General features: G+C 69.5%; 116 protein-coding genes, 1 pseudogene and 1 riboswitch (2 of these 118 only partly in view). Of the genes and pseudogenes, 58 read left to right on the top strand and 59 right to left on the bottom strand.

From position 1 onward, the window contains the following. The 3 genes in view from grpE to G6N61_RS16070 are tightly spaced (at most 40 nt apart) and all read left to right on the top strand, a layout consistent with a single transcriptional unit that may run on beyond the window. Positions 1–339 carry the 3' portion of a nucleotide exchange factor GrpE gene (grpE, locus tag G6N61_RS16080; RefSeq protein ID WP_163919411.1) on the top strand. It extends 300 nt beyond the left edge of the window, so 339 of the gene's 639 nt are visible here — the last part of the coding sequence; the start codon falls outside the window, past its left edge; its stop codon occupies positions 337–339. 40 nt (positions 340–379) lie between these two features. Then, entirely contained in the window at positions 380–1,567 is a 1,188-nt protein-coding gene (gene dnaJ, locus G6N61_RS16075) for a molecular chaperone DnaJ (RefSeq protein ID WP_163919410.1), read from the top strand. After that, a complete protein-coding gene (locus tag G6N61_RS16070) occupies positions 1,567–1,944 on the top strand; it encodes a heat shock protein transcriptional repressor HspR (RefSeq protein WP_163919409.1) in 378 nt (125 codons plus the stop codon). Before dnaJ ends, G6N61_RS16070 begins: the two co-directional genes overlap by 1 nt. Here the strand turns inward: G6N61_RS16070 and G6N61_RS16065 are convergent. From G6N61_RS16065 to G6N61_RS16055, 3 genes are read right to left on the bottom strand one after another with little or no spacing between them, the layout of a single operon-like run. Next, a complete protein-coding gene (locus G6N61_RS16065; protein WP_163919408.1) occupies positions 1,941–2,843 on the bottom strand; it encodes an aldose 1-epimerase in 903 nt (300 codons plus the stop codon). The two genes, G6N61_RS16070 and G6N61_RS16065, sit on opposite strands and share 4 nt — an antisense overlap. Before the next feature lie 18 nt (positions 2,844–2,861). Then, on the bottom strand, positions 2,862–4,028 hold the full coding sequence (locus G6N61_RS16060) for an FAD-binding oxidoreductase (protein WP_163919407.1): 1,167 nt from the start codon (positions 4,026–4,028) through the stop codon (positions 2,862–2,864). 11 nt (positions 4,029–4,039) lie between these two features. Beyond that, complete coding sequence (locus G6N61_RS16055; protein WP_163919406.1) at positions 4,040–5,056, bottom strand: ABC transporter permease; 1,017 nt, start codon at positions 5,054–5,056, stop codon at positions 4,040–4,042. A 94-nt stretch (positions 5,057–5,150) separates the two neighbouring features. Between G6N61_RS16055 and G6N61_RS16050 the strand changes: the two genes are divergently transcribed. Beyond that, positions 5,151–5,846 carry a TetR/AcrR family transcriptional regulator gene (locus G6N61_RS16050; protein ID WP_163919405.1) on the top strand — a complete coding sequence of 232 codons (696 nt, stop codon included), beginning with the start codon at positions 5,151–5,153 and terminating at the stop codon, positions 5,844–5,846. On the opposite strand, the gene G6N61_RS16045 is transcribed toward G6N61_RS16050, so the two are convergent. Continuing rightward, positions 5,778–6,425: a GAP family protein gene (locus G6N61_RS16045; RefSeq protein ID WP_163919404.1), complete on the bottom strand. Its 648-nt coding sequence runs from the start codon at positions 6,423–6,425 to the stop codon at positions 5,778–5,780. The genes G6N61_RS16050 and G6N61_RS16045 overlap by 69 nt on opposite strands. 96 nt (positions 6,426–6,521) lie before the next feature. On the opposite strand from G6N61_RS16045, the gene G6N61_RS16040 reads away from it, so the two are divergent. Together G6N61_RS16040 and clpB are read left to right on the top strand one after the other, a co-directional pair. Then, complete coding sequence (locus G6N61_RS16040) at positions 6,522–7,466, top strand: antibiotic biosynthesis monooxygenase (RefSeq protein WP_235887563.1); 945 nt, start codon at positions 6,522–6,524, stop codon at positions 7,464–7,466. Positions 7,467–7,583: 117 nt separating this feature from the next. Beyond that, entirely contained in the window at positions 7,584–10,130 is a 2,547-nt protein-coding gene (gene clpB / locus G6N61_RS16035) for an ATP-dependent chaperone ClpB (protein WP_163919403.1), read from the top strand. 76 nt (positions 10,131–10,206) lie between these two features. Here the strand turns inward: clpB and G6N61_RS16030 are convergent, their stop codons facing one another. Continuing rightward, complete coding sequence (locus G6N61_RS16030; protein ID WP_163919402.1) at positions 10,207–10,884, bottom strand: SDR family NAD(P)-dependent oxidoreductase; 678 nt, start codon at positions 10,882–10,884, stop codon at positions 10,207–10,209. A gap of 108 nt (positions 10,885–10,992) precedes the next feature. Here G6N61_RS16030 and ttfA point away from each other — a divergent pair, with 108 nt between their 5' ends. The 7 genes from ttfA to nhaA are packed head-to-tail and all read left to right on the top strand — an operon-like array spanning position 10,993 to position 19,172. After that, on the top strand, positions 10,993–11,808 hold the full coding sequence (gene ttfA, locus G6N61_RS16025) for a trehalose monomycolate transport factor TtfA (RefSeq protein ID WP_163919401.1): 816 nt from the start codon (positions 10,993–10,995) through the stop codon (positions 11,806–11,808). 60 nt (positions 11,809–11,868) lie between these two features. Next, entirely contained in the window at positions 11,869–12,645 is a 777-nt protein-coding gene (locus tag G6N61_RS16020; protein WP_163919400.1) for an SDR family NAD(P)-dependent oxidoreductase, read from the top strand. Between the two features lie 3 nt (positions 12,646–12,648). Further along, the gene (locus tag G6N61_RS16015) at positions 12,649–13,548 is read left to right on the top strand and encodes a hypothetical protein (protein ID WP_179973637.1); all 900 of its coding nucleotides are present in this window, start codon (positions 12,649–12,651) and stop codon (positions 13,546–13,548) included. Next, positions 13,541–14,185, top strand: coding sequence for a TrmH family RNA methyltransferase (locus G6N61_RS16010; RefSeq protein WP_163919399.1), 645 nt, complete (start codon positions 13,541–13,543; stop codon positions 14,183–14,185). The genes G6N61_RS16015 and G6N61_RS16010 overlap by 8 nt, the downstream gene beginning before the upstream one ends. Before the next feature lie 14 nt (positions 14,186–14,199). Then, positions 14,200–15,363, top strand: a complete 1,164-nt coding sequence (locus G6N61_RS16005) for a glycoside hydrolase family 76 protein (protein ID WP_163919398.1) — start codon at positions 14,200–14,202, stop codon at positions 15,361–15,363. Continuing rightward, the gene (locus G6N61_RS16000) at positions 15,364–17,316 is read left to right on the top strand and encodes an acetoacetate--CoA ligase (RefSeq protein WP_163919397.1); all 1,953 of its coding nucleotides are present in this window, start codon (positions 15,364–15,366) and stop codon (positions 17,314–17,316) included. Beyond that, entirely contained in the window at positions 17,313–19,172 is a 1,860-nt protein-coding gene (gene nhaA, locus G6N61_RS15995) for a Na+/H+ antiporter NhaA (RefSeq protein ID WP_163919396.1), read from the top strand. The genes G6N61_RS16000 and nhaA overlap by 4 nt, the downstream gene beginning before the upstream one ends. Here the strand turns inward: nhaA and G6N61_RS15990 are convergent. Continuing rightward, positions 19,144–19,794 (bottom strand): TetR/AcrR family transcriptional regulator, encoded by a 651-nt coding sequence (locus G6N61_RS15990; protein ID WP_163919395.1) that lies wholly within the window; start codon positions 19,792–19,794, stop codon positions 19,144–19,146. The two genes, nhaA and G6N61_RS15990, sit on opposite strands and share 29 nt — an antisense overlap. A gap of 49 nt (positions 19,795–19,843) precedes the next feature. Between G6N61_RS15990 and G6N61_RS15985 the strand changes: the two genes are divergently transcribed. The 3 genes from G6N61_RS15985 to G6N61_RS15975 are packed head-to-tail and all read left to right on the top strand — an operon-like array spanning position 19,844 to position 22,936. Beyond that, positions 19,844–20,884 (top strand): aromatic ring-hydroxylating dioxygenase subunit alpha, encoded by a 1,041-nt coding sequence (locus G6N61_RS15985; protein ID WP_163919394.1) that lies wholly within the window; start codon positions 19,844–19,846, stop codon positions 20,882–20,884. A 6-nt stretch (positions 20,885–20,890) separates the two neighbouring features. Then, positions 20,891–21,973 (top strand): NAD(P)H-dependent amine dehydrogenase family protein, encoded by a 1,083-nt coding sequence (locus tag G6N61_RS15980; RefSeq protein ID WP_163919393.1) that lies wholly within the window; start codon positions 20,891–20,893, stop codon positions 21,971–21,973. A gap of 42 nt (positions 21,974–22,015) precedes the next feature. Beyond that, positions 22,016–22,936: an LLM class F420-dependent oxidoreductase gene (locus G6N61_RS15975; RefSeq protein WP_163919392.1), complete on the top strand. Its 921-nt coding sequence runs from the start codon at positions 22,016–22,018 to the stop codon at positions 22,934–22,936. Here G6N61_RS15975 and G6N61_RS15970 read toward each other — a convergent pair. After that, positions 22,933–23,631: a DedA family protein gene (locus tag G6N61_RS15970; protein WP_163919391.1), complete on the bottom strand. Its 699-nt coding sequence runs from the start codon at positions 23,629–23,631 to the stop codon at positions 22,933–22,935. The genes G6N61_RS15975 and G6N61_RS15970 overlap by 4 nt on opposite strands. Before the next feature lie 100 nt (positions 23,632–23,731). Between G6N61_RS15970 and G6N61_RS15965 the strand changes: the two genes are divergently transcribed. Continuing rightward, positions 23,732–24,745 carry an alcohol dehydrogenase catalytic domain-containing protein gene (locus tag G6N61_RS15965; RefSeq protein WP_163919390.1) on the top strand — a complete coding sequence of 338 codons (1,014 nt, stop codon included), beginning with the start codon at positions 23,732–23,734 and terminating at the stop codon, positions 24,743–24,745. Here G6N61_RS15965 and G6N61_RS15960 read toward each other — a convergent pair. Genes G6N61_RS15960 through G6N61_RS15945 form a run of 4 tightly spaced genes read right to left on the bottom strand, consistent with a single transcriptional unit; the run spans position 24,735 to position 27,183 of the window. Next, complete coding sequence (locus tag G6N61_RS15960; protein WP_163919389.1) at positions 24,735–25,070, bottom strand: hypothetical protein; 336 nt, start codon at positions 25,068–25,070, stop codon at positions 24,735–24,737. The two genes, G6N61_RS15965 and G6N61_RS15960, sit on opposite strands and share 11 nt — an antisense overlap. Beyond that, entirely contained in the window at positions 25,067–25,723 is a 657-nt protein-coding gene (locus G6N61_RS15955; RefSeq protein WP_163919388.1) for a DJ-1/PfpI family protein, read from the bottom strand. The genes G6N61_RS15960 and G6N61_RS15955 overlap by 4 nt, the downstream gene beginning before the upstream one ends. A gap of 3 nt (positions 25,724–25,726) precedes the next feature. After that, positions 25,727–26,458 (bottom strand): DJ-1/PfpI family protein, encoded by a 732-nt coding sequence (locus tag G6N61_RS15950; RefSeq protein ID WP_163919387.1) that lies wholly within the window; start codon positions 26,456–26,458, stop codon positions 25,727–25,729. Positions 26,459–26,487: 29 nt separating this feature from the next. Next, complete coding sequence (locus G6N61_RS15945) at positions 26,488–27,183, bottom strand: HD domain-containing protein (RefSeq protein ID WP_407666463.1); 696 nt, start codon at positions 27,181–27,183, stop codon at positions 26,488–26,490. A gap of 80 nt (positions 27,184–27,263) precedes the next feature. Between G6N61_RS15945 and G6N61_RS15940 the strand changes: the two genes are divergently transcribed. Together G6N61_RS15940 and fbaA are read left to right on the top strand one after the other, a co-directional pair. Further along, on the top strand, positions 27,264–27,656 hold the full coding sequence (locus G6N61_RS15940) for an ester cyclase (protein WP_163919386.1): 393 nt from the start codon (positions 27,264–27,266) through the stop codon (positions 27,654–27,656). 87 nt (positions 27,657–27,743) lie between these two features. Beyond that, positions 27,744–28,781, top strand: coding sequence for a class II fructose-bisphosphate aldolase (gene fbaA / locus G6N61_RS15935; RefSeq protein ID WP_163919385.1), 1,038 nt, complete (start codon positions 27,744–27,746; stop codon positions 28,779–28,781). A gap of 9 nt (positions 28,782–28,790) precedes the next feature. Here fbaA and G6N61_RS15930 read toward each other — a convergent pair whose 3' ends face one another. Beyond that, positions 28,791–29,510: an Rv0361 family membrane protein gene (locus G6N61_RS15930; protein ID WP_163919384.1), complete on the bottom strand. Its 720-nt coding sequence runs from the start codon at positions 29,508–29,510 to the stop codon at positions 28,791–28,793. Positions 29,511–29,610: 100 nt separating this feature from the next. Between G6N61_RS15930 and G6N61_RS15925 the strand changes: the two genes are divergently transcribed. Beyond that, positions 29,611–30,027: a DUF3151 domain-containing protein gene (locus G6N61_RS15925; RefSeq protein WP_163919383.1), complete on the top strand. Its 417-nt coding sequence runs from the start codon at positions 29,611–29,613 to the stop codon at positions 30,025–30,027. A 7-nt stretch (positions 30,028–30,034) separates the two neighbouring features. Here the strand turns inward: G6N61_RS15925 and G6N61_RS15920 are convergent, their stop codons facing one another. Genes G6N61_RS15920 through G6N61_RS15910 form a run of 3 tightly spaced genes read right to left on the bottom strand, consistent with a single transcriptional unit; the run spans position 30,035 to position 32,418 of the window. After that, positions 30,035–30,928 carry a cation diffusion facilitator family transporter gene (locus tag G6N61_RS15920; RefSeq protein WP_163919382.1) on the bottom strand — a complete coding sequence of 298 codons (894 nt, stop codon included), beginning with the start codon at positions 30,926–30,928 and terminating at the stop codon, positions 30,035–30,037. 45 nt (positions 30,929–30,973) lie between these two features. Further along, entirely contained in the window at positions 30,974–31,753 is a 780-nt protein-coding gene (locus tag G6N61_RS15915; RefSeq protein WP_163919381.1) for a site-2 protease family protein, read from the bottom strand. 14 nt (positions 31,754–31,767) lie between these two features. Beyond that, entirely contained in the window at positions 31,768–32,418 is a 651-nt protein-coding gene (locus tag G6N61_RS15910; RefSeq protein ID WP_163919380.1) for a peptidase M50, read from the bottom strand. 76 nt (positions 32,419–32,494) lie between these two features. Between G6N61_RS15910 and G6N61_RS15905 the strand changes: the two genes are divergently transcribed. Genes G6N61_RS15905 through G6N61_RS15895 form a run of 3 tightly spaced genes read left to right on the top strand, consistent with a single transcriptional unit; the run spans position 32,495 to position 35,163 of the window. Then, the gene (locus G6N61_RS15905) at positions 32,495–33,790 is read left to right on the top strand and encodes an adenylosuccinate synthase (RefSeq protein ID WP_163919379.1); all 1,296 of its coding nucleotides are present in this window, start codon (positions 32,495–32,497) and stop codon (positions 33,788–33,790) included. A gap of 60 nt (positions 33,791–33,850) precedes the next feature. After that, positions 33,851–34,480, top strand: coding sequence for a PaaI family thioesterase (locus G6N61_RS15900; protein ID WP_163919378.1), 630 nt, complete (start codon positions 33,851–33,853; stop codon positions 34,478–34,480). A gap of 14 nt (positions 34,481–34,494) precedes the next feature. Further along, complete coding sequence (locus tag G6N61_RS15895) at positions 34,495–35,163, top strand: hypothetical protein (protein ID WP_179973636.1); 669 nt, start codon at positions 34,495–34,497, stop codon at positions 35,161–35,163. On the opposite strand, the gene G6N61_RS15890 is transcribed toward G6N61_RS15895, so the two are convergent. Continuing rightward, the gene (locus G6N61_RS15890; protein ID WP_163919377.1) at positions 35,123–35,314 is read right to left on the bottom strand and encodes a ferredoxin; all 192 of its coding nucleotides are present in this window, start codon (positions 35,312–35,314) and stop codon (positions 35,123–35,125) included. The two genes, G6N61_RS15895 and G6N61_RS15890, sit on opposite strands and share 41 nt — an antisense overlap. Continuing rightward, the gene (locus G6N61_RS15885) at positions 35,311–36,516 is read right to left on the bottom strand and encodes a cytochrome P450 (RefSeq protein WP_163919376.1); all 1,206 of its coding nucleotides are present in this window, start codon (positions 36,514–36,516) and stop codon (positions 35,311–35,313) included. The genes G6N61_RS15890 and G6N61_RS15885 overlap by 4 nt, the downstream gene beginning before the upstream one ends. Positions 36,517–36,593: 77 nt before the next feature. Between G6N61_RS15885 and G6N61_RS15880 the strand changes: the two genes are divergently transcribed. Further along, entirely contained in the window at positions 36,594–36,860 is a 267-nt protein-coding gene (locus G6N61_RS15880) for a hypothetical protein (RefSeq protein ID WP_163916654.1), read from the top strand. Here the strand turns inward: G6N61_RS15880 and G6N61_RS15875 are convergent. Then, entirely contained in the window at positions 36,850–37,656 is an 807-nt protein-coding gene (locus tag G6N61_RS15875) for an alpha/beta fold hydrolase (RefSeq protein WP_163919375.1), read from the bottom strand. The two genes, G6N61_RS15880 and G6N61_RS15875, sit on opposite strands and share 11 nt — an antisense overlap. Positions 37,657–37,665: 9 nt before the next feature. Continuing rightward, the gene (locus G6N61_RS15870; protein WP_163919374.1) at positions 37,666–39,687 is read right to left on the bottom strand and encodes an MMPL family transporter; all 2,022 of its coding nucleotides are present in this window, start codon (positions 39,685–39,687) and stop codon (positions 37,666–37,668) included. 87 nt (positions 39,688–39,774) lie between these two features. Here G6N61_RS15870 and G6N61_RS15865 point away from each other — a divergent pair, with 87 nt between their 5' ends. Then, the gene (locus G6N61_RS15865) at positions 39,775–40,305 is read left to right on the top strand and encodes a MarR family winged helix-turn-helix transcriptional regulator (protein ID WP_163919373.1); all 531 of its coding nucleotides are present in this window, start codon (positions 39,775–39,777) and stop codon (positions 40,303–40,305) included. Here the strand turns inward: G6N61_RS15865 and G6N61_RS15860 are convergent. Further along, positions 40,292–41,884 (bottom strand): Na+/H+ antiporter, encoded by a 1,593-nt coding sequence (locus G6N61_RS15860; RefSeq protein ID WP_163919372.1) that lies wholly within the window; start codon positions 41,882–41,884, stop codon positions 40,292–40,294. The two genes, G6N61_RS15865 and G6N61_RS15860, sit on opposite strands and share 14 nt — an antisense overlap. Before the next feature lie 42 nt (positions 41,885–41,926). Between G6N61_RS15860 and G6N61_RS15855 the strand changes: the two genes are divergently transcribed. Genes G6N61_RS15855 through G6N61_RS15830 form a run of 6 tightly spaced genes read left to right on the top strand, consistent with a single transcriptional unit; the run spans position 41,927 to position 45,874 of the window. Continuing rightward, positions 41,927–42,247: a UBP-type zinc finger domain-containing protein gene (locus G6N61_RS15855; protein WP_163919371.1), complete on the top strand. Its 321-nt coding sequence runs from the start codon at positions 41,927–41,929 to the stop codon at positions 42,245–42,247. 23 nt (positions 42,248–42,270) lie between these two features. Beyond that, entirely contained in the window at positions 42,271–43,365 is a 1,095-nt protein-coding gene (locus tag G6N61_RS15850; protein WP_163919370.1) for an ATP-grasp domain-containing protein, read from the top strand. Continuing rightward, the gene (locus G6N61_RS15845; RefSeq protein ID WP_163919369.1) at positions 43,362–43,826 is read left to right on the top strand and encodes an Rv0361 family membrane protein; all 465 of its coding nucleotides are present in this window, start codon (positions 43,362–43,364) and stop codon (positions 43,824–43,826) included. Before G6N61_RS15850 ends, G6N61_RS15845 begins: the two co-directional genes overlap by 4 nt. 19 nt (positions 43,827–43,845) lie before the next feature. Further along, the gene (locus G6N61_RS15840) at positions 43,846–44,259 is read left to right on the top strand and encodes a rhodanese-like domain-containing protein (RefSeq protein WP_163919368.1); all 414 of its coding nucleotides are present in this window, start codon (positions 43,846–43,848) and stop codon (positions 44,257–44,259) included. Beyond that, complete coding sequence (locus tag G6N61_RS15835; RefSeq protein ID WP_163919367.1) at positions 44,223–45,479, top strand: O-succinylhomoserine sulfhydrylase; 1,257 nt, start codon at positions 44,223–44,225, stop codon at positions 45,477–45,479. The genes G6N61_RS15840 and G6N61_RS15835 overlap by 37 nt, the downstream gene beginning before the upstream one ends. A gap of 2 nt (positions 45,480–45,481) precedes the next feature. Next, positions 45,482–45,874 carry a hypothetical protein gene (locus G6N61_RS15830; RefSeq protein WP_163919366.1) on the top strand — a complete coding sequence of 131 codons (393 nt, stop codon included), beginning with the start codon at positions 45,482–45,484 and terminating at the stop codon, positions 45,872–45,874. Positions 45,875–45,881: 7 nt separating this feature from the next. Here the strand turns inward: G6N61_RS15830 and G6N61_RS15825 are convergent, their stop codons facing one another. Beyond that, positions 45,882–46,736 (bottom strand): SDR family oxidoreductase, encoded by an 855-nt coding sequence (locus tag G6N61_RS15825; protein WP_163919365.1) that lies wholly within the window; start codon positions 46,734–46,736, stop codon positions 45,882–45,884. 137 nt (positions 46,737–46,873) lie between these two features. On the opposite strand from G6N61_RS15825, the gene G6N61_RS15820 reads away from it, so the two are divergent. The 3 genes from G6N61_RS15820 (at position 46,874) to G6N61_RS15810 (ending at position 48,968) form a co-directional block, all read left to right on the top strand. Beyond that, a complete protein-coding gene (locus tag G6N61_RS15820; RefSeq protein ID WP_235887562.1) occupies positions 46,874–47,389 on the top strand; it encodes a GNAT family N-acetyltransferase in 516 nt (171 codons plus the stop codon). Further along, positions 47,386–48,501 (top strand): LLM class flavin-dependent oxidoreductase, encoded by a 1,116-nt coding sequence (locus G6N61_RS15815; protein ID WP_163919364.1) that lies wholly within the window; start codon positions 47,386–47,388, stop codon positions 48,499–48,501. Before G6N61_RS15820 ends, G6N61_RS15815 begins: the two co-directional genes overlap by 4 nt. A gap of 173 nt (positions 48,502–48,674) precedes the next feature. Then, positions 48,675–48,968, top strand: coding sequence for a hypothetical protein (locus G6N61_RS15810; RefSeq protein WP_308214992.1), 294 nt, complete (start codon positions 48,675–48,677; stop codon positions 48,966–48,968). Here the strand turns inward: G6N61_RS15810 and G6N61_RS15805 are convergent. Together G6N61_RS15805 and G6N61_RS15800 are read right to left on the bottom strand one after the other, a co-directional pair. Next, the gene (locus G6N61_RS15805; RefSeq protein WP_163919363.1) at positions 48,965–49,720 is read right to left on the bottom strand and encodes a class I SAM-dependent methyltransferase; all 756 of its coding nucleotides are present in this window, start codon (positions 49,718–49,720) and stop codon (positions 48,965–48,967) included. The genes G6N61_RS15810 and G6N61_RS15805 overlap by 4 nt on opposite strands. Before the next feature lie 7 nt (positions 49,721–49,727). Further along, on the bottom strand, positions 49,728–50,459 hold the full coding sequence (locus G6N61_RS15800) for an MBL fold metallo-hydrolase (protein WP_163919362.1): 732 nt from the start codon (positions 50,457–50,459) through the stop codon (positions 49,728–49,730). Between the two features lie 59 nt (positions 50,460–50,518). On the opposite strand from G6N61_RS15800, the gene fgd reads away from it, so the two are divergent. Next, positions 50,519–51,529, top strand: a complete 1,011-nt coding sequence (gene fgd / locus G6N61_RS15795; RefSeq protein ID WP_163919361.1) for a glucose-6-phosphate dehydrogenase (coenzyme-F420) — start codon at positions 50,519–50,521, stop codon at positions 51,527–51,529. Here fgd and G6N61_RS15790 read toward each other — a convergent pair. From G6N61_RS15790 to G6N61_RS15775, 4 genes are read right to left on the bottom strand one after another with little or no spacing between them, the layout of a single operon-like run. After that, positions 51,526–53,223: an ArnT family glycosyltransferase gene (locus G6N61_RS15790; RefSeq protein WP_235887561.1), complete on the bottom strand. Its 1,698-nt coding sequence runs from the start codon at positions 53,221–53,223 to the stop codon at positions 51,526–51,528. The two genes, fgd and G6N61_RS15790, sit on opposite strands and share 4 nt — an antisense overlap. A gap of 4 nt (positions 53,224–53,227) precedes the next feature. Next, positions 53,228–55,174 carry a hypothetical protein gene (locus G6N61_RS15785; protein WP_163919360.1) on the bottom strand — a complete coding sequence of 649 codons (1,947 nt, stop codon included), beginning with the start codon at positions 55,172–55,174 and terminating at the stop codon, positions 53,228–53,230. Then, entirely contained in the window at positions 55,171–56,592 is a 1,422-nt protein-coding gene (locus G6N61_RS15780; RefSeq protein WP_163919359.1) for a glycosyltransferase family 2 protein, read from the bottom strand. Before G6N61_RS15780 ends, G6N61_RS15785 begins: the two co-directional genes overlap by 4 nt. Then, complete coding sequence (locus tag G6N61_RS15775; protein WP_163919358.1) at positions 56,585–58,072, bottom strand: hypothetical protein; 1,488 nt, start codon at positions 58,070–58,072, stop codon at positions 56,585–56,587. Before G6N61_RS15775 ends, G6N61_RS15780 begins: the two co-directional genes overlap by 8 nt. A 624-nt stretch (positions 58,073–58,696) precedes the next feature. Here G6N61_RS15775 and pta point away from each other — a divergent pair. Next, positions 58,697–60,808, top strand: a complete 2,112-nt coding sequence (gene pta, locus G6N61_RS15770; protein ID WP_163924865.1) for a phosphate acetyltransferase — start codon at positions 58,697–58,699, stop codon at positions 60,806–60,808. Next, the gene (locus tag G6N61_RS15765; protein ID WP_163919357.1) at positions 60,809–61,948 is read left to right on the top strand and encodes an acetate kinase; all 1,140 of its coding nucleotides are present in this window, start codon (positions 60,809–60,811) and stop codon (positions 61,946–61,948) included. Here the strand turns inward: G6N61_RS15765 and G6N61_RS15760 are convergent. The 5 genes from G6N61_RS15760 to glnX form a co-directional block, all read right to left on the bottom strand. Then, the gene (locus tag G6N61_RS15760; RefSeq protein WP_163916602.1) at positions 61,945–62,952 is read right to left on the bottom strand and encodes an IS481 family transposase; all 1,008 of its coding nucleotides are present in this window, start codon (positions 62,950–62,952) and stop codon (positions 61,945–61,947) included. The genes G6N61_RS15765 and G6N61_RS15760 overlap by 4 nt on opposite strands. A gap of 115 nt (positions 62,953–63,067) precedes the next feature. After that, positions 63,068–63,253 (bottom strand): long chain fatty acid-CoA synthetase Faa4p, encoded by a 186-nt coding sequence (locus tag G6N61_RS15755; RefSeq protein ID WP_163919356.1) that lies wholly within the window; start codon positions 63,251–63,253, stop codon positions 63,068–63,070. 135 nt (positions 63,254–63,388) lie between these two features. Further along, the gene (locus G6N61_RS15750; RefSeq protein ID WP_163924864.1) at positions 63,389–65,641 is read right to left on the bottom strand and encodes a serine/threonine-protein kinase PknG; all 2,253 of its coding nucleotides are present in this window, start codon (positions 65,639–65,641) and stop codon (positions 63,389–63,391) included. Next, a complete protein-coding gene (locus G6N61_RS15745) occupies positions 65,641–66,600 on the bottom strand; it encodes a glutamate ABC transporter substrate-binding protein (protein ID WP_163919355.1) in 960 nt (319 codons plus the stop codon). The genes G6N61_RS15750 and G6N61_RS15745 overlap by 1 nt, the downstream gene beginning before the upstream one ends. Then, on the bottom strand, positions 66,600–67,919 hold the full coding sequence (gene glnX, locus G6N61_RS15740) for a protein kinase G-activating protein GlnX (protein WP_163919354.1): 1,320 nt from the start codon (positions 67,917–67,919) through the stop codon (positions 66,600–66,602). Before glnX ends, G6N61_RS15745 begins: the two co-directional genes overlap by 1 nt. 135 nt (positions 67,920–68,054) lie before the next feature. Between glnX and G6N61_RS15735 the strand changes: the two genes are divergently transcribed. After that, the gene (locus G6N61_RS15735; protein WP_163919353.1) at positions 68,055–68,570 is read left to right on the top strand and encodes an NUDIX hydrolase; all 516 of its coding nucleotides are present in this window, start codon (positions 68,055–68,057) and stop codon (positions 68,568–68,570) included. On the opposite strand, the gene thiE is transcribed toward G6N61_RS15735, so the two are convergent. Beyond that, positions 68,557–69,249: a thiamine phosphate synthase gene (gene thiE, locus G6N61_RS15730; protein WP_163919352.1), complete on the bottom strand. Its 693-nt coding sequence runs from the start codon at positions 69,247–69,249 to the stop codon at positions 68,557–68,559. The two genes, G6N61_RS15735 and thiE, sit on opposite strands and share 14 nt — an antisense overlap. 113 nt (positions 69,250–69,362) lie before the next feature. On the opposite strand from thiE, the gene thiO reads away from it, so the two are divergent. The 8 genes from thiO to G6N61_RS15690 are packed head-to-tail and all read left to right on the top strand — an operon-like array spanning position 69,363 to position 76,742. After that, positions 69,363–70,370 (top strand): glycine oxidase ThiO, encoded by a 1,008-nt coding sequence (gene thiO / locus G6N61_RS15725; protein WP_163919351.1) that lies wholly within the window; start codon positions 69,363–69,365, stop codon positions 70,368–70,370. After that, positions 70,367–70,564, top strand: coding sequence for a sulfur carrier protein ThiS (gene thiS, locus G6N61_RS15720; protein WP_163919350.1), 198 nt, complete (start codon positions 70,367–70,369; stop codon positions 70,562–70,564). The genes thiO and thiS overlap by 4 nt, the downstream gene beginning before the upstream one ends. Before the next feature lies 1 nt (position 70,565). After that, positions 70,566–71,360 (top strand): thiazole synthase, encoded by a 795-nt coding sequence (thiG, locus tag G6N61_RS15715; RefSeq protein ID WP_163919349.1) that lies wholly within the window; start codon positions 70,566–70,568, stop codon positions 71,358–71,360. After that, complete coding sequence (locus G6N61_RS15710) at positions 71,357–72,121, top strand: SGNH/GDSL hydrolase family protein (protein WP_264077100.1); 765 nt, start codon at positions 71,357–71,359, stop codon at positions 72,119–72,121. Before thiG ends, G6N61_RS15710 begins: the two co-directional genes overlap by 4 nt. A 13-nt stretch (positions 72,122–72,134) precedes the next feature. Then, positions 72,135–73,046: an ABC transporter ATP-binding protein gene (locus G6N61_RS15705; RefSeq protein WP_163919348.1), complete on the top strand. Its 912-nt coding sequence runs from the start codon at positions 72,135–72,137 to the stop codon at positions 73,044–73,046. Then, positions 73,043–73,801: an ABC transporter permease subunit gene (locus tag G6N61_RS15700; RefSeq protein WP_163919347.1), complete on the top strand. Its 759-nt coding sequence runs from the start codon at positions 73,043–73,045 to the stop codon at positions 73,799–73,801. The genes G6N61_RS15705 and G6N61_RS15700 overlap by 4 nt, the downstream gene beginning before the upstream one ends. 14 nt (positions 73,802–73,815) lie before the next feature. After that, on the top strand, positions 73,816–75,321 hold the full coding sequence (locus G6N61_RS15695) for a M28 family metallopeptidase (protein ID WP_163919346.1): 1,506 nt from the start codon (positions 73,816–73,818) through the stop codon (positions 75,319–75,321). Continuing rightward, a complete protein-coding gene (locus tag G6N61_RS15690; RefSeq protein WP_163919345.1) occupies positions 75,318–76,742 on the top strand; it encodes a M28 family peptidase in 1,425 nt (474 codons plus the stop codon). Before G6N61_RS15695 ends, G6N61_RS15690 begins: the two co-directional genes overlap by 4 nt. Before the next feature lies 1 nt (position 76,743). On the opposite strand, the gene ddaH is transcribed toward G6N61_RS15690, so the two are convergent. Beyond that, complete coding sequence (ddaH, locus tag G6N61_RS15685) at positions 76,744–77,517, bottom strand: dimethylargininase (RefSeq protein WP_163919344.1); 774 nt, start codon at positions 77,515–77,517, stop codon at positions 76,744–76,746. Positions 77,518–77,563: 46 nt separating this feature from the next. Here ddaH and G6N61_RS15680 point away from each other — a divergent pair, with 46 nt between their 5' ends. Further along, positions 77,564–78,841, top strand: coding sequence for an HNH endonuclease (locus G6N61_RS15680; protein ID WP_163919343.1), 1,278 nt, complete (start codon positions 77,564–77,566; stop codon positions 78,839–78,841). 13 nt (positions 78,842–78,854) lie between these two features. Here G6N61_RS15680 and G6N61_RS15675 read toward each other — a convergent pair. The 9 genes and pseudogenes from G6N61_RS15675 to thiC form a co-directional block, all read right to left on the bottom strand. After that, positions 78,855–79,231: pseudogene (locus G6N61_RS15675) on the bottom strand (PH domain-containing protein). 27 nt (positions 79,232–79,258) lie between these two features. Further along, the gene (locus tag G6N61_RS15670; protein ID WP_235887560.1) at positions 79,259–80,611 is read right to left on the bottom strand and encodes a uracil-xanthine permease family protein; all 1,353 of its coding nucleotides are present in this window, start codon (positions 80,609–80,611) and stop codon (positions 79,259–79,261) included. Between the two features lie 42 nt (positions 80,612–80,653). Beyond that, complete coding sequence (locus G6N61_RS15665; RefSeq protein ID WP_163924861.1) at positions 80,654–81,871, bottom strand: APC family permease; 1,218 nt, start codon at positions 81,869–81,871, stop codon at positions 80,654–80,656. Positions 81,872–81,925: 54 nt separating this feature from the next. Next, a complete protein-coding gene (locus G6N61_RS15660; protein WP_163919342.1) occupies positions 81,926–82,192 on the bottom strand; it encodes a DoxX-related protein in 267 nt (88 codons plus the stop codon). A gap of 17 nt (positions 82,193–82,209) precedes the next feature. Next, on the bottom strand, positions 82,210–83,697 hold the full coding sequence (locus G6N61_RS15655; RefSeq protein WP_163919341.1) for a flavin-containing monooxygenase: 1,488 nt from the start codon (positions 83,695–83,697) through the stop codon (positions 82,210–82,212). A 28-nt stretch (positions 83,698–83,725) separates the two neighbouring features. Beyond that, complete coding sequence (locus tag G6N61_RS15650; RefSeq protein ID WP_163919340.1) at positions 83,726–84,385, bottom strand: septum formation family protein; 660 nt, start codon at positions 84,383–84,385, stop codon at positions 83,726–83,728. Between the two features lie 19 nt (positions 84,386–84,404). Beyond that, positions 84,405–85,022 (bottom strand): alpha/beta hydrolase family protein, encoded by a 618-nt coding sequence (locus G6N61_RS15645; protein WP_163919339.1) that lies wholly within the window; start codon positions 85,020–85,022, stop codon positions 84,405–84,407. Further along, the gene (gene thiD, locus G6N61_RS15640) at positions 85,019–85,861 is read right to left on the bottom strand and encodes a bifunctional hydroxymethylpyrimidine kinase/phosphomethylpyrimidine kinase (RefSeq protein WP_163919338.1); all 843 of its coding nucleotides are present in this window, start codon (positions 85,859–85,861) and stop codon (positions 85,019–85,021) included. Before thiD ends, G6N61_RS15645 begins: the two co-directional genes overlap by 4 nt. Further along, positions 85,858–87,432, bottom strand: a complete 1,575-nt coding sequence (gene thiC / locus G6N61_RS15635; protein WP_163919337.1) for a phosphomethylpyrimidine synthase ThiC — start codon at positions 87,430–87,432, stop codon at positions 85,858–85,860. The genes thiD and thiC overlap by 4 nt, the downstream gene beginning before the upstream one ends. Continuing rightward, a riboswitch (TPP riboswitch) is annotated at positions 87,427–87,537 on the bottom strand. (Overlaps the previous gene by 6 nt.) 148 nt (positions 87,538–87,685) lie before the next feature. Here thiC and G6N61_RS15630 point away from each other — a divergent pair. Next, positions 87,686–89,437: an MFS transporter gene (locus tag G6N61_RS15630; RefSeq protein WP_163924860.1), complete on the top strand. Its 1,752-nt coding sequence runs from the start codon at positions 87,686–87,688 to the stop codon at positions 89,435–89,437. On the opposite strand, the gene G6N61_RS15625 is transcribed toward G6N61_RS15630, so the two are convergent. The 4 genes from G6N61_RS15625 to G6N61_RS15610 are packed head-to-tail and all read right to left on the bottom strand — an operon-like array spanning position 89,426 to position 92,135. Continuing rightward, complete coding sequence (locus G6N61_RS15625; RefSeq protein ID WP_163919336.1) at positions 89,426–89,809, bottom strand: DUF7715 family protein; 384 nt, start codon at positions 89,807–89,809, stop codon at positions 89,426–89,428. The two genes, G6N61_RS15630 and G6N61_RS15625, sit on opposite strands and share 12 nt — an antisense overlap. A 38-nt stretch (positions 89,810–89,847) precedes the next feature. Beyond that, positions 89,848–90,642, bottom strand: coding sequence for an exodeoxyribonuclease III (locus G6N61_RS15620; RefSeq protein ID WP_163919335.1), 795 nt, complete (start codon positions 90,640–90,642; stop codon positions 89,848–89,850). Between the two features lie 3 nt (positions 90,643–90,645). Next, entirely contained in the window at positions 90,646–91,539 is an 894-nt protein-coding gene (locus G6N61_RS15615) for an N-acetylglutamate synthase, CG3035 family (RefSeq protein ID WP_235887559.1), read from the bottom strand. 2 nt (positions 91,540–91,541) lie between these two features. Further along, complete coding sequence (locus G6N61_RS15610; RefSeq protein ID WP_163919334.1) at positions 91,542–92,135, bottom strand: peptide deformylase; 594 nt, start codon at positions 92,133–92,135, stop codon at positions 91,542–91,544. Between the two features lie 138 nt (positions 92,136–92,273). Between G6N61_RS15610 and G6N61_RS15605 the strand changes: the two genes are divergently transcribed. The 5 genes from G6N61_RS15605 to G6N61_RS15585 are packed head-to-tail and all read left to right on the top strand — an operon-like array spanning position 92,274 to position 95,592. Further along, the gene (locus G6N61_RS15605; protein ID WP_163919333.1) at positions 92,274–92,582 is read left to right on the top strand and encodes a nucleoid-associated protein NapA; all 309 of its coding nucleotides are present in this window, start codon (positions 92,274–92,276) and stop codon (positions 92,580–92,582) included. Positions 92,583–92,631: 49 nt separating this feature from the next. Next, positions 92,632–93,096: a LytR C-terminal domain-containing protein gene (locus G6N61_RS15600; RefSeq protein ID WP_163919332.1), complete on the top strand. Its 465-nt coding sequence runs from the start codon at positions 92,632–92,634 to the stop codon at positions 93,094–93,096. A 9-nt stretch (positions 93,097–93,105) separates the two neighbouring features. Beyond that, positions 93,106–93,816, top strand: a complete 711-nt coding sequence (gene sodC / locus G6N61_RS15595) for a superoxide dismutase[Cu-Zn] (RefSeq protein ID WP_163919331.1) — start codon at positions 93,106–93,108, stop codon at positions 93,814–93,816. After that, positions 93,797–94,942: a glutamate--cysteine ligase gene (locus tag G6N61_RS15590; RefSeq protein WP_163924858.1), complete on the top strand. Its 1,146-nt coding sequence runs from the start codon at positions 93,797–93,799 to the stop codon at positions 94,940–94,942. The genes sodC and G6N61_RS15590 overlap by 20 nt, the downstream gene beginning before the upstream one ends. Continuing rightward, positions 94,942–95,592: an LON peptidase substrate-binding domain-containing protein gene (locus tag G6N61_RS15585; protein WP_163919330.1), complete on the top strand. Its 651-nt coding sequence runs from the start codon at positions 94,942–94,944 to the stop codon at positions 95,590–95,592. The genes G6N61_RS15590 and G6N61_RS15585 overlap by 1 nt, the downstream gene beginning before the upstream one ends. A gap of 13 nt (positions 95,593–95,605) precedes the next feature. Here the strand turns inward: G6N61_RS15585 and mnhG are convergent, their stop codons facing one another. From mnhG to G6N61_RS15550, 7 genes are all read right to left on the bottom strand, one after another. Beyond that, positions 95,606–95,959, bottom strand: a complete 354-nt coding sequence (gene mnhG, locus G6N61_RS15580; RefSeq protein WP_163919329.1) for a monovalent cation/H(+) antiporter subunit G — start codon at positions 95,957–95,959, stop codon at positions 95,606–95,608. After that, positions 95,956–96,231, bottom strand: coding sequence for a monovalent cation/H+ antiporter complex subunit F (locus G6N61_RS15575; RefSeq protein ID WP_163919328.1), 276 nt, complete (start codon positions 96,229–96,231; stop codon positions 95,956–95,958). The genes mnhG and G6N61_RS15575 overlap by 4 nt, the downstream gene beginning before the upstream one ends. After that, entirely contained in the window at positions 96,228–96,827 is a 600-nt protein-coding gene (locus G6N61_RS15570) for a Na+/H+ antiporter subunit E (protein ID WP_235887558.1), read from the bottom strand. Before G6N61_RS15570 ends, G6N61_RS15575 begins: the two co-directional genes overlap by 4 nt. Continuing rightward, positions 96,824–98,431 carry a Na+/H+ antiporter subunit D gene (locus G6N61_RS15565; RefSeq protein ID WP_163919327.1) on the bottom strand — a complete coding sequence of 536 codons (1,608 nt, stop codon included), beginning with the start codon at positions 98,429–98,431 and terminating at the stop codon, positions 96,824–96,826. Before G6N61_RS15565 ends, G6N61_RS15570 begins: the two co-directional genes overlap by 4 nt. Beyond that, a complete protein-coding gene (locus G6N61_RS15560; protein WP_163919326.1) occupies positions 98,428–98,892 on the bottom strand; it encodes a Na(+)/H(+) antiporter subunit C in 465 nt (154 codons plus the stop codon). Before G6N61_RS15560 ends, G6N61_RS15565 begins: the two co-directional genes overlap by 4 nt. Next, the gene (locus G6N61_RS15555) at positions 98,889–101,783 is read right to left on the bottom strand and encodes a Na+/H+ antiporter subunit A (RefSeq protein ID WP_163919325.1); all 2,895 of its coding nucleotides are present in this window, start codon (positions 101,781–101,783) and stop codon (positions 98,889–98,891) included. Before G6N61_RS15555 ends, G6N61_RS15560 begins: the two co-directional genes overlap by 4 nt. A 123-nt stretch (positions 101,784–101,906) precedes the next feature. After that, positions 101,907–102,356 carry a DUF1707 domain-containing protein gene (locus tag G6N61_RS15550; protein ID WP_179973634.1) on the bottom strand — a complete coding sequence of 150 codons (450 nt, stop codon included), beginning with the start codon at positions 102,354–102,356 and terminating at the stop codon, positions 101,907–101,909. A gap of 93 nt (positions 102,357–102,449) precedes the next feature. Between G6N61_RS15550 and G6N61_RS15545 the strand changes: the two genes are divergently transcribed. Together G6N61_RS15545 and G6N61_RS15540 are read left to right on the top strand one after the other, a co-directional pair. Continuing rightward, entirely contained in the window at positions 102,450–102,899 is a 450-nt protein-coding gene (locus G6N61_RS15545; RefSeq protein ID WP_163919324.1) for an SRPBCC family protein, read from the top strand. A gap of 130 nt (positions 102,900–103,029) precedes the next feature. Continuing rightward, positions 103,030–104,085, top strand: coding sequence for a class I SAM-dependent methyltransferase (locus tag G6N61_RS15540; protein WP_163919323.1), 1,056 nt, complete (start codon positions 103,030–103,032; stop codon positions 104,083–104,085). A gap of 4 nt (positions 104,086–104,089) precedes the next feature. On the opposite strand, the gene G6N61_RS15535 is transcribed toward G6N61_RS15540, so the two are convergent. The 5 genes from G6N61_RS15535 to G6N61_RS15515 all read right to left on the bottom strand — a co-directional run bounded on the left by G6N61_RS15535 (position 104,090) and on the right by G6N61_RS15515 (position 110,095). Then, entirely contained in the window at positions 104,090–106,309 is a 2,220-nt protein-coding gene (locus G6N61_RS15535) for an AAA family ATPase (protein WP_163919322.1), read from the bottom strand. Next, complete coding sequence (locus G6N61_RS15530) at positions 106,306–107,166, bottom strand: CDP-alcohol phosphatidyltransferase family protein (protein ID WP_163924855.1); 861 nt, start codon at positions 107,164–107,166, stop codon at positions 106,306–106,308. Before G6N61_RS15530 ends, G6N61_RS15535 begins: the two co-directional genes overlap by 4 nt. Before the next feature lie 29 nt (positions 107,167–107,195). Then, the gene (locus tag G6N61_RS15525) at positions 107,196–107,912 is read right to left on the bottom strand and encodes a phosphatidylserine decarboxylase (RefSeq protein WP_163919321.1); all 717 of its coding nucleotides are present in this window, start codon (positions 107,910–107,912) and stop codon (positions 107,196–107,198) included. A gap of 63 nt (positions 107,913–107,975) precedes the next feature. Next, positions 107,976–109,169, bottom strand: coding sequence for a molybdopterin molybdotransferase MoeA (moeA, locus tag G6N61_RS15520; RefSeq protein WP_163919320.1), 1,194 nt, complete (start codon positions 109,167–109,169; stop codon positions 107,976–107,978). A gap of 2 nt (positions 109,170–109,171) precedes the next feature. Continuing rightward, positions 109,172–110,095: an SDR family NAD(P)-dependent oxidoreductase gene (locus G6N61_RS15515; protein WP_163919319.1), complete on the bottom strand. Its 924-nt coding sequence runs from the start codon at positions 110,093–110,095 to the stop codon at positions 109,172–109,174. Between G6N61_RS15515 and G6N61_RS15510 the strand changes: the two genes are divergently transcribed. The 3 genes in view from G6N61_RS15510 to G6N61_RS15500 are tightly spaced (at most 44 nt apart) and all read left to right on the top strand, a layout consistent with a single transcriptional unit that may run on beyond the window. Then, a complete protein-coding gene (locus tag G6N61_RS15510) occupies positions 110,094–110,603 on the top strand; it encodes a PH domain-containing protein (RefSeq protein WP_163919318.1) in 510 nt (169 codons plus the stop codon). The two genes, G6N61_RS15515 and G6N61_RS15510, sit on opposite strands and share 2 nt — an antisense overlap. Continuing rightward, positions 110,600–112,036: a PH domain-containing protein gene (locus G6N61_RS15505; RefSeq protein ID WP_407666460.1), complete on the top strand. Its 1,437-nt coding sequence runs from the start codon at positions 110,600–110,602 to the stop codon at positions 112,034–112,036. Before G6N61_RS15510 ends, G6N61_RS15505 begins: the two co-directional genes overlap by 4 nt. 44 nt (positions 112,037–112,080) lie before the next feature. Continuing rightward, on the top strand, positions 112,081–112,146 hold the beginning of the coding sequence (locus G6N61_RS15500; protein WP_163919317.1) for an HAD-IIA family hydrolase. The gene runs 747 nt beyond the window's last position; the window shows 66 of its 813 coding nt (coding positions 1–66); it begins with the start codon at positions 112,081–112,083; the stop codon falls past the right edge of the window.

The following is a 112,146-nucleotide window of genomic DNA, read 5'->3' as shown; positions in this document are numbered from 1 at the left end:
CCGGTGCTCGACGATCTCGACCGTGCCCGCAAGCACGGTGACCTCGAGACCAGCCCGCTGAAGTCGGTGAGCGACAAGCTCGCTGCGACGCTCGAGAGCATGGGACTGGTGGCGTTCGGCGTCGAGGGCGACCCCTTCGACCCGTCGCTGCACGAAGCAGTTCAGCACGAGGGCGACGGCTCGAATCCGGTGCTGGGCACGGTGATGCGTCAGGGCTACAAGCTCGGCGACCAGGTGCTCCGCAACGCGATGGTCGGAGTGGTCGACGGGGTCGGCGAGGCCGACACTGCGGTGAAAGCCGACGCAGCCGCCCAAGACGGTTCAGAATCAAGCGAATAGAGCACGAACGACATGACTAACGGTGAGGAGGTGACGCACGATGGCCCAGCGCGAGTGGGTTGAGAAGGACTTCTACAAAGTGCTCGGCGTCTCCTCCGATGCCAGCACCGAGGAGATCAAGCGGGTAGCCAAGAAGCTGCTCGCCGAGAACCATCCCGATCGCAAACCGGGCGACGCGGCCGCCGACGAGAAGTACAAGGAGGTCGGCGAGGCGCGTGACGTGCTCGTCGACCCGGCCAAGCGCAAGGAGTACGACGAGACCCGTCGACTCTTCGCGGGCGGCGGCTTCGGTCGGCGGTACGCGCCGGGTGACGGTGGGTTCGGCGGCGGCTTCAGCGGATACGGCGCCGACGGTGAGGTGAACCTCGGCGACCTGTTCGGCGCGGCAGGCCAGACCGGCGGCGCCAACATCGGCGATCTGTTCGGTGGGTTGTTCGGCCGGGGCGCACAGCAGCCGCGGCCCAGCCGGCCCCGCCGGGGCAACGACCTGGAGACCGAGACGGAACTGTCGTTCCTCGAGGCGACCAAGGGCGTGGCGATGCCGCTGCGGCTCACCAGCCCCGCGCCGTGCACCAATTGCCATGGCAGCGGCGCACGTCCGGGCACGAGCCCGCGGGTGTGCGCGAACTGCAACGGCGCGGGCGTGATCAGCCGCAACCAGGGCGCGTTCGGGTTCTCCGAACCGTGCACCGAGTGCCGCGGTACCGGGTCGATCATCGACGAGCCGTGCGACGAGTGCCACGGCGAGGGCAAGATCACCCGCACCCGCACGATCAACGTCCGAATCCCACCGGGCGTCGAGGACGGTCAGCGCATTAGGCTGGCCGGCCAGGGCGAGGCGGGCCTGCGTGGCGCGCCGTCGGGCGACCTGTACGTCACGGTGCACGTCCGGCCGGACAAGGTGTTCGGCCGCGACGGCGACGACCTGACCGTCAGCGTGCCCGTCAGCTTTCACGAATTGGCTCTGGGAACAACGCTTTCCGTGCCGACGCTGGAGGGCAAGGTCGGGGTCCGGGTGCCGAAGGGTACGTCGGATGGCCGCATCCTGCGCGTGCGTGGGCGCGGCGTGCCGAAGCGCAACGGCGGCCACGGCGACCTCCTGGTCACCGTCAAAGTCGCCGTGCCGCCCAACCTCGAGGGCGAGGCGGCCGAGGCGTTGGAGGCGTACGCAAAGGCTGAGCGCGCCAGTGGGTTCGATCCCAGGGCGGGATGGTCGGGGAACGTCTGATGAGCAAGAAGGACGACGCTCGCACGTTTCTGATCTCGGTGGCCGCCGAGCTGGCCGGCATGCATGCGCAGACCCTGCGCACCTACGACCGGCTCGGCTTGGTCAGCCCGCAGCGCAGTTCCGGTGGGGGGCGGCGGTATTCGCAGCACGACGTCGACCTGCTCCGTGAGGTGCAGCGACTGTCGCAGGACGAAGGCGTGAACCTCGCCGGGATCAAGCGCATCATCGAGCTGACCAATCAGGTCGAGGCGCTGCAGTCGCGGCTGGCGGAGATGGCCGACGAACTCGATCGCCTGCGCATGGCGCAGCACCGTGAGGCCGCGGCCAAGAGCACGGCGCTGGTGCTGTGGCAGCCCCGCAAGGGCCCCCGCCGCTAGCGCACCGTGATCGAGAACCGCGCGGTCTCCGGCTTGCCGGGGGCCGCGCTTCGGTATCCGCCGCGGCGCAGCGCGTCGGTGGGCGCGGCCATCGGCTCGATGCCGATCAGGTCCTGGCCGGGCGGTGCGAAGAGTTGCGCTGCGGGATAACCATTTTCGTAGGCGACCCCGATGCGACGGTCGCCGCCCTCGAGGACGAAGACCGACCCCTCGGGTACCTGGTCGAAGCCGTCGTCGTACTCGACGCCCTGCAACGTGCGGGTGCCGCCGTCCCACGGCTCGTGCTCCCCGGTGGGGATGCCGCGGTCGTCGACCGGCAGGTGACGCATGGCCGGCGTGGTGAGTCGCCACTCGTCGCGTGGCACGCCGGGGATGGTCAGGTAGGGGTGGTAGCCGAAGCACAGCGGCACCGCGGCGGCGGTGGTCGCGCGGACGGTGGTCTCGACGGTCAGTGTCCGGTCGGCCAGCGTGACCCGCTGGGTCAGCACGTGCGGGAACGGGAACGCCGCGAGCAGTCGCGGCGCGCCACCGTAGTCGAGGACGGCGGTCACCGAGTTCTCGGTGCGCGCGGCCACCAGCCAACCGGGGTAGGCCGCCAGCACGCCGTGCATCGGCCAGCCGTTCTCCTCGGTGCGGACGCCACCCGAACCGGGGGTCAACGTGACCTGCGCGCCGCTGGCCTCGTATCCGTTGCCGCTCAACCGGTTCGCCCACGGGTAGAGGATGGGGATGCCCATCGTCTTGGCGTCGCTCACGTAGGCGTCGAGTCCGCGGCGCTGGCCCAGGAATTCGGCGCCGTCCTCGCTCAGCGACGTGCCCACCATCCCGGCCTCAGGCACGAACGTGGCGGTCAGTGACGACGACGGGTCTACGAGTGTGACCGACTCGAACTCTGGCATCGTCCGATTCTCACACGCTCAGGGCGCGGGTGGATCGTGCTGGATCTGGTCGGGTCGCGCGCCCTTGGCGACGAGTGCCGCCTTGGTGGCCGCGATCATCTCGGGGCCGCCACTGACGAGGATCTGTCTGTCGCTCCAGCTGCCGTACCGGGTGACGACCTCGGGCAGCAGTCCGGTCTGGCGGACGTGCAGGCCGCGCGGCGGGTCGACCAGCGGGTAGTCGGCCGCCCACGGCGGGTTGGTCGTGAACTCCGACACCGGGGTCACCGAGAGCCACGGGTTGTACGCGGCGACCTGCCACAGGGTGTTCAGGTCGTAGAGGTCGCACGGGTAGCGGCCGCCGAAGAACAGATGGACGCGCGGGTTCTCGGCGAAGCGCTGCAGGTCCATGATGATCGACCGCAGCGGGGCCAGTCCGCTGCTGCCCGCCACCATCAGGACGTCGCCGGCGTTGCGGTCGACGTGCAGCCCGCCGTGTGGACTCGACAGCCGCCAGCGGTCCCCGACGCGCGTCTCGCCGACGATCGCGGTGCTGACCATGCCGCCCGCGACCGACCGGACGTGGAACTCGATGGCGCCGTCGCCGTCGGAGGGGATCGACGGCGACAGGAAGCGCCAGCGCCGCGGCCACTGCGGCACCTGCACCGTCACGTACTGGCCCGGGTGATAGAACAGCGGCCGGTCGAGCTGGAGCCGGATGATCGAGACGTCACGCGTCGCGCGGATGTGGTCGACGACGGTGCCGTCCTCGTACGGCGATCCGCTCTCGGCGTCGGCCGCGCCGCGCATGACGCCGATGACCAGTTCGACGACGTCGACGGCGGTCGAGGCGACGGCGCCGTCCCAGCGGTCGGCGAAGTGACCGCGCAGCGCACCGAGCAGGGCACGCTGCATCGTGTCGTAGTGCGCCGCGGTGACGCCGTACTTGCGGTGGTCGCGGCCGAGTTGGGCGAGGAACGCCACCGGTTCCTGCGCGCGCTGGTCGACGATCTCCCCGAGCACCCAGTGCAGCGCGCGGGAGAAGACCGCGCGCTGCTGGTTCATGTCGGGTGGGAACAGGTCGCGCGCGGACGCATCGGTGGCGAACCACCTGGTGTAGAAGTCGCGGATCACGCCGTCCGGGCCTGCCGACGGGTCGACCGCGGCACGCAATGTCGTCAGCGCGCCACGGTCGTCTAGTCCCACGTCGTTCGAGTCTAAGTGAGTGGCGCGGGAGCCCTGGTCTGCCGCAGCGCCCCGACGATGACCAGCGTCGCGCCCAGTGCCACCCAGCAGGTCAGCACCACGATCGCGGTCGTCGCTCCTGCTCCGGAGAAGTAGGCCGTCGACCGGAGCAGCGTCGCGGTCGCGCCCTGGGGGAGCAGCTGGCCGAACGCTCCCCAGCCACTGGGCAGCATCTCCGGGGCGCTCGCCAGCCCCGAGAGCGGATTGCCGACCAGGACGGCCAGCGCCGCGCCGATGCCCAGCCCGATCCTGCCGAACAGCGAGCCCAGTCCGAGCACGAGCAGCAGCGCCGCAGCGATGCCCAGTGAGAGCGCTCCCGCGACACCCCAGAAGTTCTGGTCGATCGAGCCGAACACGAACCTCAGCAGCGCGGCGATGCTCACACCGGCCACGGGCGCGAACACGACGGCCGCTGCGAACCTGGTCCACGCCTCGCGGGTCAGGACCAGCAGCAGGACGATCGCGGGGACGATGCCCGCCAGCGTGATCGGTAGCGCGGAGGCGGCCAACCCCGCACCGCGCGGATCGTCGGCGGTCAGCGGCGCGAGATCCTCGGTGCGCAGCGGCATCCCGGTCTTCTGGGCCATGCCGGTGCCGAGCTGTCCGAGCACGGTGGCGATGGCCGGGCTGGCGCCGGTGGCCGTCAGCAGGGTCGGCCCCTGCGGTCCCACGGCGATGCCGCCGTAGGCCTGGCGATCGAGGATCGCCTGCCGCAGAGCCTCTTCGCTGGAGTACACCGTGACGGCGAACGCACCGGGTGCGGCCTGGCCGACCTGATCGCTGATCTGCGTCGTGACCGCCGCAGGCCCGGCGACGCCGATCGGCACGTCGCGCGGCGCGGATTCGACTGCGGGTAGGGCGAATGCGACGGCCAGGATCGCGATGGCAAGTGTCAAGGCGACGACGATGCCCGCGGCACGTGCCGCCGCCGGGGGTTCGTGCGACTGCTGCCCGTGCTGGGTGTGCCGGGGCGGGGCTTCCACGTTCATGGCGACTCTTTTCATCGGTTGTTGAAATTGATGCCGTGAGCGTAAGCCGGCCCGACGACATTTTCAACACCCATCGAAATGTTAGTGTCGCGGCATGGCCTCACCAGCGAAGACGAAGCGTGGAAGACGTCAGGGAGAACCCGTCTCCCGAGACGCGGTGCTGGCCGCGGCGAAGGAGCGGTTCGCCCACGACGGTTACGAGAAGACGACGCTGCGGGCCATCGCCAAGGACGCCCGCGTCGACCCGTCGATGGTGCTCTACCTGTTCGGATCCAAGGCCGACCTGTTCAAGGAGTCGCTGCGCCTGAACATCGACCCGACGCTGCTGGCGTCGGCGATGGCAGGTGCCGAGGGCACGATCGGCGAACGCCTCGTCAAGCAGTACTTCACGATCTGGGAGGCGCCCGAGACGGCGTCCACGATGGCGACGATGCTGCAGTCGGCCACGTCGAACTCCGATGCCAACGAGGCGTTCCGCACCTTCATGCGCAACTACGTGCTGACCGCGGTGTCCGGTGTGATCGGAGGCGACGAGCAGGCCCGGTTGCGCGCGATGCTCGCGGCTACGAGCCTGGTCGGCACGGCGCTCATGCGCTACGTGATGAAGGTGCCGCCGCTGGCGACCCTGCCCGCCGACGACCTCGCGAGGCTGCTGTCGCCGACGGTCACGCGCTACCTCGTCGCCGACGCCGACGAACTGGGCTTGCCGAGCCTCGACGAGTTAGAGGCCGTGAATGCCCTTGTACAGCACCATGACACCGATCACCACCAGGATGATCGCCACCAGTAGCGCGTGCTGACGTTCCATCCAGTCCTTGAGTCGGGACAGCGGGCCGCGGAGGCGATCGCCGGACACGACGTAGGCGAGGATCGGCAGTGCCACGGTCGAGGCCGCCACTGCCACGAAGTAGGCGACGCCGACGTAGGCGTCGTGCCGGCCGAGGCCCTGCGTGCCGATCGCCAAACCCGCTGCGGCACATATGAACAGCACCTTCGGGTTGACGACCGTGAGCACCACCGCGGTCGCCATCGCCTTGGGCGGCGTCAGCGTCGAGAGTCTGCTCATCCACGCCGGGGCGTGGTCGGAGCGCTTGCGGACCGTCCAGCGGTAGATGCCGAACGCGATCAGCGCGGCACCGACGACGATCCGCAGCCAGGACGCCCATCTCGGCTTCTCGTCGAGTCCGCCGAGTAGCCCCGACACCTCGACGAACACCACCGTCAGCACCGCCAGGCCCAGCACCCACCCGACCAGGAACCCCGCGCCCGTGGGACGAGGCCGTGGGGTGTGCAGCACCAGCACCGCCGGGATGATCGACAAGGGCGACAACGCGACCACCAGTGCCAGCGGAATCAATTCGGTGAGCATCGCGGTCAAGGTAGCAAGTAGGTTGCTCCCAGGTCGGTGATCGACCTGGCGAAGGGGTGCGTGCATGAGCCAGATCCACCGTCGGCGCCCGACAGCGTGAGCGCAACCGCCGTCACCGTGCTGGCCCGCCCCGTCGATCCGGTGGGCCTCGGCTCTTGGCTGGCCGAGTTCGCGTCCAGCGCCCAATCCGCGGACGGGTTCGTCGAGTCGACGACGTCGGTATACGCCGACGAGCGACTGGATCTCGCCATCGCGGTGACCTTCCGCGACGAGTCGCTGCTGAACGGGTGGCTCGACGGCCCGGCCAGGGCCGGGGTGCTCCGTGTTGGGTCAGCGCGTGGATTCCACCGGGCCGCGACCGACCTCGTGCTGGTCGACGGCGAGCCCACCCCACCGGGCGTTGCGGTGTTCCGGCACACCGTCACGGCGGGTCGGGTCGACGAATTCATCGGTGCGCAACGCGATCTCACCGCGGCCAGTACGCAATTCGCCGGGTACGAGGGCACGGTCGTCCTCCCGCCCGGCGGATCGGGGGAGTGGACGTCGCTGATCCGGTTCCGCACCGAACGGCTGCTCGCTGCGTGGCTGAAGTCCACCGAGCGCCAGGATGCACTGTCACCGCTGCGGTCGACGCTCGACGAGGACTTCTCGACCTTCACCCAGACCACGCCGTTCGGCACGACCGTGCGCGTGGAGGACGGCCGCACCAAACTCACGCCGGGCTGGAAGTCCGCGATGCTGGTTCTGCTGGTGCTGTACCCGACGGTGATGTTGCTGTCGCGCTTCGTCGGGCCGATCCTCGAGGGCATGGGCGCGGGGCCGTGGCTGACCATCTGGTTGAGCCAGGTGCTGAGCATCTCGCTGCTGCAGTGGGTGTTGATGCCGTTCGCCGTGCGGAGGATGCGCCGGTGGCTGGACCCGGTCGACGGCGCAGGCCTCGGCGTCACGCTGCGCGGAGTGGCGATCGTCGGCGCCGGCTACGTCATCACGCTGGCGATCTTCGCGACGATCACGCGGCTGCAGTACTGGGACTATCGCTGATCCGGTCCCTGGGTGCGCTCGCTACCGAAGAAATCTAGACTTGAGCGGAACACACTCAACCTTGACTGCGTTGTGTAAGGCGACAAGCATTTTTCCAAGCTTAGGAATGGAGGTGTCGTGGACTCGTTCAACCCGACCACGAAGACCCAGGCGGCGCTGACCTCGGCGTTGCAGGCGGCGACCGCCGCAGGCAACCCGGAGATCCGTCCCGCCCATTTGTTGATGGCGTTGCTGACGCAGAACGACGGCATCGCCGGGCCCCTGCTCGAGGCGGTCGGAGTCGAACCCGCGACGGTCCGTGCCGAGGTACAGCGCCTGATCGACCGGCTGCCCAGCGCAAGCGGCGCCAACTCGACGCCACAGCTGTCCCGCGAGTCGCTCGCCGCGGTGACCGCCGCGCAGCACCTCGCCACCGAGATGGACGACGAGTACGTATCGACCGAGCACCTGCTGGTCGGTCTCGCCACGGGTGACAGCGACGTCGCCAAGGTCCTCACCGGCCACGGCGCGTCGCCCCAGGCGCTGCGCGAGGCGTTCACCAAGGTGCGCGGCAGCGCGCGCGTCACCAGCCCCGATCCCGAGGGGACCTACCAGGCGCTGGAGAAGTACTCCACCGACCTGACCGCACGTGCCCGCGAGGGCAAGCTGGACCCAGTCATCGGACGCGACAACGAGATTCGTCGCGTCGTCCAGGTACTGAGCCGCCGCACCAAGAACAACCCGGTGCTGATCGGCGAGCCCGGCGTCGGCAAGACGGCGATCGTCGAGGGCCTCGCCCAGCGCATCATCGCCGGCGACGTGCCGGAGAGTCTGCGCGACAAGACCGTCGTCTCGCTCGACATGGGCTCGATGGTGGCCGGCGCCAAGTACCGCGGTGAGTTCGAGGAACGGCTCAAGGCCGTCCTCGACGACATCAAGAACTCGGCAGGCCAGGTCATCACGTTCATCGACGAGCTGCACACCATCGTGGGCGCCGGTGCCACCGGCGAGGGCGCGATGGACGCGGGCAACATGATCAAGCCCATGCTGGCGCGCGGTGAACTGCGCATGGTCGGCGCCACCACGCTCGAGGAGTACCGCAAGTACATCGAGAAGGACGCCGCCCTGGAGCGCCGCTTCCAGCAGGTGCTGGTCGGCGAACCGTCGGTGGAGGACACCGTCGGCATCCTGCGCGGCCTCAAGGACCGCTACGAGGTGCACCACGGCGTCCGGATCACCGACTCCGCCCTGGTCGCCGCCGCCACCCTGTCGGACCGCTACATCACCTCCCGCTTCCTGCCGGACAAGGCCATCGACCTCGTCGACGAGGCCGGTTCCCGGCTGCGCATGGAGATCGACTCCCGCCCCGTCGAGATCGACGAGGTCGAGCGGCTGGTCCGCCGGCTGGAGATCGAGGAGATGGCTCTGGCCAAGGAGGAGGACGCCGCGTCGAAGGAACGGCTGGAGAAGCTGCGCGCCGAACTCGCCGACAAGAAGGAGCAACTCTCCGAGCTGACCACCAGGTGGCAGAACGAGAAGAGCGCCATCGACGTCGTCCGCGACCTCAAGGAGCAGCTCGACCAGCTGCGCGGTGAGTCCGAGCGCGCCGAACGCGACGGCGACCTGGCCAAGGCCGCCGAGCTGCGGTACGGCCGGATCCCAGAAGTCGAGAAGAAGCTCGACGCCGCACTGCCGCAGGCCCAGGCACAGCAGAACGTCATGCTCAAGGAGGAGGTCGGCCCCGACGACATCGCCGAGGTGGTGGAGGCGTGGACCGGCATCCCGGCCGGGCGGCTGCTCGAAGGCGAGAGCGCCAAGCTGCTGCGCATGGAGGACGAGCTGGGCAAGCGCGTCATCGGTCAGCGCAAGGCCGTCGCCGCAGTCTCCGACGCGGTGCGGCGGAGCCGGGCCGGCGTCGCCGACCCGAACCGTCCGACGGGCTCGTTCCTGTTCCTCGGCCCGACCGGTGTCGGCAAGACCGAGCTGGCCAAGGCGCTCGCGGACTTCCTGTTCGACGACGAGCGCGCGATGGTCCGCATCGACATGAGCGAGTACGGCGAGAAGCACTCCGTCGCACGGCTGGTCGGTGCGCCTCCGGGCTACGTCGGCTACGACCAGGGCGGTCAGCTGACCGAGCTGGTGCGCAGGCGGCCGTACTCGGTGGTCCTGTTCGACGAGGTCGAGAAGGCCCACCCGGACGTGTTCGACGTGCTGCTCCAGGTGCTCGACGAGGGCCGGTTGACCGACGGTCAGGGCCGCACGGTCGACTTCCGCAACACCATCCTCATCCTGACCTCCAATCTGGGGTCGGGCGGCACCGAGGAGCAGGTGATGGCCGCCGTGCGTGGCGCGTTCAAGCCGGAGTTCATCAACCGCCTCGACGACGTGCTGATCTTCGACGGGCTCAACCCCGAGGAACTGGTCCGGATCGTCGACATCCAGCTCGATCAGCTGCAGAAGCGGCTGGCGCAGCGCCGGTTGACCCTGCAGGTGTCGCTACCCGCCAAGAAGTGGCTCGGCGAGCGTGGTTTCGACCCGCTCTACGGCGCCCGCCCGCTGCGCCGCCTGGTGCAGCAGGCCATCGGCGACCAGTTGGCCAGGATGCTGCTGGCCGGCGACGTCCACGACGGCGACCTGGTGCCGGTCAACCTGAGCCCGGACGGTGAACACCTCATTCTGGGCTGAGCCAGTACGCCGAGACTGCGGTCAGATCGCGATTCCCGAGTGGATCGCGATCTGGCCGCAGTTTCGCGTCCGTGCGCTAGAACGCCGAGCTGGGCACGTCGGTCTCGTCGCCGAGCAGCGCCTCGACGATGCGCGCCGCGACGGCGTCGGGGTCGAGCCCCTGAGGCAGCTTCGGCGGGTCACCGGCGATCGCCCGGTCGGCCAGGCCCGTCTCGGTGTGCGGCGGGCGGACGTCGACGACGCGGACCTTGCGCCGCCGCGCCTCGCTGCGCACGGCAGTGAGCAGCGCGGCAGCCGCCGCCTTCACCGCGGAGTAGACGGCCATGTTCGGCATGGGCTTCTCCGCCACGACCGCGCTGACGTTGAGGATGACCCCACCCCGCTCCAGCACGGGCAGCGCCGCCCGGATGATCCGCACGGGTGCCAGGAAGTCGACGAGCACCAGGTCGTCGACGGTGTCGTCGTCGATGTCGGTCACCGCGCCGAAGGCCACGACGCCTGCCGCGATCACCACGCCGTCGAGGCGCCCGTGTCGATCGACGGCCGCGGTGACCAGCGACTGCGGCACCTCCGGCGACCGCAGATCCGCCGCCAACACGTGCGCTCCGTCGATGCCCAGCCCGGTCAACGCGTCCTCGCTGCGACCGGTCAGCGTGAGCGCGGCGCCGCTGTTCGCCAGCGACCGGGCCACCCGGGAGCCGAGTGCGCCGCTCGCCCCGACGACGAGGTAGGCCTTTTTAGACAGGTCGGTCACCGTGTCAGTATCCGTGCGCACGGGCCCACCACCGGGAAAGTGGCCGTGACGGGGTTGTGACCTGTTCGAGTTCTGGCATCGGCGGCCCAACCAAGTAGGCTGGGGGCAATGGTTCCTCTCTGGTTCACGCTGTCCGCACTCTGCTTCGTGGGTGCGGCCGTGTTGCTGTACGTCGACATCGACCGTCGACGCGGGCTGGGCCGCCGGCGCAAGTCCTGGGCCAAGTCGCACGGCTTCGACTACGAAGAGGAGTCCGGCGACATCGTCAAGCGCTGGAAGCGCGGCGTGATGTCCACCGTCGGCGACGTTCCCGCCAAGAACGTGGTGCTGGGGCAGATCCGCGGCGAGGCCGTGTTCATCTTCGACCTCGAGGAAGTGGCGACCGTCATCGCGCTGCACCGCAAGGTCGGCACGAACGTCGTCGTCGACGTCCGGCTCAAGGACATCAAGGAGCCCCGCGAGAGCGACATGTGGCTGCTCGGCGCGATCGGCCCCCGGATGGTCTACTCGACCAACCTCGACGCTGCCCGCCGCGCGTGTGACCGCCGCATGGTCACGTTCGCCCACGCCGCGCCCGACTGCGCCGAGATCATGTGGAACGAGCAGAACTGGACGCTCGTCGCCATGCCGTTCGGCAGCACGCGCGCACAGTGGGACGAGGGTCTGCTGACCGTCCGCCAGTTCAACGACCTGCTCCGCGTGCTCCCGCCGGTTCCGCAGCCGGGCCAGGGCGCCGTGGCCGGCCAGGCCCAGACCGCCCGCCGCGGCGGTGCCGCCCCCGGACGACCGTTCGCCCCGTCGCATCCCGCCGAACTGCCGCCCGGCCGGGGCGATGCTCCCGCCGGTCGTGCCGACGTCGGCCGCTTCACCCAGCAGCGTCCGCCCGCCCGCAACGGCAGGCAGTCGGCGAACTATCAGCGCTAGGCCGGATCACCCGACCGAGCGCTGATCCGACCCGATCGAGCACTGAGTAGCCTGTCGGGCATGTCACGTCCCGTCGCACTGATCACCGGTCCCACCGCTGGGCTGGGCGCCGGCTTCGCCCGCCGATACGCCACCGACGGTCATGACCTGGTCCTCGTCGCCCGCGACGTCGAACGGCTCGACCGACTCGCCGCCGAACTGCGCGACGAGGCAGGTGCCGGCGTCGAGGTGCTACCCGCCGACCTCGCCATCGCCGACGACCGCGCCAAGGTCGCCGACCGGCTGGCCGCGGGCGTCGACGTCCTGATCAACAACGCGGGTTTCGGCACGTCCGGCGAATTCTGGACCGCCGACCTGACCGCACTGCAATCCCAGCTCGACGTCAACGTCACGGCGGTCATGCACCTGACGCACGCCGCGCTGCCCCCGATGCTGGCCAAGGGCAGTGGCACCGTGGTCAACGTCGCCAGCGTCGCCGGACTGCTGCCCGGCCGCGGCTCGACGTACTCGGCGTCCAAGGCGTGGGTCATCTCGTTCTCCGAGGGTCTGGCCAACGGCCTCGGCGGTACGGGCGTGGGCGTGCACGCGCTGTGCCCCGGCTTCGTCCGCACCGAGTTCCACGAACGTGCGGGCATCGACATGGCCGGCACCCCCAGCTTCCTCTGGCTCGAGGTCGACGACGTCGTGCGCGACACCCTCGCAGGCGTCGCGAAGGGCGAGGTGGTGATCGTGCCCGGTCTGCAGTACAAGGCGCTCACCACCGGCGGACGGATGATCCCGCGCAGCCTGGTGCGCTCCCTGACCAAGGTGGTGGGCCGCGGCCGTGGGCGGACCTGAGCGGTGAGGGCACTCGCGCTGTCGATGGCCTGCGTGCTGGCCCTGATGCTGTCGGCCTGCTCCGGCGACGCCGACCAACCCGCGCCGTATGGCGCGACGACCGCTGAGATCGGTGAGTCGCAGGCGATCCTGGGCTGGAACCTGTCGGTGACGAATCTGCGCTTCGACGGCGACCACGTACTCGTCGACGTCGACGCTGCACCCTCGGATCCCGCCGCGCCGCGGACCAAGCCCGAGGCCATCCGGTTCGGGCTCTACGGGGCGCTGGCCCACCCGATCGAGGCCAACGCGGTTGGCGGCTGCGCAGACATCACCAACCTCGACATCCGGCCCGCGACCGCGACGCCCGACAAGATCAATGGGACCGTCTGCCTCGGCCCGCTGCGCGACCAGAGCCAGGTGCGCGGCGTCTACGCGTACTCACCCCAGGACCGCATCGCAGGCAGCACCGTCGCCTACCCCGCCGCGTTCCCAGTGGGTCTGACGCCGACCAACGAGAACGACACCGGCCTGCGCCTGCAGTCGTCGAGCGCCGACGGCTTCCGCGCCGACGGCGCCATGCTCGAGCCGACCGCGCTCGGCGACCCCGTGGCGTTCCAGGGCAAGGGCTACATGCTGCTCGGTCTCCAGATCGACGGTCTCGCAGCGCGATACCGCGACGAGTCGCTCGCACGCGGCGGGCCGCTCATGGTCGTCGTGGCGCCGACGCTGCCCCCACCTGGGCTGTCGCACGCGTGCGACGTGTACGGGTCGTCGGTGCTGGTGTTGCCCGATGCCGCGCTCGACGCCGTCGCCGTGCGCGCGTCGCTGTGCACCCAGGGCGAGATCAACGCCGCGCTGCTCTTCCCGACGGTGTCGGTGATCGGGACTCACGCCGCGCTCTGGACCCAACCACGTGACTGACGAGCCCGGCCCGACCGAGTGGGGCAGCGCACCCGGCGTCGGGCCCTGGGTGGGCGAGGTCCCCGACGACCCGCGGCTCGATCCGGAGCTGCTGCGCGACGGCGACACCCGCAACGTCGTCGACGCATACCGGTACTGGACGCGCGAGGCGATCGTCGCGGACATCGACCGGCGCCGACACCCGCTGCACGTCGCCATCGAGAACTTCGGCAACGACGCGAACATCGGCGCGGTGGTGCGCACGGCCAACGCGTTCGCGGTGCACACCGTGCACATCGTCGGCCGCCGCCGGTGGAACCGGCGCGGGGCGATGGTCACCGATCGCTATCAGCGTCTCGAGCACCACGACACCACTGCCGCGCTGCTCGACTTCGCCGCTGCAGCTGGGCTGACGGTGATCGCCGTCGACAACGTGCCCGGTGCCGTGCCGTTGGAGCACACGGCGCTGCCGCGGGAGTGCCTGATGGTCTTCGGGCAGGAGGGGCCCGGCATCACCGACGACACGCGGACGGGCGCGGCGAAGACGGTGTCGATCGCCCAGTTCGGCTCGACCCGCAGCATGAACGCGGCCGTCGCCGCGGGCATCGCGATGCACACCTGGATCGCGCAACACGCCGACCTCGGCCAGGCCTGGTAGGGCAGGATCGGAGTATGGATCAGCTCTGGGCCAACCGCGCCGCCAGCGCCGAAGCCGCCATCACCAAGCGCCACCTGCGCAAGCTGTGGGGGCTGCCGGGAACCCAGCTGGGCGTGGTCGCCTGGCCCGCCGAAGGCAAGCACTCGAGGTTCGGCACCTGGCACTACTGGTGGCAGGCGCATCTGCTCGACTGCCTGGTCGACGCCCAGGTGCGCGACCCGCAGCCCGAGCGGATCCAGCGCATCCAACGCCAGATCCGTGGCCAACGGCTGCGCAACAACCTGCGCTGGACGAACGACTACTACGACGACATGGCTTGGCTCGCACTGGCTCTGGAGCGGGCAGGCAGGCTGACCGGCGTCGAGCGGCCGAAGGCGCTGGCGACGCTCGCCGACCAGTTCCTGAACTCCTGGGTGCCCGAGGACGGCGGCGGCATCCCGTGGCGCAAGCAGGATCAGTTCTTCAACGCCCCGGCCAACGGCCCGGCGGGCATCTTCCTGGCTCGCTACGACGACCGGCTGCGCCGCGCCCAGCAGATGGCCGACTGGATCGACGAGACGCTGATCGACCCCGACACGCACCTGGTGTTCGACGGCATCAAGGGTGGCTCGCTGGTGCGCGCGCAGTACACGTACTGCCAGGGCGTCGTGCTGGGGCTGGAGACCGAGCTGGCCGCCCGCACCGCCGACGAGCACCACGGACAGCGGGTGGGCAGGCTGGTCCGGGCGGTGCGCGACCACATGGCACCCGACGGCGTGCTCAAGGGCGCGGGCGGCGGTGATGGTGGCCTGTTCCACGGCGTCACGGCGCGCTACTTGGCGCTGGTCGCCACGACGCTGCCCGAGAACGAGCCCGCCGACGCCGAGACCCGCACGATCGCGCGCGACCTCGTGCTCGCCTCGGCCCGGTCGGCGTGGGAGTACCGACAGACCGTCGACGGGCTGCCACTGTTCGGCGCGTTCTGGGACCGCAACGCGGAAGTGCCGACGGCGGCAGGCAAGGACGCCGAGTTCGTCGAGGGCGCCGTGAACGCCTCGGAGATTCCCGAGCGCGACCTGTCGGTGCAGCTGTCCGGCTGGATGCTGATGGAGGCTGCGCATACGCTCAGCGACGAACGCGAACCCGAGGGTCCCGCTGGCACCGACGTTCCCGATCCCGCACAGGAGGAAGAGGCGTAGATGACGCTCGCCGACGAGCTGACCGGAAGCTGGACTCCCGACGAGGACACGATCGCCCGTGCCAACCTGACCCGCTTCATGGCGTGGCTCGGGGAGACCGGTCGCGGCGAGTTCACCGACTACCAGGACCTGTGGGCGGCGTCGGTCCGCGACGTCGCCTGGTTCTGGGAGGCGGTGTGGCACTTCTACGACGTCCGCTCGGCGCAGCGTCCCGAATCCGTGCTCGTCGACTCCGACATGCCTGGGGCGCAATGGTTTCCGGGCGTCACGATGAACTACGCCACCGAGGTCTTCCGGCACGAGACCGCCGACCGGCCCGCCATGGTCGTGGCAGGCGAGGACGGTTCGACCGAATGGTCGTGGGACCGGCTGCGCAGCGAGACGGCGTCGTTCGCGAACTACCTGCGCCGGGTCGGCGTGGTGCCGGGGGACCGCGTGGTCGGCTACCTGCCGAACGTCGGCGAGGCCGTTGTCGCGTTCCTCGGCGCGGCAGCCGTGGGTGCCACCTGGGCGGTGTGCAACCAGGACGTCTCACCCGCAGGCGTCGTCGCCAGGCTGGCCCAGCTCGAACCGACCGTGCTGGTGGCCAGCGACGGGTCGGTCTACAACGGCAAGCACGTCGATCGCAGCGCCGAACTCGCGACGATCCGCTCGCAGCTGCCGACGCTCCGGGCGACGGTGGTGGTACCGCGCCTGGGCACGACGCCGCCTCAAGACGCCGTCCCGTGGTCGGCGGTCCTCGAGGCCGACGCGCCACTAGAGATCACGGCGGTGCCGTTCGGCCATCCGCTGTGGGTGCTGTTCTCCTCGGGTACCACCGGCACGCCGAAGGGCATCGTGCACGGGCACGGCGGAGTGGTGCTCGAACACCTCAAGTACCTGGGCCTGCACCTCGACATGACGCCGGAGGACCGCTTCTTCTGGCAGTCGTCGACCAGCTGGATGATGTGGAACCTGCTGGTCGGCGGGCTGCTGGTGGGCTCGACGATCGTGCTCTACGACGGCAGCCCGACCTTTCAGCGCACCGACTACCTGTGGCATGTGGCCGCCGAGAGCGGCACGACCGTCCTCGGCGCGGGGGCGGGGTACTGGCTGGCGTGCGCCAAGGAGGACTTGCGGCCCGGTCAGGCGTACGACCTCGCGGCACTGCGCGCGGTGGGATCCACCGGGTCGCCGTTGCCCGCGTCGGGCTACCGCTGGATCCAGGAGGGCATCGGGCGCCCGGTCCCGGTGGTGTCGGCCAGTGGCGGCACCGACGTCGTCACCGCGTTCATCGGCGGGAGCCCGCTGGTGCCGATCCGGGCAGGCGAACTCAACGTGCTCTGCCTCGGCGCGGCCATCGAGGCCTGGGGCGACGGCGGCAAGTCGGTCACCGAGGAGGCCGGTGAACTGGTGGTCACGGCGCCCATGCCGTCCATGCCGGTGTTCTTCTGGAACGACGACGACGGCGAGAAGTACCGCAAGGCCTACTTCGACAAGTATCCGGGAACGTGGTGCCACGGCGACTGGATCACGATCACCGACCGCAAGTCCGTTGTGGTGCATGGGCGTTCGGATGCCACGCTGAACCGGATGGGCGTCCGGATGGGTAGCGCCGAGATCTACAACGCCGTCGAAGGCCTCGCCCAGGTGCGCGACTGCCTGGTCGTGGGTTGTGAACTCGACGACGGCGGCTACTGGATGCCGCTGTTCGTCGCGCTCGCCGACGGGGTCGAGTTCGACGACGAACTGCGCGCTCACATCGTCACCGCCATCAAGACCGGCGCGTCACCCCGGCACGTGCCCGACGAGGTCATCGTCGTACCCGGCATTCCGCGGACCATGACGGGCAAGCGGCTCGAGATACCGATCAAGCGAATCCTGCAGGGCGCCAAGCCGTCCGACGTGCTGACCCCCAGCGCCGTGGACCGGCCCGATCTGCTGGACGTGTTCGCCGACCACGCCCGAGCGTGACCGAGCAGGCTCCAGCCCGGCCCAGCCGGTTCGGACGCGACCCCACCGCAGCCCGCAGCGGCGAGAACTCCGCGGCGGCACTGCTCTTGGTGTTCACCCTGCTCGCGGTGGTCTGGGCGAACTCGCCGTGGGCGCACACCTACGCCGACTTCTGGAACACCCACGTCGGGCTGACCTTCGGCAGCATGCACGCCGAACTGACGGTCAAGCACCTGGTGAACGACGCCCTGATGACGTTCTTCTTCTTCATCGTGGGCCTGGAGGTCAAGAGCCAGTTCACGATCGGCGAGCTGACCGACCGGTCGCGCGCCGCAGTCCCGGTGCTCGCGGCCATCGCCGGGCTGATCCTGCCCGCCGTGGTGTTCCTGGTGCTCAACCCCAGCGGCGACGACGCCAGGGCGTGGGGCGTGGTCATCTCGACCGACACGGCGTTCCTCGTCGGCGCGCTGGCCATCATCGGGCCGAAATATCCTGCGCGACTGCGGACCTTCTTGCTCACCCTGGCCGTGGTCGACGACGTCGGTGCACTGATCGTGATCGCGCTGTTCTACTCGGACGAGATTCGGGTGTGGCCGCTGGTGGCCGCCGTCATGCTCCTCGGTGCCCTCGCCGCGGTCCGGCTGCTGCCCCGCGGTCGCGGTCCGGCGTACTTCGTGCTGGCCGTGGGCCTGTGGCTGTCGCTGTTCGCAGGCGGCGTGCACCCGACGCTCGCCGGCGTGGCCGTCGCTCTGCTGATCCCGGTCTTCACCCCCGACCGCGGACGGGTCGAGGAAGCCGCCGAGGTCATCCGGGCGTTCCGGCAGTCGCCGAACTCGGAGTACGCCCGAGCCGCGACGCGGAGCCTGCGCGACTCCATCTCGATCAACGAGCGGCTGCAGACGGACTTCGGGCCGTACGTGTCCTACCTCGTCCTGCCGCTCTTCGCGCTCGCCAATGCCGGTGTGCATTTGGACGGGAACACGATCTCCGAGGCGATGCGCTCACCGCTGACCTGGGGCGTGATCGCCGGTCTGGTGGTCGGCAAGTTCGTCGGGATCACCGCGGCGACCGCGGCCGTGCGCGCATCCGGCATCGGGGCGCTGGCGCCGGGGCTGACGCTGCGCCGCATCGCAGGTGGTGCGGCGCTGTCCGGTATCGGGTTCACCATCTCGCTGTTCATCGTCGACATCGCGATCACCGACCCGGTGAAGCAGGATCAGGCCCGCGTCGGCGTGCTGGCCGCCTCGGTGCTGGCGTTCGCGCTCGGCTGGGTGACGTTCCGGGTCACCGATCGGCTCAGCCCGCCGGTTGCCGTGGGCGCCAAGCTGCTCCGCGACGTCGACCCCGCGCGGGACCACCTGCGCGGCAACCCGAACGCGCCGCTGACGCTGGTCGAGTACGGCGACTTCGAGTGCCCGTTCTGCAGCCGCGCCACCGGTTCGATCGACGAGGTGCGCGAGTACTTCGGCGACCGCCTGCGATACGTGTGGCGGCACCTTCCGCTGGAGCGGGTCCATCCACGATCGATGGACGCCGCGCGGGCCAGTGAGGCGGCGGCCATGCAGGGCCACTTCTTCGACATGGCCATCCGGATGTTCGAGTTCCAGGACTACCTGGAGTGGGAGCACATCTACCGCTACGCCGACGGAGTCGGTTGCGACATCTCGAAGTTCGACGAGGACCTGCACGGTTCGAAGGTGCTGCACCGGGTGCTCGACGACGCGCAGGACGCCGAGTTGATGGACCTGAACTCCACGCCGACGTTCTTCGTCAACGGCAGGCGGCACAAGGGTCCGTTCGACGCGGCCAGCCTCATCCGCGCGCTGGAGGAGACGAGTCCCGAGTCCACTAGCCCCGAGAGTGCTGCAGGTAGGTGACGATCGCACCGGTCAGGCCCCGCCGGGCCAGGTCGAGGTCGTAGTAGGAACCGAGTTGCCGTTCGGAGACCAGGCCGCGCATGGCGCCCGGGATGAACGACGCGACCTCGCGGACCCGTTCCGGGTCGACGTCGACGTCGGCGAACGCGGTCTGGCACGCCTCGATCCAGCTGCGGCCCCACGACTGCAGCTCGGCTGAGGTGCGTGGGTAGAGCCGCTCGAGTTCCGCGCCGTCGCGGGGGAGGGCGGCGCGCAACGTCTCGATGGCGCGTGAGTCGGGTGCGGACAACCCGTCGAACAGCACGTCGATGATCGCGGCGACGCGCTCGCTCAGCGGCGCCTCGGGTGCCGCCGTCGACGTAAGCGCCCGGGCGAAGTGCGCCGGCTCGAGCTGGCCGCGACGTTCCGCGGTGCGCTGCAGCACTGCGGCCCACAGCCCGTCGATGTCGCCGAACTGATACTTCACCGCGCCCCAGGTGGCGCCGGCGTCCTTGGCGATCCGATTGGCCGACGCTGCGGCGACGTCGCCGGTGGCCAGCGCGCGCAGCGCCGCGTCGAGCATCGCGTCGCGGGTGGCCTGGCCGCGACGGTTGGTGCGTCGTGGCGCGGTCGTCTGCGTCATCGGTTCCACCACTTGACGAATCATAGAGGCCTCTGTGATTCTTGTCGACATGGCCAAACCGCCGCTCTCGATGAAACCGACCGGCTGGTTCCAGGTCGCGTGGTCGGATCAGGTCGAGGTCGGCGCCGTGCACGCGATGAAGTACTTCGACACCGAGATGGTCGCGTGGCGCTCGGAGTCCGGCCGGGTCACCGTCATGAACGCCTACTGCGAACACCTGGGCGCGCACCTCGGCTTCGGCGGCCACGTCGTCGGCGAGGTCATCCAGTGCCCCTTCCACGGCTGGCAGTGGAACGACGAGGGCCGCAACGTCTGCATCCCCTACGAGCCCAGGCCCAACCGCGGACGCCGGATGCGCACCTACCCCGTCGCCGAACGCAACGAGGCCATCTACGTCTGGCACGACGTCGAGGGCCGCGAGCCGTTCTTCGACGCACCCGACGTGTTCGCCAGCTTCGCCGACGGCAGCAGCGCCGCCGACTACTACCCGCAGCAGCGCCTGTACCGCGAAGCGCTGGAGATGCATCCGCAGTACGTGCTGGAGAACGGCGTGGACTTCGCGCACTTCAAGTACGTGCACGAGACGCCCATCGTGCCGGTGTTCACCCGCCACGACTTCGCCGAACCCGTTTCTTACGTCGACTTCACGATCACCTTCGAGGGCGACGAGGACCAGAGCATCGACGACGTGCGCAGCGGCGTCGAGGCGATCAACGGCGGGCTCGGCATCGCGGTCACCAAGAGCTGGGGGATGGTCGACAACCGCACCATCTCGGCGATCACCCCGGTCGACGACCGCACCTCCGACGTCCGGTTCATGGTCTACATCGGGCGCACGCCCGGCAAGGACAGCCCCCGCCACGAGCAGAAGGCCGTCGACTTCGGCAACGAGGTCATCCGGCAGTTCGCCCAGGACGTCCACATCTGGAGCCACCAGCGCTATTCGGACCCGCCTGCGCTCTCCACGTCGGAGTACGAGGGCTTCACCGCAATTCGCAAGTGGGCCATGCAGTTCTATCCCGACGGCCGCGGCGGCAACGCCGCGGACCTCATTCCCGTTCAAGAGCGAGCCATCGATCAGAAGGGCTGACCGCCAGTGACCACGAAACCAGTTCGCGTCTTCCAGGTGGCGACGGGCAACGTCGGCTCCGAGATGATCAAGCGCATCCGGCACCGCAGCGACATCGAACTCGTCGGATTGCATTGCTACACAACGGAGAAGGTCGGCCGCGACGCCGGTGAGATCGTCGGCGTCGACCCGCTGGGCGTGACTGCCACCGGCACCGTCGAGGAGATCATCGCCGCCAAGCCCGACGTGCTGACCTTCCACGGCGTGTTCCCCGACGAGGACCTCTACGTGAAGGTGCTCGAAGCCGGCATCAACGTCGTCACCACGGCCGACTGGATCACCGGCTGGCACCGCGACGCGAACCACCCGCACCCGTCGGGCAAGCCGGTCAGCCAACTGCTCCGCGAGGCGTGCGAGAAGGGCGGGTCGACGTTCTACGGCACCGGGATGAACCCGGGCGTCAACCAGATCCTCGGCGTGGTCTGTTCGGCCGACGTCGCCGAGATCGAGAACGTCACGACCATCGAGTCCGTCGACGTGTCGTGTCACCACAGCAGGGACACCTGGATCGAGGTCGGCTACGGCCAACCCGTCGACGACCCCGCGATCCCCGGCAAGCTGGAGAAGTACACCCGCGTCTTCGCCGACAGCGTGCTGATGATGGCCGACTGCTTCGGCCTCGAACTCGACGAGGTGAAGTTCAGCTACGAACTCGGCGCCTGCACCAAGGACGTCGACCTCGGTTGGTATCAGCTGCCGAAGGGCTCGCTGGGCGGCAACTACCTGAAGTACCAGGGCATGGTCGACGGCGTGCCGCGCGTCGAAACCCACCTCGAGTGGCAGATGACCCCGCACACCGACCCCAGCTGGGACATCAAGGGCTGCTACATCACGCAGATCAAGGGTGACCCGTGCATCTACAACAAGCACATGATCTTTCCGAAACCCGGTGTGGACCTGTCGGATCCGGCGAACTTCGCCTCGATCGGCATGACGGTGACCGGCCTGCCCGCCCTCAACTCGCTCGCCTCGGTGGTGGCCGCGCCGCCCGGACTACTCACCAGCGCCGACCTCCCGCTGCGCGGATTCGCGGGACGCTTCGTCACGTAGCCGCTGCCCGGCCGCCGCGGCGGGGTGCCTAGCATCGTGGGGGTGACCGACTCACCGAGCAGTTCGCCTCGTCCGCCCGTCGACTTCCCCAGCCGCATCGGCGTGTGGTGGGCCAGCGAGACCTGGGCGATGCCCGACGCCATCGAGGTGGCCCAGGAGATCGAATCCCTCGGCTTCGGATCGCTGTTCATCCCCGAGGTCACCGGCAAGGAGTGCCTGACGCAGTCGCTGGCCTTCCTCAGCGCCACCGAGCGACTCGTGGTCGGCACCGGCATCGCCAACATCCACGTGCGCATCCCGTCGGCGGCCGAGACCGGTGCGCGCACGATCAGCTCGCTGTTCCCGCGCCGGTTCATGCTCGGCCTCGGCGTCAGCCACGCCCCGCTCGTCGAGCACGGCATGGGCGGCACCTACTCCAAGCCGCTGGCCACGATGCGCGACTACCTCGAGAAGATGGCGGCGGTCCCCGAGGTCATCGAGCCCGGCTCCGGTCGGCCGGTGCGGCTACTGGCCGCGCTCGGACCGAAGATGATCGAGCTGTCCGGCACGCACGCCGACGGCGCCCACCCCTACCTGGTGCTGCCCGAGCAGACCCGCGTCACCCGCGACATCCTCGGCCCGGACAAGTGGATCGTCTCCGAGCAGGCCGTCACCGTCGGCGGGTCGCCGGAGGAGCAACTGCAGTGGGCGCACCAGCACCTCAACGTCTACAGCGGCCTGCCGAACTACCGGAATTCGTGGCTGCGGCAGGGCTTCGACGAGTCCGACCTGGTGCACGGCGGCTCCGACAAGCTCGCGAAGGCGATCGTCGGGATGGGCTCGGTGCCCGCGGCGGCCGCGTCGGTGAAGGCGCACCTCGACGCCGGCGCCGATCACGTGGTGCTGCAGGTGCTCGGCGACAACCCGATGGCCGATCCCCGCCCCGCGCTGCGGGAACTCGCCTCCGAGATGGACCTGGTCTAGACGGCCTCGCCGGGGGCCGGCTCGCCGGGCAGCGCGCCCCTGCGGCGGGCCTCGCGGCGTCGCTTGAACCACTCGATGAAGATCGGGAGCACCGAGAGCAGGACGATCCCGATGAAGATGGGCTCGAGCATCTTTTGGACGATCTCGAAGCTGCCCAGCCAGAAGCCGAGCAGCACGAGCCCGACGCCCCAGATCACCGCGCCGAGGATGTTCCAGAACGCGAACGCGCCGTAGTTCATCCGCGCGGCGCCTGCCGTGATGGGCGCCAGGGTCCGCACGATCGGGACGAACCGGGCCAGGACGATGGCGAACGGGCCGCGCTGCTCGAAGAACAGGTGCGCCTCGTCGAGGTACTTCTGCTTGAGGAAGCGGGCGTTGGGCTTGAACATCGACGTCCCGATGCTGCGGCCGATCCAATAGCCGACCTGGCCGCCGAGGATCGCGGCCAGCGGGATGAACACCAGCAACTGCCACAGCTGGAAGTTCGTCTCCGCCGAGGCGCTCTGGGCGGCGTGGCCCGCGGCCAGCATTCCAGCCACGAACAGCAGCGAGTCGCCGGGCAGGATCGGGAAGAGCACGCCCGATTCGACGAAGACCACGAACAGGATGCCGACCAGCGCCCACGCGCCGAAGTAGCCGATGAGGTTGAGCGGATCCATGTAGTCCGGCATCAACGCCAGCGTCGTGGTGGTCATGGCAGACAAAGATACCGGCGCGACGATGAGGACATTCACAGGCGAGTTCTTCCAGCTGGATGCAATACATGCACGGGCCTGCACCATTAATGTCGGCGGCATGCCGACGCACAAAGCCGTTCACGTCCCGTCCGCAGGTGCAGCGCTGACGCTCGCCGACGTCGAGACCACGTCACCGCCGCGCGATCACGTTCGCATTGCCGTGGCCGCGTGCGGGGTCTGCGGCACCGACCACGCCTTCGTCAACGGCGGCTTCCCCGGTCTGTCGTGGCCGATCACCCCGGGACACGAGGTGGCAGGCACCATCGCCGAGGTGGGCGACGGCGTCGAGGACTTCGCCGTCGGTGACCGCGTGGCCGTGGGATGGTTCGGTGGCAACTGCAACCGCTGCATCCCGTGTCGGCAGGGCTACTTCATGCAATGCGTCCGCGGGCAGACTCCCAGCCTGAGCTACCCCGGCGGATACGCCGAGTCGTTCACCGCGCCCGCCACCGCGCTGGCCCGCATCCCCGAGGGGCTCTCGTTCGTCGAGGCCGCGCCGATGGGCTGCGCAGGCGTGACCACGTTCAACGGGCTACGGAACACCCGCGCCAAGGCCGGTGACCTGGTTGCCGTGCTCGGCGTGGGTGGGCTCGGCCATCTGGGCGTGCAATTCGCCCGCGCGATGGGCTTCGAGACCGTCGCGATCGCCCGCGGCGAGGGCAAGGCGCAGGACGCAAAGGACCTGGGCGCACACCACTACGTGGACTCCAACGCGTCCGACGTGTCGGAGGAGCTGCAGAAACTCGGCGGCGCCCGGGTCGTGCTCGCGACGGCCGCCAACTCCGAGGCGATGGCGGCGACCATCGGCGGCCTTGGCCCCGAGGGTGAACTCGTCGTCATCGGCGTCACACCCGACAACCTGCCGATCAGCCCGCTCGACCTGATCAACTCGGGCCTGTCGGTCACCGGCCACCCCTCGGGCACCTCACGCGACGTCGAGGAGACCATGCACTTCGCGCTCCAGACCGGCGTGCGGGCGATGATCGAGGAGCGGCCGCTGTCCGAGGCCGCCGAGGCGTACGCGGCGATGGACTCCGGTAAGGCGCGCTACCGGATGGTGCTCACGGTCTGACCCGGCGCACCCCGGCGACCGCCGATCGCGGCAGCCGTCCGGCACGGGAGTGCCCCGTGAGCCGGTCGCCGACCACCTCGACGTCGAACTCCAGTTTCAGGCGCATGGGCTTGGTCACCGTCTGCCGCCAGCGGACCCGTCCGTCCTCGACGACGACGTCGGTCAACGGCACCGTCTCGCCCTTGCCCGCCGCGGTGCCGGTCACCGCGCCGTCGCGCTCGACTCCATCGACGTCGACCACAGGTCTGAAGTCGTAGACGACGTGCAGCGAGCCCACGGGTGTCTTGATGGTGACGTCCCACTCGCCGACCACACTGGCCGTCACGTCGGCTTCGGTTCCCGGCCGGTGTCGGTCCACACCGTGCCGCGCCGCTCGTAGGCGAACAGTTCCTCGACGGCGATCGCGACCCGGGGGCCGTAGCTGCGGTCGAGCAGGTGCAGCGCGAGATCGAGGCCCGACGTCACACCGCCCGCGGTGACGAGATCGCCGTCGTCGACGACCCTGGCCCGCACCGGGATTGCGCCGGTGGCCTCCAGCACGTCGACGCCGAGGTGATGGGTGTTGGCGTGCCTGCCCTCCAGCAGGCCGGCCATCGCCAGGGCAAGGGACCCGCCGCAGACGGTGGCGACCGTGACGTCCGGCTCCTCGAACGCCCGGCGGATCAGCGGCACCGCCTCGGTCTCGCCGAACCGGGCGAGCAGCACAGGGATGGTCTCCACGCCCTCGTCCGGATCGCCCTCGATCGGACCGGCCGCGCCGGGCACGATCACGTACCCGGGTTTGGCCGGGTCGAGGCGGGCCGTGGCCTGCAACGTCAGCCCGCGGGAGCCGCTGACCACCGTGCGTGGCCCCTCCGCGGACACCAGTTCGACCTCGAGTTCGCCGCCGACCGCGTCGCTGCCGGCGACGAGCACCTCGAACGGGGCGACGACGTCGAGCGGGTCGAACCCGTCGAACAGCACGATCTGCGCATGCATCGGTCAGACCGCCACTGCGCCGAGCCGTTCGGCAGCCCGCATGACTGCCTCTTCATAGGGCTTGGCGAACCCGGCGCCGTGATCGAGTGCGCGCTGCGTGAGTTCCGGCCCTGCCAGGTCGGGGCGGCCGACGCCGAAGAGCGGTTGGGGTGCGTACTCGGCCTGCAGTTCCATCTCGCGCGCTGCGTCCTCGCCGTAGAACTCCCGGGCCAACCACAGCGCAGCTTCGACGCTCCCGGTGAGTGGCCCCGCCGTGATGCGGTTGCGGTCGACGACGACGTTGCCGTCGGCGATCGTCGCCCCGAAGTGGGGCAGCAGGTGCTTCTGCTGGAAGTTGCTGGTGGCGCGGTAGCCGCTCAGCAGGCCTGCCGCGCCCAGCAGCAGCGTCCCGCCGCAGTTGCCGCCGACCCAGCGGGCACGGCTGCCGCGGTCGGCGAGAAAGTCGAGCGTCTCCCGATCGTCGAAGATCTCGGGGGACACCGCGCCGGTCCAGATGACGTCGAGGTCCTGCGGACACTCGGCGAAGGTGGTGGTCGGGCGGGTGGGGAACGTCGGGAAGCCGATGACCTCGTCGAGGTTCTTCCACACCAGGTGCACGGTCGCGTTGGGGGTGGTGCCGAAGACGGTGTGGATGCCGATGATGTCGACGGGCATGTACCCGGGGCACACCAGGATGGCCACGTTCACCGGGGGTAGTTCGGTGTCATAGGCGAAAGAGGTTGCAGTGTCGGTCATGTCGTGTCTCCTTGGATGTTCGGTGTGGGTCATCGGGCGGGGGCGTTGACGAGTGGTCGATCGCCCCAGCCGTTGTTGGCCACGACGTCGAGGAAGGCGATCGAGGTTCCGTTGATCGCCTCGTGCAGGTGCGCGGGCAACGAGAATGGCGGCGCCTTCAGGGGATTGGCCCGCGTGCCCTCGGCGATCGAATCGGCGATGGCGTAGCCGAGATCGTGGCGTGGCCAGCTGGCATGTACCCGGTCGGCGAAACCGTTTGGCAAAGCGTCTTTCTCGGAGCCGTCGATGTCCAGCGAGATTCCGCGGAACGAGAGTTCCTGCACGGTTCCGAAGCGTTGCGCCAGGCCGAGGCTGGTGTGCAGTGCAATGGACTGCCACACCGGTTCCACCCGGTCGTCGGGCATGCCGTGTCCCCGCAGGAACCGCGCGGCGGCGTCGGCTCCTTCGACTTCGAACCGCTGGTCACCGGCGGCATGGTCGGTGATGCCGAGATCGTGCAGGATGCACGCGAGGAACAGTGACTCGTCGTCGTAGTCGGCACCGCCCCGTAGCCCCGTGCTTGCCGCGAGTTCGCGTCCGAAGAGGTAGCTGCGGACGCAGTGGTTGGTCAGGAATGCGGGCGAGACGTCGTGCACCAATGTCATTGCCGCCGTGCAGATGTCGGAGTCGGGAAGGTCCCAGGCGGCTGCATCGGCCGCCGGCGGGTTGCTGGTCTGATTCGTCACGACAACCAGCGTGTCGAAGATGGCACGGCCCCGACAGTGGCCAGATGGCCAACGTCCGTCGGGATCTGGACACTGGACCCATGACCGTGGAAACCCTGACCGACGTGTACCACCGCTACCTCGAGTGTTTGAACGAGCGCAGGTGGGACGACCTGGGGGAGTTCGTCGCCGTCGACGTGACCCACAACGGCCGACCGCTGGGGTTGAGCGGTTACCGGGCCATGCTGGAGGACGACGTGCGGACGATCCCCGATCTACGGTTCGTCGCGGACCGGGTCGTCGCCGCGGGGGACGCCGTGGCGTGCCGGCTGATGTTTCGGTGCACCCCCGAACGCCCCTTCCTGGGCTTCGAGCCGACGGGCGCGCCGATCACGTTCGCAGAACACGCGTTCTACACGTTCCGCGAGCACAGGATCGTCGAGGTGTCCTCGCTGTTGGACACTCGTGCCGTGGCCGCCCAGTTGGGACGCTGACGCATCCCCCTGCCACGCCGGGAAGCTTCTTGCGATACTGACTACGGATACGTCGCAAGAGCCGGAAACGCCAGGAGGAGCAACGCCATGCCCATCGCCACGCCCGAGGTATACGCCGAGATGCTCGGCCGAGCCAAGGAGAACTCCTACGCGTTCCCGGCCATCAACTGCGTCGGCTCGGAGTCCATCAACGCCGCCATCAAGGGCTTCGCCGACGCAGGCAGCGACGGGATCATCCAATTCTCCACCGGTGGTGCGGAATTCGGCTCGGGTCTCGGGGTCAAGGACATGGTCACCGGCGCGGTCGCGCTGGCCGAGTTCGCGCACGTCGTCGCCGCCAAGTACCCGATCTCGGTGGCACTGCACACCGACCACTGCCCGAAGGACAAGCTGGATTCCTACGTCCGGCCGCTGCTGGCCATCTCGGCCGAGCGCGTCAAGAACGGCCAGAACCCGCTGTTCCAGTCGCACATGTGGGACGGCTCGGCAGTCCCGATCGACGAGAACCTCGAGATCGCCAAGGAGCTGCTGAAGCTCGCGGCCGAGGCCAGGATCATCCTGGAGATCGAGATCGGCGTGGTCGGCGGTGAAGAGGACGGCGTCGAGGCCGAGATCAACGACAAGCTCTACACCACGCCCGAGGACTTCGAGAAGACCATCGACGCGCTGGGCCACGGCGAGCACGGCAAGTACCTGCTCGCCGCGACGTTCGGCAACGTGCACGGCGTCTACAAGCCCGGCAACGTGAAGCTGCGCCCCGAGGTGCTCGACCAGGGCCAGAAGGTTGCGACGGCCAAGCTCGGCCTCGCCCCCGGCAGCAAGCCGTTCGACTTCGTCTTCCACGGCGGCTCGGGCTCGCTGAAGTCGGAGATCGAGGACTCGCTGAACTACGGCGTCGTGAAGATGAACGTCGACACCGACACCCAGTACGCGTTCACCAAGCCGATCGCCGCGCACATGTTCTCGAACTACGACGGCGTGCTGAAGATCGACGGCGAGGTCGGCAACAAGAAGGTCTACGACCCGCGCAGCTACCTCAAGAAGGCGGAGGCGTCGATGTCCGAGCGCGTCGTCGAGGCGTGCAACGACCTGCACAGCGCGGGCAGAAGCATTTCCGCGGGCTGAGCGCTCAACTCACTGCGGGGCCTGGCACACCTTCCACTGCTCGTCGCGGAACTCCAGATCGAAGCTCCGCGTCGAGCGGGTGGCCGGGTCGAACGCCATGAACGACGTGACGTTGGCCTCGGCGTGGGATCCATTGACGACGACCTCGTCGATGCTGGCCACCACCGGGTACTGACGGGCGGCGGCCACCTTGGCGTGGATGTCCTTCCACTTGGCGTCGTCGTAGTCCACGTAGCTGACCGCGGTGTCGCCGCACGTGATGCTGCGCAGCGTGGCGAGGTCGCCCTTCTGGATCGCGGTGTCGAAGTCCTGGATGGTCGAGCGGACCTGGTCCTCCTGTGACACCTTCGCTTCGTCGTCGCGGGTCAGCAGGATGGTGCCGAGGATCGCGACGGCGACGACGGCGGCGATGACGAGCAGGACGGCGATCACCCAGCCCCAGCTCCGGCGCGACTTCGGTGGCTTCGGCACGTCGGTGCGGCCCGGGATGACCTGGGGGCCGGGGGCGTTCTGCTGTGCGATCGGCTCGGTGAAGGCCGACGCCGCCGAAAGGTCGTTGGGTGCTTGCGCGGCCGAGAACACCTCGGTGGCCGGTTCGCCGAAGGTGCCGATGACCTGGGTCTCGCCGGCGTCGGACGGCGACGGCGCGGTGAAGCGGCGTTCGCCGGGATCCGTGGCGTCGTCAGCCCCCCGGCGGTCGTTCTCGTCGGGCCCCGATGGGTTCGACATGTGAGTCTCAGTCCTCCTCGCAACGGTCCGAATAGAGCTTATCCACCTGCACCGGCACTCGCGTCGGACCTCGCCGGAGCCCGCACGGCACAATAGGCCCATGACGCGAATGGGTGACCTTCTGGGGCCGGAACCGGTGCGACTGCCACGGGACACCGAGGCGGAGGAAGCGCTCGACGCGGGGGAGAACCCCGCGATCGTCGCGGCAGCACATCCCGCTGCGTCGGTGGCGTGGGCGGCGCTCGCGGAGGAGGCCCTCGGCGACGATCGGGCCATCACCGCGTACGCCTACGCCAGGACGGGCTATCACCGCGGGCTGGACAAGTTGCGCCGCAACGGGTGGAAGGGCTTCGGCCCGGTGCCGTACTCGCACGAGCCGAACCGCGGTTTCCTGCGGTGCGTCGCAGCGCTGGCTCGCGCCGCCGAGTCCATCGGCGAGACCGACGAGTATCAGCGCTGCCTCGATCTGCTCGACGACTGCGATCCGGGCGCACGGCTGCAGCTGCTGCCCCAGTAGCGCCCGCTCAGCAGCGGCTGTGTTCGTCGCAGCCGCCGACGGGCGGTTCGACCTGCACGGTCGCGTGCTCGAGTCCGCGGGCGGCGAGGACCGCCCTGGTGTCCTCGAGCACCCTGGTCGTGTCGCCGCTGCAGGTCACGTGGGCCGTCGCCATGTCCCGCCCGGGCACCAGGGTCCACACGTGCAGGTCGTGGACGCCCGTGACGCCGTCGACCGCCGCCAGCGCAGTGCGTAGCTCGTCGACGTCGATGTGGCTGGGCGACGATTCGGACAGGATGCGCAGGGCCGACCGAGCCAGCGACACCGCGCGCGGCAGCACCCACAGCGCGACGAACACCGCGACGACGACGTCGGCGTAGGGCCATGTCGTCGTGACCGTGACGACGCCCGCGATCAGGACGCCGATGCTGCCAACGGTGTCGGCGACGACCTCCATGTAGGCGCCCTTGACCGCAAGGCTGTCCTCGGACGAGGAGCGGAGCAGCAGCATGACCACGAAGTTGGCCAGCAGGCCGAGGCTTGCGACGACGATCATCGGCACGCCGGGAACGTCGGGTGCGTCGCCGAGGCGCTCGAACGCCTCGTAGAGGATGAACACCGCGACCCCGAGGAGCAGGACGGCGTTGGCGACGGCGGTGAACACCTCGGCGCGGTGCCAACCGTACGTGCGGGACGCCGAAGCCGGGCCGTGCTTGGCCAGCAGCACCGCGGTCAGGCCCATGAACATCGCGACGAGGTCGGTCAGCATGTGGCCGGCGTCGGCGAGCAGTGCGATGGAGTCGATGGTCAGCGCGGTGGCGAGTTCGACGACGAAGAACGTCGCCAGGATCCCCGCGCCGATGACCATGCGGCTGACGCGGACGTCGCCGCCGCCGTGACTGTGGTCGTGCCCTGCGCCCATACCCGCAATCTATGCGTAAAGTCGCATATATCGCAAGGCGTCCGCCTACATCCAGGCCGACCAGAACCGCGTCAGCGAACCGCCGACCGCCGAGAGGTAGCTCGGCACCCCGGACAGTTCGTAGACCGCGTACACGACCGAGAAGAACACCTGGTTGAGCGCGGGCACGATCAGCAGCAGCAACAGGATCAGGAAGCCCCAGCCCTTGACCGGGTCGAGCTTGCGCTGCGTCTCGTAGGCAAGGTGCGGCTCCAGCGCGCCGTATCCGTCGAGGCCGGGGATCGGCAGCAGGTTCAGCAGCACGGCGGTCACCTGCAGGAACCCGAGGAACGCCATCCCGGCCCAGAACACCGCGTGCTCGGGGTCGTAGAGCAGCTTCGTCACCGCCAGCAGGATGACGGCGAGCACCACGTTGGCGAACGGCCCGGCGAGGCTCACCATCGTGCGCTGCCGCGGCGTCATCCACGACGTCCGCACGTACACCGCGCCGCCGGGCAGGCCGATGCCGCCGAGTGCGATGAACAGCACCGGGAGGCCCAGCGACAGCATCGGGTTCGAGTACTTCAGCGGATTGAGCGTCAGGTACCCGCGGACCTCGACGTCGTGGTCGCCGTAGCGCCACGCGGTGTAGGCGTGGCCGAACTCGTGCAGGCACAGCGACACCAGCCAGCCGAATAGCACGAAGACGAACACGCCGACGTAGGCAAGCGGCTCGCGAACGTCGCCGGCGAGCCACGCGACCACTGCACCTGCCGCAGTGATCGCCACGATCGCCAGGAAGATCGGGCTGGGGCGCACCGACTGGCGCAGGGGACGAATGCTCACCTCAGCGAAGGTACCTATCTGATGGCAAGCCAGCCCTGCGTGTGCCGGTAGAACGTCGACCGGCGCACGGCACGCGCGCCGGCCTCGCCGTCGCGCACGACCACCGCGCCCGTCGTGCCCAGTTGCGCAGCGCGCCCGGCCACCCACCGCCGCCTGCGCAGCCGACTCGGATCCACCGCTGCGCGCAGGCCGGGCATCGTGCCGGTCGGCTCGACGCGCACCCCTGGCACCTCGCCGTCGAACAGCACGGTGTCGTCGACGACGGCCTCGCCGTGAAGCGCGGGATCGCCGGTCCACAGCGCGAACCCGACGATCACGTGCCCCGAGTCGTCGCGGATCAGCGGCACGCGGTGGGCGGTACCGGTACGGGCCTGGCGCACCGCGCGACGTCCGGTCGGCAGGCCGTACGCGCGGGTGGCGGGTGAGCGCCGGTGCGGCGCGTACGCCACCTCGACGTCGAGCCGCTCGGTGCGCATGAGCCGGGTGAGCACCGACGCCAGGTCGGCGTCGGCGCCTACCACCACCAGGCGGTCAGCCGCGACCGCGTCGACGTCCTTCGGCGCAGCGACGTCGTGCACCGTGAAATCGGCGAGCCCGCGGGGGATGGGCCTGCCGCCGAACCGCAGAATCGCGAGGTCGGGGGCGGTCACTGCGGCTCCTCGCATCAGGTCGGATAAGGTAGCTCACCGGCTGCACACAGTACTGAGGCAGTACGCGGGGGAGACAGCGGGAGACAACGCCATGCCGGCAATCGTCCTCATCGGCGCCCAATGGGGCGACGAGGGCAAGGGAAAGGCCACCGATCTACTCGGTGGTCGCGTGCAGTGGGTAGTTCGATACCAGGGCGGCAACAATGCCGGCCACACGGTCGTGCTGCCCACCGGAGAGAACTTCGCTCTCCACCTCATACCGTCGGGGATCCTCACACCGGGGGTCACCAACGTCATCGGCAACGGTGTCGTCGTCGACCCCGGGGTGCTGCTCACCGAGCTGAAGGGCCTCGAGGATCGCAACGTCGACACCTCTCGGCTACTGATCTCGGCCGACGCGCACCTGCTGATGCCCTATCACGTGGCGATCGACAAGGTGACCGAGCGCTACCTCGGCAACAAGAAGATCGGCACCACCGGCCGCGGCATCGGACCGTGCTACCAGGACAAGATCGCACGCATCGGCATCCGCGTGGCCGACGTCCTGGACCCGGACTCACTGACGCAGAAGATCGAAGCGGCGCTGGACTTCAAGAACCAGGTGCTGGTCAAGATCTACAACCGCAAGGCGCTCGACGCCGACGAAGTGGTCGCCACGCTGCTCGAGCAGGCCGAGGGCTTCAAGCACCGCATCGCCGACGCCCGCCTGCTGCTGAATGAGGCGCTCGAGGACGGCCAGACGGTGCTGCTCGAGGGCTCTCAGGGCACGCTGCTCGACGTCGATCACGGGACCTATCCGTTCGTCACGTCGTCCAATCCGACCGCGGGCGGCGCGTCGGTCGGCTCCGGCATCGGGCCCACGAAGATCACCACGGTGCTCGGCATCCTGAAGGCCTACACCACCCGCGTCGGCTCGGGCCCCTTCCCGACCGAACTGTTCGACGACAACGGGGCGTACCTGGCCAAGACCGGCGGCGAGGTCGGCGTCACGACCGGCCGGGCACGTCGCTGCGGCTGGTTCGACGCCGTGATCGCGCGCTACGCCACGCGGGTCAACGGCATCACCGACTACTTCCTGACCAAGCTCGACGTGCTGTCCAGCCTGGAGACGGTTCCGGTGTGCGTCGGCTATACCATCGACGGCAAGCGCACCAGCGAGATGCCGATGACCCAGAGCGACATCGCTCGCGCCGAGCCGGTCTACGAGGAGCTGCCGGGCTGGTGGGAGGACATCAGCACCTGCCGGACTTTCGACGAGCTGCCCGCCAAGGCCCGCGACTACGTGCTCCGCCTGGAGGAACTCAGCGGCGCGCACGTCTCGTGCATCGGCGTGGGCCCGGGCCGTGATCAGACGATCGTGCGCCGCGACGTGCTTGCAACGCGATGAGCGCTTGCGCGAAGAGCCAGGAACAGCGATGAGCGCTTGCGCGAAGAGCCAGGAACCCCGATGACCAAGCCCGACGACGACCTGGAGTACGAAAAGCACGGTGGTTTCCCGGTATTCGAACCTGCCGACCCCGGTCCCGGCTTCGGTCCGTTCCTCGCGTCGATGCGGCAGCTGCAGGACCTGGCGGTGTCGGCAGACCCCGACGGCGACACCTGGGTCGAGGCGGCCGCCCGGGTCGACGAACTCGTCAAGCTGCTCGCTCCGTTCGAGGCTGCCGAGGGTGTCGGACCGGCCAACCGCGTACCGGCACTGCCCGGCGCGGGCAGCCTGCTGATGCCGCCGTATCACGTGACCCAGTTCGACTCCGACGGCGTGACGCTGACGGTGCAGTTCAGCCGCTTCCACGTCGGCGGCAACTCGGCCGTGCACGGTGGCGTGCTGCCGCTGATGTTCGACTCCACGTTCGGCATGGTCATCCACGCCACGGGGCGGCCGATCAGCCGCACCGGTTTCCTGCACGTCGACTACCGCAAGGTGACGCCCATCGACACGCCTCTCACCGTGCGCGGTTGGGTGCGCGAGGCCCAGGGCCGCAAGTGCTTCGTGAACGCCGAGCTGCGCGACCCGGACGGTGCCCTGCTCGCCGAGGCCAACGGCCTGATGATTCGGCTGCTGCCCGGCCAGCCCTGAGGCACCATGACGGCATGACCGAGCACGCGGCCGAACGTCATCTCCGGCGCCTGACGACGCCACGCTCCGCCGCGGTGGCCGGTGTGCTGTTCGGACTGATCTTCGGCACCGTGCTGGTGTTGATCCGGCTCGCGCTACCCGAGGGCGCGGTGCACGGATCGCAGTGGGCGAGCGGCCGCGCCGACATGATCCGGCTGGCCACCATCCTGATGCCGTTCGCGGGCATCACGTTCCTGTGGTTCATCGGCGTGGTGCGCGACGGGTTCGGCACGCTCGAGGACAGGTTCTTCTCGTCGGTGTTCCTGGGCAGCGGTCTGCTGTTCCTGGCGATGATGTTCGCCGCCGCAGCGGTAGGCAAGGGACTGGCAGCGGGCAAGCGGGTGAGCGACGAGGCGCCGTCGGCGGAACTCGCGGTGTTCGGGCAGACCATGGTCACCACGCTGAGCAACACCTACGCCCTGCGGATGGCCGCGGTGTTCATGATGTCGCTGGCCACGATCTGGCTGAAGACGCGGTTGATGCCCACGTGGCTGGTGGTCTCCACCTACCTGGCGGCGGTCGCGGTGTTGATCGCCAGCGACGTCAGCCCGTGGATCACGCTGGTGTTCCCGGTGTGGGTGCTGGTGGTCAGTCTGGCAATCCTCAGTCGACGAGCCGAAGTGCCGACGCCGGACAGAGTTTGACGGCCTCGCGCACCTTGGCCTCGTCGTCGGCGGAGACCTCGGATACCAGCACGACCACGATGCCGTCGTCGTCCTGATCGAACACCTCATCCGCGGTCATCACGCAGTTGCCCGCGGAGATGCAGGCGTCGCGATCGGCGTCGACCCTCACCACGTCACCTGCAGCGAACGTAGTCCGTAGATGAAGTGGAACTCTCGGAACGCCACGTGGTCGAAGTCTTCGGCGAGCGCCAGGTCGGGGAAGCGGCGGAACAGCGCCGGCCACGCGATGCGCATCTCCATGCGGGCCAGCGGCGCACCGAGGCAGTGGTGCACACCGTGGCCGAACGCCAGGTGACCTGGTGCGCCACGGCGGATGTCGAATTTCTCTGGCTCGTCGATGAATTCGGGATCGCGGTTGCCTGCTGGCAGGGACGCGAACACCAGCTGGCCCGCGGGGATGGGCACGCCCGCGACCTCCACGTCGGCGGTGGTGATGCGGGGGATCGAGGTGTGCACGATCGACAGCCACCGCAGCAGCTCCTCGACGGCGGGCCCGATCGCGTCGGGCTCGTCGCGCACGGCCGCCAGCTGGTCCGGATGGCGCAGCAGGGCAAGGGTTCCCAGCCCAAGCATGTTCGAGGTGGTCTCGTGGCCCGCGAGCAGCAGCAGGCTCGCCACGCCGACGAGTTCGTCGTCGGTCAGCTCGTCGGCGTGTTCGCGCACCAGCATGCCGATGATGTCCTCGCCCGGTGCCACGCGCGCACGCCGGACCAGATCGAGCATGTACGCGCGCGACTCGCGCGCCAGATCGAGACGCTCGGGGATGGGCAGCGCCAGGTCCAGCTGCTTGTTGGCGCGGCGTTGGAAGCCCTCGCGGTCGGCGTAGGGCACGCCGAGCAGTTCGCAGATCACCAGCGAGGGGATCGGCAGCGCGAACGCCTCGACGAGGTCGGCGGGTGACCCACCGGCCGCCATGGCGTCGAGATGCTCGTCGACGATCTGGGTGATCCTCGGCTCGAGGCGTTTGATCCGGCGAATCGTGAACTCGGGGGTGAGCATTCGGCGCAGGCGCTGGTGTTCGGGTGGGTCCATGCCGAGCAGGTTGCCAGCGCGCTGGGATTCCTGTTCGGCAGCGGGGACGTCCGGTGCGCCTGGCACGACGAAGCCCGGCGGCCGTGCGTTCGAGAAGTGCTCGTGGTCGGCGAGCATCGCCTTGACGTCGTCGTGCCGGGTGACGATGAAGACCTGCATGCCGAACGCGTTGACGACCGTGCCGACCCCTGCGTCCGCACGCAGTGCGCCCAACTCGGGTGCGGGATCGAAAGCATCGCGCCGCATGTGGACGGGGGGCCGGCTTGGAGCCTGGGTCATGCAATCGACGGTACCGACGGATTCTGAGGACGGCGGGCTCGTGCGGCGTATCGTCGAACTCGATACGAGGGGGAACCATGACGTCCAACCGTCTCGCCTGGTCTATCCGACTGATCGCGGTGATCGGCGCGATGGGTCTCGCCTTCGCACCTGCAGCCGTCGCGGACGACGACGCCGCCTACAACGGTGCCCCGACCGTGGTGTCCGGTGGACCGGTTCCCACGATGAACGGCATCCCGTGCGTTGGCGGCAAGCTGGGCCTGTGTACCGGGTTCGCCCAGAATCAGCCGTCGCGCAACCCGCCGCAGTCCTACCTCGGGGGCACCCCGACGATCAGGAACTAGCCAGGAAGTCGTCGACGATCGAGTCGACCAGCCCGGGGTTCTCCAGTGCCGCCAGATGGGCGACGCCGTCGAGGACGACGAACGACGATCCCGGAATGGCGTCGGCCATGGCCTTCGTCTCGGCGTTGGAGAACGTGGCGTCCTCCGCGCCTGCGACCACCAGGACCGGCGTCCGTATCGACGCCAGCAGCTCGCGCTGATCAGGCCTGCGGGGCACCACGCTGCGTACCGCCCACGAACTGGATCGGACGTCGACGGACTGCACGGCGGCCGTGACGGCGTCGACCACACCCGGCCGGGTGGCGAAGGTGGTCGGTCCCAGGAACGCCTTGAGCACCGACCGCGTCAGGGGCGGCTTGATGCCGCCCATCAGCCGCGCCGCCCGCAGCAACGCGCCGTACTCCACCTTCTGCCAGCGGTTCGCCGCCGACGCCGTGCAGTTCATCAGCACGGCGCGGCCGATGCGCGCCGGATGCCGGGCGGCGAACGTGGCGCCGATCATCCCGCCCCACGAATTGCCGACGACGTGCGCCCACTGCACGTCGAGTCCGTCCAGCAGGTCGGAGATGCACCAGGCGCACTCGTCGAAGGTGAAATGTCCACGGAGCGGCTCACTCTCGCCGTGCCCCGGCGGATCGACGAGCACCACGTGGTAACGGTCGGCGAAGTGCGAGGCCTGGGCCGACCACATGTCGCCCGTCATCAGCAGGCTGGGCCAGAACACGATGGTCTCGCCGCTACCCGAGGTACGGACGCGCACCCGGCCGAGCCGGGTGTCGACGATGCGGGAGTCCACGAGAGGACATTATCGCCCCGGCCGCAACGCCGGCCACCAGATGCGCGGACCGATCAGCGTGAACAACGCCGGGATGATCACGGTCCGCACCACGAACGTGTCGAGCAGGATGCCGAGGCCCACGATGATGCCGATCTGCGTCAAGACGATCAGCGGCAGCACCCCGAGCACGCAGAACACCGCGGCGAGAACGATTCCCGCGCTGGTGATCACGGCACCGGTCGCCGACACCGCTCGCACGATGCCCTCCTTCGTACCGTGCTCGGGAGTTTCCTCGCGGGCGCGGGTCACCAGGAAGATGGTGTAGTCGACCCCGAGCGCCACCAGGAAGAGGAAGGCGAACAGCGGCGTCGCGTTGTCCAGGGCGGGAAAGCCGAAGGCGTGCACGCTGACCCAGCCGCCGAGACCCAGCGCGGCCAGCGCGCTGAGCACGGTGACGGCCACGAGGACCAGCGGCGCCAGTACCGCGCGCAGCAGCACGTAGAGCACCACCAGCACCACGACCAGGATCGCCGGCACCACGACGCGAAGGTCGCGTTGGGCGGCGGACCGTGCGTCGCGTGCGGTGGCGTCGGACCCGCCCACCAGGCCGCCGGGGTCCACGGATTTCACCGACGTGCGCAGCGCGTCGACGGTGGCGAACGCGTCGTCGGAGGCCGGTGGCGCGTCGAGCACCACCGACCACTGCGTCAGACCCGACGGCGAGCGCCCCGTCGCGGCGGCCGACACCACGCCGGGAGTCGACGTGATGGCCTGCTCGACCGCGCCGTCGGAACCGCTCGACACGACGATGCGGGTGGGATCGGTCAGTCCGCTCGGAAAGTGTTGGGCGAGAGTCTCGTAACCCGTCACCGACTCCGCCTGCACCCGGAACTGCTCGGTCTGCGACAGGCCGATCGGCGTGGCCAGCAGTCCGGTGCACAGCAGCGCCAGCACGGCGATCGCCGAACCCGAGACGACCGCGGGGCGCCTCGCGACGCCGGCGGCGATCCGGTGCCAGAGTCCCGTCGTGGTAAGCGGTTCGGCGCCGACCGTCGGAACGAACGGCCAGAACAGTTTCTTGCCGAACAGTCCCAGCGCGGGCGGCAAGACCACGAGCACGAACACCGCTGCGACCACCAGTCCTGCGGCGGCCTGCACGCCCAGGCTTCTGGTGCTGGGCGACGAGGCGAAGCACAGCGTCAGCAGTGCCAGCACCACGGTCGCGTTGCTCGCCACGATGGCGGGTCCGGCGCGCCGCACCGCGGTCCCCAGCGCCGACCCGGCATTCTGCTCGCTGCCCAGTTCCTCGCGATAGCGCGAGATCAGCAGCAGTGCGTAGTTCGTGCCCGCGCCGAACACCAGCACGCTGGTGATGCCCGACGTGGAACCGTCCGGCGTGGTGCCCACGGCGGTGGCGATGGCGGCGCCGACCACCGAACCCACCCGGTCGGCGAACGCGATCACCAGCAGCGGCACCAGCCACAGCACCGGTGAGCGGTAGGTGATGATCAGCAGCAACGCGACCACCGTCGCGGTGACGGCGAGCAGCGTGACGTTGGCCCCGCTGAACGAGTTGGCGATGTCGGCGCCGAAGGCGGGACCGCCGGTCACCTCGGCACGCAGATCGGCGGGCAGACCGTCACCGGTAGCCGTCCGCACCGACGTCACCGCGTCGTCGAGGGCGAAGCCCGACAGGTCGCTCGCCAGCGGGATCGTCGCGACGGCGGCCTCGCGGTCTTGGGACACCGCGACCGGGGGAGCGCCCTGGGCGTCGGCTGCGGCGAGCACGCGTTCGCGCGCCGCGTCCGTGGCGGTCAGGTCGTCGGCGTTCAGTGCGGCGCCGTCGGCGCGCGTGATCACCAGGATCGCCGGGACCGCCTTGCCCTGCGGGAAGTCGGCGCGGGTGGCGTCCGCACGCGCGGACTCCGCGGTGGCTGGGACGGCGACGGGTGACTGCTCGGCGGAACTGGAACTCCCGATCAGCACCAGCGCGGCGATGGCCGCGGCCACGACGACGAGTGCGGCGAGGCGAGAGGTTCGAGTGGACACCCCTCAAATATTTCACTTTTCTAAATAGTTGGCAAGTGTCTGTGGTCGCCTATGCTGAGACGTCAATTCCGCCGGAGGTTCGAGACGATGACCGATACGACGAGTCCCGGTCCGGATCGTGAGCAGTCGGAACGTCGCATCGAGGCCGATCTGCGCGCCCTGACGGCGGAGTCGGACTGGATGGCCCGCGCCTTCGCCGAACAGAATGACCTGTCCGCCAATGAGTTTCGCGCCCTGCTGTTCGTCATGGTGGCGGAGACCGCAGGTGCTCCGCTGACCGCAGGCGATCTGCGCCGGAGCATGGGGTTGTCCGGTGCGGCGATCACCTACCTGGTGGAGCGCATGGCCGAGACCGGACACCTGCGTCGCGAGGTCGACCCGTCCGACCGCCGCAAGGTGATCCTGCGGTACGCCGACCATGGCATGGAGGTGGCCCGCGGCTTCTTCACCCGGCTCGGCGAACACAGCCACGACGCGATGGCGGTACTCCCCGACGAAGACCTCGAAGCCGCCCACCGGGTGTTCGCAGCGCTGATCTCCGCCATGCAGGCCTACCGGGCCGAGATGCCGTCGGAGATAGGCACGTCCACCGGGACCGATGCCGTCAGTCCCGGTTGAGGGCTGCTTCCTCGAGATCGAGACCGCGCAACAGGTTTCGCAGCACCTCGTCGTCGATTGCGCCGGCGTCGCGCTGCGCGATGAACTCCTTGCGCTCGGCCTCCAGCATCTCGAGGCGCAACCGGCGGAACGTCGCAGCGGGACTCTCCTGGCCGATCTCCTCGTCGCTGCGCCCCAGCTCCTCCCACGCCGCCTGGCTGCGGCGCTCGTTCCACGCCCGCAACACCTTTGGCGTGTAGTCGTGAATGGAGCCGGGCTTCTGTTCGGCGATCAGTTCGTCGAGGCGTTGCGCCGCGGCCTGGGCTGCCCGGGTCTGCGCGGCGGCGGCTTCGAGCGCATCACGGTGGATGTCGTCGCTCTGCACGTCGAGCACCTTGATGATCCACGGCAGGGTCAGGCCGTGCAGGAGCAGTGTCCCGACCACCACGACGAAGGTGAGGAACACCAGCTGTGGACGGCCGGGGAATGGCTCGCCGCTCAGCGTGGTGGCGGGCACCGCGAACGCGGCCGCCAGCGAGACCACCCCGCGCATGCCCGCCCAGGCCACGATGAACACGTGGGCGGGCCGCGGCCGGGGCTCGGTCTCGCGGATGCGCCGCGACAGCCGGCGCGGCAGGTAGGTGAACGCGAACACCCACGCGATCCGCACGGCGATGACGGTGGCCAGCACTGACACCGACGCCACCAGCAGCGTCCTGGCGGAGATCCCGGCCAACTCCGAGACCACGGTCGGCAGCTGCAGGCCGATCAACAGGAAGGCGAACGACTCCAGCACCAGCTGCACCGCTCGCCACACCGCCGCGTCCTGCAGCCGGGTGGCGTAGGTGGCCCGCGTCGACCGCTGACCGAGCATGAGCGCCGCGACGACGACGGCGATGACGCCCGAACCGTGCACCTGCTCGGCGAGGAAGTAGATGAAGAAGGGGGCGACGAGACCAAGGGCGCTCTCGACAAGCGGATCGTCCAGCCAGGTCCGGACGTAGTCGATGATCCAGCCGACCGAACCGCCGACCAGCACGCCGCCTGCGGCGGCCAGCGCGAACGTGCCGAGGCCGCTGGACCACGTCGCGGCGGTGCCGATCGCAGCCGCCAGCGCCACCTTGTAGGCGGTCAGTGCCGTGGCGTCGTTGAGCAGGCTCTCCCCACCCAGGAGGGTCATGATCTGGCGCGGCAGTCCCAGCCTGCGGCCCACCGCCGCGGCCGACACCGCGTCGGGCGGCGCCACGATCGCGCCGAGCGTGAGAGCCGCGGCGATCGTCAGTTCGGGCACCGTGTGGAAGGCGACCACGCCGACGGCGAAGGTCGTCGCCAGCGGCAACCCGACGGCCAGCAGGCCGATCGGGCGGACGTTGCGGCGCAGCGCGACGTAGCTGCTCTCCAGCCCCGCCGACCACAGCAGCGGCGGCAGGATCACGAACAGCACCAGCTCGGGCTCGAGTTCGATCGCGCCGATCCCCGGAATCAGCCCGGCGAGCAGGCCCGCGACCACCAGCGCCAGGGGAGCCGACACGTCGTAGCGCCGCGCGATGGCCGAGAGCAGCACCGACACCACGAGCACCGCGAGCAGTGACGCACTCACGTCGACCACCTTCCCTGTCCGGACGGACCTATCCTGATCAGCATGCGGAGGAGAACGCGGCGGCGCGACACGAATTCCCCGCCGAAGACGTGCGAGCACCTCGCCGGCATCCCGGACCAACCCGATCCCGAACCGCTGTCCCCGGGCCGTTGCCAGGGTTGCGAGGAACTCGGCGAGACTACCTGGGCGCACCTGCGGATGTGTCTGACCTGCGGGCACGTCGGGTGCTGCGACTCCAGTCCCTACCGCCACGCCAGCGGGCACTTCCACGAGACGTCGCACCCGGTGATGCGTTCCGCCGAGCCGGGCGAGGACTGGCGGTGGTGCTATGCCGATTCGATGGTCGACACGGCCGCGCGCTGACGGTCTGGCAGGGTGGGCAGACGATGAGTGAAACGACCGCGAGCCGTGCGGAACCGACCGTGATGCTGCTCGGCTCCAGCGTGCCAGGCCGCGACCTGGCGCTGGCCTTCGAGCGGCTCGGTGCCGCGGTGACGGAGATGGACCTCGCGGTGATCGGCGGTGCGCAGGAGGTGGGTGCGCGGATCGCGGCCGACCGGCCCGGCTACGTCGTCGCCGACTCCCCTGACGTTCCCGTCGACGTGCTGATCGCCGCCGCCGAACTCGACGGCGTCGACGTGTTCCCGACGCCTCGCAGCGCGCGGCTGTCCCTCGACAGGGAGGGCCTGCGCAAGCTCGCCGCCGACGAACTGGGCCTGCCCACCGTGCCGTTCTGGTTCGCAGGCTCGGCCGAGGAACTCGACGCCGTCGCGCAGCACGCGGGCTTCCCGCTGGTGGTGTCGCCGGTCGCCGGAGAGAGTTCGGCGGGCCGCTCGGTGCTGACCCGGCCGCAGGACGTCGAGCCCGCCTGGGCCCGGGCCACCGCGGCCAGCCCGTCACCCCCGCGGGTCATTGCGGAGACCGTCGTCGAGATCGACGACGAGGTCACGCTGCTGACCGCGCGCAGCATCGCGGCGTCCGGGCCGACGGTGCAGTTCAGCGAACCGATCGGCCATCGCCGCACCGACGGCGGGCCGCTCGAGGCGTGGCAGCCGCACGAGATGTCACCCGCGGCGCTCGATGCCGCGCGGTCCATCGCCGCGCGCATCGTGAACTCCCTCGGCGGTCGCGGTCTGTTCGGCGTGGACCTGCTGGTGCGTGGTGACGAGGTGTACTTCTCGCACGTGCGGCCCCGGCCAGAGGCGGTCGGGATGCTCACGCTGCGCTCGCAACGCCTTTCGCAGTTCGAACTGCACGCCAGGGCGATCCTCGGGTTGCCGCTCGACACGATCATGATCTCGCCCGCCGCGGCCGAGGTGCTCGACCGGCCCGCAGGCGGTCCGCTCGACGAGGCGCTGGCGGTGCAGGAGAGCGACGTCCGGGTGCGCGGCGGCCAGACCGTGGCCGTCGCGACGGCACCGGACGTGGTGCGGGCACGCGATCGCGCGCACCGGGTCTCCAGCGTGCTGCAGGCGCCGTGACCGATCCCGCCCCGGCCGCCGGAGAGCCGGAACCGGACGAGGATCGGCCCACCATCGCGCCGTTCCTCGGCGCGCTGGCGATCTTCAGCGCCATCGTGATCGCAATACTGGTGCTCAACGGAAACTCCGGTGACGGGCCGACACCGGAGCAGGACGTGGGGCGGGCCGCGGTCGCGCAGAACGACGCGCTGCAGCGCGCCGACTTCGCCGACTATCAGCGCTACACCTGTGCCCAACTCGACGGCGCGGAGTCCGACGTCCTTGCGCGGCAACGTGATTCGGTGGCCAAGCGGGGCGAGCGGTACGTCGACGACATCACCGAGGTGCGCATCGACGGCGATCAGGCGCGCGGCTTCGTGACCTACCACTTCGACAACGCCCCGGAGGAGACCGAGCGCGTCGAGGTGACCTTCGCGCGGGAGGCGGGAGCCTGGACGGTGTGTTCGCCGGGCCCCAGCTAGATATGGGAGACTCGCGACCGTGAGCTACGCGGGAGACATCACGCCGGAAGAGGCGTGGAAAGTGCTGGTCGAGAACCCCGACGCGGTACTCGTCGACTGCCGCACCGAGGCCGAGTGGCGCTTCGTCGGAGTGCCCGACATCTCGTCGTTGCAGCGCGATGTCGTCTACGTGGAGTGGAACCGGACCGACGGCAGCCACAACGACGGTTTCGTCGACGATCTGGTCGCCTCCGGTGTCACCCCCGGCGAACGTCCGGTGGTCTTCCTCTGCCGCTCGGGCAACCGGTCGATCGGCGCCGCGGAACAGGCGACCGAGGCGGGCATCGCACCGGCCTACAACGTGCTCGACGGGTTCGAGGGCAATCTCGACTCCGAGGGTCACCGCGGGTCGACCGGATGGAAGGCCGTTGGCCTGCCGTGGAGGCAGTCGTGAGCGAGACCGAGGGTCCCGTGCCGTCGGTACGCATCCCGAAACCACTGCCCGACGGCGTCAGCCAGGCCACCATCGGCGTGCGCGGCGGCCTGCTGCGATCGAACTTCGAGGAGACCTCCGAGGCGCTGTACCTGACGTCCGGGTACGTCTACGCCTCGGCGGGTGACGCCGAGAAGGCCTTCACCGGTGAGATCGACCGCTACGTCTACTCGCGCTACGGCAACCCCACCATCTCGATGTTCGAGGAGCGGCTGCGGCTGATCGAGGGTGCGCCCGCGGCGTTCGCGACGGCGACCGGCATGGCCGCGGTCTTCACGGGGCTCGGCGCGCTGCTCGGCGCGGGCGACCGGCTGGTCGCGGCGCGCAGCCTGTTCGGCTCGTGCTTCGTGGTCTGCAACGAGATCCTGCCCCGCTGGGGTGTAGAGACGGTGTTCGTCGACGGCGAGGACCTCGCCCAGTGGGAGGAGGCGCTCTCGGTCCCCACTCAGGCGGTGTTCTTCGAGACGCCGTCCAACCCCATGCAGTCGCTGGTCGACATCGAGGCGGTGTGCGAGTTGGCCCACGCGGCCGGCGCAAAGGTGGTGCTGGACAACGTGTTCGCCACCCCGCTGCTGCAGCAGGGCATCCCGCTGGGCGCAGACGTCGTCATCTACTCGGGCACCAAGCACATCGACGGCCAGGGTCGCGTGCTCGGCGGTGCGATCCTCGGCGACGAGGAGTTCATCGACGGTCCGGTGCAGAAGTTGATGCGCCACACGGGCCCGGCGATCAGTGCGTTCAACGCCTGGACGCTGCTCAAGGGCCTCGAGACGCTCGCGGTCCGCGTCGACTACTCCAACAGGTCCGCGCAGCGGGTGGCCGAGTTCCTCGAGGGCCATCCCGGCGTCAGCTGGGTGAAGTACCCGTTCCTGCCGTCGCACCCGCAGTACGACCTGGCGAAGCGGCAGATGAGCGGCGGCGGCACCGTGGTCACGTTCGAGCTGGCAGGCGGTTCCAAGGCGCGCGCGTTCGAGGTGCTCGACAAGCTGGAGCTGATCGACATCTCGAACAACCTCGGTGACGCCAAGACGTTGATCACCCACCCCGCCACCACGACTCACCGCGCGATGGGCCCGGAGGGACGCGCGGCGATCGGCCTCGGGGACGGTGTGGTTCGCGTGTCGATCGGCCTCGAGGGCACCGAGGACCTGATCGCGGACCTCGACCGGGCGCTGCGCTAGCCGTGTCCAAGTCCAGCGCGGCGAAGAAGGCAAGGCGCAAGAAGCGGGTCTCGACGCGCAACTCCCGCTGGATGCCCGCCGAGGTGCACGCCGACCTCGAGGCCGTCACCGAGTTGGACGCGCTGCTGATCGATCGCGGCTGGGAGTTCGACGAGGAGTTCTCCAACGCCGAGGTCGTGTCGTGGTTCTACCCGCCGTCGGCGGCCGAGATCGACGACGAGTCGCGCGAACCCGTGACCCGCATGTGGCTGACGAACTCCGAGGAGCAGCACGTGCTGCTCGTGGGCACGGGCCCCGACGACCACGACTACGTGTTCACGCACGACGAACTCGTCGAGTCGCTCGACGAACTCGAGGCGTATCGGGCCGGGGACCCGCTGCCCGCGAGCGGCTAGTCCTTCGCTAGTCCTTTTCCACGACGCCGAGGGACGCCTGCGCCCGGTCCTCGTAGCTCTTGCGTGCGGCCTGGTCGTACTCGAGGAACACGTTGTCGAGCCCGAGCTTCTTGTTCATCCACCGGCGGCCGCGCGGGCCGAGCATGGATGCCGCGGCAGCGGTGAACCGCAGCGGGGTCGGGACCGACACCATCGTCTTCGGCTTGTCGAGGGTCTTGACGATCGCGGCGGCGATGACCTCGGGCTCGACCGGCTTGGTGCCCGCGGTCTCCTTGGTGCCCGAGACCAATTGGGTGTTGGTGAACGGCGGCATGATGACCGACACCTCGACGCCGTGCGGGGCCATCTCGTCCGCGAGCGCCACGGAGAGGCCGACGACTGCGAACTTCGCGCCGACGTACACGACTTGCCCGGGGACCGGGATCATGCCCGACAGCGAGGCGATGTTGATGACGTGGCCGCGGCGGCGCTTCACCATCTCGGGCAGGGCGAGCTGGCAGCCGGCGAGCACGCCGTAGAAGTTGACCTCGATCGAGGAGCGGATCGACTGCTCGCTCTGCTCGAGGAACGGGCCGATGGGCATCACGCCTGCGTTGTTGATCAGCACGTCGATGTGCCCGGCGCCGTCGGTGCGGGCCTTGTCGAGGAAGACCTCGAACGATTCCCGGTCGGTGACGTCGAGCGGGTAGCCCGTCACCTGTCCGTAGCGGCCGAGTTCGGTGACGGCGCTCTCGAGCACCGCAACGTCGCGGTCGCCGATGACCACGCGTGCACCGCGTGCCAGCAATGCCTTCGCGGTGGCATGGCCGATGCCGCGGGCGGCGCCGGTGATCGCGATGGTCCTACCCCTGATGTTGTCCATGCGGCGAAACTTTACACCTGTCAACTTTTGGTTCCAAGTGCGTCCGCTCCGTGCCGGGGCAGCTGAGGGGTTTTGTTCGTGCTGACGCGATGTCGCCCGTTCGGAATGCCGCGGGCGGGTTCGCGTTGGACCCTGTCATGAGGCTAGAAACGGTGGTGATGAGCAATCCGACGTTCGTGCCGGTGAGTCAGGACGACCCGCTCGCAGAGCCCCTGCTGGCCGAGCTGGCCTACGAGTACGCCACCCGGTACGGCAGCACCATCGAGCGCGTCGGGAACTGGCTGCGCGGTTACCCGGCGGCCGAGTTCGCGGCGCCGGACGGCGCGATGGTGATCGGACACGTCGACGGCGTCCCCGTCACCGGCGGCGCGTTCCGCCGCTTCGACGACCGGACCGCCGAACTCAAGCGCATCTGGACCGACAGCAGGCACCGCCGGAGGGGCCACGCTCGTGCGCTGCTCGCGGTGCTGGAGGCCGACATCGCCGCCCGCGGGTACCGCCGCATCTACCTCACCACCGGCGACAAGCAGCCGGAGGCCGAGGCGCTGTACCTGGCGACGGGTTACCGCAGACTGGCCGAACCGCTCGAGGAGCAGGGCGAGGGCTACCCGGTGGCGTTCCTGAAGGACCTCCCGGACGGCGGACGGCGATGACGGTCCCGCTGTCGATCCTCGACCTGTCGCCGATCAGCGAGGGCAGCGACGCCGCGTCAGCGCTGCGCAACACCGTCGACCTCGCCCGACATGCCGAGGGTTGGGGCTTCCAGCGCTACTGGGTGGCCGAGCACCACTTCGTCGCGGTGGCCAGTTCGTCGCCCGCGGTGCTGATCGGCCAGATCGCCGCTGCCACCGAGCGGATCCACGTCGGGGCGGCCGCCGTGCAACTCGGCCACACCACCGCGGTCGCGGCGGTCGAGAGCTTCGGCACGCTCGACGCCTTCTTCCCAGGGCGCATCGACCTCGGCGTCGGCAGGTCCGGTCAGCGTCGCCGCGAGGCGCTCGCCGCGCCCCCGCCGAAGGCACCCGCCGCCCCGGCGCAGTGGCGCGACGTCGACGGCGTGGTGGTACCCGCGCCGTTCGACGTGAGCGCGCAGTTCCGCAACCCGACGCTGGTCGCGCGGATGGGGGCGCTGCAGCAGCCCCGCGCCGAGTCGCCGGACTTCGCCACGCAGGTCGACGACATCCTCGCGATGCTCGACGGCGGTTTTGCGGCCAACGGCATCGAGAGCCACGTGGTGCCGGGGGAGCGAGCGCCGTTGCGGCCGTGGGTCTTCGGCAGCAGCAAGGGCCAGAGCGCGGAGGTCGCCGGGTCCCGCGGCCTGCCCTTCGTGGCGAGCTACCACATCACGCCCGCGACGGCGCTGGATGCCGTCGACGCCTACCGCAACGCCTTCCGGCCGTCGCAGGCGCTGCCCGAGCCCTACGTCGTCGTGTCGGCGGACGTGGTGGTGGCCGACGACCACGACACCGCAGTGCACCTCGCGTCGTCGTACGGCCGCTGGGTGCATTCGATCCGCGCGGGCAACGGGGCGGTGCCCTACCCCAGCCCGGACCGGTGCGAGCCGCTCACCCCCGAACAGGTCGAGGTCGTGAAGGACCGCACCGCAACGCAATTCGTCGGCGACCCCGACGAAGTGGCCCACCGGCTGGAGGCGCTGCAGCGGGTGACCGCGGCCGACGAACTGGTCGTCACGTCGGTCACCCATCGGCACGCCGACCGCCTTCGCTCCCACGAACTGCTCGCCAAGCGCTGGGGCCTGCACTAGGGGGTGGTCGCCGAGTGGCCAGTTGTGCTACGCCAAACGCCGAAATGCGTGACATAAGTGGCCACTCGGCGATGGCTTAGACTTCTGCGCCAACCCTCTCCGCTGCGGCCCGCACTCGCCATATTCGCTGAGAGCACCGTGCGCGGACGGCCGACCGCCTAACCTCGGTTGGTGTGCTGACGCAACTCGCGGTGGGGTGGCTGCTCTTGCTTGCCGCCGTGCTCGCGTTCGTCGGCGGATTCGTGGTCCGCACCCTGGTCGGCAGGCACCGCGAACGCTCGGGGATCCGGAAGGTCGTCGGCGGCTTGCGGGGCAACGTCGTCGGGCGGGTGTTGTTCGGCCCGGTCACCGAGGACGCGCTCGACGACGAGGAACTCGACCAGTTGATCCTCATGCCCGCGATCACCGTGTCGTGCGGCCTGTGCCTGACGTCGATCTTCCTGCTCGGCTACGAGGTGCTCACCTAGTCGAGCAGCGTGCCGACCACGGCCAGCGCGTCGTTCCTCGCGTCGACCCCGGCATCCCCGATGACGTCTGCCAACCGACGCCGCAGTAGGGCCTGCGCGTCGGGGTCCAAGGTCAGCACGTTCGAGTACGTCGTGACGAGGTCCACCCAGTCCGTGGGGGCGTAGTGCAGCAGCTCGACGAACTGCCGGCGCTCGGCGGTGAAGCCTGCGCCTGCGAGCAGCGGGCCGATCCGGTCGGCATCCTCGACGCCCACCGACGGCCGCCGCCAATCGTCGAGCAGGCCGGCATACGCCGCGTCGAACTCCTCGCGGCTGGGACGCACCGACGCGATGCGGTTCCACAGCATGGCGACCCGGCCACCCGGCCGCAGCACCCCCGCGACCTTGGTCAGCGCCGACGTCGGCTCGACCCAGTGGAACGACTGCGCGAACACCACGACATCGAACGTCCGCCCGGCCGGATCCCAGGACTCGAACGGCGACACCTCGACGTCGATGCCCTTGTCGGCAGCGAGCCGCGTCATCTGCGAATCGGGTTCGACGGCAAGGACTTCGGCGCCGGCGTCGAGCAGCTGACGGGAGGCGATGCCGGTGCCCGCGCCCACGTCGAGCACCCGCGCGCCCCGCCGGTCGACCAGACCGGCGATCATCGCCTCCGGGTAGCGGGGCCGGTGGCTGTCGTACCGCTGCGCCGCGGCGCCGAACGACCCTGCCCGACGGGTGTCGCGGTGCAGTGGCGCCTGGTCGGTCATCGGGCGGTCAGAGCGCGGCGGCGCGTTCGGCCGCCTCCCGGATCGGCCCGCGCCACACGGGTCCATGGCCCGGCAGCACCACGTCGGCGTCGAGCATGCCGAGCGCACCCAGGCTGCGCTCGCAACTGTCCTGGTCGTGGTTGAACAGACCGGGGAGCAGTTGCGGTCCGTGGAGCTTCGAGACCGGATGTCCGGTGACGAGCGCGTCGCCGCTGACGAGCACGCCGTCGACGAGATAGGAGCAGTGCCCACCGGTGTGACCGGGTGTGGGGATGGACATCGGCGTGCCGGGCAGCGCGGCGGCCACCTCTTCGGTCAGTGCGTGGGCGGTGGGGATGCCCGCGCGTCGCAGCGCGCCCTTGAAGCCGATGGTCATCGACCACTTCAGGTACCGCGGCCGCCAGAGTTTCCCGATCAGACTCCCGATGGACACCTGCTCCAGGTACTCGCGGTGCGCGTGGCCCACCTCGGCGGCATGACAGAACACCGGTGTGCCATGGGTTTTCGCGAACCAGATCGCCGACCCGAAGTGGTCGACGTGCGCGTGGGTCAGCAGGAACGCGTGGATGTCGTCGATCCCGTAGCCGAGCTGGCGGACCGAGTCGATGACCTCGTCGCGCTGGCCGGGGAAACCGGCATCGATGACTAGTACACCGCTGTCGTCGGTAACGAGGGTCCAGTTCACCAACTCGGTCTGCGCGAAGTGCACGGAGTCGGTGATGGCCGTGAGAGCCGCCATGCGGCGAGTGTAGCGAGACGGGTGGAATATCCCGCCGACGTCAGGAGTAGAAAAGAAGCGTGGCTGAACTCAAATTGGGATACAAGGCATCAGCAGAGCAGTTCGCCCCGCGCGAACTCGTGGAACTGGCCGTGGAGGCCGAGGCGCACGGCATGGACAGCGCCACGGTCAGCGACCACTTTCAGCCCTGGCGGCACGAGGGCGGGCACGCTCCGTTCTCGCTCGCCTGGATGACGGCCGTCGGCGAGCGGACCAAGCGACTGACCCTCGGCACCTCGGTGCTGACCCCGACCTTCCGCTACAACCCGGCGGTGATCGCGCAGGCGTTCGCGACCATGGGCTGCCTGTACCCGGACCGGATCTTCCTCGGTGTCGGCACCGGTGAGTCGCTCAACGAGATCGCCACCGGCTACGAGGGCGAGTGGCCGGAGTTCAAAGAGCGCTACGCGCGGCTGCGCGAGTCGGTGCGGCTGATGCGCGAGCTGTGGCTCGGCGACCGCGTCGACTTCGACGGTGAGTACTACAAGACCAAGGGCGCCTCGATCTACGACGTGCCCGAGGGCGGCATCCCGATCTACATCGCCGCCGGCGGCCCGCAGGTGGCCAAGTACGCCGGCCGCGCGGGCGACGGCTTCATCTGCACCTCCGGCAAGGGTGAGGAGCTGTACAAGGACAAGCTCATCCCGGCGGTGAAGGAGGGCGAGGAGGCCGCGGGCAAGGCACCCGACGCGATCGACCGGATGATCGAGATCAAGATCTCCTACGACACCGATCCCGAGCTGGCGTTGGAGAACACCCGGTTCTGGGCGCCGCTGTCGCTCACCGCGGAGCAGAAGACAAACATCCACGATCCGCTCGAGATGGAGAAGGCCGCCGACGAGCTGCCCATCGAGCAGGTGGCCAAGCGCTGGATCGTCGCCTCCGATCCCGACGAGGCCGTCGAGAAGGTCAAGGACTACGTGGACTGGGGCCTCAACCACCTCGTGTTCCACGCGCCGGGACACGATCAGCGCCGCTTCCTCGAGCTGTTCCAGCGCGATCTGGAGCCGCGCCTGCGCAAGCTGGGCTAGCCGACGGGAGCCGTCGGGCCACCGGTGATGCGGTAGACGCGGAAGCGTTCGTCGCCGGTGGCGCCGTAGACCGAGTGCACGAGGGTGCCGAGGCCTGCTCCGTCGTTCCACAGGCTGGGGTAGCGCACGTTGAGTGCGTCGGCGTCGCTGATCACGGGGTTGCTCGCGACGATGTAGCGCACGCCGAAGTCCCACGGCCGGTTCATCACCGGGTTGAAGTCGTAGTCGCTGGTGATGACGAACTGCCTCGGGTTGTTCGACGACAGCCAGATCCCCCAGGTGTTGAACGTGTCCATGAGCACCGAGCCCTCGGGCAGGTGCCTGCGGTCGAAGTAGTCGGCGAGCGATCGGTCGTTGACCATCAGCCTGCGGAACCATTGTTCGGTCGGCGGGTAGCGCTGGGGATCGGCCAGCGACTTGAGCCCGAACTGCAACTGCTGGTTGCCGATTCGTTCGTCGGACATCGCCCGCACGGTGACCGGGATGCCGATGAGCAGCGATGCGGCCAGCAGCGCGGCGCCGACCCGACTGACCAGGTCGCCGGCTCGCCAGCGGGCCGGTTCGTCGTCGTGCGGCGTCCAGCATGCCAGCGCGACGCAGACGACGAGCGGTATCGCCAACAGGTAGAACCGGAACCAGCCGAACGTCGTCGACGAGTACTGGCTCCACGCCGCGAAGGCCAGCACCGGGCCCATGGTCGCGATCGGTACCAGGACGGCGACGTTGCGCCGCAAGGCCGCCACCACGACCGCGCCCGCCACCGCGACACCCAGGAACGGCTGCATGCCTAGCAGTCGGGCGCCGATGACCACCCAGTCGTCGGACGCCGCCTGCCCCAACGGCCCACCGCGTTCGGCCGCTCCCGCCACCTGGCTGCCGTTGCCGTACTGCGACGACAGCGTCGCGAACAGTTCGCCCGACACCACCCATCCGGTGACCGCCCAGATGGTGAAGGCGCACGTGAGCGGGAACATGACGATGACCACGCTCAGGATCGCCGAGTCGAACCGCCCGGACGATCGCGCACGCCGGAACGCGATCACGGCGACCAGGGCGGCGGCACCCACCGCGGCGGGCACCACCTCGTACCGGGCGAGGTAGCCGAGGCCGAGAGCGATTCCCGCCCAGGCCAGGTCGCCGACTCGGTCGTGGCGGATCCACTGCATCAGGTGGCGGATGCACCACAGCAGGAAGAACGTCTCGGCGGCCTCGCTCATCCCGGACGCGCCGTAGACGACGATCATGGGCTGCAGCGCGAAGCAGGCGACTGCCAGCCAGCGCCACGCGGCGCCCACGGCACGGTCGAGCGCGATCCGGCGGACCATCAGCGCCGCGCCCGCCATGAACAGCGCGCTCTGCACGACCGATGCCAGCCCGTGGGTCTTCAGTTCGGGCCACCATCGGCTGAATTGCAGCACCGGGATCTCGACCATGCTGGGCAGAGGATTCCAGACGAACCCGATCGCCGAGAGGTGCGGCTGCCGACTGAACACCACGTAGCCGGCATTGGCCACTCGGGACGTCGCGTCGGGGTCGAACATGTTGTAGCGCAACACCAGAATGGTGCCGATGGTGAAGTACAGCGCGCTGAGGCCGACGAACAGTACCACGCCGCCACCGCGTCGCGACGACCGGGGCCCTTCGGCGACGTCACTCGTCGCCGGCGGGGTCGGCGCGACCGCGGTGACCGTCACGAGGTCACCGCCTGACACGGCGGTGACGCACCACGAGCGTCGAGGCGACACCGATCACGGCGGCCACGCCCAGCGACAGGCTGAGCCAGGCCCACCACTTCCAGCCGTCGCCGGGGTACTCGTTCATCAACCCGCCGCCCTCGCGCACGGTCAGGTTGACCGCTTGAGCCGCAGGGCCGGTCGCGACGACGTCCCCGGTCAGCGACGCCCACCGGTTGGGGAGGCCACGGACGTAGTCGAAGCTGCGGTCTACCAGCGACCAGTCCTGGGTCCCGGAGATCGCCAGAACCGAGCGGCCGTTCTGGGTGAACGCCTGCACGACGCCGAGCGCACCATTGACGTCGATGTCGGTGGCGAGGCTTCCGTTCACGCCCGCCGAGGTCGACTTGCCCGGCAGCAGTGGCGGCTTCATGCCGGCCTTGGCCAGCTCGTCGCCGCCGGTGACCACGAGAAGCCCGGTGCCGGAGGCGACGCCGTCGGCGAAGGTGGTGATCTGGGGCCGCAGCGTGATCCCGGTCTGCTGGCCCATCAGGTTGATGGCCTGCCCGGCGAAGCGGATCCGGTCGGGGCTGTCGATCGCAACGCCGAAGTCGGGGGTGAATGCCATTGGCAGCACGGGGAATCCGCCCCGGTTGCGGGTGCCCGGCGTGACGGTGACCGTCGAGGACGGGTCGAGCGCGAACGTGATGCGGTCGTTCATCGGTGCGCACTCCTGGCGGGGTACGTACCGGATCTCGAGCGCCATGCCGACGTTGGAGCTGATCGATTCGGCGGGGATGTCGCCGGTCACGTCGAGCCTGCCGGACTCGTCGAGGCGGTGGGTGGCCAGCACCGTCGAGCCCGAGCGGATCAGCACCGACGCCTCGCCGCCGACGACAGGGGTGTAGGTCGCCTTGACGTGCACCTCGGCGTTGGTGATGGGCCCGACGCCGAACACGCTGGCGTCGAATCCGGCGTACATCGTGGTGGTGCCCTGGGCCGACGTCTGTCCGGTCATGCCGAGTTGCGCGAAGGTCTTGATGTTCGTGGACTGCGCATGGGCCTGCTGCGTGTCGAGCACCGTCGCGGTGGCGGTCTGGGCGAGCGCCACGCGCCTGTCGGCGAACATGTCGACCTGACGGACCAATTGGTCACCCGTACCGGTGATGGCCAGGACGGCCGACGGCGTGCCGGGGTTCTCCACCACCATGCCTGCCTTGCCCCCGTCGCGGATGTCGATCACCCTGCGGGAGAACGTCACCGGCGGTGGCGGACCGTCGAACGTCGCGATGTCGATGCGGACCGGCATCGGCCGGTACAGGTGCGTGAGTTCGGCGACGAGGTCCAGGGCGGCCTGCTGTTGACTCGTCGTGGGCGTGGATCCGACCCGCACGACGACCTGGTCGAGGTAACCGGGGAGGAAGTCGGCCACCGTCACCGGATCGGGCGTGGGTCCGGAGTAGGAGGTGGCGAGCTGGTTCAGCGTCACCGCAGGCGGCTGTGAGCAGCTCGTGATCGACGGATTCGAGTCGCGCAGCACGAATCTCAGGGTCGCGCGGCCCTCGGTGACCTGTGCCGCCGACAGGTCGACGCTGAACGGCACCGTGGCGAGGTCGACGGGTACGACGACGCTGCCGAGCACGACGCCGCGTCCGTCGAGCACGTCCACGCGGCCGTTGCTGACGTTGACCACCGATCCGATCTGACCCACCAGCACGGTCGGGCCGACACCGGCCGGCACCGGAACCGACGTCTCCACCGGCTGATTCGAGCCGATCAGGTCCAGCCGGTCGGACAGGCCGAGCTGGGTCCAGGTGATCGGTGGCGTCACGCCGGGCCCCGTGGGCTCCGACGGCTCGGACACCGCGGCGGCGTACGGTTCGGCCACTGCCACCGGCCCGTTGAAGGCCTGGGCGGCAACCGCACCGACGACGAGCGGGATCGCCAGCGCCTTGAGGAGTAGGGGTTTCATTCGATGACCTCCGTTGGTCTGGCTGAAGCGGTCGGTTCGGTGGGATGGTCGAGCCCGTGCACGGTCTTCTCCCAGAAGAACGGCCGGAACAGCAACTGGTAGAGCGCCTTCACCGCGGCGACCGACTGGAGGATCCAGTACAGCGGCGCCAGCAGCGCGGCCCACCACAGGTAGGGCTTGCCGAGTGCCTGGGTCACCACCAGCCCGGTGAAGATCGACAGCGGCGCCCCGATCAGGAACAGCGCGAGGCAGACGTAGTAGGTGACCGGCGGGAACAGCGAGCCGATGAAGTCGGGCCTGCCGAGCACCCACACCAGCATGCTGAACCAGAACACGAGGTTGAACGCGCTCGTCAGCGGGACGCCGCCGGTCATGTTGATCATCCGCAGCGTGGCCTTGACGCCGATCTCGCGACGCAGCAGCGCCGGGTTGCGCAGGTGCACCAGCATCGTCTGCAGATAGCCCTTGTACCAACGGGATCGTTGACGGATCCAGTTCACGACGTCGGAGTTGGCCTCCTCCAACGTGATCGAGTCCAGGATGAGAGTGCGGTAGCCGTGCCGAGCCAGTCGCACGCCGAGGTCGGCGTCCTCGGTGACGTTGAACTCGTCCCAGCCGCCGATGGCCCGCCACACCGCGGTCGGCATGTGGTTGGACGTGCCGCCCAGCGGAACCACGCACCGCGACTCCTCGACGGCGGGCAGCACGACGCCGAACCACTGGTCGTATTCGAGTGAGAACCAGCGGGTGAGCAGGTTCTGCTTCTCGTTGAAGTAGCCGAGTCGCGCCTGCAGGCAACCGATTTCGGACGGTACGCGTCGGAAGCCGGCGACGGCGCGACGCAGCTGCAAGGGGTCGGGCACGTCCTCGGCGTCGTAGATCGTGACGAATTCGCCGCGCAGGTCGGGTAGCGACATCCCGTAGTTGCACGCCTTCGGCTTCGTCTTGGGCATGCTGTGCGGGACGAGGACGATGCGGGTGGACTGCAGATCGGCGCCCAGTAGCGCGGTCTGGGTGGCGATGTCGTCCTCTTCGACCAGCAGCAGGATCTCGAGCTTGTCGACGGGGTAGTCGAGTCGGCCCACGCCGTTGATGAGGTTGGCGACGATGGTCGGCTCGTCGTAGACGGGCAACAGCACGGTGTAGACCGGCAGTTCGGCATCGGGCAGCGCGAGCGCCTCCTCGGCGTCGACGTGGACCAGCGCCGACGACCGGAGTCCGCGCAGCAGCAGGTAGTTGCGGTCGATCGTCGAGGCGAGGTAGAGCGACGCCATCAGCCCGGCGAGCAGTGGCGGGATCACGTGCGGCCATACGACGGCGGCAAGGAGCACGCCGAGCGCGACGGCGCCGAACCGGAGCAACGAGGCCGGCCCCAGGATGCTGCGCGCCGAGAGGTGCGCGGACAGTTGGTCAGTCATCGGTCGGCGCTTCCGCGGCGACGTCGGCGGGCGGTGCCAACAGGCTCATCACCTGGGTGGCACGTTGGCTGACGCGGGGATCGATGGTGCCTGCGGCGTTGGGCTGTTGGCGGGCGATCCACAGTGCCGGGCGCACGGCGGTCTGCAGCAGTGACAGGGGTTGGGGTGCAGGCGGCGTCCGATCACCGCCGATGGTCTGGCTCACGACGACCGTGACGCGTTGGCTGAGCGCTCCGGCGCGCCACGTCCACATGACCGCGTACCAGTCGTTGCCCGTGCCATCGGTCGCGGCGTCGGCGTTGGTGTGGATCGCGCGGGCGCCGGGCGGCACCGACGGGCCGGTGATGGGGTGGTAGTCCAGTGGACGGCTGGTCGGATACCAGACCGCGTCGGCGAAGTCGTCGAGTGCCGCCGGGTCGGACGTCGTCATCACGTCCACCGCCGCTGCGGGCGCGACGGCGCTGCCGGGAAGGTCGTAGCGAACGAGGGTCGACTGCGGACCGAGGAAGTCGGTGATGAAGGGGAACGATGTCGGTGTCGTCAGGTCGGCACGGTCGGCCCAGTCGGCGTCGACCGTCGGCATCGTGGTCGGACGCACGGCGACGGGCGTGGTGGCCAGCAGTGCCACCGCCGTTGCCCCGAGTATCACCAGCGAAGTCAGCGACCTCCGTGGCAGTGAACGGCTAGCGGACGGCGCGTCGTTGATCGACGCCCCGGTCACCCGCGTCAGGACGACCGTCGCCGCGACGGGGATCAGCCCGCCGGCCACGAGCACGGTCGGCAGCACACCGAGGCGGTCACCGACTGCGACCACGACTCCTCCGGCGATCGCGAGGGAGCCGAGCGCGACGCACGACCGGATTCCCGCGGGCGCCCACCGGCCGGCCAGGAACACCGCGAGCGCACCCATGGCCGCGGTGGCCACGCCGTAGGCGATGTCCGACCCGCCCAGACCTGCCGTTGCCAGCATGAAGGGAAGTGGTGTGGCAAAGCCGATGGCGAAGGCCCAGAGGGCCCACATCCGCACGGTGTGGCGCACGCCGAACATCACCGCCACCGCGCAGGCGAGCCAGACGACGATCGCGAGCAGGTGCAGTCGCCATAGGCCGGCCAGCGACTCCGCCCTGTCGCTGAGCAGGTGAATAACGGTCATCCCGGCGACGCCGAGCAGGGTGGCGATGATCCAGTCGGACTCCGAGTCGCTGACCCCGCGGGGCGCCGAGCGGTACCCGGCGGCGATCATCGCCAGCAGTAGGGGGATCACGACGAGGTAGGTGGCGCGTGAGCCCGCGATGGCGTCGGTGAGGATTTGCTGGTAGCTGGCGGAGTAGGCGACGGCGCTCAACGCGACGACCGCGACGACGCGCTGCCAGCCGGGTAGGTCGAAGTGCGTCGCGACGATCGGTGCCGGGGTCTCGGGCGCCGGACCGGTCGATGCGGGAGCATGCCCCGAGATGACGGCGCCGTCGGCGTGTGGCATGGATTCCCCCGGAATGTGGATGCGTCGTCAATCGACCCAGATGCCCGGTGGTCGACCACCGGGGTGACCCGGCAGATATTGACGCTGACAGAAAAATACTAAGACAGGTATTTTTAGCAAACTGTATGGATGTTACTGTGATCTTGCTCACAAGAGGTTTGGAACCGGCCGGGTCCGGGACGTGACGGCGTTGCGGTCCACCCGTCGAGAGCCGTGATCGGATCCCGCGGCGAAGCGTCGAGCGCATCCCGGCAACACCGGTCGCCGAGGGCCGCGTCACTGCACCGCCTCATGCGCGAGAGTCGTCGAATTTATACTCCTGCAACGGATTACGTCAGGATGAGGAACCAGGCCGCAGTACGGCAGCTGCAGCGCCCTGCCCGCCGGCGACTCGGTGCGTGGCTTCCCGTTCGCCAACCGTCCGACCCGCCCCAGGCCGTCGCGCCAGGGCTCCCAGCGGGCCGCCGAAGGGGACGACGCCGAGACGGCCGGAGCGCGGTTTGGCACCTTCTCGTCGTGCTCGTGGAGGTTCAGCGAAGTGTTCGCACTGGTGAGGCAACGCCGAGGGGAGGGGTGTGGCCGGAACGGACGGGATACGGAAGGCTGTGTGGCGTGGCACAGGCTATGCAGAGCGCCGGCAATCCATCTAGCACATCCATCTACGTAGCGGCCCCCGAAGGCGACACCGGCAAGTCGACCGTCGCACTGGGAATCCTGCACCGGCTCGCGGCCACCGTCGCCAAGGTCGGGGTGTTCCGCCCCATCACACGGATGGGCGAAGACCGCGACTACATCCTCGAGTTACTGCTCGCCCACACCACCGCGGGGCTGAGCTACGAGGAGTGCGTCGGCGTCGGCTACGCCGAGCTGCACGAGGATCCCGACACCGCGCTGGGCGACATCGTCGACCGCTACCACCAGGTTGCCGAGCGGTGCGATGCCGTGGTGATCGTCGGCAGTGACTACACCGACGTGGCCTCGCCGAGTGAGCTCAGCGTCAACGCCCGCATCGCGGTGAACCTCGGCGCGCCGATCGTGCTCGCCGTGCGCGCGGCCGACCGCACCCCCGCCGACGTCGCGCACGTCGTCGAACTGTGCCTGGCCGAGATCGCCGGACAGCACGCGCACACCGCCGCCGTCGTGGCCAACCGCGCCAACCCCGACGAACTCGACGCCGTCGCAACGGCGCTGAAGGGCTTCGAGGCCGACGGCCTCAAGTGCTACGTGCTTCCGGAGGACCCGCTGCTGATCGCCCCGTCGGTGCGCGAACTGTGCGCGGCGGTCGACGGCACGCTCGTCAGTGGCGACGACGACCTGCTGAACCGCGAGGCGCTGGGCGTCCTGGTCGCAGGCATGACGGCCGAGCACGTCGTCGAGCGGCTCACCGAGGGCATGGCGGTCATCACCCCCGGTGACCGGTCCGACGTGGTGCTCGCAGTCACCAGCGCGCATGCGGCCGAGGGGTTTCCGTCCCTGTCGACCATCATCCTCAACGGGGGACTGGCGCTGCACCCCTCGATCGCCGCGCTCGTCGAGGGCCTGCGGCTGCGGCTGCCGATCGTGGCGACCGATCTCGGCACCTACGACACCGCACGCGCGGTGTCACAGGCCAGGGGCCGCGTCACCGCGGACTCCCAGCGCAAGGTCGACACGGCGATCCAGCTGATGGAGACCCACGTCGACACCGCCGATCTCATCGCGCAGCTGTCGATCGTCGTGCCGTCGGTGGTGACGCCGCAGATGTTCACCTACCAACTCCTCGATCGCGCCCGCGCCGACCGCAAGCGCATCGTGCTACCCGAGGGCGACGACGACCGCATCCTCAAGGCCGCGGGCCGGCTACTCAAGCGTGCCGTCGCGGCCCTGACGATCCTCGGGGACGAGCCGTCGATACGGGCCAGGGCCGCCGAACTCGGCGTCGACCTCGCGGACGCGACGGTGCTCGACCCTCGGACCAGTGAGCTGTGCGACCAGTTCGCCGAGCAGTACTCCGAACTGCGCAAGCACAAGGGCGTCACCGTCGAACAGGCGCGGGAAGTCATCCACGACGTCTCGTACTTCGGCACCATGCTGGTGCACAACGACATGGTCGACGGCATGGTGTCCGGCGCCCGGCACACCACGGCGCACACCGTGCGGCCGTCGTTCGAGATCATCAAGACGCTGCCGGACGTCTCCACGGTCTCGAGCATCTTCCTCATGTGCCTCGCCGACGAGGTACTCGCCTACGGCGACTGCGCCATCGTGCCCGACCCGACCGCGGAGCAGCTGGCGGACATCGCGATCTCCTCGGCCCGCACGGCCGCGCAATTCGACATCGAACCGCGCGTCGCGATGCTGTCCTACTCCACCGGGACGTCCGGAACCGGCGCCGACGTCGAGAAGGTCAGGGAGGCAACCGAACTGGTCCGCCAACGCGAACCGGATCTCCTCGTCGAAGGGCCCATCCAGTACGACGCGGCAGTCGAGCCGTCGGTGGCGGCCACCAAGATGCCCGACTCCAAGGTGGCAGGACGTGCGACCGTGCTGATCTTCCCGGACCTCAACACGGGCAACAACACCTACAAGGCCGTGCAGCGCAGCGCGGGCGCCATCGCGATCGGCCCGGTGCTCCAAGGCCTCAAGAAGCCGGTCAACGACCTGTCCCGCGGTGCGCTGGTCGAGGACATCGTCAACACCGTCGCCATCACGGCGATACAGGCCCAGGGCATCGTCCGCGAGGAGTCGACCACTTAAATGACCACAGTCCTCGTCCTCAACTGCGGCTCCTCCTCGCTCAAGTACGCCGTCGTCGAGCCCGACTCGGGCAGGCAGCTCGCCGACGGCATCGTCGAGCGGATCGGCGACGACGGCGGCGTGCCCGACCACGAAGCCGCACTCCGCACCGCGTTCGACGAGCTGGCTCGGGCCGGCCACCACCTCGAGACGCTGGGGCTGCTGGCCGTCGGCCACCGGGTGGTGCACGGCGGGCCCGACCTGTACCAGCCGACCGTCGTCGACGACGACATGATCGAGACGCTCAAGACGCTCTCACCGCTTGCGCCGCTGCACAATCCGCCCGCCATCACCGGAATCGAGGTCGCACGCGAACTGCTGCCCGATCTGCCGCACGTCGCGGTGTTCGACACGGCGTTCTTCCACGACCTGCCGGACTCCGCGTCGGCGTACGCGATCGACCGGGACGTCGCGGCCCAGTGGCACATCCGCCGCTACGGCTTTCACGGCACCTCGCACCAGTTCGTCAGCCAGCAGGCCGCCGAGTTCCTCGGAACGCCGTTGGCGTCGCTCAACCAGATCGTGCTGCACCTCGGCAACGGCGCATCCGCCTCGGCCATCGCCGGCGGCAGGCCGATCGACACCTCGATGGGCCTCACCCCGATGGAGGGCCTGGTGATGGGCACGCGCTCCGGTGACGTCGATCCCGGTGTGTTGGTGTACCTCTGGCGCAGGGCCGGGATGAGCATGGAGGACATCGAGACCATGCTCAACAAGCGCTCGGGCGTGCGGGGGCTGGGCGGGCAGATCGACTTCCGCGAACTGCACCGGATGATCGACGCCGGCGACGACGACGCGCGCCTGGCCTACGACGTGTACGTCCACCGGCTGCGCAAGTACATCGGTGGCTATCTGGCGCTGCTCGGCAACACCGACGTCATCACGTTCACCGCAGGCGTCGGGGAGAACGACGCGCTGGTCCGCCGGGATGCGCTGAGTGGGCTGGCGCCGCTCGGCATCGAACTCGACGAGCACCTCAACGACAGCCCCGCCCGTGGGGCCCGGCGGATCTCGTTCGAGACGTCACCGATCACGGTGCTCGTCATCCCCACCGACGAAGAACTCGCGATCGCCAGGGCGTGTGCCGAGGTGGTCGGCTAGTTGTGATGTCCAGGGAGGTTGGTCAGCCGGGTGACCGGTGGGCGGCCTCCGAGGGCGGAGTGGGCTCGGTGGTGATTGTAGAAGTGCAGCCAGCCTGGTAGCGCGGTGTTGCGTTGTTCGGTGGATTCGTAGAGTCGGGCGTAGGCCCAGCCGTCGGCCAGGGTTCGGTGGAATCGTTCGATCTTGCCGTTGGTTTGCGGTCTGTAGGGACGGGTTCGCTTTGGGGTGATGTGCAGTTCGGTGCAGGCGTCGCGCCAGGCGTAAGAGCGATAGGCCGATCCGTTATCGGATAGGACCCGCTCCACGGTGACGCCGCGAGCGGCAAACCACATCACGGCGCGTTGCAGTACGGCGATCGCGGTGGCGGCTTTCTCGTCGAACTGGACTTCGGCATAGGCGATCCGTGAATAGTCGTCAATCACAGTGTGCACGAACGCTATTCCGATCCTGGGGCGATAGTGCGTTGATTGGCCGCCACGCTCGCCGGTGCGGTGGCCGGTAGCGATGGCGTTGCGTTTGCTTTGTTGTCTGCCCACGAACCTGTGGCCGCCGCCGTCGGGGATGTTGGCGAACTTGGTGACGTCGACGTGGACGAGCGATCCGGGATGAGGGTGTTCATAGCGGCGCAGCGGTTCCCCGGTGACGCGGTCGATGTAGGACAGTCGGTTGACCCGGCACCGAGTCAACACCGCGTGCACAGTCGAGGCCGGCACTCCGAGCCGTCCGCCGATCTGCACCGGTCCCAACCGCTGTCGCCATCGCATGTCCACGATCCGCCGCATGACTAGAGGCGCAGTCTTGGTCGGACTGACGTGCGGGCGCGAGCTGCGATCGACCATCCCGGCCGGGCCCTCGGCCCGGTACCGGTCGGCCCACTTCTTGGCGGTTCGCGGAGCGACCATGAACAACTTGGCCGCGGCGGCGTAGGTCCAGCCGGTCTCAACGACGAGCCGAGCAAGCCTCAATCGAGCGCGCGGGGTCAATGCAGCATTAGCGTGGGACACGAAGGCCTCCTGGTTGGTGAAGCGGTTTCTAGACAGCTCCACTTCACAACCGGAGGCCTTCCCTGTCACACAGGCTCACCGATACAAATCAGGACAACGTCCCTGGACATCACAGCTAGTCGCGGACCCAGACCGCGACGAAGTTCACCGGGATGCCGGTGCGCGCGGCGATGCACTCGCGTGCGGCAGCCTCGGCGTCGGCGCGGTGGTCGACGTGCAGGACGGCATCGATCTCGGGAATCTCGACGGCCCACAGGAAGCCGTCACGGGTGACGTCGACCTCGAACAGCTGACCCGCCATGGGGCGCAGTGGGCGACGGCGGAGCTGGGAACGTACTGGGCGAGTGCGGTGAGCGACGGTCGCGCGCATGAGTGCTTCCTCAATGAAGGATTGGGCCGCGCGCAAAGATACTGCGTCTACTCCGGTGTCGCCAAATCAGAAGGTGCTCATCGGCCGAACGCTGTTCGCGAGGTCCACCAGCGCGTACCGGTGTGCTTGCGAGGGAGCCAATCTGGCCAGTTGACGCAACGACGCCTCGACGCCGAGTTGCAACCCATGCTCAGTGAACGGGAAGCCAAGAATGTGGTTCGTGCTGGCCTCGTTCTCGGCCAGCCAGTCCATCGCCGTGCCCAGCACCAGCGCGCGAATCTGCAGTACGCGCGGCTCGGTCTCGGGCAGTGCCTCGACGCGTCGGGCGGCATCGCGGATCTGCTGCTCGGTCACCTCGCTGCCCGAGCGGCCCGACAGCAGCGTCACCGCACTGGTCAGCCGGGCCGTGGTGAAGTGCCTCGACGTCGGCGGCACCTGATCCAGCGTCTTGACGGCCGCTTCGCGCTGGCCGGACGACGACTGCGCCCTCGCCAAGCCGAAACCCGCGGAGATGACGCCGTTGTCGGTGTTCCACACCGTCTTGTAGAAGCCCTGCTCGTCCGAGTCGCCCGAGAGTTCGGCCGTGGCGGCCAGCGCGAGCTTGGGCGCCAGCTCGCCGGGCAGCGTGTCGAGCACGTCGCTGAAGTGCTTGGTCGCGGCGTCGTAGTCCGCCGAGAGTAGTTGCGCCACACCGCGGAACCACGCCAGCCGCCATCGCCAGCCGACCCGCTCGGCGAGGTCGTCCAGCTTGCGGGTGGCCTTTGCGACGTCACCGAGGTCGAGTAGCGCGCGCACCTCCATCAGCGGCAGCTCGACCGACTCGGATAGGTCGATGCCCTCACCCGACTCGAGCGTGCCGTGCCGCGCCGCCCGCAGCGAGTCGAGCGTCTGCACCGGCTGGCTCAGCACGGTCGCCGACAGCACCGTCGCGCCGACGTCGGCGGGATCGACCATGGGCACCGGCAGCGCCCGGACGATCTCCTGGGCCGTCAGCTTCTCCGAGTGCACCTGACCGTCGAGGTACACGTCGGTGTGGGCGACCAGCAGGTCGATGCCGAACGTGGACCGCGATGGGCTGAACACCGTCGACAGGCCCGGCCGCGGCACCCCGGTATCCTTGGCGACCACCTCGCGGAGGACGCCGAGCAGCTGGCCCGACATCTCCTCCGCGCTGGCGAACCGGCGCCGGGGGTCCGGGTCGGTGGCACGGTGCAGGAGCCGGCAGAACGAGTCGTACTGCGCGAGAACGGGATCGTCGTCGGGGAGCCCGTCGACGTAGCGGCCGTTGCGGGTCTTGAGGTCGAGGGTCAGCGCGGCCAGGGTGCGGCCGACCGTGTAGACGTCGGTGGCCACCGTCGGGCCCGTCCTGACGATCTCCGGCGCCTGGTAACCCGGTGTGCCGTAGAGGAATCCGTAGGAGTTGATCCGCGACACCGCGCCCAGGTCGATCAGCTTGAGCTGCGACTCGGTGAGCATGATGTTCTCGGGCTTGAGGTCGTTGTAGACCAGTCCGCTCGAATGCAGGAAGGCCAGGGCGGGCAGGATCTCCAGCATGTAGCCAATGGCCTGGGATACCGGAAGCTTCTGCCCCTTGGGGGGTTTGAGCGACCGGCCGCCGACGTACTCCATGACGATGTAGCCGACCGGGTCGCCGTGCTTGTCGGCGTGCTCGACGAAGTTGAAGATCTTGACGATCGCGGGGTGGGTGACCTCGGCGAGGAACTGCCGCTCCGCCATCGCGATCGCCTGCGCCTCGGCGTCACCGGCGTGCACCAGGCCCTTGAGCACCACCGGACGATCGTTGACGTTGGTGTCGAATGCCAGGTAGATCCAGCCGAGACCACCGTGGGCGATGCAGCCCTTGATCTCGTACTGGTCGGCGACCATGTCGCCCGGAACCAGTTGCGGCAGGAACGAATACGGGCTCCCGCAGTGCGGGCACCAGCCTTCGGACAGCGCCTCGCCGTCGGACGACGAGCGGCCCACCGGCCTACCGCAGTTCCAGCAGAACCGCTTGTGCTCGGCGACCACCGGGTTCTTCATCAGGGCTTCGAGTGGATCGCGCTCGTGCACCCTGGGGACCTCGACGAGCCCGCCGCCCAGCCTGCGGGTGGGCGACCAGCGGCGCGTCATCGCGGTCGTCTGCTCGCGAGGTTCGGTCTCGGCGGTGTCGACCGACATGCCCACCGAGTCGTCGAAGTTGGGCCGGAACACCGCCTGGGTCGCCGCGGGGCGCACGGTGCCCAGCGAGTCGTAGCCCATCGGATCCGCGGGCTGGGTGCCGGGATCGGTGTCGGCGTCGTCCTCGGTCGTCGACATCAGCGCTCGTACCTCGGTGATGGTGGCGAGGGCGCCGGACCCAGCACGGTGAGCCACTTGCGGTACAGCGTGTTCCACGTGCCGTCGCGCCGGATGCGTTCCAGCGTGCCGTTCACGAACCGGACCAGGTTGTCGTTGTCCTTGTTGATGCCGATGCCGTAGGGCTCCTCGTTCATGCTCGGTCCGACGATGTGGAGATACGGGTCCTGGGCGACCAGGCCCGCCAGGATCGTGTCGTCGGTGCTGACCGCGTCGACCTGACGCTGCTGCAGCGCGACCAGACAGTCCGCCCACGTCACCGTCTCGACGACCATCGGCGGCGGGTTGATCTCGCGTACCCGTTCCAGCGACGTGGTGCCCTTCACCGCGCACACCCGCCTGCCCGACAGGTCGGCCGCCTTGGCGATGGGCGAGTCGCGTGGCGCGAGGATGCGCTGGTTGGCCGACAGGTACTCGGTGGAGAAGTTGACCAGCAGCTTGCGCTCGCAGGTGATGCTCATGGTCTTGACCACGATGTCGACCTGATTGTTCTGCAGCGCGGCAATGCGGTCGGCCGACGACAGGATGCGGTACTCGACCTGCGACGGGGTGCCGAAGATGTCACGTGCGACCTCGCCCGCGATGTCCACGTCGAAACCGGTGATCTCGCCGGTGATCGGGTCCCGGAAGCTGAACAGGTTGCTGCCGATGTCGAGGCCGACGATGAGCCTGCCCCGGTTGCGGATGTTCTGCACGGCCTCGTCGGCCTGCGACGTCGTCGGGAACGGGCGCAGGCTCGCCGTGCAGTCGTCCTCCTCCGGCGCGGGCATGCGCGCTGCCTGCGGTGGGGCCTCGACCATGCCCGACGGGGTGGGCGGGGCGAGCGTCACGGCCGGCGTGTCGATCGCCGGGGCGGTCTCGCTGCAGCCGACGAGCGTCGCCGCAATGGCCAGGCCGGCGAGCAGCTTCTTCAGGCTCATCAGCGGTACTCGCTCAGCCGTGGCCACAACCCCAGCGACACCGCGATCGCCGCCATCACGCTCAACGCCGCTGCGCCGACCGTCGCGCCCGACAGCACGCGCCGCGCGTTGACGATGTCGCTGCGCAGCTGTTCCCTGCTCTCCGCGATGCCCTTGCTCAGCGCCGCATCGAGCTTGTCGAATGCCGGGGTCGAGTCGTCCTCGCCGGTGCCCAGCGCCACCTGCGTGGCGGCCTGGTAGTTGCCGACCGCGATGTAGGCGTTGATCCGGTCGTCGGCGGCACGCCAGCGCTGCAGCAGCTGTTCGGCGTCCGCGAGGTCGGCCTTGTCGATTGCGTCGTCGCGGTTGAGGTAGGTGGACAGCTGCTGCGCCATGGCGTCGATGCGCTGGTAGTACGACTGCTTGCGCACGCCCTCGTCACCACGCCGAATCAGCGACAGCGTCTCGTCGGCACGTGCCTGCTGCGCGGTGATGGCCATGGTCGTCACCGTCTTGAGCGACTCGGCCGCCGTGCTCTTGGCGCTACGGCTGTCCAGGGTCGAGATGATCAGCGCGGTGCCCACCCACACGATCATGACTAGGACCGCAAGCCCGCCCGCCACGAAGCCGATGTTCACCCGCCGCCGCGTGTGCCTGGCGAGCCAACGGTTGGCGAACACGCCGAACAGGATCGTCGCGAGCACCACGAGGATCACCGGCGCGGGAATCCTGGTCGAGGCCGTCGTCTCGGTGTCCACCTGCAGCGAGGTCCGCTCGTAGAGCCGCTGCGCGTCGGGCAGGATCTGCGTCTGCATCAACCCCGACGCCTCGGACAGATACGACGAGCCGACCGGGTAGCCCGCACGGTTGTTCGTCCTGGCCGTCTCGACCAGACCCGTGTAGACCGCCAACTGGGCATTGATCCGGCCCAGCAGTTGGACCATGTCCTCGTCGGTCAGCCCGCTCGACGCGCGGGTCACGGCCACGGCCGCGTCGGTGATCGCCTGCTCGTAGCGCTGGCGCACGGGCCGGGGTTCGGCGCCTGCGATGAACGCGGTCGCGGCGGCGGCGTCGGCGACCGAAAGCGTCGTGTACAGCTCGCCGGCGGCGAAGGCCAGCGGTTCGGTGTGGTCGAGCACGGTGGTCAGCGCCTGCTGGCGGTCGTTGATCGTCGTGGACGTGGCGAAGGCGCAGGCGATGACGAGCGACGACAGCACCAGGCCGATGGTCAGGATGCGTCCGGGCGTCGTCCAGAGGAACCACCAGCGCGAGTGCGTCGGAGTCGTCGGCGACCGCGACGCCAGGGGTTCAGTCGAAGGGTGCGCCAACTCCACAGTCACCTGTGTGCGGACCTCAACTTTCCGGCGGGCGGTTTGAGTCAACCGATTCTATAAAAGAATTCTAAGAGTTGTCGGCACGACGCGGATGCAATCGGGCGACACCGCCCAACCTCGGGCGTTTCCTATCCTGAATGGGTGCGAGGTGACGGTGACGGCTGGGTGCTGTCGGACAACGGTGGCCATTTCTGGGGCAGACACGGCGCGGCCGGTCTGCTGCTGCGGGCTCCGCAGCCCGACGGACGAGCGGCGGTCCTGCTTCAGCACCGTGCGGTGTGGAGTCATCAGGGCGGCACCTGGGGACTGCCCGGCGGAGCGCGGGACAGCCACGAGACGCCCGAGCAGGCGGCGGTCAGGGAGGCCAACGAGGAGGCGGGTCTGCACGTCGAGCAGCTGACGGTCCGCACGTCGGTCGTCACGTCGGAGGTGCCCGGTCCGGGCGGGCCTGCGTGGACCTACACGACGGTGATCGCGGACGCGCCCGAGCTGCTCGACACCACGCCCAACCGCGAGAGCGCCGAACTGCGCTGGGTGGCCGAGGACGACGTCGCCGACCTGCCACTGCACCCCGGTTTCGCCGCGAGCTGGGACCGGCTGCGCAGCGTCACCGCCACGATCCCGCTGCTCAACGGCAAGGACCTCAACGGGAACTGAGCGCCGACTTGAGCGCCGCGGCCGCCGCGGCCGGGTCGTCGGCGGCGGTGATCGCACGCACCACGACCACGCGGGTGGCTCCCGCCTCCAACACCTCGGGCAGGCGGTCACCGTCGATGCCGCCGATCGCGAACCACGTCTTGTCGCCCGCGGTCGCCGCCGCGGTGCGGACCAGATCGAGCCCGGGTGCGGTGCGGCCGGGCTTGGTGGGCGTCGGCCAGCACGGACCGACGCAGAAGTAGTCCACCTCGTCGGAGATCGCGGCGGCCACCTGCGCGGCGTCGTGGGTCGAGCGTCCGATCAGCGGTCCAGGGCCGATCACGTCGCGCGCCATCAGCAGCGGGAGGTCGTCCTGGCCGAGGTGGAGCACGTCGGCGCCTGCGGCCCGCGCGATGTCGGCGCGGTCGTTGACGGCGAGCAGCGCGCCGTGCCGCCGGGCGGCGTCGCCGAGCACCGCGAGCGCCTCGAGTTCCTCACGCGCCTCGAGCGGGCCGAACCGCTGCTCGCCGGCGGACCCCTTGTCACGGAGCTGAATGATGTCGACCCCGCCGCGCAGCGCCGCGTCGGCGAACTCGGCGAGGTCGCCGCGCTCACGGCGGGCGTCGGTGCACAGGTAGAGCTGGGCGGACTGCAGTCGCTCACGGGGTCGTCGCACGCATCGAGGGTAAGCTCGAGCCATCATCACGGGAGTCCCGGGAGCGGGACTGAGAGTGGGCGCCGACGTCTCTGGTGGACGTCTCCGGCCCTGACCGTCACACCTGATCCGGGTCATGCCGGCGAAGGGAGGAACCCATGTCCGTCGGCACGTGCGCCGTCGTCGGCGGCGGCGTCATCGGGTTGGCGGTGGCCAGACGCGCCGCGCTGGACGGGTGGTCCGTGCGCGTCCACCGCACCGGCGAGCACGGTGCGTCGTGGGTCGGCGGCGGGATGATCGCCCCGCACAGCGAGGGATGGCCCGGTGAGGAAGAGCTGTACCGGATTGGGCTGGAGTCGCTGCGGCTGTGGAACGAGGGCTTCCTCGACGGGCTGCCGCCGGAGGTCGTGACCGCGCGCGAGTCGCTGGTGGTGGCGGTCGACCGCGCCGATGCCCAGGACCTGCGCACCGTCCGCGAGTGGCTCGCCGCGCAAGGCCAGGACGTCACCCCGACCCGGTCGGCCAGGGACGTCGAACCGCTGCTGGCGAGCAACATCAGGCACGGGTTCGTCGCCGAGAACGAACTCGCGGTGGACAACCGCGCTCTCGTCACCGCGCTGGCCCAGGAATGTGAACGGCTCGGCGTGACGTGGGCGCCACGGGTCGCGGCCCTCGACGAGACGCGCGACGCGGACGTCACCGTCATCGCCAACGGCATCGACGCCCCGACGCTGTGGCCGGGTCTTGCCATCCGGCCGGTGAAGGGCGAGGTGCTGCGGCTGCGGTGGCGCAAGGGATGCATGCCGGTCCCGACGCGCGTCATCCGCGCCAGGGTGCACGGCAGGCCGGTGTACCTCGTGCCGAGGCCGGACGGGGTCGTCGTCGGGGCGACCCAGTACGAACACGGCCGCGACACCGCACCCACCGTGTCCGGCGTACGCGATCTGCTCGACGACGCCTGCGAGGTGGTGCCGGCACTCGGCGAGTACGAACTCGCCGAGGCCGCGGCGGGTCTGCGACCGATGACACCCGACAACCTGCCCCTGGTGGGCAGACTGGACGAACGCACGTTGGTGGCCACCGGTCACGGTCGGTCGGGCTTCCTGCTCGCACCCTGGACCGCCGACCGGATCGCCACCGAGCTGAAAGTGGGGGTGCCCGTATGAACGTGACCGTGAACGGCAAGGACGTCGAACTCGACGGGAACGCCACGGTGGCCACGCTGCTGGACACCCTGGGATTCCCGGACAAGGGCGTCGCGGTGGCTCTGGATTGGGCAGTGCTGCCCCGGTCGGAGTGGGACCGCGAGCTGCCCGATGGCGCAAAGGTGGAAGTGGTGACGGCGGTGCAGGGTGGTTGAGGTGGAAACGTCGGCGGCGGGCAGGAGCGCAGCGACCGGGGAAGCAAAACTGACCATCGCGGGGCGCAGCTTCGGCTCGCGCCTCATCATGGGCACCGGCGGCGCGGCCAACCTCGCCGTGCTGGAGGAGGCGCTGGTCGCGTCCGGCACCGAGTTGACCACGGTGGCGATGCGCCGGGTCGACGCGGAGAGCGGAACCGGGGTGCTCGACCTGCTGAACCGGCTCGGCATCGTGCCGCTGCCCAACACCGCGGGGTGCCGGGGTGCCGCGGAGGCGGTGCTCACGGCCCGGTTGGGCCGCGAGGCGCTCGGCACGGAGTGGGTCAAGCTCGAGGTGATCGCCGACGAACGCACCCTGCTGCCCGATGCCATCGAATTGGTCCGCGCCGCAGAGGAACTCGTCGACGACGGGTTCGTCGTGCTGCCGTACACGAACGACGACCCGGTGCTCGCGCGTCGCCTCGAGGACGTGGGTTGCGCTGCCGTCATGCCGCTGGGTTCGCCGATCGGCACCGGGCTCGGCATCGCGAACCCACACCACATCGAGATGATCGTCGACCGCGCAGGCGTGCCCGTGATCCTGGACGCGGGCATCGGCACGGCGAGCGACGCAGCGCTGGCCATGGAACTCGGTTGCGACGCCGTGTTGCTGGCCACCGCCGTGACCCGCGCGTCCGACCCGCCGGTGATGGCGGCGGCGATGGCGGCCGCGGTCGAGGCCGGGCGCCTCGCCCGGCAGGCGGGACGCATCCCGAAGCGGTTCTGGGCGCAGGCATCCAGCCCGACCGGCCCGTGACGGGCAGGTACGTCGCGCTCGGATCGTCGATGGCCGCTGGGCCGGGCATCAAGCCCAAGGCGCGCGGCGCGCCGTTCGGGTCCGGTCGCTCCGCGGCGAACTACCCGCACCTGGTCGCCCAGCGTCTGGGGCTTGTGCTCGTCGACGTCACGTTCTCCGGTGCGACGACCGCGCACGTCCTGCGCGACGAGCAGCGCGGCGCGCCACCGCAGGTTCAGGCACTCGACGGCTCCGAGTATCTGGTGACGGTGACGATCGGCGGCAACGACGTCGGCTACGTGCCGTACCTGATGGCGGCGGGCCTGCCGCGTTTCGCGTCGTCGATACCCGTGCTCGGTCGTGCGGTTCGGGAGATGCTCGATCCCGCCAACCGCGACGCGGCGCTCGCCGAGGTCGGCGCGTCGCTGCGTGCCGTCGGCCAGGAGGTGCGCCGGCGCGCGCCCCAGGCTCGGGTGCTGTTCGTCGACTATCTGACGCTGCTGCCTCCGGTCGGCTCGCCGGCTGCGCCGCTGTCACCGGCCGAGGCCGACACCGGACGGCGCATCGCCGACACGCTCGAACGGCTCACTGCAACCGCGGCTGCCGAGACCGGCTGCGAGGTGGTCGCTGCGGCCGACGCCAGCCGCGGCCATCACGCGTGGTCAGCCCATCCATGGACCACCCGGCCCGGCCTGCCGCTGCCCGGACGGGCCGCACCGCTGCACCCCAACGCTGCGGGCATGCGCGCCGTCGCGGACCTGATCGTGGACGGGATCGGCTGAGATCATCGACACCGTGATCGAACTCGTCGGGCTGACCAAGGTGTACGGCCGGACCCGTGCCGTCGACGATCTCACCGTCTCGATCGAACCGGGCGTCGTCACCGGGTTCCTCGGGCCCAACGGGGCGGGCAAGACCACCACGATGCGGATGATCCTCGGCCTGGACCGCCCGACGTCCGGCATGGCGACCATCGGTGGCAAGCAGTACCGCGAGCTGACCGATCCGCTGCGGAAGGTCGGCGCCCTGCTCGACGCCAAGCAGGTGCACCCCGGCAGGTCGGCGCGGGATCACCTGCGCTGGATCGCCGCCTCCAATCGCATCCCGGTCGCTCGCGTCGACGAGGTGCTCGAGATCGTCGGGCTGGACTCGGTCGGCGACAAGCATGCGGGCGCGCTGTCGCTCGGCATGGGGCAGCGGCTGGGCATCGCCGCCGCGCTGCTCGGTGATCCGCCGGTGCTGCTGTTCGACGAGCCGGTCAACGGTCTCGATCCGGAGGGCATCCGATGGGTGCGAACCCTGATGCGGGCGTTGGCCGCCGAGGGCCGCACGGTGTTCGTGTCGAGCCACCTGCTCGCCGAGATGGCCAACACCGCGGACCGCCTGGTGGTGATCGGCCGCGGCAAGCTGATTGCGTCGACGACGGTCGCCGAGTTCGTCTCCGGTTCCGGTGCCGCCGCGGTGCGGGTTCGCAGTCCGCGGCTGGACGCCCTGGCCGAGCTGCTGACCGCCGCGGGAGTCGACGCGAGCCTGGAGCCCGACGGTCTGGCGCTCTCGGTGCGGGGCGCGGCCATCGAGGTCGTCGGAGAACTGGCTGCGCGCAACGCGATCACCCTGCACGAGCTGAGCACGCAGCGCGCCTCGCTGGAAGAGGCCTATCTGAAACTCACCGACGACGACGTCGAATACCGGACGGTGGATCGATGACTGCCCTGGCCGCGCTGAACGCCGAGCGGATCAAGCTCACCACCATCCGGTCGCCGCTGTGGTCGGCCCTGGCCGCGGCGGTGCTGAGCCTCGCGGTGGCCGTGCTGCAGGGGGCGACGGCATACGGAGCAGCGGGTCTGGCGCCCTCGCAGGCGGCGATGGGCGTCGCCGTGTTTGGCGTGCCGCTGCTGATGGTGGTGTCGGCGATGACCGTCACCGGGGAATACCGGTCCGGAACCATCCGGACCACGTTCGCGGGCACGCCGAACCGGACACTGGTGCTCGTGTCGAAAGCAGTTGTCGCGGCCGGGTTCTCCGCTGCCTGCGCCGCGGTGCTCACGGTCGCCGCGGTGGTGCTGGCGCGGCTGGCGGCCGACCCGCTGCTCGGAGCCCAGCTCTCGCTGGCCAGGGCGGAGGTCTGGGGCCTGGTCGTCGCGCTCGCGGTGTTCGCCGGTGTCGCCGCCGTCCTCGGCGTGGCCGTCGGGGCGCTGCTGCGGCACGCGGCGGGTGCGGTGGCGGTGCTGCTGCTGTGGCCGCTGGTCGTCGAACCGATCGTGGGTAACCTGCCGAGCCTCGGCGCGCGCGTCGGCCCATGGCTGCCGTTCAACAACGCGTTCGTCTTCGCCGACGTGCAGTGGCTCTACTCGAGCTACGACATGCCGTGGGGACCGTTCGGGTCGCTGGTGTACTTCGTCCTGGTGGCCGCCGCGGTCTTCGTCGCCGCCACCGTCGTGGTGAACAGGCGCGACGCGTGACTAACGTGGGAAGCATGCGGCGGACATCTCGAACGGCACTCCTGACCCTGACGGTGGCGACGACGGTGCTCGCGGGATGTGGGCAGTCGTCGAACCCGCAGGCGGCGCCGAGCGCCCCGCCCGCTCAGGCCGCACCGGCCGTGGACTTCGCCGTCGAGCAGCAGAACAAGGTGACCGTCGATGCGATGATGGCGCACCTCGGCAAGCTGCAGGAGATCGCCAACGCCAACGACGGCAACCGCGCCCTCGGTACCAAGGGTTATGCCGCCAGCGTCGACTACGTGGCGGGCGTGTTGCGGGACAAGGGTTTCGACGTCACGACCGACGAGTTCGACGTGCGGCTGCCGTTCGCCGACGAACCCTCGCTGTCGGTGGGCGGGACGGGCGTGAAGGCCTCGCCGCTGAACTACACGATCGGCACCCCGCCCGCAGGTGTCAACGGACCGCTGCTGCCCGCCCGCATCGACGAGACGCCAGGATGCGCACCCGCGGACTACGAGGGACTCAACGTGCGGGGCGCCGTCGTGCTCGTCGACCGCGGCGCATGTCCGTTCGGCGCGAAGCAGAAGGTGGCCGCCGACCTCGGTGCGGTCGCGATGATCGTCGTCAACAACGTCGACGGCGAGGAGAGCATCGGCGCCACGCTGGGCGCCACCACCGACGTCAAGATCCCGGTCGTCGGCGTCACCAAGGCCGAGGGCGCCCGTCTGCGGGAGAACCCCGCGAACACCACGCTGCAGATGAATGCGGGCGTGCGCGTCGACAAGACCCGCAACGTCGTGGCGCAGACCAAGACCGGTGACACCTCGAACGTCGTCATGGCCGGAGCCCACCTGGATTCGGTGCGCGAGGGGCCGGGCATCAACGACAACGGCACCGGAGTGGCCGCGGTGCTGGAAACCGCGGTGCAGCTGGGTAGTTCGCCGCCCACGCGCAACGCCGTGCGGTTCGCATTCTGGGGCGCGGAGGAAGAGGGCCTCGTCGGCTCGACGAAGTACGTCCAAGGCCTCGACGTCGAGGCGCTCAAGGACATCGCGCTGTACCTGAACTTCGACATGCTCGGCTCCCCGAATCCCGGTTACTTCACCTACGACGGCGACCAGTCGGCGCCGCCGACGCCGGCCGTGCCGCGGGTGCCGGAGGGGTCGGCGGGCATCGAGCGGACGCTGGCCGACTACCTCGACAATGCGGGAAAGCCCGCGCAGGACACCGACTTCAACGGCCGCTCGGACTACGACGCGTTCACCCAGGCGGGCATCCCCGCAGGCGGGTTGTTCGCGGGCGCCGAGGACAACAAGTCCGTCGAGCAGGCCGACCTGTGGGGCGGGCAGGGCGACAAGCCGTTCGACCCGAACTACCACAAGCCCGGTGACACCATCGAGAACATCGACCGCACGGCACTGGAGATCCAGGGGCGCGGTGTCGCATACGCCGTCGGCCTCTACGCACAGGACGAATCGGGTCGCAACGGCGTCCCGCCCCGCGAGGACCGCACGCGGCACGTGGTGAAGGAACAGTGAGAGTTGCCGCGTGCGTGGCAGTCCTGGCGCTGGTGCTCGCGGGGTGTACGACACAGCGCGTCGCCGAGCCGCCCGTCGACCTGGCCGGTGATCTCGCCGACGAGGTGACGGTCGATGGCATGTACACCCACCTGGAGCGTCTGACCGACGTCGCGAACGCCCACGACGGCAGCAGGGCCGACGGGACCCCAGGCTACGACGCGAGCATCGACTACGTCGCAGGGGTGTTGCGCGACAACGGATTCGACGTCCAAACCTCCAAGTTCGAGCGGATGGTCCTCGCATCGCCTGGCAAGCCGACGTTGACCGTCGGCGGCAGGGGCCATCCGGTCGACCAGGCGTCGCTGCTGACCCAGACGCCGCGCGGCGGGCTCAGCGCCCAGACGGTGCGGCCCCGCCGGCCTGCCGGATGCACGGCGGCAGACTACGGAACCGCGACCGTGCGCGGTGCGCTCGTCGTCGTGGACGACACCGGGTGCTCGGTGGTGGACAAGCAGAAGACTGCCACCACGGCGGGTGCGGTCGGGGTACTCGTCGTCAGCGACTCCGGACGGCCCGGTCTGTTCACTCCCGGCTACTACCAGCAGCTCCAGGCGCCGGTGGCGGTGATCGGCAGGGACGTCGACGCGCAGATACGCCGCACCTCGGCGCCCGTCCGCCTAGTCCTCGACGCCAGAGCGGCCACGGTGACCTCGCGGAACGTGTTGGCACAGACCAAGACCGGCGACGCCGGCCGCGTGATCATGGCGGGCGCGCGGCTCGACTCGGGGCCCGACAGCCCCGGTATCAACGACGACGGTTCGGGGGTCGCTGCGCTGCTGGAGACGGCCGCCCGGCTCGGCTCGTCACCCGGGGTCGCGAACGCCGTGCGGTTCGCATTCTGGGGCGCGGGTGCGGCAGGCCAGGAGGGTTCGTCGAAGTACGTGGCGGGCCTCGGTGTCGAGGGTGTGAGAGACGTTGCGCTATATCTGAACGTCGAGCCGATCGGGTCGGTCAACGCGGGCTACTTCACCTACGACGGAGATCAGTCGGGCCAACCCAATCCGCAGGTGCCCGCCGCGTCCGTGCCCGGGGGATCGGCGGGGATCGAGCGCACGCTCGCCGGGTACCTGAACCTCGCGGGCAAGCGGCCAGCCGACCAACCCCTCGGCCGCTCAGGCGATTACGCGCCGTTCATGGCGGCGGGTGTGCCGATCGGCGGTCTGACGACGGGCACTACGGGGCGCAAGACCGAGGTGCAGGCGCGGCTGTGGGGCGGTCAGGCCGGGCGGCCGTTCGACCCCAACACCCGGACCGCGCGCGACACGATCGTCAACGTCGACCGCGACACGCTCGGGATCACCGGCCCGGCCGTGGCATTCGCGATCGGCACCTACGCCCAGTCGGTCGAGGGCCCCAACGGCTTGCCGCCGCGCAACTGAGTCAGCCGCGCAGCCGCACCGACAGGCACGTCACGCAACCCTCGAGCTTCTCGTACTCCGAGATGTCGACGGCCACAACGCGGTAACCGCGCCGACGGAACAGGTCGGCGGTGGCAGGCGCAGCCGACGACATCAGCAGGGCGCCGTCGCCGAGCAGCACGACGTGGGCGCCGGGTTCCTCGGGCACCGCGAGGAAGCGATCACCCCAGACCGTGGGGTCGTCGACGAGCGGTTCGTAGCCGATCACCGTGCCGTCGGGGAGTGCAGTGACGGCCGACTTGAGGTGCAGCACCTTGGTCAGCGGCACGGGGATGACGTGTGCGCCGAGTGGTTCGAGGTGGGCCGCGAGTTGCCGTGCGCCGTCGGCGTTCGTCCGCCCGCCCAAGCCGACCCAGACCCGGCCGCCGTGCTTGAGGACGTCGCCGCCGTCGAGGGTGCCGGGTGCCTCGATGCGGGCGATGCGGTAGCCCCGGGCGCGTACGGCGTCCTCCGCCGCCTCGGTCTCGGGCTTGCGCTCGTCGGCGCCTGGCCGGCTGATGACCGCGAGGTCGCCGTAGACCACCATGGTGTCCTCGACGAACACCGAGTCGGGGCAGTCGGGCGCCGGGGTGACCTCGTGGGTGGTCCAGCCTGCGTCGTGCAATGCCGACACGTAGCCGTCCCATTGGTGTTGCGCGAGTTCGACGTCCACGTGCTCGCTGCGGTCGATGTGGGTGACGAGGCCATCGGCGAGGCGTGGCGAGGGACGGCGAACGAGGGCGTGACGACCGTGCATTGGATCATGGTGCCACTTGTCGGTGGGTGGCCTTAGAATCGAACACATGTTCGATATGCTGGACTTCGACCCCGCCACCGTGGACGAGGCCGGCCTGATCGACCGCATCGCCCAACTGGAACGACTGAAGGCGACCGCCGCCGCCGCCCAAGCCCGCCTGACCGCCGCCCTGGACCTGAAACGCCGCACCGCAGAAGCCGACGCCGGCATTCCGATGCGCAAGCGCGGGCAGGGCCTCGCCTCCGAAGTGGGCTTGGCGCGGCGGGAGTCGCCCACGCAGGGCAGCCGCCACCTCGGCTTCGCCCGCGCCCTGATCCACGAAATGCCCCACACCCTCGCCGCCCTCGAATCCGGCGTGCTGTCGGAATGGCGGGCCACGCTGCTGGTGCGGGAATCGGCGTGTCTGGAGGTCGAGGACCGCCGGACCCTGGACGCCGAGATGTGCGCCGACCCCACCACGCTGGTCGGCAAGGGTGACAAGCGCATCGAAGCCGACGCCAAGGCCATCGCCTACCGCCTCGACCCCCACGCCGTGGTCGACAAGGCTCGCCGGGCGCACGAGGACCGGTGCGTCAGCATCCGGCCCGCCGCCGACACCATGGCCTGGATCGGCATCCTGCTGCCCGTCGCCCACGGCGTGTCGATCTACGCCGCCCTCAAGCACGCGGCCGATACCACCAGCGATGGCCGTAGCCGCGGCCAGGTCATGGCCGACACGGCCGTGGAACGCATCACCGGCCGCCCCGCCGACACCCCCGTCCCGGTCACCGTCGACGTGGTGATCACCGACGAGACCCTGCTCGGCGGGGACACCGAACCCGCCCGCATCCCCGGCTACGGACCCATCCCCGCCACCGTGGCACGCCATCTGGTCTCCGACGCAGTGGGTGACGAGCGGTCGCGGGCGACGCTGCGCCGGCTGTACCGCCACCCACAATCCGGGGCGCTGGTGACGATGGAGTCCCGCGCCCGACTCTTCCCGAAGGCGTTGGCGACGTTCATCGCCCTACGCGACGACACCTGCCGCACCCCCTACTGCAACGCACCAATCCGTCACATCGACCACGCCACACCCAAAGCCCGGGGCGGGCCCACCACCGGACTCAACGGCAACGGCCTATGCGAAGCCTGCAACTACGCCAAGGAAGCACCCGGCTGGCGCGTCCGCACCCGCGACCAACACGGCTGCCACACAACTGAAGTCACCACACCCACCGGCACCACCTACACCGGCAAGGCACCACCACTACCCGGCCGCAACACCGAACACGTCACCAGCATCGACGTCGCACGCTTCCGAATCGTGTACCGCCGCGCCGCCTAGGGACAGCGCAACGCTAGAGGACGTAGCTTCCAATGAGGCGGCCGATGGATCGGATGTCGACCTGGCCCTTGAATTCGAGTCGGACCTTCCCGAGTCCTGAGAACCACAGTTCGAGTTCGGCGTCGAGGTCGAAACGTCCCGCCGTCTCCACGCTCCAAGCCTGGATCTTGCTGTAGGGCAGGGACGAATAATCCCGCTTTTGCCAGTCAGGCCTTGGACGTTGATGGCGATGAGGCGCTTGTTCGTAAAGACGACGGAGTCTCTGGTCCCCCGGAAACTGAGCTGAACCAGCTCGCCGTCGACCAGGATGGGGGCCAACTCGGCGGCGAGTTCGCGCGGATCGCTCGGTCCGAGTCGCGCGAACAACCCACCGCTCTGAAAGTCGATCATGCGGTTAGCGTATCGACGCCTCCGCCCTCAGGGCTGGAACGGACTGGTGTCTCCGGTGGGCGCGTCCTTGGACCGAGCAGGAGTGGCTCGGTTCTCATCTAGCGCGCCGCGTTCCTCAACCAGCTCGTCGTGATCACGCGTACGGAAGCCGAGCAGCTTCATGCCGTGGTAGATGATCAGCGCCGCAATCGACCCCAGCGCGATGCCGGTGAACGTCAGATCGCCGACGACCCAGGTGAAGTCGGCGATGCCGATGATGAGGGGGATGGCAGCGGTCATCTGGTTGATCGGCAGGCTGAAGTCCACGTGATTGGTCAGCCAGATCCGGATGCCCAGCACGCCGACCAACCCGTACAGCACGATCGTCGCGCCGCCCAGCACACCAGGCGGGATCGCGGAGATCAGCGCGCCGATCTTCGGGCACATCGCCAGCACGATGGCCACGATCGCGGCCACCCAGTACGCGGCCGTCGAGTAGATCCGCGTCGCGGCCATCACCCCGATGTTCTCGGCGTAGGTGGTGGTCGCCGATCCACCGCCCAAGCCCGCCAGCGTGGTCGCGACACCGTCGGCCGCGATCGCGCGGCCCATCAGCGGATCGGTGTCGGTGTCGGTCATCTGTCCCACCGACTTCACGTGTCCGATGTTCTCGGCGATCAGGGCGATGACCGCAGGCAGGAACAGCGGCAGCACCGCCAGCGAGAACGTCGGCGTCTGGAAGTCGGGCAGACCCACCCACGCCGCCGCGTCGATCGCCGCCCGCGCCTCCTCGTCGACGTCACCGAGCCGCCACGCCAGGAAGTATCCGAGCACCACCGCCAGGAAGATCGCCAGGCGACCGATGATGCCGCGGAAGAACGCCAGCGTCGCCACCAACAGCACCAGCGTGACCAGCCCGACCACCGGGCCCTTCTCGAAGTTGTCCTTCGCCGCGGGCGCGAGGTTGAAGCCGATCAGCGCGACGACGGCACCCGTCACCACCGGCGGGAGCACGGCATTCAGCCAGCGCGTACCCGTCAGGTGCACGGCCACGCCGATCAGCACCAGCACCAGGCCCAGCGCCACCAGCCCACCCAGCGCGCCTGCCGCGCCGTTGGAGCCCATCGCCGCGACCACCGGCGAGATCACGGCGAAGCTCGACCCCAGATAGCTGGGCAGCCGGTTGCCGGTGATGATCAAGAACAGGATCGTCCCGATGCCGGAGAACAGCAGCGTCGTCGCCGGCGGGAAGCCCGTCAGCACCGGCACCAGGAACGTCGCACCGAACATGGCGACGACGTGCTGGGCGCCGATCCCGATGGTCCGCGGCCAGCTCAGCCGTTCATCGGGCGCGACAACCGCCGCATCTCGGGCCACCGGCTTCCAGGCGAAAGTGTTCACGATCTGGAACTACACACCATGTCGCGCGCGAGCGCACGCCGATCAGCGGTTCGCATCCGACGTGCGGCTCCGCACCAGATAGGCCACGGCGCCGAGCGCGACGACGCCCATGCCGGCCAGCACCGACGTGAACGGCAGCGCGAAGGCCAGCACCAGGCACCCGACGAGTCCGATCACCGGGATCGTCCTGCGGCCCAACGTGTATGCCGACGCGTTGGCGATCGCGTAGTAGACCAGCACCGCGAACGAGGAGAACCCGATCGCGTCGCGCACGTCGGCGACCGCCGCGATTACCGCCACCACTACGCCCACCGCGATCTCGGCGCGGTACGGACTGTCGAACCGTGGGTGCACCGCGGTCAACGCCGTAGGCAGGTGACGGTCGCGTGCCATGGCCAGCGTCGTCCTCGACACGCCCAGGATCAGCGCGAGCAGTGACCCCGTCGCCGCGATGACTGCGCCCACCCGCACCACGGGGACCAGGCCCGGGTGGCCCGCCGCGGTCACGGCGTCGGCCAGCGGAGCCGTCGCCGCAGCCAAGGTCTCGCTACCCAGTTCGGATAGCACCGCGACGGCCACGATGGCGTACACCGCCAACGCAATGCCCAGTGCGACGATGATCGCCCGCGGGATGGCGCGTTCGGGGTCGCGGACCTCCTCGCCGAGGGTCGCGATGCGCGCGTAGCCGGCGAATGCGAAGAAGAGCAGGCCTGCCGACTGCAGGATTCCTGCGGCGCCTGCGTCGAAGTCGACCGCCAGATGGTCGGCGTCGAGGCCGCTCGAGCCCACGACCGCCGCGACCACGACGGCGAGGATGACCAGGACCACCGCCACGATCACCCGCGTGACCATCGCCGACTTCTGCACGCCGACCACGTTCAACACGGTGAGCGCCAGCACCGCCGCGACGGCCACCGTGTTGGCGTGCGACGGCCACGCGTAGTAGCCCACCGTCAGCGCCATCGCGGCGCACGACGCGGTCTTGCCGACGACGAAGCTCCACCCGGCCGTGTAGCCCCAGAACGGGCCCAGGCGCTCGCGGCCGTAGACGTACGTGCCGCCCGACTGCGGGTACAGCGCTGCGAGACGCGCCGACGAGCTGGCATTGCAGTAGGCGACCACGGCGGCGACGGCCAGCCCTACCAGCAGTGCACTGCCCGCCGCGCCTGCTGCGGGTGCGAGCACCACGAAGATGCCCGCACCCAGCATGGCGCCAAGACCCACCGCGACCGCGTCGAACGTGCCGAGGGTGCGCTTCATCGGTGCGTGTCCGGGGGTGATCACGCGGCGATGGTACGGGTGCTTGGTTACGAGTTAGCGATTGCGAACGACGTTCACCGCGAGGTACGCGCCGTAGCCGACCAGACCCACCAGGGCGAGCTTGCGCGTCTGCGGCACGGCCAGCCCGAGTCCGATCGCGGTCTCGAGGCTGCCGTTGATCTTGATGGCCTTGGCGGTGTCGTCCGGGAACGGGCCCTTGGTGATGGACTCGAACAACTCGGGCTTGATGAAGTGTGCGACGCCTGTGCCTGCGACGGCCAGTCCGGCGATCGTTGCAGCCTTCGAATTCTGTTCGGGCACGTGTGATCCTCTTTCGTCTATGCGATGCGGTAGTCGCTGAGCGGGAACTCGGTTGCTTCCCGGATCGCGGTCTCGGTGGTGGTGGGCCGCAGCAGCGTCGGCTCACCCGCGGGGTTGTAATAGTAGGACCGTGCGCTCGCGCAGTTGCCGAGCGTGAACAGCGAGTCGCCGAGCAGCTCGGTCATGCGGTCGAGGTAGCGGGTGTTGGCTTCCTCGGTGACCTCGAAAGTCGTTGCGCCGCGCCGCTTCACCTCCGAGAACAGCCGCTCCATCAACCGCATCTGATACTCCATCGTGTTGAAGAAGTTCAACCCGAGGAAGGCGTACGGGCTGGCGAGGCTGAGGTAATTGGGGAAGTACGGCATCGACACGCCCTGGTAGGCCTGGAACCGCGTCTCGCGCCACCACTTGCCGAGGTTGCGGCCGTCGCGGCCGATCACCTCGATGGCGGGGAAGTTGGCCTCCCACAGGTCGAATCCAGTGGCAAGCACCAAGGTGTCGATGACGTTCTTGGTGCCGTCCTTGCCGACGATCCCGTCGGACTGCACGTGGTCGATCCCGACGTCCTGCAGGTGGACGTTGGGCTTGGTGAACGCGCGGTAGAAGCCGTTGCTGAAAGTCGGCCGCTTGCAACCGAAGTCGTAGTCGGGAGTGAGCCGGCGGCGCAGCTCCTTGTCCCTGATCACCACGAAGCGGTGCATCTTCGATAGGTCGGCGGCCGAGATGTTGAACCGCCCCTTGAAGGTCTTGAAGTGCACGACGCCGACCGACACCATCACCTCGTAGACGGAGTCGGTGAACCACCGCAGTGCCCGCTGCGTGAACGGGAACCGCTTGAACACGCGCTTGGCCCGCTCGCCGAAGCGCAGGTCGATCTTCGGGACCACCCAGATCGGCGTGCGCTGGTACACCGTCAGGTCGGCGGCGCGCTTGGCCAACTCCGGGATGAGCTGCACGGCGGTGGCGCCCGTGCCGATCACCGCGATGCGGCGGCCGGTGGGGTCGAAGTCGTCCTCCCACTCGGTGGTGTGGATGACCTTGCCGTCGAAATCGTGGATGCCCGGGATGTCGGGCACCTTGGGCTGGGACAGGAAGCCCGTCGCGGTGAACAGGTAACGCCCGCTGATGGTCTCGCCGTCGCGCAGGGCGACGCGCCACACCTGGGCTTCCTCGTCCCACCGCGCGCCCTCGACGCTGACGTTGAACCGCATGTGCTTGCGCACGTCGTACTTGTCGGCGACGTCGTCGGCGTACCGCTTGATCTCGGGCCCGGGCGTGAACAGGCGCGACCAGTTCGGGTTGGGCTCGAAGTAGTACGAGTACGTCGTGGTGGGGACGTCGACGGCCAGTCCGGGGTAGTGGTTGACGTACCACGTACCGCCGAGGTCGTCCTCCCGCTCGAGGATGACGAAGTCCTCGATGCCGAGGCGCTTGAGCTGGATGGCAGCGCCAATGCCCGCGAATCCGGCACCCACGATGACCGCGTCGAACAGCTTCTCAGTCATGAGGGGACGGTACCAGGGGTAACGGCTATTACTTGAGGGTGCCGCTGCGCTTGGGATCGAGGGTGGCGATGCACGTCACGGCGCGATCGCCGGCCTCCCAGGTCTCTTCCGTCGGGTACAGGACGTACACGCCGACGGTGTCGTCGAGCATCGCCTCCGGCGAGTAGGTGGCCAGTTCCTCGGGGCACCTGTTCTGCCACTCGTCGATGGCCGCGGTGCCGGGGTAGTCGCCGTCGGGCATGTTGAGCACCGCGTACACCTCGCCGCCGTGCGGTTGCGCGCACTCGATGGTCGGCAGGGTCAGCACGCGGGCGTCGGTCGGGATGTCGGAGATGCAGTCGCCGACCTTCATGTCGGTCGCGACGGTGGTGTCCTTCAGCGCGAAGACGGCGACGACCACGACGACGATGCCGATCAGCACCACCAGGCCGAGGATCGAGAGCCCGATGATGAGGCCCTTACTCGACTTCTTCGGCGGCGGGGGATAGGGCTGTCCCTGCGGCTGGCCGTACGGCGCACCCTGATACGGCAGCGGCGGCGGAGGCGGCGGATACCCTCCACCGGGCGGTGGCGGGGGCGGGTAGCCACCCGGCGGCTGGTGTGGCGGCGGCGGATACCCACCCTGCCCCTGCGGTGGTGGGGGCGGCGCCCCGTGGGGCTGATTCGGGTCTCCGGACGGCCAGGTCACCCCCGGAAGATAGCAGTATTCAGGCCAGGAAACTCAGGGCTGCGTCGACGGCCAGCGCTGGCACGTCGAGCGTCTTCGACCCGAGGTCGTGCCGGGCGCCGGTGACCTCGACGACCGCCGATGGCCCGGCCAGCAGGGCCGCGGCCGACCGCAGTTCGTCGATGGTTCCGAACGGGTCGGACGTGCCGTGTGTGAACACCGTCGGCACGGCGATGTCCGGCAGATGTTGGGTGCGCAGCCGTTCCGGCTTGCCCGGCGGGTGCAGGGGATAGGAGAACAGGGTGAGCACGTCGACGGCGAGACCGTCGGCCACCGCCATCGACGTCATCCGGCCCCCGTAGGAGTGCCCACCTGCCAGCACCGGGACGTCGGCCAGCATGCCTCGCACCAGGTCGACGGCTTCGACCACGCCCGCCTGATCGGCGGCGGCGGATCCCGACGGCGGCCCCTTGGGTCTGCGCCGTCGGTACGGCAGGTTGAACCGGACCGCGAGGAAGCCCCGTCGCGCCCACTCGTCGCAGACCCGCACGAGCATCGGGGCGTCCCGGCTGCCGCCCGCACCGTGGGTGAGCACGACCGCGCCGGTGGGCGTCCCCGGGGGTTCGTGCGCGACGCCGGCGATGGCCTCGAGGCTCATTGGCCGTTCAGCCGGAACAGCGCCGAAACCGGGCCTTGGCCGTGGCCGTGTGGGTATGCGGCGCGCAGACATTCGGTCACCCACGCCTTGGCGAACGCCACGGCGTCGGGCACCGAGTACCCGTGGGCGAGCGCGCTGGCCGCGGCCGCGGCGAGTGTGTCGCCCGCGCCGTGGTCGTGAACCGTGTCGATGCGCTCGGCGTCGAACTCGTGGAAGTCGGTGCCGTCGAAGAGCAGGTCCGGACTGTGCGACGACGACCGCAGGTGCCCGCCCTTGACGAGCGCCCAGGTCGGGCCCAGGTCGAGCAGCGCCCGCGCCGCGTCGCGCTGCGAGGCGGTGTCGACGACGTCGATGCCCGCGATGAGCCGGACCTCGTCGAGGTTGGGCGTGACCAGCGTCGCGATCGGGAACAGGTCCGACTTCATGGCATCGAGCGCCGAGGGGTGTAGCAGCGGGTCGCCGTGCATCGACGCGCACACCGGGTCGACCACCAGGGGCGCGGCGGTCCCGTCGGCAACGAGTCCGCGCCAGGTCTGCGCAACCGCACTGATGATCTCCGAGGACGCCAGCATTCCGGTCTTGGCCGCCTGGATGCCGATGTCGCTCACGACGGCTTCGATCTGCCCGGTGACGATGTCGATCGGGATCTCGTGAAATCCCTTGACCCCGACGGAGTTCTGCACGGTCACCGCGACGACGGCGACGCACCCGTGTATGCCGAGCATCGCGAACGTGCGGGAGTCGGCCTGGATGCCCGCTCCGCCACCGGAATCGGTGCCGGCGATGGTCAGCACCCGCAGCGGTGTCTCGCCTGGCGGCGTCAGAGGGAGGAAGTTCACGAGGTCAAGGGTAGATAGACCCGGTTGCCGTGGTCGGCGAACTCCCGTGATTTGGCCGCCATGGCGTCCCGGATGTCCTGGGTGATGCGCATGGAGCAGAACTTGGGGCCGCACATCGAGCAGAAGTGCGCGGTCTTCGCGGGCGCAGCGGGCAGGGTCTCGTCGTGGTACGAGCGGGCGGTGTCGGGGTCGAGCGACAGCGCGAACTGGTCGTACCAACGGAACTCGAAGCGAGCCTTGGACAGGGCGTCGTCGCGGCGCTGCGCGTGCGGGTGGCCCTTGGCCAAATCGCCTGCGTGCGCGGCGATCTTGTACGCGATCACCCCGACCTTGACGTCGTCGCGGTCGGGCAGGCCGAGGTGCTCCTTTGGGGTGACGTAGCACAGCATCGCGGTGCCGGCCTGGGCGATGATCGCCGCCCCGATGGCGGAGGTGATGTGGTCATAGGCCGGGGCGATGTCGGTCGTCAGCGGGCCCAGCGTGTAGAACGGTGCCTCCTCGCACAGTTCCTCCTCCAGCCGCACGTTCTCGACGATCTTCTGCATCGGGACGTGCCCGGGCCCTTCGATCATCACTTGCACGCCATGGGCTTTGGCGATCTTGGTCAGCTCGCCGAGGGTGCGCAGTTCGGCGAACTGCGCCTCGTCGTTGGCGTCGGCGATCGAGCCGGGGCGCAATCCGTCGCCCAGGGAGAACGTCACGTCGTAGCGGGCGAAGATCTCGCACAGCTCGGCGAAGTGCGTATAGAGGAACGACTCGGTGTGCCGGGCGAGCATCCACGCGGCCATGATCGATCCGCCGCGCGACACGATGCCGGTCACCCGGTTGGCGGTCAGCGGGACGTAGCGCAGCAGTACCCCGGCGTGCACGGTCATGTAGTCCACGCCTTGCTCACACTGCTCGATCACGGTGTCGCGGTAGATCTCCCACGACAGCCTGGTGGGATCACCGTCGACCTTCTCCAGCGCCTGGTACATCGGCACGGTGCCGACGGGGACCGGGGAGTTGCGCAGGATCCACTCCCGGGTCTGATGGATCTCGCGCCCGGTCGACAGGTCCATGATGGTGTCGGCGCCCCAGCGGGTGGCCCACACCATCTTCTCGACCTCCTCGGCGATCGAGGACGTCACCGCCGAATTGCCGATGTTGGCGTTGACCTTGACCGCGAACGCCTTGCCGATGATCATCGGCTCGCTCTCGGGGTGGTTGTGGTTGGCCGGGATCACCGCCCTTCCGCGCGCCACCTCGTCGCGCACGAGCTCCGCGGGCATGCCCTCGCGTTCGGCGATGAACGCCATCTCGGGGGTGATCTCGCCGTTGCGTGCGCGCTGCAACTGGGTGCCGCGGTCGCGGACCACGCCGGGCCGCGCGGGCAGGCCCGCGACGAGGTCGATCGCCGCGGTGTCGTCGGTGTACGGCCCCGAGGTGTCGTACAGGTCGAGGTGCTCGCCGTTGGTGAGGTTCACTCGCCGGAACGGCACCCGCGCGCCGTCGGGCAGCTCGCGGTAGGTCTTCGAACTGCCCGTGATGGGGCCCGTGGTGACGGAGACGGAATCGGACACGGCAGTCATCTTCGAAAAGCTCCCTACGCCGGCATTACCCGGTCAGGTTCATACGGTCGACGGCCCGATAGCCGTCCTCTCAGCGCACTGGTGTGCGCTCCCGCGCGGACTTCGTCAACGTACCGCAGGGTCGGCGGGTCCGACAGTGGGGATTCGCGGACGGCCGCGGGAATAGAACTTGCCCTGGGATCTTTTGCATAGCTAACATATGTTTTTTGGGCAGCGTCGCCCACTACCGAAGCCGATGACGACTGAGACGATGATGACGACGAATCCCGAACTAGCCGCCCACCCCGACGAAGGCACCGTCGCCACCGCGCGACGGCGCAGGCGGATGGATCACGACCACCCGCACTACAAGTGGATCGTGTTGTCCAACACCACGTTGGGCACACTGCTCGCGACGATCAACGCGTCGATCGTGCTCATCTCGCTCCCCGCGATCTTCCGTGGCATCGGCCTCAATCCGCTGGCACCGGGCAACGTGAGCTACCTGCTGTGGATGCTGATGGGCTACCTCGTGGTGACCGCGGTGCTGGTGGTGCCGTTCGGCCGGCTCGGGGACATGTTCGGCCGCGTCCGGATCTACAACTACGGCTTCGTCGTGTTCACCGTCGCGGCCGTCGCGCTGTCGTTCGACCCGTTCCACCTCGGCGGCGGTGCGGTGTGGCTCATCGGCTGGCGCGTCGTGCAGGGCATCGGCGGCGCCATGCTGATGGCGTCGTCGTCGGCGATCCTCACCGACGCGTTCCCGGCCAATCAGCGCGGCATGGCCCTCGGGGTGAACATGGTGTCGGCGGTCGCCGGATCGTTCCTCGGCCTGCTGATCGGCGGGTTCCTGTCGGAGTGGCACTGGCAGGCGATCTTCTGGGTCGGCGTGCCCATCGGCATCGCAGGCACGATCTGGAGCGTCCGGTCGCTGCGCGAACTGGGCGTCAAGACACCCGGCCGGTTGGACTGGGCAGGCACGGCGACCTTCGGCCTCGGCCTCACGATCCTGCTGATCGGCATCACCTACGGCATCCAGCCCTACGGCGACGCTCCCACCGGCTGGACCAGTCCGTGGGTGCTCGGCGCCATCGGGCTGGGGCTGGCGCTGCTCGTCGCGTTCTGCTTCGTCGAACTGCGCGTCGACTCGCCGATGGTGGATCTGCGACTGTTCCGGTCGGCGTCGTTCGGGATGGGCAACCTCGCGGGCCTGATGTCCTCGGTCGGCCGTGGTGGTCTGCAGTTCATGCTGATCATCTGGCTGCAGGGCATCTGGCTCCCGTTGCACGGCTACGACTTCGAGTCGACGCCGCTGTGGGCGGGCATCTACCTGCTGCCGATCACGGTCGGCTTCCTGGTTTCAGGCCCCATCGCGGGCTCGCTGTCGGACCGCTTCGGGGCGCGGCCGTTCACGGTGGGCGGCATGCTGCTGATGGCGGCGACGTTCATCGCGCTGCTGCTGATCCCGGTGAACTTCGACTACTGGGTGTTCGCCATCCTCGTCTTCCTCAACGGCCTAGGCGGCGGCATCTTCACCGCACCCAACACCGCCTCGATCATGTCGAGTGTGCCTGCGGCACAACGCGGTGCGGCCTCCGGCGTGCGGGCGACGTTCTTCAACGCGGGCTCGTCGCTGTCCATCGGCATCTTCTTCTCGCTGATGATCGTCGGGCTGGCCAACTCGCTGCCGTCGGCGCTGAGCAGCGGGCTGCAGGCCCAAGGCGTGTCCGCATCGGTCGCGCACGACGTGGCCCAACTGCCGCCCGTGGGCAGCCTGTTCGCGGCGTTCCTCGGCTACAACCCGATCGAGGAACTGCTGGCACCCTCGGGCGCGCTGCATCAGCCCGGGGTGAACGCCGAGGTGCTGACCGGCCAGACGTTCTTCCCGCAGTTGATCACCGGGCCGTTCCACGCCGGGCTCACGGTCGTGTTCATCGCCGCCGCGGTGATGATGCTGATCGGCGCCGCCGCGTCCCTGTTCAACCCGGGCCGCTACGGCTCGTCGGAACAGGACTCATCGGAGTAGCGCCCCGCGGACGTACAGGTCCTCGAACCGCCTGACGATGATGGTGCCCGCCGGGGCCATGGTGGCGATCTCGATGTTGTCGTCGGCGACCTCCTCGGCCCAGTCCCGCGGCCAGCCGCCGTCGACGAGGCTGGTCGAGAATGCCAGCACCAGGTCGTCGCGGCTCATGCCGGAGTCCACGATCATCGCCGTCGTGGTGGCCCGATGCGACGCCGCGCCCGCGAATCCGCGGCTGCACCCGCACCCGTTGTCGGGGTCGTTGCGGTCGCGGTCGCAGGGGTCCTGCAGCCAGACCAGTTCGCCTTCGACGCAGTAGTGGTAGTCGCGTGGATTGGTGCCCTGGGTCAGGCCGGTGGCCACGAGGATCTTCATGACGCAGACGGTACGAAGGCGCACCGACATCGACGCGGCTACGACAGGTGGACCAGCACCGGCGCGTGATCGCTCGGTGCAGGCGTGCCCTTCTTTCCGGGCTTGCGCTCGTCGCGGGCGATCTCGGCGTGCGTGACGCGCGCCGCGAGCGCGGGGGAGCCGAGGATGAAGTCGATGCGCATCCCCTCGCGCCGCGGGAAGCGCAATTGCGTGTAGTCCCAATAGGTGTAGGTGCCCGGACCCGGGGTGAACGGACGCACCACGTCGGCGAAGTCGGCCTCGATGGCGTGGAACGCGCTGCGCTCCCGTTCGGTCACGTGCGTGCTGTGCTCGAACACCTTGGGGTCCCAGACGTCGTCGTCGGTCGGCGCGATGTTCCAGTCACCCACCAGCGCGATGGGCAGCTCCGGGTCGGCCGACAGCCAGCCCCGGGCCGACTGATGCAGCGCTGCAAGCCATTCCAGCTTGTACTCATAGTGCGGCGAGTCCACGGTGCGGCCGTTCGGCACGTACAGGCTCCACACCCGGACGCCACCGCACGTCGCGCCAAGGGCCCTGGCCTCCGACGCCTCGTCCCACATCGGCTGGCCGTCGAAGCCGCTGGTGACGTCGGTGATCCCGACCCGCGATGCGATCGCCACGCCGTTCCACTGGTTCGTGCCGACGTGGGCCACCTCGTAACCGAGTGCGGCGAAGGGCAGGGTGGGGAACTGCTCGTCCTTGCACTTGGTCTCCTGCATGGCCAGCACGTCGACGTCGGCTCGCTCCAACCAGCCGGTGACCCGGTCGATGCGCGAGCGGATGGAGTTCACGTTCCAGGTGGCGATGCGCACCCGTCAAAGGCTACGGGCGTCGACGTACCGCGATCGGTGGTGGGTGCGGAACCCCATGGCCTCGTAGAGATCGATCGCCGGGCCGTTGTCGACCTCCACCTGCACGTACGCCCGCGTCGCCCCGCGGTCGGCGCCCCATGCGAGCAGGGCCGAGCAGATCCCGCGGCCGTGGCCGCCCCGGCGGGCCTCCTCGGCGACGTGCACGGCCGACAGGCCCACCCACCGCGTCCCGTCCGGTGCGGTGGTCACCGCAGCGCGTGCGACGGCCGTGCCCGGGATCGTCGCGAATGTCACCTCCCCGTCGACGACGGCGGCGAGCACGTCGTCGGGGACGCCGCGCTGGTCCACCTGGCGCCACCCGGCGTCGGGTTCGAGCGCAAACGACACCCCCGGCTCCGGCTCGCCGGGTTTCACGTCGCCGACCATGATCGAGTTCTCGCCGTCGACCGCGATGCCGGCGGGCAGGCGCAACAGCCGATCGGGCGCCGCGACCAGTGGCGGCACGCCACGCTCGGCGTACCAGTCGACGATCGCGGGCAGCGTGGCCGGGCCCGCCCAACCCTCGAGTGGCACGGCCGAATTGGCGCGACGGGTGTGTCCGCCGCCGAACCGCAGCAGCCAGCCGTCGATCCACCGTTGCTCCGCCCCGGGCCACGCCAGGGCGGCGGCGTGTTCGAGGTTGCGGATCTGCGACGTCCGGACCGGCATCTCGGGGATCACCCGCACCGCCTGCACGTCTGCCGCGTCGACGGTCACCAGCTCGCCGCGGCGGGTGCGGATGGCGATCGTCGGGCCGGATCGCTCGACGTGGCCGATCACGTCGGTGTACGGCCGCTCGGCGGGCTCGGGTAGCCGGTAGCGCAGGCTCACCCTGGCGCCCTCCGGCGGCAGCAGCACGCTCAGTGACCGAAGGGGTCGGGGTCCTCGCCGGGCATCCACGTCAACCCGGGCACGCCCCAGCCGTGCGACTTGACGCTGCGCTTGGCTGCGCGTGCGTGCCTGCCGACCAGCCGGTCGAGATAGGTGAAGCCGTCGAGGTGTCCGGTCTCGTGCTGCAGCATCCTGGCGAACAGTCCGTTGCCCTCGAGCGTGATGGGCGTGCCGTCGGCGTCGAGGCCGGTGACCTTCGCCCATTCGGCGCGCCCGGTCGGGAACGACTCGCCGGGAACCGAGAGGCAACCCTCGTCGTCGTCATCGGGGTCCGGCATGGTCTCGGGAACCTCGGAGGTCTCCAGGACCGGGTTCACCACCACGCCGCGGCGGCGGGTCGTGCGGCCGCGCTCGTCGGCGCAGTCGTAGACGAACACCCGCTGTGCCGCGCCGATTTGATTGGCGGCCAAGCCCACTCCGTGCGCGGCGTCCATCGTGTCGTACAGATCGGCGATCAGATCGGCCAAACCGGGCGGGAGGTTTCCGTCGTCATCGACGGGGACGGGACTTGTCGCAGTGTGCAGGACGGGATCACCCACGATGCGAATCGGAACGACGGCCACGACCATGAGATTAGTGAGCCAGCTTCGGTCAGCCGACTCGCGGGTCACATCACGGCTCAATCACGCCGATCGTGATTGAATATCGCCGTTACGAACGGATTGTCGTCGATATCTTCGGAAGGGCCCTGGAAAAAGACTATGGACGGCGCCATCGCACGGACTGACAAGTCCGGAGACGACTCTGCGCTCACCGATGGGCTGACCCGACGCGAGCACGACATCCTCGCCTTCGAACGGCAGTGGTGGAAGTACGCAGGGTCCAAGGAAGACGCCATCAAGGAGTTGTTCTCGATGTCGGCCACCCGCTACTACCAGGTGCTCAACGCCCTGGTGGACCGACCCGAGGCGCTGGCAGCCGACCCCATGCTGGTCAAGCGCCTCCGCCGGTTGCGGGCCAGCAGGCAGAAGGCGCGAGCGGCGCGCAAGCTCGGCTTCGACGTCACCTGAGCGTCGAGGCATCGGCTGCCGGGAACGGCGGCGTAATACAGTGGGTGCGATGAATCAGCGAGAATCCTCCGGGTTACCCCTGCGCGCCATCGTCATGGTGCTGCTCTTCCTGGGCGTCGTATTCCTGCTGGTCGGCTTCCAGTCGATGGGCTCCGATTCGGACTCCGACAGCGATTCGTCGACGGTCGTCAGCACGGTCACCGCAAGCCCGACCAGCTCAGCAGCCGACGAGGCGCCACCGGCCAAGGCCGACGTGCGCGTGTTCAACGTCTCCGAGGTGGCAGGCGCCGCCGAAGGCGTGGCCACCCGCTTGCGCGACGCCGACTGGAACGTCACCGAGACCGGGAACCTCAACATCCCGGACGTGCCCGAGACCACCGTCTACTTCGGCGAGGCTCGCGGTGAGGAACAAGCCGCCCGCGAAGTGGGCAGGCTCATCGAAGCGCCCGTCGCGCCGCGCACTCCCGAACTGGCGGAGCAACCGCCCGGCGTGGTCGTGCTGGTCACCGGTTAGGCTTTTGGCATGCCGATTCCAGCCTCGCTTCGATTCCTGGCCGCCGCGGCGCTCATCGTCCCGGTCGCGGCCGCATGCTCGCCCAACGAGCCAACTGCCACCCAGCCCGGCACCACCCCACCGGTCTGGACGGGCTCGCAGGCGCCGTCGGCCGGCGGCGAGGGTGGCGAGGGTGGCGGCGAAGCCGAGGCGTCCGGTGGCGGGGAGACCCTCACCGCGGACCTCAAGTCACCCGACGGCACCACCGTGGCGAGGGCTGAGTTCGTGTTCGAGGGCGGCCACGCCACCGTCACGGTGCAGACCACGTCACCCGGTCAGCTGACCCCCGGCTTCCACGGCATGCACATCCACTCCGTCGGCAAGTGCGAGGCCAGCTCGGTCGCGCCAACCGGCGGCGCGCCAGGCGACTTCAACTCCGCCGGTGGACACTTCCAGGTGGGCGGGCACAGCGGGCACCCCGCCAGCGGCGACCTCACCTCGCTGCAGGTGCGCGAGGACGGCACGGCGATGGTCGTGACGACCACCGACGCGTTCACCGCAGCCGACCTGCAGGCCGGTCAGAAGACGGCCATCATCATCCACGAGAAGGCCGACAACTTCGCGAACATCCCGCCCGAGCGCTACCAGCAGGTGAACGGCGCGCCCGGACCGGACGAGACGACGATGGCCACCGGTGACGCAGGCAAGCGCGTGGCGTGCGGTGTCATCTCCGGCCAGTAAGGCTCCGGTCCGACCGCAGCGCATCGACTTCAAGGGATCGGCGCGGCCGACGATCGGCGTCGAATGGGAGTTCGCGCTCGTCGACCCCGAGACCCGTGAACTGAGCAACGAAGCCGCCGCCGTCATCGCGGAGATCGGCGAAAGCCCGCGCGTCCACAAGGAACTGCTGCGCAACACCGTCGAGGTCGTCACCGGCATCTGCGACAACTCGGCCGAGGCGATGGACGATCTACGGGCCACGCTCGCGCCCGCGCGCAAGATCGTGCGCGACCGCGGCATGGAGCTGTTCTGCGCGGGCACGCACCCGTTCGCCGAGTGGTCGGCCGAACAGCTGACCGACGCGCCGCGCTACGCCGAGCTGATCAAGCGCACCCAGTGGTGGGGCAGGCAGATGCTCATCTGGGGCGTGCACGTACACGTCGGGATCTCTTCGGCGCACAAGGTGATGCCGATCATCACCTCGCTGCTCAACCAGTACCCGCACCTGCTCGCGCTGTCGTCGTCGTCGCCCTACTGGGCGGGCGGCGACACCGGCTACGCCAGCAACCGCGCGATGATGTTCCAGCAGCTGCCGACGGCCGGTCTACCGTTCCACTTCCAGGAGTGGTCGCAGTTCGAGCAGTTCGTCTACGATCAGAAGAAGACCGGCATCATCGACCACATGAACGAGATCCGTTGGGACATACGGCCTTCGCCCCACCTGGGCACGGTCGAGGTCCGAATCTTCGACGGGGTCTCGAACATCGCCGAACTCGGCGCGCTGGTCGCTCTGACGCACTGCCTCATCGTCGACCTCGACCGCAGGCTCGAAGCCGGCGAGCACCTTCCCACGATGCCGCCGTGGCACGTGCAGGAGAACAAGTGGCGCGCTGCGCGATACGGCCTCGACGCGGTGATCATCCTCGACGAGGACAGCAACGAGCGTCTGGTCACCGAGGACCTCGACGACATCCTGAATCGGCTCGAGCCGGTGGCGAAGTCGTTGGGCTGCGCCGACGAACTCGCCGCAGTGTCCAACATCTATGCCACCGGGGCGTCCTACCAACGTCAGCGCCGGGTCGCCGAAGAGCACGACGGCGACCTGCGGGCCGTGGTGGACGCGCTCGTCGCAGAGCTGGAGCTGTGATGAGTTCTCCCTTGCCGATGTTCCCGCTGGAGTCCGTCCGACTGCCCGGCGAGGACCTGCCGCTGCGGATCTTCGAACCGCGCTACTCGGCGTTGGTGCGGGACTGCCTGGCCGGCGACCGCGAGTTCGGCGTCGTGCTGATCGAGGCAGGCCGCGAGGTCGGGGGCGGTGACCGCCGCCTCGACGTCGGCACGCTGGCGCACGTCGTCGAGGCCGACGATCAGGGCGACGGCCGCTACCGGATCCTCTGCGAGATGCGCGGGCGCATCCGGGTCGAACGCTGGCACGACGACGAACCGTATCCGCGGGCGTCGGTCGAGCCGTGGCCCGACGAACCGGGCAGAGCCGTCAGCGGTGCCGACATCGAGGACGTCGAGAACCGGGTCATGGCGGTGTTCGAACGGTTGGCGGACTCGCAGGACAAGGTCCTGCCGCCCAAGCGCGAGCTGCTCGGCGAGCCTGAACCCGGCGACGACGCCGGAAAGCGCCTGTATGCGTTGGCCGCTCGCGTGCCGATGGGTCAGGCCGACCGGTACTCGGTGCTCGCCGCGCCGTCGGCCGCCGATCGTCTCGAGGCGTTGAGCGAGGCGGTCGAAACCCTCACGGCGATGATCGAATTCGAGCTGGACGCCCCGACCGCCGAGGACTGACCGGGCCTGCTGATCAGGCGTCGTTGCGGCGCGCGGTCTCGTCGCGCTGGGCGATCTCGTCGCGCAGCAGGAGGTCGTCGCGGAAGGCCTGCTCCCGGTACGCGAGCTGGCCGACGCGGTTCGCGACGACCGGCGCGGTGATCACGGTGAACAGCCCGGTGAGGATCACCATGCCGACGTCGGGGTGCCCCCGCAGCCGGATGGCCGCCCCGGCCAGCACGAGCAGCAGCCCGAGTACCTGAGGTTTGGTGGCGGCGTGCATGCGCGACAACGTGTCCGGGAAGCGGACCACGCCGATCGCCGCGGTCAGCGCGAACACCGATCCGCCCAGCACCAGCACGCCGGCCAGGACGTCGAGCACGTTCACCGATCGCTCCTCTCGTCGCGGTCGCGCACGCGGAAGCGGGCGACGCTGACCGACCCGACGAAGCTGATCAGCGCGAGCGCGGTCAAGCTGTAGGTCACCGTGGTGTCGAGGCTGAACGCGGCCCACGTGCCGATCGCACACATCGTCACCGCCACGAACGTGTCGAGCGCGACCAGGCGGTCCAGCGTGCCCGGCCCGGCCAGCAGGCGGTACATCGTGATGGTGGCGGCGGCGGTCAGCAGGACCGCTGCGATGACCCATACCGTGTTCATGCGTCGGCCTCCCGCTCTGCTGCGTCGTCCGAGTCCTCGAGCGAGCGCTCGTCCGAAGGCCGCCAGTGCGCCTCGCGTTCGAACGTCGCGATCAGTAGGCGCTCCACCTCGGCGACCTGGTGGTAGAACCGGTTCACCCCGCGGTCGGTGCCGACGTCGAGAACGTGGACGTAGATGAGGCGCCGGGTCTGGTCGATCTCCAACACGATGCCGCCGGGGATGAGGTTCATGATGTTGACCGCGAGCGCGAGCACCAGGTCGGACTTCAACGCGAGGTGCGCGCGCAGGACCGCCGTGCGGGGCGGCGGCCCCGGCCTGATCGCCAGCCACGCGACCTGGATGGACGACATCACCAGGTAGTACGCGACTTGAATCACCAAGCGCAGCAACGACAACGGGTGCAGTCGACCCTCGATGGGCACCGGTGGCAGCGGCAGCAGCACGGTGATCAACAGCCCCACCAGCAGGCCGCTGAGCACGTTGGCCGCCGACACGTCGCCCCACAGCAGCACCCACACCAGCATCAGCCAGCACAGCACCCACGCCCGCAGGATCACCTTGCGCAGCGGCCACCGGTTCTTCAGGCGCGCGGTCATGGCACCACGCCCGCACCGAGGACTGCGGAGATGTACTGCCCCCGGTCGAGCACCTCGTCGGACGACCGCTCGCTGTAGGCGAAGATGGGCCCCGCGAACACCGTCAGCGCCAGACCGACCGCGATCAGCGCCGCGGTGGGCAGCACCATGCCCACGGGCATCCGCCCGACGTCGTCGCGGTCGGCGAACACGGCGTCCTCGTCGTCGTGCAATAGCGCCGACGGCGCGGCCGCCGACATCGCGCCCTCGGGTGCGTCGGCACGCGCCCGCCAGAACGCCTTGGTCCACACCCGCGCCATCGCGTACAGCGTCAGCAGGCTGGTGACGACGCCGCCGCCGACCAGCACCCAAGCCAGCACCGACGCGTCCTGCACACCGGCCTCGAGCAGGGCCACCTTGCCGATGAACCCCGAGAACGGGGGAATGCCGCCGAGATTCAGCGCGGGCACCAGGAAGACGAAGGCCAGCAGGGGGCTGGCGGCGGCCAGTCCGCCCAGTCGTTGGAACGTCGAGGCACCGGCTTGGCGCTCGATGAGGCCGACGACGAGGAACAGCGTGGTCTGCACGACGATGTGGTGGGCGACGTAGTAGATGGCGCCCGACATGCCCAACTCGTTGGACAGGGCGATGCCGAACACCATGTACCCGATGTGGCTCACCAGCGTGAACGACAGCAGTCGCTTGATGTCACTCTGCGCGAGCGCGCCGAGGATGCCGACCAGCATCGTCAGCAGCGCGGCGACCAGCAGCACGCGGTCCATGGCGCCGCCCGGGAAGAGCAGCGAGTGCGCCCGGATGATCGCGTACACGCCGACCTTGGTGAGCAGACCGGCGAACACGGCGGTGACGGGCGCGGGAGCCGTGGGGTACGAGTCGGGCAGCCACGTCGAGAGCGGGAACACCGCGGCCTTGATGCCGAACGCCACCAGCAGGACGGCGAACATCGCGCTGCGCGTGCCCTCGGGAACGTCGTCGAGGCGCACCGCGAGTTCGGCGAGGTTCAGCGTGCCGGTCGCGGCGTAGATCAGCGCCAGCCCGATCAGGAAGATCAGCGACGACACCATCGACACCATGACGTAGGCGATGCCGGCCCGCACCCGCTCGGTGCTGGCGCCGATCGTCAGCAGTACGAAGCTCGCCGACAGCAGCACCTCGAACCCGACGAACAGGTTGAACAGGTCACCGGCGAGGAACGCCGTGCAGACGCCCGCCGACAGCACCAGGTACGTGGGCAGGAAGATCGAGACGGGCTGGCGTTCGTCGCCGTCGCGGATGCCCTGGCCGATGGCGTAGAACACCACCGCGAGCAGCACGATCGACGACACCAGCAGCATTAGCGCCGAGAGTCGGTCGACCACGAGCGTGATGCCCAGCGGGCCCATGCCCGTCACCGATTGACCCCAGCCGCCCACGTGCAGCGCAATGGTGCCGTCCCGGTCGGCGAGGTGAACGAGCCCCGCGCACACCGCGACGACCGCCGTCAGCGCGAGCACCGCGATCGTGCGCTGCAGACGCGGTCGGCGCCCGGCGAGCAGCGTGGCGGCCGCGGCCAGTGTCGGGATCAACACGGGCAGCGGCGTGAGGACGGCTGCGAGCGAACTCATCGCGACCCCTCGTGCCCGGGCAGCGCGTCGAGTTCGTCGGGTGCGTCGGTGTCCTTCGACGGCACGTGCTCGGGCCGGTCCTCGTCGAGTGCGAAGTCCGAGCGCTGCGAGACGCGGGTGTCCTCGAGGTCGTTGGCGACGTCCTCCTCGCGGGAGAGTCGGTAGGAACGGTAGGTCAGCGCCAGCACGAACGCGGCGATGCCCATCGAGATGACGATGGCGGTCAGGATCATGCCCTGGGCTAGCGGATCGGCGGTCATGGTCTCGCCGTCGGAGGTGCGGCCGCGGATCGGCGGGTTCCCCGATGGGCCTCCGACGGTGAGGATCAGCAGGTTCACCGCGTTGCCGGTGAGCAGCAGACCCAACAGCATTCGGGTCAGGTTGCGCTCGAGCAGGAGGTACACGCCGGCGCTGGTGAGCCCGCCGATCAGGATGAGCGGGATCAGGTACGTGACGTTCATCGGCTCACCGCCCGCGACTGCCGGGACCGCTCGACCTGCTCGGCCATCTCCTCGTCGACGCGCGCGCCGAGACTGCGCAGGACGTCGAGGACGAGCCCAACCACGATCAGGTAGACGCCGAGATCGAAGAACAGCGCGGTAACGAACTTGACCGACCCCAGGACGGGCACGTCGAACTGGATCACCGCAGAGGACAGCACCGGCGCGCCCAGCAACAGCGAGGCCACCGCCGTGCCCGCCGACAGCGCGAGGCCGGCGCCGAGGATCTTGCCCGCGTCCAACGGCAGCGCCTCGCCCAGTTCGTAGCGACCGCCCGCCAGGTAGCGCAGCACCAGCGCCAGACCCGCGGTCAGGCCACCCGCGAAGCCGCCGCCGGGGGTGTTGTGACCGGCGAAGAAGAAGTATGCCGACAGCACCATGATGAGCGGGAAGATGATGCGCGTTGCGACCTCGAGCACCAGGGAGCGGTAGCGCGGATCGCGCAGCTCGCTGCCGCGCAGCCAGGTGATCTCGCCGACGGCGGGGCTGGTCGGCAGCACGGGGATGCGGCCGATGTCGGGTTGGCCGGCGTCGGCCACCCGCGGTGCGGCGCCGAATCGCCTGTCGCGGAACACCATCGACGCGACACCGGTCGCCGCCACCAGCAGCACCGAGATCTCGCCCATCGTGTCCCACGCGCGGATGTCGACGAGCAGGACGTTGACGGTGTTGGCGCCCTGGCCGCGGTAGTAGGCGGCGTCGGGCAGCAGCTCCGCGATCGGGGTGGTGGTGCGTGCCGCCATCGCGAACACCGCCAGCGTCGTGACCGACGCTCCGACGGCCAGTGCGAGCGCGGCCCGAGGCAGCCGGTGGCGCGTGACGGTGGACCGCTCCGCCTCGGCGGGCAGCGTGCGCAGGACGAGCACGAACACCACCAGGGTCAAGGTCTCGACCAGGAACTGGGTGAGCGCCAGATCGGGCGCACCATGGAAGACGAAGATGACGCCGCAGCCGTAGCCGCTGACCCCGACCACGAGGACCGCCGCGAGGCGGTTGCGCATCACCGTTGCGGCGAGCGCGGCCGCCAGGATGATCAGCCCGACCACGACCTGCAGCGGGGAGTCCCACAGCGCCAGCTCCGGGCGGTTGCGCGCGCCGAGCACCAGCATCGAGATCGGGAGCAGCACCAGCGTCAGCAGGATCACCGACTGCGTGGCGGGGATCGATCCGCGCTGCGTGGAGGCGGTCAGGCGCACCGCCGCCATGTCGATGCCACGGATCACGGCGTCGTAGATGCGGTCCGCGTTGCCCAGCGGCAGGTAACCGAGGCGGACGCGCCGCAGCCGTCCGCGCGCGAAGAACGCCGCGATGCCGGACGCCAGCACCAGGACCGACAGCAGCAGCGGCAGGTTGACGCCGTGCCAGAGCGCGAGGTGGTAGCCGTCGTCGCCATACGGCACGGTGTCGGCGTAGTCGGCCAGGACGTGATCGAGCCCGGTGGGCCATATGCCGAACACCAGGCCCGCGGCGGCCAGCACGCCCGGAGCGACCAGGAAGGCAGCCGGCGGGCGGTGCATCTCGGCGACGCGGGTGCTCGGCTCGGTCCTGCCCTTGCGGGCGAACGCGCCGTAGACGAAGCGCAGGCTGTAGATGGTGGTGAAGACCGACCCGACCACGATGCCCGCCAGCACCCAGGGCGCGGCCGACCCCAGTGACGCGCTGTGCAGGATCGTCTCGAGGTCTGCCTCCTTGGCGATGAAGCCGAAGAAGGGTGGCAGGGCGGCCATGCTGGCGGCACCGCCGATGCCGATGATCAGCAGTGGACGGTGCCGGTCGCCGAGCCAGCCCAGCCGGCGGATGTCGCGGGTGCCGGTGGCGTGGTCGATGATGCCCACCACCATGAACAGGGCCGCCTTGAACATCGCGTGCGCGCACAGCATCGCGAGCCCGGCGAGCATCACGTCGCGCCCGCCCGTGCCGACCATGACGGTGATCAGCCCGAGCTGGCTGACGGTGCCGAACGCGAGGATCAGCTTGAGGTCGTATTCGCGGACGGCGCGCCAGCCGGCCAGCAACATGGTGGCCAGCCCGAGGACCACGATGGTCGGCCGCCAGCCAGGTGAGTCGGCGAAACCCGGTGTCATGCGGGCGATCAGGTAGACACCGGCCTTGACCATGGCGGCCGCATGCAGGTACGCGCTCACGGGTGTGGGTGCGGCCATCGCGCCGGGCAACCAGAAGTGCAGCGGCACGATCGCGGACTTCGACAGCGCGCCGACGAGGACGAGGAGTGCGCCGACCGTCACGGCGGTACCGGTCGGCGGCGCGGCGATCAGCTCGGAGAGCAGGTAGGTCCCCGCAGCCTCGCCGAGCACGATGACGCCGACGAGCATCGCCAACCCACCCGCCGTGGTGACGAGCAGGGCTTGGACGGCGGCGCGCCTGCTCGTCGCGCGTTCGGCGTAGTGGCCGACCAACAGGAACGACAGCACCGTGGTCAGTTCCCAGAACAGGTACAGCAGCAGCATGTTGTCGCTGACGACGAGCCCGAACATGGCGCCGGAGAACGCGACCAGTTCGGCGGCGAAGCTGGGCAGCCGGTTCTCGGTGTGGCCGTCGTGGTGGTGGAAGTACTCGGCGCAGTAGAAGAGCACCAGCGCGCCGATTGCCAGCACCAGCACGCTCATCACGGCGGCGAGCGCATCGAACCGCAGCGTGACGTCCATCGACAGCTCGGGCACCCACTCGAGGTGGACGGTCTGCTCACCGGCCCCCGGCCAGTTCGTGGCGACCCAGACCAGGGAGCCCAGCGGCACGAGTGCCAGGGGATGGAACGCCCGTCGGCCCCACCGGCGCACCAACAGCGGCGCCACGACGGCGGCGGCCGCGTGGGCGAGGAGAATGGCGAGCATGGCACTCCGTCTATCGGGGTGTCAGCCGTCGATGCTGTTGGCTGGACTTGTCGCCGTCCAGTTTACGGACCGGAACCGATGCGACCCGTTGGCCGTGACGTGCGGCCCGGGCCGACCGGGATGCTATGGAGCGCGTCGGCAGCCGGGTGAGCGGACCGCGAACCTGGCCGGGATCACGTGGCCGACGACGCCGATCCCGGCGCCGAGGATCGGCCAGATGGGCCAGAAGTACCACGTTCCGCCGGACAGGGCGACGGCCAGCCAGACGGTCAGCACGACGACGACCATCAGCGCGTAGGCGGCCAGGTGCAGGCGCAGCCAGAGCCGGGCGGCCGATTCCCGGGCGGCGCGTCGAGCGGGGTCGTCGAGCCGCATCCGGTGCACGGGCAGGTCGGTGAGCAGGGCGTCGAGGTCGCCCCGGGACTGAGCGGCGAACGCGGATCCGACCCGGCGTTCGTACTCGGTCATGTCGAGGTAGCCCTGGGCGAGCGCTTGGCCGAGTCGGGTGGCGGTGAGGTTGCGATCGCGGTCTCCGACGCGAACGGCTGACGTGTTCGTCATGGGAGCGGTCATGTCTGCTCTCCTCATCTTGACGGTGCCTAGACTGATGCGTCGACTGTGACATGTCAGTTATGGAATGTCAATGGGTCTTGTTCAATGTGATGCATGGCCGACGAGAGCAGGGTGGTCGCCGCGAGCCGCGAGGTCGCCGCCCCCGCCGAGACGATCTTCGAACTCATCGCCGACCCCGCCCAGCAGCCGCGGTGGGACGGCAACGACAACCTCGCCGAGGCCGACGCCGGGCAGCGGGTCACCGGGGTGGGCGACGTGTTCACGATGGGCCTGACCATCGACGCCAAGCGCGACAACCACGTCGTGGAGTTCGAGGAGGGCCGCCTGATCGCGTGGCGCCCGTCGGAGCCGGGAGCGGAGCCGCCCGGACATCTGTGGCGGTGGCAGCTGGAACCGATCGACGCCCAGCGCACCCGTGTCACGCACACCTACGACTGGTCCGAACTGTCCGATGAGAACCGGATGGAGCGTGCGAGGGCCACCACGTCGGAGCGATTGCGGGCGTCGATCGACCGGCTGGCCGGTCTGGCCGAGGGCGGATGAGCCCACGTATCGAGATTAGCTAAACACCTGGGTTCGTTTGGATACGCACTGATCGGTCCGTTTTCGTCACATTCGCTCTCTTCGCCAGGATCATGGAAGATCCACGACCGGCGAGCAAAGGAGCGTCATCATGGACGTCGACGAGAACAAGCTGAACGAATTCCTCGGCAAGGCGGTGGGTGACCTCGGTGCCGCCATGAGCGCCACGCTGATGCTGGTCGGCGACCGCCTTGGGCTGTACCGCGAACTGGCCCGCGGCGCGCTCAGTCCGAGCGAACTGGCCGAACGCACCGGCACCGACGAACGCTACGTCCGCGAGTGGCTCGGCAACCAGGGCGCGGGCGGGTACGTCGAGTTCGACCCCGCAACCGACCGGTGGTCGCTGACCCCCGAACAGGCGGCGTGCCTGGCCGACCCCAACGGACCCGTCGACCTGCCCGGCGCCTACAACTTGGTGGAGGCAACGTTTCATGCGTTGACGCACACGCTCGAGAACTTCGCCTCGGGGCAGGGCATGGAGTGGGGCGAGCACCACGCCTGCCTCTTCGAGGGCACCGAACGCTTCTTTCGCGCCAGCTACAACGCCAACCTGATCGAGTCGTGGTTGCCGGCACTCGACGGGGTGGTGGACAAGCTGACGAGTGGCGCGAAGGTCGGCGACGTCGGGTGTGGCCACGGCGCCAGCACGATCCTGATGGCCAAGACCTACCCCGCGAGCCAGTTCGTCGGATACGACTACCACGGTGAGTCGATCGACGTGGCCCGCGAGAAGGCGGCAGCGGCGGGGGTCGCCGGCAACACGCGGTTCGAGGTCGCCGACGCAATCGGCTACGAGGACGAGGACTTCGATCTGATCGCGTTCTTCGACTGCCTGCACGACATGGCTGATCCGGTCACGGCGGCACGGCACGCGCGCGAGGCGTTGAACGGCGACGGTACGGCGATGATCGTGGAACCGTTCGCCAACGACAGCGTGGCCGACAACATGACCCCGGTCGGCCGGGTCATGTACGGGGCGTCGACGCAGATCTGCGTGCCGGTGTCGCTCGCGCGCAATGGTCCTGCGCTCGGTGCGCAGGCGGGCGAGGCCCGACTGCGCGAGGTCGTGGTCGACGGAGCCGGTTTCGCCCGTTTCCGGCGTGCCACCGAGACGCCGTTCAACCTCGTGCTCGAGGCCCGGCCGTAGCGCGCTAGCGCCGTTCGGAGAACGCCTGCAGCGACGCGACCTGGGCCGGGTCCAGGGACGGCCGCACGGTCGCGCGGGCCTTGTCGACGTCGGCGACCGTCACGTCGGCCGCGTCGATCGACCGCCGCATCGCGGTCAGTGCCGACTCCCGCAGCAGCGCAACGCAATCCGCCGCGCTATAGCCCTCGAGTTCGTCGGCGACGGCATCCAGATCGACGTCGGGACTGAGCGGTATGGACTTGCCCGCGGTGCGCAGGATGTCGCGGCGCGCGTCGGCGTCCGGCGGCGGGACGAACACCAGCTTCTCCAGCCGGCCCGGCCGCAGCAGCGCGGGGTCGATCAGGTCGGGGCGGTTGGTGGCGCCCAGTACCACCACGTCGCGCAGCGGGTCGATGCCGTCGAGTTCGGTCAGCAGTGCGGCCACCACGCGGTCGGTCACGCCGGAGTCCGAACTCTGCCCGCGCCGCGGCGCGAGCGCGTCGACCTCGTCGAGGAAGATCAGCGACGGCGCGGAATCCCGTGCCCGGCGGAACAACTCGCGGACCGACTTCTCCGACGACCCCACCCACTTGTCCATCAGCTCGGCGCCCTTGACCGCATGCACTGACAGTCGACCGGTGCTGGCGAGTGCCCGCACAACGAATGTCTTGCCGCATCCGGGCGGGCCGTAGAGCAGCACGCCGTGGGGCGGATCGACGCCGAGGCGGGTGAACGTGTCGGGATGCTGAAGGGGCCACAGCACCGCTTCGGTCAGCGCCTGCTTGGTCTCGACCATGTCGCCGACGTCCTCGAGCGTTACGGACCCGACCGCGATCTCCTCGGTCGCCGAGCGGGACAGCGGCCGGATCACCGTCAGCGCCCCGGTCACGTCGTCCTGCGTCAGCGCGGGTGGCTCGCCGTCGGCGCTCGCGCGGGCCGCGGCCCGCAACGCGGCCTCGCGGACCAGGGCCGCCAGGTCGGCGACCACGAAACCCGGTGTGCGCTGGCCGATCTCGTCGAGGTCGAGTTCCTGGGACGGTACGCCCCGTAGGAGCACCTCGAGCAGGGCCTTGCGGGTGGCGCCGTCGGGCAGACTCAGACCCAGTTCGCGGTCGCAGAGGTCGGGGGCGCGCAGCCGGGCGTCGACGGCGTCGGGCATCGCCGACGTCCCGACGAAGGCGACTCCGCGGGTGGCGACCGCGGTGCGCAGTTCGCCGAGGATCGGCGTCGCGACCGGTTCGGCGGTGGCGGGCAGCAGCGCGTCGACGTCGGTGATGAGCAGGACCCCGCCACCCTCGCGCACCTGGGCGGCGGCCTCGGCCACCGCCGTCAGCCGGTCCTCGGCGCGCAGTGCCCCGATGTCGGGCCCGTCGAGTTCGACGAGTCGGCGGCCGTCGCACACGGTGCGCACCAAGGTGGCCTTGCCGACGCCCGCCGGCCCCGACACCAGCACGCCGAGATTGGGCTTCGCGCCCAGCGTCTCGAGCAGCTTGGGTTCGTCGAGGGCCAGCTTCAGCCATTCGCCGAGCCGGGCCGCCTGCGCGGTGGCGCCCTTGAGGTCGTCGATCGCGACGACGGGTGCGGGGGTGCTCGCGACGGGCTGCCGGACGGTCGAGGCGGTGGCGGCCGCACCGTCGGATCCGGCGGCGACGTCGCCCCACGACACCGACGTGTTCGGTTGCACGCTCACCGGTCCTGGCGGATCGACGGCGACGACGGAGAGCAGTTCCGAGGTCCACGTAATGCCGACCGACGACGCCAGCGCGGACGTCGCGGCGGAGGTGGACGTGCCAGGTCCGAGGTCGCGAGGCAGCAGTGACACGGTGTCGCCGACCGTCATGACCTTGCCGAGCAGGGCCATGCGCAGCGTCGCCGACGACACGGAGTTGCTCGCCAGGCGGGACCCCGTCAACGTCACCGACCTCGCGCCGTACACGGTCACGGGGGCGACGATCACCGACGCGCTCTCGCGCAGACCGGCGTTCGACATCGTCACGTCGTCGAGCAGCGCCATGCCGGGCGGGGTGCCGGACGGGGCGATGCCGACCACGGCGGCGGTCGTGCGGGAGCCGGTCAGCGCCACGGCATCCCACTCCCGGATCCCGAGTGCGGCGAGCACTTCCGGATGCAGCCGGACCACGCCTCGCCGCGAATCCAGGGCCGAGGTGTTGAGCCGCGCGATGAGCCGCAGATGGGTCAGCGGCGCCTCGCCCGAATCCTCGACGACACCGTCGGTGTGCGTCATCGTCGCGGGTTGCGGGGGTCTTGGTCGAGGGAGTTCGGGTGCGCGCCCGGCTTGCGCAGCCCGAGGCGCGACATCGAGCGACGGTTCGGCTCGGCGCGGCGGATCGCGCGTCGCGCTGCGCGGCGCTGCTGCGGCTTGGCGTCCCACGCCTCCGGGCGGGCCGCCACCCAGCGCTGGCTGCGGATGGTGAACGGGATGATGCACACGTAGCCCGCGATGATCAGCAGCACCAGCACGTACGGGAACAGCAGCAGACCCGCGGCGGCTATCGCGACGAGGATCAGCAGGATCGGCGCCGCGTTCGTCGGCACCGAGATCGCCTTCAGGGCAAGGGTCGGCACCCGGCTGACCAGCAGCGCCGAGTTGGCTGCCAGCCAGAGACAGACGAACCAGTGCGAGGTCCACCAACCCTCGCCGAACTGCAACTGCGCGGCCAGCGGACCGATCACGCCGACGGCGCCGCACGGTGCGGGCATGCCCGTGAAGAACTCGCGGGTGTAGGCGGGACGGGTGTCGTCGTCGAGCAGCGCGTTGAACCGGGCCAGCCGCAGCACGATGCACACCGCGTACAGCAGGACGAAGATCCAGCCCACCGGCGTCTCGGGCAGCAGGGTCACGTAGACGACGAGGGCCGGTGCCACGCCGAAGTTGACGGCGTCGGCCAGCGAGTCGATCTCGGCGCCCATCCGGGACTGCGCGTCCAGGGCGCGGGCGATGCCGCCGTCGATCCCGTCGAGCACGGCGGCCGCGCCGATGAGCGCCAGCGCGATGTGCGGCCGGTCGTCGAGTGCGAACTTGATCGACGTCAGCCCGGCGCAGATGGCCAGCACGGTGGTCGCGCTTGGCAGGATGCGCATTGCCTTCGGGCGGCCACCGTGGGGTTTGGTCACGCCAACTCCGCGAGCGGGGTCTCGCCACCGATGGCGCGCTGCCCGAGTTCGACGATGACGTTCGCGTCGGCGGGGAAGTACGTGTCGAGGCGCGAGCCGAACCGGATCAGGCCGTAGGTCTCGCCGAGTTCGAGCGTGGCCCCGGCGTGCGTCGAGCAGACGATGCGGCGGGCGATCAGCCCGGCGATCTGAACGGCCACCACGTCGACGCCATTCGGGGTGCGGAGCCACACGCTGTTGCGTTCGTTGTCGGCGCTCGCGGTGTCCTTGTCGGCCGACTGGAACTGGCCGGGCCGGTGCTTGACCGTGACGACGTCGCCCGCCACCGGCGCCCGCTGCACGTGGGCATCGAAGATCGACAGGAAGATGCTGACCCGCTTCATCGGCGTGTCAGGCAGGTTCAGCTCGGCGGGCGGCGTGGCCTCGTCGATCAGCGTCACCAGGCCGTCTGCGGGCGCGACGACCAGGTTTGGCCTGGTCGGCGGCACTCGGGGTGGATGCCGGAAGAAGCCGGCGCAGGCGCCCGCGGCGGTCAGTCCGACGTTGCGGACCAGGCGGTGTTTGCGTCCGACGGCGGCAAGCCCGAGCCCGCCCGCGATGAACGGGAGGCCGGCCGGGTGCACCGGCGGGACGGTCGACCGGACGAGGTCGACGAAGCGGGACAGCTCGGAACTATGGTCTTCGACCGCAGGCGGTCGCGCGGGTCTGGCCATGGGGTTCCGATTCTAACGACTCTCCGGCGGTGGCCGGGTGCGCCGGGAGGGCCCTTCGCGAAATCAGGTCAGATCCCAGACCCGCACCGTGGACCCTTCGGCCACCTCGGTGACGTCCTCTTCGATCTCCAGCAGACAGTTCGCCGATGCCAGCCAACGCAGGTGATGCGACGCGGGCGGGCCGTAACTGGTGACGACGTCGCCGTCGAGTACGCCGCGCCGGAACTGCCGCCGACCCTGGGGCGAGGTCAGCGATTCGCCGAGCGTCACCTCGCGGCGGGTGCGCTCCGGCTGCGGGACGCCCATCGCGGCGCGCAGTGGGCCGCGCAGGAAGACCTCGAACGAGACCAGTGCGCTGACGGGGTTGCCGGGCAGCGTGACGATCGGCGTACCCGTGTCGGCGACCCGTCCTCCCCCCTGGGGCATGCCCGGCTGCATCGCCACCTTCACGAACTCGACTTCGCCACCGAGCGAGTCCTTGACCACCTCGTAGGCGCCTGCGCTGACCCCGCCGGTGGTGATGACGAGGTCTGCGTCGCGCGCGTGCTCGAGCAGGGTGCCGCGGAACGTCGCGACGTCGTCGGCCGTCATCGCCACGGTGGTGACCTCGGCGCCTGCGTCGCGCACCGCGGCGGCGAGCATGACGGCGTTGGACTCGTAGATCTGACCGGGCAGCAGGGGCGTTCCTGGCGCGACCAGTTCCGATCCGGTCGACATGACCAGGACCCGCTGCCGGGGGACCACGCTGACATCGGCCAAGCCCAGTGCGGCGACCAGGCCGAGCGCGGCGGGTGTCAGGACCTGTCCGGCGCGCAGGACGGTCGTGCCCTCGGTGACGTCCTCGCCTGCGTGCCGCAGGTGCTGGCCGGGCCGGCTCGCGCGGCGGATGGTGACCGTCTCGGTACCGCCGTCGGTGACCTCGACGGGGACGATGGCGGTCGCGCCCGAGGGCAGCGGCGCACCGGTCATGATGCGGTGCGCCGTCCCGGGCGCCAGGGTGAGCGGGTCGGTCCGCCCGGCCGGGATGTCCTCGGCCACGGGCAGGGTCACCGGCGACTCCTCGGTGGCGGCTGCGACGTCCTCGGCGAACACGGCGTACCCGTCCATCGCGGAGTTGTCGAAGCCCGGCAGCGACAGTGGGGCCACGACGTCCGCGGCGAGCACCAGGCCGAGAGCGTCGGGCACGGGTGTGGCGACGGCGCCGCGCGCGGTGATCAGCCCGGCGACGACCCGCTGGTGTTCCTCGACGGACCGCACGGCTACACCGGGAACGTGACGCCGGTGAGTTCCTCGGACACCGTCCACAGCCGCTGCTGGACTGCTTCGTCGCGCGACTGCGCGCTCGACGACACCAGCACGGGGTGGCCGCGCAGCTCGCGGAACCCGTCGGGGCCGTAGTACTGCCCGCCCTTCACCTGCGGGTCGGTCGCGGCGCGCAGCGTCGCCAGCGCGCCCATCGCGGGACTGTTGGTGACCAGCCCGGCCGCGCGCAGCACGATCGGCAGGCTGCCGCCGGGTAGGTGCCGCATGAGTTCGGTGTTGGAGATGCCGGGGTGTGCGGCGACGGCGATCGTCTTCGCGCCCTTGGCGGCGAGACGGCGCTGCAGGTCGAAGGAGAACATCAGGTTCGCGAGCTTGGACTGGCCGTAGGCGGCGACCCGGCTGTAACCGCGTTCCCACTGCAGGTCGTCGAAGCGGATGCCCGCGCGGATGTTGTGCGCCATGCTCGCGACCACGACGACACGCGACCCCTCGACGGGCAGCAGGTGGTCGAGCAGCAACCCCGTCAGCGCGAAGTGCGCGAGGTGGTTGGTGCCGAACTGCAGCTCGAAACCGTCCTCGGTGTGGCCCTTCGGCGGGTACATCAGCCCGGCGTTGTTGATCAACAGGTCGATGCGCGGGTGGGTGGCCTTGAGTTCCTCGGCGGCCTCGCGCACCGACTGCAGTGAGCCGAGATCGAGCCGCTGCAGCGTGACCTCGGCGCCTGGGACGGTGCGGCTGATCTGCGCTGCGGCCTCCTTGCCCTTGTCGAGGTTGCGCACCGCGAGCACGACGCGCGCGCCGCGTTCGGCCAGCACGCGCGCGGTGTGGAAGCCGAGACCCGTGTTGGAACCGGTGACGATCGCGACCCGCCCGCTCTGATCGGTGACGTCTGCCTCGGTCCACTTCGTGTTGGCGCTCATGATCACGACCATACTCAGGAGGGTGTCCACCCTGATCGACCCCGCGAACCCGCCCAGCCGCAAGGCGCCCGTGGTGTGGGCCGTGTCCGCGGCGATCCCGTGGGCGGTGCTGGCGGTGGCGCAGGTGGCATGGTTCGTGCTCGACGGGCGATACGGCGTTCTGCACGGGCTGGCCGCCGCGTCGACCGTGGCGGGTGCGGCGCTGTTCGTCGGCGTGGTCCCCATCTGGCGATACCGGGTGCACCGCTGGGAGATTGGCTCCAACGCGGTGTACACGCGGACCGGATGGCTGGTGCAGGAGCGTCGCATCGCACCGATCTCGCGGGTGCAGACCGTCGACACCGAGCGCGGCCCGCTCGACCGGCTGTTCGGGCTCGCGACCGTCACGGTGACGACGGCGTCGTCGGCGGGTGCGGTCCGCATCGTGGCGTTGGACACCGACGTCGCCGACCGCGTCGTCGCGCAGCTGACCGACGTCGCGTCGATCGGCGAGCAGGACGCCACGTGAGCGCACCGGTCGAGCAGTGGCGGCGGCTGAGCCCGCGCATGCTGCTGGTGCACCCGATCCACGAAGTGCTGCGCCAACTCCCGCTGCTGATCGGTTCGGCGGTACTCGGTACGGCGACCGGCAATCCGCTGTGGTCGGCCGCAGCGCTGGGCCTGCTGGTGGCGTTCGGCGTCGCCCGCTGGTTCACGACGAGCTACCGCATCGACGGCGAGCAGATCCAGCGCCGGGAGGGCGTGCTGGCTCGCCGGGTGCTCTCGGTGCCGCGCAACAGGATTCGTTCGGTGTCGACCGACGCCCGGCTGCTGCACCGGCTGCTCGGCCTCACCGTGGTCAAGGTCGGCACCGGACAGGAGGGCCGCGGTGACGCCGACTTCGCGCTCGACGCGGTGCGCGTCGAGGAGGTCGCGGGACTGCGCGCCGTGCTGCTCACCGAGTCGCCGGACGTCGAACCTCAGGCGCCGCAGGCCCGCGTGCTCGCCCGGTGGGAACTCTCGTGGCTGAGGTACAGCCCGCTGAGCTTCACCGGACTGGCGATGATCGCCGCCGCGGTGGCCGTGGTGTACCAGACCGGTGTCGTTGCGACGCTCGAGGATTCACCACTCGTCCGGGAGGGTCTGGACGCCGCCGAGCGGGCCGGCGCGGTGGTCGCGGTCGTCGGGCTCGTCGGTTTCGTGCTGGTCGCCTCGCTCGTGCTGTCGGTACTGCGGAGCCTCGTCACGTTCGGCAACCTGGTGCTGTCGCGCAGCGAAGGCGTGCTGAACCTCGAGCACGGTCTGCTGCGCCTGCGTCAGCACACCTACGACACCCGCCGGTTGCGTGGCGGGACACTGCGCGAACCGCTGCTGGTCCGCGCGTTCGGCGGCGCCCGACTGGACGCGGTGATGACCGGTGTCGGCGGGGCGGGTGAGGCGTCCCTGCTGCTGCCGCCGTGCCCACGCGCGACGGCCGAGGCCGTGCTGACGGAGTTGACGGCGCCCGGGGTGGCCGACGGGCCGTTGCGCGGACACGGTGCTGCGGCGACGCGCAGGCGCTGGACCCGTGCCCTGCTGGTTCCCGCGGTGGCGGCGGTGGCGCTGGTCGTGGCGGGCACGCCGGCCTGGACGTGGCTGGTCTGGTCGGCCGTCACGGTGGCCGCGGCCTTCCTGGCCTTCGACCGATCCCGTGCGCTGGGTCACAGCGTCGACGGCAGGTGGCTGATCGCGAGGTCGGGAAGCGTCGAACGCAGGCGGGACTGCATCGCCGCCGCGGGGGTCATCGGGTGGACGGTGCGGCAGACGCCGTTTCAGCGCCGCGCCGGGGTGGCGACGCTGGTCGCGGCGACTGCGGCAGGGATCAAGGGGTACCGGGTCATCGACGTGCCTGCCGACCAGGCGTGGGCGGTCGCCGCCGCGGCGTCGCCGTGGGTGGCCGACAGCGAATGGGTCACTGCCTGACGGGTACGAGTTGCGCACAGGCCGCTGCCGTTTACCTTGGCACCATGGCTATCGGTGGTGTGCTGTTCGACATCGATGGCGTCCTGGTGACTTCGTGGGAGCCGATCCCG

It is taken from the genome of Mycolicibacterium arabiense, from assembly GCF_010731815.2.
GTDB classification, from domain to species: domain Bacteria; phylum Actinomycetota; class Actinomycetes; order Mycobacteriales; family Mycobacteriaceae; genus Mycobacterium; species Mycobacterium arabiense.
This window is presented reverse-complemented; position numbering and strand designations above follow the sequence as displayed.

Bases quoted from the DNA above. Each gene is read 5' to 3' on its own strand.
- G6N61_RS15880 (WP_163916654.1), top strand. From the start codon at position 36,594: ATGACGTCCAACCGTCTCGCCTGGTCTATCCGACTGATCGCGGTGATC.
- thiS (WP_163919350.1), top strand. From the start codon at position 70,367: ATGAACGTGACCGTGAACGGCAAGGACGTCGAACTCGACGGGAACGCC.
- G6N61_RS16045 (WP_163919404.1), bottom strand. From the start codon at position 6,425: ATGCTCACCGAATTGATTCCGCTGGCACTGGTGGTCGCGTTGTCGCCC.
- ddaH (WP_163919344.1), bottom strand. From the start codon at position 77,517: ATGCACGGTCGTCACGCCCTCGTTCGCCGTCCCTCGCCACGCCTCGCC.
- G6N61_RS15805 (WP_163919363.1), bottom strand. From the start codon at position 49,720: ATGACCGACCAGGCGCCACTGCACCGCGACACCCGTCGGGCAGGGTCG.
- G6N61_RS15645 (WP_163919339.1), bottom strand. From the start codon at position 85,022: ATGAGCCTCGAGGCCATCGCCGGCGTCGCGCACGAACCCCCGGGGACG.
- G6N61_RS15900 (WP_163919378.1), top strand. From the start codon at position 33,851: ATGACCAAGCCCGACGACGACCTGGAGTACGAAAAGCACGGTGGTTTC.
- G6N61_RS15605 (WP_163919333.1), top strand. From the start codon at position 92,274: ATGGACGGCGCCATCGCACGGACTGACAAGTCCGGAGACGACTCTGCG.
- G6N61_RS15750 (WP_163924864.1), bottom strand. From the start codon at position 65,641: ATGTCGACGACCGAGGACGACGCCGACACCGATCCCGGCACCCAGCCC.
- thiO (WP_163919351.1), top strand. From the start codon at position 69,363: ATGTCCGTCGGCACGTGCGCCGTCGTCGGCGGCGGCGTCATCGGGTTG.
- G6N61_RS15700 (WP_163919347.1), top strand. From the start codon at position 73,043: ATGACTGCCCTGGCCGCGCTGAACGCCGAGCGGATCAAGCTCACCACC.
- G6N61_RS15930 (WP_163919384.1), bottom strand. From the start codon at position 29,510: ATGTCGAACCCATCGGGGCCCGACGAGAACGACCGCCGGGGGGCTGAC.
- G6N61_RS15565 (WP_163919327.1), bottom strand. From the start codon at position 98,431: ATGAGTTCGCTCGCAGCCGTCCTCACGCCGCTGCCCGTGTTGATCCCG.
- G6N61_RS15815 (WP_163919364.1), top strand. From the start codon at position 47,386: ATGACGGTCCCGCTGTCGATCCTCGACCTGTCGCCGATCAGCGAGGGC.
- fbaA (WP_163919385.1), top strand. From the start codon at position 27,744: ATGCCCATCGCCACGCCCGAGGTATACGCCGAGATGCTCGGCCGAGCC.
- thiE (WP_163919352.1), bottom strand. From the start codon at position 69,249: ATGGCTCGAGCTTACCCTCGATGCGTGCGACGACCCCGTGAGCGACTG.
- G6N61_RS15745 (WP_163919355.1), bottom strand. From the start codon at position 66,600: ATGAGCCTGAAGAAGCTGCTCGCCGGCCTGGCCATTGCGGCGACGCTC.
- G6N61_RS15955 (WP_163919388.1), bottom strand. From the start codon at position 25,723: ATGCATGCGCAGATCGTGCTGTTCGACGGGTTCGACCCGCTCGACGTC.
- G6N61_RS15680 (WP_163919343.1), top strand. From the start codon at position 77,564: ATGTTCGATATGCTGGACTTCGACCCCGCCACCGTGGACGAGGCCGGC.
- G6N61_RS15950 (WP_163919387.1), bottom strand. From the start codon at position 26,458: ATGACCGACACTGCAACCTCTTTCGCCTATGACACCGAACTACCCCCG.
- G6N61_RS16000 (WP_163919397.1), top strand. From the start codon at position 15,364: ATGACGCTCGCCGACGAGCTGACCGGAAGCTGGACTCCCGACGAGGAC.
- G6N61_RS16065 (WP_163919408.1), bottom strand. From the start codon at position 2,843: ATGCCAGAGTTCGAGTCGGTCACACTCGTAGACCCGTCGTCGTCACTG.
- G6N61_RS15905 (WP_163919379.1), top strand. From the start codon at position 32,495: ATGCCGGCAATCGTCCTCATCGGCGCCCAATGGGGCGACGAGGGCAAG.
- G6N61_RS15695 (WP_163919346.1), top strand. From the start codon at position 73,816: ATGCGGCGGACATCTCGAACGGCACTCCTGACCCTGACGGTGGCGACG.
- G6N61_RS15655 (WP_163919341.1), bottom strand. From the start codon at position 83,697: ATGACTGAGAAGCTGTTCGACGCGGTCATCGTGGGTGCCGGATTCGCG.
- G6N61_RS15630 (WP_163924860.1), top strand. From the start codon at position 87,686: ATGACGACGAATCCCGAACTAGCCGCCCACCCCGACGAAGGCACCGTC.
- G6N61_RS15560 (WP_163919326.1), bottom strand. From the start codon at position 98,892: ATGAACGTCACGTACCTGATCCCGCTCATCCTGATCGGCGGGCTCACC.
- G6N61_RS15835 (WP_163919367.1), top strand. From the start codon at position 44,223: ATGGAAGGCCGTTGGCCTGCCGTGGAGGCAGTCGTGAGCGAGACCGAG.
- pta (WP_163924865.1), top strand. From the start codon at position 58,697: ATGCAGAGCGCCGGCAATCCATCTAGCACATCCATCTACGTAGCGGCC.
- G6N61_RS15990 (WP_163919395.1), bottom strand. From the start codon at position 19,794: ATGACGCAGACGACCGCGCCACGACGCACCAACCGTCGCGGCCAGGCC.
- ttfA (WP_163919401.1), top strand. From the start codon at position 10,993: ATGGTTCCTCTCTGGTTCACGCTGTCCGCACTCTGCTTCGTGGGTGCG.
- G6N61_RS15940 (WP_163919386.1), top strand. From the start codon at position 27,264: ATGACCGTGGAAACCCTGACCGACGTGTACCACCGCTACCTCGAGTGT.
- G6N61_RS15920 (WP_163919382.1), bottom strand. From the start codon at position 30,928: ATGGGCGCAGGGCACGACCACAGTCACGGCGGCGGCGACGTCCGCGTC.
- G6N61_RS15855 (WP_163919371.1), top strand. From the start codon at position 41,927: ATGCGGAGGAGAACGCGGCGGCGCGACACGAATTCCCCGCCGAAGACG.
- G6N61_RS15850 (WP_163919370.1), top strand. From the start codon at position 42,271: ATGAGTGAAACGACCGCGAGCCGTGCGGAACCGACCGTGATGCTGCTC.
- G6N61_RS15825 (WP_163919365.1), bottom strand. From the start codon at position 46,736: ATGGACAACATCAGGGGTAGGACCATCGCGATCACCGGCGCCGCCCGC.
- G6N61_RS16070 (WP_163919409.1), top strand. From the start codon at position 1,567: ATGAGCAAGAAGGACGACGCTCGCACGTTTCTGATCTCGGTGGCCGCC.
- G6N61_RS15575 (WP_163919328.1), bottom strand. From the start codon at position 96,231: ATGAACACGGTATGGGTCATCGCAGCGGTCCTGCTGACCGCCGCCGCC.
- G6N61_RS15755 (WP_163919356.1), bottom strand. From the start codon at position 63,253: ATGGCGGGTCAGCTGTTCGAGGTCGACGTCACCCGTGACGGCTTCCTG.
- G6N61_RS15515 (WP_163919319.1), bottom strand. From the start codon at position 110,095: ATGAGCGCCAACACGAAGTGGACCGAGGCAGACGTCACCGATCAGAGC.
- G6N61_RS15895 (WP_179973636.1), top strand. From the start codon at position 34,495: ATGACCGAGCACGCGGCCGAACGTCATCTCCGGCGCCTGACGACGCCA.
- G6N61_RS15780 (WP_163919359.1), bottom strand. From the start codon at position 56,592: ATGACTGACCAACTGTCCGCGCACCTCTCGGCGCGCAGCATCCTGGGG.
- G6N61_RS15985 (WP_163919394.1), top strand. From the start codon at position 19,844: ATGGCCAAACCGCCGCTCTCGATGAAACCGACCGGCTGGTTCCAGGTC.
- G6N61_RS15530 (WP_163924855.1), bottom strand. From the start codon at position 107,166: ATGCGCATCCTGCCAAGCGCGACCACCGTGCTGGCCATCTGCGCCGGG.
- thiC (WP_163919337.1), bottom strand. From the start codon at position 87,432: ATGACTGCCGTGTCCGATTCCGTCTCCGTCACCACGGGCCCCATCACG.
- G6N61_RS15785 (WP_163919360.1), bottom strand. From the start codon at position 55,174: ATGAAACCCCTACTCCTCAAGGCGCTGGCGATCCCGCTCGTCGTCGGT.
- G6N61_RS15535 (WP_163919322.1), bottom strand. From the start codon at position 106,309: ATGACGCACACCGACGGTGTCGTCGAGGATTCGGGCGAGGCGCCGCTG.
- G6N61_RS16050 (WP_163919405.1), top strand. From the start codon at position 5,151: ATGGCCTCACCAGCGAAGACGAAGCGTGGAAGACGTCAGGGAGAACCC.
- G6N61_RS15540 (WP_163919323.1), top strand. From the start codon at position 103,030: ATGGACGTCGACGAGAACAAGCTGAACGAATTCCTCGGCAAGGCGGTG.
- G6N61_RS15665 (WP_163924861.1), bottom strand. From the start codon at position 81,871: ATGAAGCGCACCCTCGGCACGTTCGACGCGGTCGCGGTGGGTCTTGGC.
- G6N61_RS15800 (WP_163919362.1), bottom strand. From the start codon at position 50,459: ATGGCGGCTCTCACGGCCATCACCGACTCCGTGCACTTCGCGCAGACC.
- G6N61_RS15555 (WP_163919325.1), bottom strand. From the start codon at position 101,783: ATGCTCGCCATTCTCCTCGCCCACGCGGCCGCCGCCGTCGTGGCGCCG.
- G6N61_RS15910 (WP_163919380.1), bottom strand. From the start codon at position 32,418: ATGCGAGGAGCCGCAGTGACCGCCCCCGACCTCGCGATTCTGCGGTTC.
- G6N61_RS16005 (WP_163919398.1), top strand. From the start codon at position 14,200: ATGGATCAGCTCTGGGCCAACCGCGCCGCCAGCGCCGAAGCCGCCATC.
- G6N61_RS15820 (WP_235887562.1), top strand. From the start codon at position 46,874: ATGAGGCTAGAAACGGTGGTGATGAGCAATCCGACGTTCGTGCCGGTG.
- G6N61_RS15775 (WP_163919358.1), bottom strand. From the start codon at position 58,072: ATGCCACACGCCGACGGCGCCGTCATCTCGGGGCATGCTCCCGCATCG.
- G6N61_RS15585 (WP_163919330.1), top strand. From the start codon at position 94,942: ATGAGTTCTCCCTTGCCGATGTTCCCGCTGGAGTCCGTCCGACTGCCC.
- G6N61_RS15865 (WP_163919373.1), top strand. From the start codon at position 39,775: ATGACCGATACGACGAGTCCCGGTCCGGATCGTGAGCAGTCGGAACGT.
- G6N61_RS15970 (WP_163919391.1), bottom strand. From the start codon at position 23,631: ATGACCACCACGACGCTGGCGTTGATGCCGGACTACATGGATCCGCTC.
- dnaJ (WP_163919410.1), top strand. From the start codon at position 380: ATGGCCCAGCGCGAGTGGGTTGAGAAGGACTTCTACAAAGTGCTCGGC.
- G6N61_RS15545 (WP_163919324.1), top strand. From the start codon at position 102,450: ATGGCCGACGAGAGCAGGGTGGTCGCCGCGAGCCGCGAGGTCGCCGCC.
- G6N61_RS15765 (WP_163919357.1), top strand. From the start codon at position 60,809: ATGACCACAGTCCTCGTCCTCAACTGCGGCTCCTCCTCGCTCAAGTAC.
- G6N61_RS15625 (WP_163919336.1), bottom strand. From the start codon at position 89,809: ATGAAGATCCTCGTGGCCACCGGCCTGACCCAGGGCACCAATCCACGC.
- G6N61_RS15570 (WP_235887558.1), bottom strand. From the start codon at position 96,827: ATGACCGCGCGCCTGAAGAACCGGTGGCCGCTGCGCAAGGTGATCCTG.
- G6N61_RS16020 (WP_163919400.1), top strand. From the start codon at position 11,869: ATGTCACGTCCCGTCGCACTGATCACCGGTCCCACCGCTGGGCTGGGC.
- G6N61_RS15550 (WP_179973634.1), bottom strand. From the start codon at position 102,356: ATGACCGCTCCCATGACGAACACGTCAGCCGTTCGCGTCGGAGACCGC.
- G6N61_RS16055 (WP_163919406.1), bottom strand. From the start codon at position 5,056: ATGAACGTGGAAGCCCCGCCCCGGCACACCCAGCACGGGCAGCAGTCG.
- G6N61_RS15600 (WP_163919332.1), top strand. From the start codon at position 92,632: ATGAATCAGCGAGAATCCTCCGGGTTACCCCTGCGCGCCATCGTCATG.
- G6N61_RS15510 (WP_163919318.1), top strand. From the start codon at position 110,094: ATGATCACGACCATACTCAGGAGGGTGTCCACCCTGATCGACCCCGCG.
- sodC (WP_163919331.1), top strand. From the start codon at position 93,106: ATGCCGATTCCAGCCTCGCTTCGATTCCTGGCCGCCGCGGCGCTCATC.
- G6N61_RS15925 (WP_163919383.1), top strand. From the start codon at position 29,611: ATGACGCGAATGGGTGACCTTCTGGGGCCGGAACCGGTGCGACTGCCA.
- G6N61_RS15525 (WP_163919321.1), bottom strand. From the start codon at position 107,912: ATGGCCAGACCCGCGCGACCGCCTGCGGTCGAAGACCATAGTTCCGAG.
- G6N61_RS15885 (WP_163919376.1), bottom strand. From the start codon at position 36,516: ATGACCCAGGCTCCAAGCCGGCCCCCCGTCCACATGCGGCGCGATGCT.
- G6N61_RS15965 (WP_163919390.1), top strand. From the start codon at position 23,732: ATGCCGACGCACAAAGCCGTTCACGTCCCGTCCGCAGGTGCAGCGCTG.